The 115,343-nt window shown below is 43.8% G+C and carries 120 protein-coding genes (2 of these 120 only partly in view); 68 read left to right on the forward strand and 52 right to left on the reverse strand.

Going from position 1 to position 115,343, the window contains the following annotated elements; all coding sequences use genetic code 11:
- The 3 genes from AC4JOV_RS07345 to AC4JOV_RS07355 form a co-directional block, all read right to left on the reverse strand.
- On the reverse strand, positions 1-101 hold the 5' end (the start) of the coding sequence (locus tag AC4JOV_RS07345) for a Wadjet anti-phage system protein JetA family protein (protein ID WP_229938233.1). The gene continues 1,288 nt to the left of window position 1, outside the view; only the first 101 of its 1,389 coding nucleotides appear in the window; it begins with the start codon at positions 99-101; the stop codon falls past the left edge of the window.
- Positions 102-351: 250 nt separating this feature from the next.
- The gene (locus AC4JOV_RS07350; protein WP_229938232.1) at positions 352-1,050 is read right to left on the reverse strand and encodes a uracil-DNA glycosylase family protein; all 699 of its coding nucleotides are present in this window, start codon (positions 1,048-1,050) and stop codon (positions 352-354) included.
- Between the two features lie 55 nt (positions 1,051-1,105).
- A complete protein-coding gene (locus AC4JOV_RS07355) occupies positions 1,106-3,547 on the reverse strand; it encodes an EAL domain-containing protein (RefSeq protein WP_229938231.1) in 2,442 nt (813 codons plus the stop codon).
- 300 nt (positions 3,548-3,847) lie between these two features.
- Here AC4JOV_RS07355 and AC4JOV_RS07360 point away from each other — a divergent pair, with 300 nt between their 5' ends.
- From AC4JOV_RS07360 to AC4JOV_RS07415, 12 genes are all read left to right on the forward strand, one after another.
- The gene (locus AC4JOV_RS07360; protein WP_229938230.1) at positions 3,848-5,335 is read left to right on the forward strand and encodes a DEAD/DEAH box helicase; all 1,488 of its coding nucleotides are present in this window, start codon (positions 3,848-3,850) and stop codon (positions 5,333-5,335) included.
- A 368-nt stretch (positions 5,336-5,703) separates the two neighbouring features.
- On the forward strand, positions 5,704-6,501 hold the full coding sequence (locus AC4JOV_RS07365) for a DUF4393 domain-containing protein (protein WP_229938229.1): 798 nt from the start codon (positions 5,704-5,706) through the stop codon (positions 6,499-6,501).
- A 745-nt stretch (positions 6,502-7,246) separates the two neighbouring features.
- Positions 7,247-7,678 carry a hypothetical protein gene (locus tag AC4JOV_RS07370; RefSeq protein WP_229938228.1) on the forward strand — a complete coding sequence of 144 codons (432 nt, stop codon included), beginning with the start codon at positions 7,247-7,249 and terminating at the stop codon, positions 7,676-7,678.
- A 79-nt stretch (positions 7,679-7,757) separates the two neighbouring features.
- The gene (locus tag AC4JOV_RS07375; protein WP_229938227.1) at positions 7,758-8,105 is read left to right on the forward strand and encodes a hypothetical protein; all 348 of its coding nucleotides are present in this window, start codon (positions 7,758-7,760) and stop codon (positions 8,103-8,105) included.
- 269 nt (positions 8,106-8,374) lie between these two features.
- Positions 8,375-9,601, forward strand: coding sequence for a multidrug effflux MFS transporter (locus AC4JOV_RS07380; protein ID WP_229938226.1), 1,227 nt, complete (start codon positions 8,375-8,377; stop codon positions 9,599-9,601).
- A gap of 195 nt (positions 9,602-9,796) precedes the next feature.
- A complete protein-coding gene (locus AC4JOV_RS07385) occupies positions 9,797-10,093 on the forward strand; it encodes a hypothetical protein (RefSeq protein WP_229938225.1) in 297 nt (98 codons plus the stop codon).
- 88 nt (positions 10,094-10,181) lie between these two features.
- Positions 10,182-10,547, forward strand: coding sequence for a rhodanese-like domain-containing protein (locus tag AC4JOV_RS07390; RefSeq protein WP_229938224.1), 366 nt, complete (start codon positions 10,182-10,184; stop codon positions 10,545-10,547).
- A 63-nt stretch (positions 10,548-10,610) separates the two neighbouring features.
- Positions 10,611-11,069 (forward strand): nucleoside deaminase, encoded by a 459-nt coding sequence (locus AC4JOV_RS07395; RefSeq protein WP_491522126.1) that lies wholly within the window; start codon positions 10,611-10,613, stop codon positions 11,067-11,069.
- 229 nt (positions 11,070-11,298) lie between these two features.
- Entirely contained in the window at positions 11,299-11,643 is a 345-nt protein-coding gene (locus AC4JOV_RS07400; protein WP_229938222.1) for a hypothetical protein, read from the forward strand.
- A gap of 110 nt (positions 11,644-11,753) precedes the next feature.
- Positions 11,754-12,200 (forward strand): hypothetical protein, encoded by a 447-nt coding sequence (locus AC4JOV_RS07405; RefSeq protein ID WP_229938221.1) that lies wholly within the window; start codon positions 11,754-11,756, stop codon positions 12,198-12,200.
- A gap of 11 nt (positions 12,201-12,211) precedes the next feature.
- On the forward strand, positions 12,212-12,538 hold the full coding sequence (locus AC4JOV_RS07410; protein WP_229938220.1) for a hypothetical protein: 327 nt from the start codon (positions 12,212-12,214) through the stop codon (positions 12,536-12,538).
- 120 nt (positions 12,539-12,658) lie between these two features.
- The gene (locus tag AC4JOV_RS07415; protein ID WP_229938219.1) at positions 12,659-13,570 is read left to right on the forward strand and encodes a hypothetical protein; all 912 of its coding nucleotides are present in this window, start codon (positions 12,659-12,661) and stop codon (positions 13,568-13,570) included.
- 94 nt (positions 13,571-13,664) lie between these two features.
- Here the strand turns inward: AC4JOV_RS07415 and AC4JOV_RS07420 are convergent, their stop codons facing one another.
- From AC4JOV_RS07420 to AC4JOV_RS07430, 3 genes are all read right to left on the reverse strand, one after another.
- The gene (locus AC4JOV_RS07420) at positions 13,665-14,060 is read right to left on the reverse strand and encodes a hypothetical protein (RefSeq protein WP_229938218.1); all 396 of its coding nucleotides are present in this window, start codon (positions 14,058-14,060) and stop codon (positions 13,665-13,667) included.
- Positions 14,061-14,300: 240 nt separating this feature from the next.
- Positions 14,301-14,753, reverse strand: a complete 453-nt coding sequence (locus AC4JOV_RS07425; RefSeq protein ID WP_229938217.1) for a threonine/serine exporter family protein — start codon at positions 14,751-14,753, stop codon at positions 14,301-14,303.
- Positions 14,750-15,511: a threonine/serine exporter family protein gene (locus AC4JOV_RS07430; protein WP_229938216.1), complete on the reverse strand. Its 762-nt coding sequence runs from the start codon at positions 15,509-15,511 to the stop codon at positions 14,750-14,752. Before AC4JOV_RS07430 ends, AC4JOV_RS07425 begins: the two co-directional genes overlap by 4 nt.
- Positions 15,512-15,900: 389 nt before the next feature.
- Here AC4JOV_RS07430 and AC4JOV_RS07435 point away from each other — a divergent pair, with 389 nt between their 5' ends.
- Entirely contained in the window at positions 15,901-16,413 is a 513-nt protein-coding gene (locus AC4JOV_RS07435; protein ID WP_229938215.1) for a GlcG/HbpS family heme-binding protein, read from the forward strand.
- A gap of 116 nt (positions 16,414-16,529) precedes the next feature.
- On the opposite strand, the gene AC4JOV_RS07440 is transcribed toward AC4JOV_RS07435, so the two are convergent.
- A complete protein-coding gene (locus tag AC4JOV_RS07440; protein ID WP_229938214.1) occupies positions 16,530-17,486 on the reverse strand; it encodes a hypothetical protein in 957 nt (318 codons plus the stop codon).
- A 167-nt stretch (positions 17,487-17,653) separates the two neighbouring features.
- Between AC4JOV_RS07440 and AC4JOV_RS07445 the strand changes: the two genes are divergently transcribed.
- The 8 genes from AC4JOV_RS07445 to AC4JOV_RS07480 all read left to right on the forward strand — a co-directional run bounded on the left by AC4JOV_RS07445 (position 17,654) and on the right by AC4JOV_RS07480 (position 27,069).
- Positions 17,654-17,980 (forward strand): hypothetical protein, encoded by a 327-nt coding sequence (locus tag AC4JOV_RS07445; RefSeq protein WP_229938213.1) that lies wholly within the window; start codon positions 17,654-17,656, stop codon positions 17,978-17,980.
- A gap of 62 nt (positions 17,981-18,042) precedes the next feature.
- Complete coding sequence (locus AC4JOV_RS07450; RefSeq protein WP_229938212.1) at positions 18,043-18,543, forward strand: hypothetical protein; 501 nt, start codon at positions 18,043-18,045, stop codon at positions 18,541-18,543.
- Positions 18,544-18,741, forward strand: a complete 198-nt coding sequence (locus AC4JOV_RS07455) for a YwbE family protein (protein ID WP_229938211.1) — start codon at positions 18,544-18,546, stop codon at positions 18,739-18,741.
- Complete coding sequence (locus tag AC4JOV_RS07460) at positions 18,738-19,187, forward strand: YaiI/YqxD family protein (RefSeq protein WP_229938210.1); 450 nt, start codon at positions 18,738-18,740, stop codon at positions 19,185-19,187. The genes AC4JOV_RS07455 and AC4JOV_RS07460 overlap by 4 nt, the downstream gene beginning before the upstream one ends.
- Positions 19,188-19,545: 358 nt before the next feature.
- Entirely contained in the window at positions 19,546-23,247 is a 3,702-nt protein-coding gene (locus AC4JOV_RS07465; protein ID WP_229938209.1) for a DUF7379 domain-containing protein, read from the forward strand.
- Positions 23,248-23,670: 423 nt separating this feature from the next.
- Positions 23,671-24,906, forward strand: coding sequence for an HD-GYP domain-containing protein (locus AC4JOV_RS07470; RefSeq protein WP_491522127.1), 1,236 nt, complete (start codon positions 23,671-23,673; stop codon positions 24,904-24,906).
- Positions 24,907-25,118: 212 nt separating this feature from the next.
- Positions 25,119-26,138 carry a cytochrome-c peroxidase gene (locus AC4JOV_RS07475; protein ID WP_229938207.1) on the forward strand — a complete coding sequence of 340 codons (1,020 nt, stop codon included), beginning with the start codon at positions 25,119-25,121 and terminating at the stop codon, positions 26,136-26,138.
- Between the two features lie 79 nt (positions 26,139-26,217).
- Positions 26,218-27,069 (forward strand): M90 family metallopeptidase, encoded by an 852-nt coding sequence (locus tag AC4JOV_RS07480; protein ID WP_229938206.1) that lies wholly within the window; start codon positions 26,218-26,220, stop codon positions 27,067-27,069.
- Here the strand turns inward: AC4JOV_RS07480 and ftsH are convergent.
- Entirely contained in the window at positions 27,047-28,888 is a 1,842-nt protein-coding gene (gene ftsH, locus AC4JOV_RS07485) for an ATP-dependent zinc metalloprotease FtsH (RefSeq protein WP_229938205.1), read from the reverse strand. The genes AC4JOV_RS07480 and ftsH overlap by 23 nt on opposite strands.
- Before the next feature lie 206 nt (positions 28,889-29,094).
- Between ftsH and AC4JOV_RS07490 the strand changes: the two genes are divergently transcribed.
- The 4 genes from AC4JOV_RS07490 (at position 29,095) to katG (ending at position 35,665) form a co-directional block, all read left to right on the forward strand.
- Positions 29,095-30,825, forward strand: coding sequence for a YgiQ family radical SAM protein (locus AC4JOV_RS07490; RefSeq protein WP_229938204.1), 1,731 nt, complete (start codon positions 29,095-29,097; stop codon positions 30,823-30,825).
- Positions 30,826-31,077: 252 nt separating this feature from the next.
- Entirely contained in the window at positions 31,078-31,902 is an 825-nt protein-coding gene (locus AC4JOV_RS07495; protein ID WP_491522128.1) for an HAD-IIB family hydrolase, read from the forward strand.
- A 115-nt stretch (positions 31,903-32,017) separates the two neighbouring features.
- Entirely contained in the window at positions 32,018-33,049 is a 1,032-nt protein-coding gene (gene gshB / locus AC4JOV_RS07500) for a glutathione synthase (protein WP_229938202.1), read from the forward strand.
- A gap of 435 nt (positions 33,050-33,484) precedes the next feature.
- Entirely contained in the window at positions 33,485-35,665 is a 2,181-nt protein-coding gene (katG, locus tag AC4JOV_RS07505) for a catalase/peroxidase HPI (RefSeq protein WP_229938201.1), read from the forward strand.
- 157 nt (positions 35,666-35,822) lie between these two features.
- Here the strand turns inward: katG and AC4JOV_RS07510 are convergent, their stop codons facing one another.
- The 8 genes from AC4JOV_RS07510 to AC4JOV_RS07545 form a co-directional block, all read right to left on the reverse strand.
- Complete coding sequence (locus AC4JOV_RS07510) at positions 35,823-36,164, reverse strand: hypothetical protein (RefSeq protein ID WP_229938200.1); 342 nt, start codon at positions 36,162-36,164, stop codon at positions 35,823-35,825.
- 20 nt (positions 36,165-36,184) lie between these two features.
- Entirely contained in the window at positions 36,185-36,832 is a 648-nt protein-coding gene (locus tag AC4JOV_RS07515; protein WP_229938199.1) for an adenylate kinase, read from the reverse strand.
- A gap of 152 nt (positions 36,833-36,984) precedes the next feature.
- A complete protein-coding gene (locus tag AC4JOV_RS07520; RefSeq protein WP_229938198.1) occupies positions 36,985-37,791 on the reverse strand; it encodes a CorA family divalent cation transporter in 807 nt (268 codons plus the stop codon).
- Positions 37,792-37,805: 14 nt separating this feature from the next.
- Positions 37,806-39,626: a mechanosensitive ion channel family protein gene (locus tag AC4JOV_RS07525; RefSeq protein WP_229938197.1), complete on the reverse strand. Its 1,821-nt coding sequence runs from the start codon at positions 39,624-39,626 to the stop codon at positions 37,806-37,808.
- Positions 39,627-39,635: 9 nt separating this feature from the next.
- Positions 39,636-40,583: an alpha-L-glutamate ligase-like protein gene (locus tag AC4JOV_RS07530; protein WP_229938196.1), complete on the reverse strand. Its 948-nt coding sequence runs from the start codon at positions 40,581-40,583 to the stop codon at positions 39,636-39,638.
- Positions 40,580-42,136 (reverse strand): UUP1 family membrane protein, encoded by a 1,557-nt coding sequence (locus tag AC4JOV_RS07535; protein WP_229938195.1) that lies wholly within the window; start codon positions 42,134-42,136, stop codon positions 40,580-40,582. Before AC4JOV_RS07535 ends, AC4JOV_RS07530 begins: the two co-directional genes overlap by 4 nt.
- Positions 42,136-42,696, reverse strand: a complete 561-nt coding sequence (locus tag AC4JOV_RS07540) for an ATP-dependent zinc protease family protein (RefSeq protein ID WP_229938194.1) — start codon at positions 42,694-42,696, stop codon at positions 42,136-42,138. The genes AC4JOV_RS07535 and AC4JOV_RS07540 overlap by 1 nt, the downstream gene beginning before the upstream one ends.
- Before the next feature lie 114 nt (positions 42,697-42,810).
- Positions 42,811-43,020, reverse strand: coding sequence for a hypothetical protein (locus AC4JOV_RS07545; protein ID WP_229938193.1), 210 nt, complete (start codon positions 43,018-43,020; stop codon positions 42,811-42,813).
- A 128-nt stretch (positions 43,021-43,148) separates the two neighbouring features.
- On the opposite strand from AC4JOV_RS07545, the gene AC4JOV_RS07550 reads away from it, so the two are divergent.
- Both AC4JOV_RS07550 and AC4JOV_RS07555 read left to right on the forward strand, forming a co-directional pair.
- Positions 43,149-44,165 carry an SO_0444 family Cu/Zn efflux transporter gene (locus AC4JOV_RS07550; RefSeq protein WP_229938192.1) on the forward strand — a complete coding sequence of 339 codons (1,017 nt, stop codon included), beginning with the start codon at positions 43,149-43,151 and terminating at the stop codon, positions 44,163-44,165.
- The gene (locus tag AC4JOV_RS07555) at positions 44,162-44,581 is read left to right on the forward strand and encodes an acyl-CoA thioesterase (protein ID WP_229938191.1); all 420 of its coding nucleotides are present in this window, start codon (positions 44,162-44,164) and stop codon (positions 44,579-44,581) included. Before AC4JOV_RS07550 ends, AC4JOV_RS07555 begins: the two co-directional genes overlap by 4 nt.
- 14 nt (positions 44,582-44,595) lie before the next feature.
- On the opposite strand, the gene AC4JOV_RS07560 is transcribed toward AC4JOV_RS07555, so the two are convergent.
- From AC4JOV_RS07560 to AC4JOV_RS07570, 3 genes are all read right to left on the reverse strand, one after another.
- Positions 44,596-45,462, reverse strand: coding sequence for a hypothetical protein (locus tag AC4JOV_RS07560; RefSeq protein ID WP_229938190.1), 867 nt, complete (start codon positions 45,460-45,462; stop codon positions 44,596-44,598).
- A gap of 85 nt (positions 45,463-45,547) precedes the next feature.
- Positions 45,548-46,963: a DUF4139 domain-containing protein gene (locus tag AC4JOV_RS07565; protein ID WP_229938189.1), complete on the reverse strand. Its 1,416-nt coding sequence runs from the start codon at positions 46,961-46,963 to the stop codon at positions 45,548-45,550.
- A 44-nt stretch (positions 46,964-47,007) separates the two neighbouring features.
- Positions 47,008-47,379 carry a c-type cytochrome gene (locus AC4JOV_RS07570; protein ID WP_229938188.1) on the reverse strand — a complete coding sequence of 124 codons (372 nt, stop codon included), beginning with the start codon at positions 47,377-47,379 and terminating at the stop codon, positions 47,008-47,010.
- A 64-nt stretch (positions 47,380-47,443) separates the two neighbouring features.
- Between AC4JOV_RS07570 and folD the strand changes: the two genes are divergently transcribed.
- The 19 genes from folD (at position 47,444) to AC4JOV_RS07665 (ending at position 65,349) form a co-directional block, all read left to right on the forward strand.
- The gene (gene folD, locus AC4JOV_RS07575) at positions 47,444-48,289 is read left to right on the forward strand and encodes a bifunctional methylenetetrahydrofolate dehydrogenase/methenyltetrahydrofolate cyclohydrolase FolD (RefSeq protein ID WP_229938187.1); all 846 of its coding nucleotides are present in this window, start codon (positions 47,444-47,446) and stop codon (positions 48,287-48,289) included.
- Complete coding sequence (gene lepB, locus AC4JOV_RS07580; protein ID WP_229938186.1) at positions 48,290-49,237, forward strand: signal peptidase I; 948 nt, start codon at positions 48,290-48,292, stop codon at positions 49,235-49,237.
- 136 nt (positions 49,238-49,373) lie between these two features.
- Positions 49,374-49,832, forward strand: coding sequence for a ribose 5-phosphate isomerase B (gene rpiB / locus AC4JOV_RS07585; protein ID WP_229938185.1), 459 nt, complete (start codon positions 49,374-49,376; stop codon positions 49,830-49,832).
- A 382-nt stretch (positions 49,833-50,214) separates the two neighbouring features.
- Entirely contained in the window at positions 50,215-51,471 is a 1,257-nt protein-coding gene (locus AC4JOV_RS07590; RefSeq protein ID WP_229938184.1) for a site-specific DNA-methyltransferase, read from the forward strand.
- Between the two features lies 1 nt (position 51,472).
- Positions 51,473-52,348, forward strand: coding sequence for a hypothetical protein (locus AC4JOV_RS07595; RefSeq protein WP_229938183.1), 876 nt, complete (start codon positions 51,473-51,475; stop codon positions 52,346-52,348).
- Between the two features lie 336 nt (positions 52,349-52,684).
- Complete coding sequence (locus AC4JOV_RS07600) at positions 52,685-53,476, forward strand: transposase (protein WP_229938182.1); 792 nt, start codon at positions 52,685-52,687, stop codon at positions 53,474-53,476.
- A 129-nt stretch (positions 53,477-53,605) separates the two neighbouring features.
- On the forward strand, positions 53,606-54,568 hold the full coding sequence (locus AC4JOV_RS07605; protein ID WP_229935945.1) for an IS30 family transposase: 963 nt from the start codon (positions 53,606-53,608) through the stop codon (positions 54,566-54,568).
- Positions 54,569-55,026: 458 nt separating this feature from the next.
- Positions 55,027-55,488, forward strand: coding sequence for an SMI1/KNR4 family protein (locus AC4JOV_RS07610; protein ID WP_229938181.1), 462 nt, complete (start codon positions 55,027-55,029; stop codon positions 55,486-55,488).
- Between the two features lie 91 nt (positions 55,489-55,579).
- Positions 55,580-56,371, forward strand: coding sequence for a hypothetical protein (locus AC4JOV_RS07615; protein ID WP_229938180.1), 792 nt, complete (start codon positions 55,580-55,582; stop codon positions 56,369-56,371).
- Between the two features lie 152 nt (positions 56,372-56,523).
- Complete coding sequence (locus AC4JOV_RS07620; protein ID WP_318532955.1) at positions 56,524-57,057, forward strand: REP-associated tyrosine transposase; 534 nt, start codon at positions 56,524-56,526, stop codon at positions 57,055-57,057.
- A gap of 165 nt (positions 57,058-57,222) precedes the next feature.
- Positions 57,223-57,765, forward strand: a complete 543-nt coding sequence (locus tag AC4JOV_RS07625) for an adenine phosphoribosyltransferase (RefSeq protein WP_229938178.1) — start codon at positions 57,223-57,225, stop codon at positions 57,763-57,765.
- 114 nt (positions 57,766-57,879) lie between these two features.
- A complete protein-coding gene (gene trpB, locus AC4JOV_RS07630; RefSeq protein WP_404820165.1) occupies positions 57,880-59,085 on the forward strand; it encodes a tryptophan synthase subunit beta in 1,206 nt (401 codons plus the stop codon).
- A gap of 8 nt (positions 59,086-59,093) precedes the next feature.
- The gene (locus tag AC4JOV_RS07635) at positions 59,094-60,551 is read left to right on the forward strand and encodes a leucyl aminopeptidase (RefSeq protein WP_229938176.1); all 1,458 of its coding nucleotides are present in this window, start codon (positions 59,094-59,096) and stop codon (positions 60,549-60,551) included.
- 3 nt (positions 60,552-60,554) lie between these two features.
- Entirely contained in the window at positions 60,555-60,992 is a 438-nt protein-coding gene (locus tag AC4JOV_RS07640; protein WP_229938175.1) for a bacteriohemerythrin, read from the forward strand.
- 62 nt (positions 60,993-61,054) lie between these two features.
- On the forward strand, positions 61,055-62,125 hold the full coding sequence (locus AC4JOV_RS07645; RefSeq protein ID WP_229938174.1) for a response regulator: 1,071 nt from the start codon (positions 61,055-61,057) through the stop codon (positions 62,123-62,125).
- Positions 62,126-62,246: 121 nt separating this feature from the next.
- Entirely contained in the window at positions 62,247-63,350 is a 1,104-nt protein-coding gene (ychF, locus tag AC4JOV_RS07650; protein WP_229938173.1) for a redox-regulated ATPase YchF, read from the forward strand.
- Positions 63,351-63,445: 95 nt separating this feature from the next.
- Positions 63,446-63,907, forward strand: a complete 462-nt coding sequence (locus AC4JOV_RS07655) for a DUF302 domain-containing protein (RefSeq protein ID WP_229938172.1) — start codon at positions 63,446-63,448, stop codon at positions 63,905-63,907.
- A 4-nt stretch (positions 63,908-63,911) separates the two neighbouring features.
- Complete coding sequence (locus AC4JOV_RS07660; RefSeq protein WP_229938171.1) at positions 63,912-64,394, forward strand: YehS family protein; 483 nt, start codon at positions 63,912-63,914, stop codon at positions 64,392-64,394.
- A gap of 202 nt (positions 64,395-64,596) precedes the next feature.
- Entirely contained in the window at positions 64,597-65,349 is a 753-nt protein-coding gene (locus AC4JOV_RS07665) for a sulfite exporter TauE/SafE family protein (protein WP_491522129.1), read from the forward strand.
- 184 nt (positions 65,350-65,533) lie between these two features.
- On the opposite strand, the gene budA is transcribed toward AC4JOV_RS07665, so the two are convergent.
- A complete protein-coding gene (gene budA / locus AC4JOV_RS07670) occupies positions 65,534-66,256 on the reverse strand; it encodes an acetolactate decarboxylase (protein WP_229938169.1) in 723 nt (240 codons plus the stop codon).
- 526 nt (positions 66,257-66,782) lie between these two features.
- Between budA and AC4JOV_RS07675 the strand changes: the two genes are divergently transcribed.
- From AC4JOV_RS07675 to AC4JOV_RS07705, 7 genes are all read left to right on the forward strand, one after another.
- Positions 66,783-67,121 carry a tRNA-binding protein gene (locus AC4JOV_RS07675; RefSeq protein ID WP_229938168.1) on the forward strand — a complete coding sequence of 113 codons (339 nt, stop codon included), beginning with the start codon at positions 66,783-66,785 and terminating at the stop codon, positions 67,119-67,121.
- Positions 67,122-67,177: 56 nt separating this feature from the next.
- Positions 67,178-67,444: a DUF1330 domain-containing protein gene (locus AC4JOV_RS07680; RefSeq protein WP_491522206.1), complete on the forward strand. Its 267-nt coding sequence runs from the start codon at positions 67,178-67,180 to the stop codon at positions 67,442-67,444.
- Positions 67,445-67,572: 128 nt separating this feature from the next.
- Complete coding sequence (locus tag AC4JOV_RS07685; protein ID WP_229938166.1) at positions 67,573-67,761, forward strand: hypothetical protein; 189 nt, start codon at positions 67,573-67,575, stop codon at positions 67,759-67,761.
- Positions 67,762-67,884: 123 nt separating this feature from the next.
- A complete protein-coding gene (locus tag AC4JOV_RS07690; RefSeq protein WP_229938165.1) occupies positions 67,885-68,817 on the forward strand; it encodes a metal ABC transporter solute-binding protein, Zn/Mn family in 933 nt (310 codons plus the stop codon).
- A gap of 3 nt (positions 68,818-68,820) precedes the next feature.
- A complete protein-coding gene (locus tag AC4JOV_RS07695) occupies positions 68,821-69,606 on the forward strand; it encodes a metal ABC transporter ATP-binding protein (protein ID WP_229938164.1) in 786 nt (261 codons plus the stop codon).
- Positions 69,603-70,412, forward strand: a complete 810-nt coding sequence (locus tag AC4JOV_RS07700) for a metal ABC transporter permease (RefSeq protein WP_229938163.1) — start codon at positions 69,603-69,605, stop codon at positions 70,410-70,412. Before AC4JOV_RS07695 ends, AC4JOV_RS07700 begins: the two co-directional genes overlap by 4 nt.
- Positions 70,409-71,803 carry a HoxN/HupN/NixA family nickel/cobalt transporter gene (locus AC4JOV_RS07705; RefSeq protein ID WP_229938162.1) on the forward strand — a complete coding sequence of 465 codons (1,395 nt, stop codon included), beginning with the start codon at positions 70,409-70,411 and terminating at the stop codon, positions 71,801-71,803. Before AC4JOV_RS07700 ends, AC4JOV_RS07705 begins: the two co-directional genes overlap by 4 nt.
- A gap of 130 nt (positions 71,804-71,933) precedes the next feature.
- Here the strand turns inward: AC4JOV_RS07705 and AC4JOV_RS07710 are convergent, their stop codons facing one another.
- Positions 71,934-73,199 (reverse strand): DNA polymerase Y family protein, encoded by a 1,266-nt coding sequence (locus tag AC4JOV_RS07710; protein WP_229938161.1) that lies wholly within the window; start codon positions 73,197-73,199, stop codon positions 71,934-71,936.
- Between the two features lie 74 nt (positions 73,200-73,273).
- On the opposite strand from AC4JOV_RS07710, the gene AC4JOV_RS07715 reads away from it, so the two are divergent.
- The 4 genes from AC4JOV_RS07715 to AC4JOV_RS07730 are packed head-to-tail and all read left to right on the forward strand — an operon-like array spanning position 73,274 to position 75,065.
- Positions 73,274-73,585: an ArsR/SmtB family transcription factor gene (locus tag AC4JOV_RS07715; RefSeq protein WP_229938160.1), complete on the forward strand. Its 312-nt coding sequence runs from the start codon at positions 73,274-73,276 to the stop codon at positions 73,583-73,585.
- Positions 73,578-73,976: a hypothetical protein gene (locus AC4JOV_RS07720; RefSeq protein WP_229938159.1), complete on the forward strand. Its 399-nt coding sequence runs from the start codon at positions 73,578-73,580 to the stop codon at positions 73,974-73,976. Before AC4JOV_RS07715 ends, AC4JOV_RS07720 begins: the two co-directional genes overlap by 8 nt.
- A gap of 8 nt (positions 73,977-73,984) precedes the next feature.
- A complete protein-coding gene (locus tag AC4JOV_RS07725) occupies positions 73,985-74,605 on the forward strand; it encodes an ACP phosphodiesterase (RefSeq protein WP_229938158.1) in 621 nt (206 codons plus the stop codon).
- Positions 74,598-75,065, forward strand: coding sequence for a Mut7-C RNAse domain-containing protein (locus tag AC4JOV_RS07730; protein WP_229938157.1), 468 nt, complete (start codon positions 74,598-74,600; stop codon positions 75,063-75,065). Before AC4JOV_RS07725 ends, AC4JOV_RS07730 begins: the two co-directional genes overlap by 8 nt.
- A 1-nt stretch (position 75,066) precedes the next feature.
- On the opposite strand, the gene AC4JOV_RS07735 is transcribed toward AC4JOV_RS07730, so the two are convergent.
- From AC4JOV_RS07735 to AC4JOV_RS07770, 8 genes are all read right to left on the reverse strand, one after another.
- On the reverse strand, positions 75,067-75,306 hold the full coding sequence (locus AC4JOV_RS07735) for a (2Fe-2S)-binding protein (protein WP_229938156.1): 240 nt from the start codon (positions 75,304-75,306) through the stop codon (positions 75,067-75,069).
- Positions 75,307-75,425: 119 nt separating this feature from the next.
- Complete coding sequence (locus tag AC4JOV_RS07740; RefSeq protein ID WP_229938155.1) at positions 75,426-75,806, reverse strand: thioredoxin family protein; 381 nt, start codon at positions 75,804-75,806, stop codon at positions 75,426-75,428.
- Positions 75,807-75,814: 8 nt separating this feature from the next.
- A complete protein-coding gene (locus AC4JOV_RS07745) occupies positions 75,815-76,516 on the reverse strand; it encodes a cytochrome c biogenesis CcdA family protein (RefSeq protein ID WP_229938154.1) in 702 nt (233 codons plus the stop codon).
- A 2-nt stretch (positions 76,517-76,518) separates the two neighbouring features.
- On the reverse strand, positions 76,519-76,752 hold the full coding sequence (locus AC4JOV_RS07750) for a thioredoxin family protein (RefSeq protein WP_229938153.1): 234 nt from the start codon (positions 76,750-76,752) through the stop codon (positions 76,519-76,521).
- A complete protein-coding gene (locus tag AC4JOV_RS07755) occupies positions 76,749-76,994 on the reverse strand; it encodes a hypothetical protein (RefSeq protein ID WP_229938152.1) in 246 nt (81 codons plus the stop codon). Before AC4JOV_RS07755 ends, AC4JOV_RS07750 begins: the two co-directional genes overlap by 4 nt.
- 10 nt (positions 76,995-77,004) lie before the next feature.
- Positions 77,005-77,949: a permease gene (locus AC4JOV_RS07760; protein ID WP_229938151.1), complete on the reverse strand. Its 945-nt coding sequence runs from the start codon at positions 77,947-77,949 to the stop codon at positions 77,005-77,007.
- Positions 77,950-78,354 carry an arsenate reductase ArsC gene (locus AC4JOV_RS07765; protein WP_229938150.1) on the reverse strand — a complete coding sequence of 135 codons (405 nt, stop codon included), beginning with the start codon at positions 78,352-78,354 and terminating at the stop codon, positions 77,950-77,952.
- Between the two features lie 101 nt (positions 78,355-78,455).
- Positions 78,456-78,911 (reverse strand): ArsI/CadI family heavy metal resistance metalloenzyme, encoded by a 456-nt coding sequence (locus tag AC4JOV_RS07770; RefSeq protein WP_229938149.1) that lies wholly within the window; start codon positions 78,909-78,911, stop codon positions 78,456-78,458.
- 119 nt (positions 78,912-79,030) lie between these two features.
- Here AC4JOV_RS07770 and AC4JOV_RS07775 point away from each other — a divergent pair, with 119 nt between their 5' ends.
- The 3 genes from AC4JOV_RS07775 to AC4JOV_RS07785 all read left to right on the forward strand — a co-directional run bounded on the left by AC4JOV_RS07775 (position 79,031) and on the right by AC4JOV_RS07785 (position 81,789).
- The gene (locus tag AC4JOV_RS07775; RefSeq protein WP_229938148.1) at positions 79,031-80,284 is read left to right on the forward strand and encodes an arsenic transporter; all 1,254 of its coding nucleotides are present in this window, start codon (positions 79,031-79,033) and stop codon (positions 80,282-80,284) included.
- A gap of 64 nt (positions 80,285-80,348) precedes the next feature.
- On the forward strand, positions 80,349-81,089 hold the full coding sequence (locus AC4JOV_RS07780; RefSeq protein ID WP_229938147.1) for a DUF4395 domain-containing protein: 741 nt from the start codon (positions 80,349-80,351) through the stop codon (positions 81,087-81,089).
- A gap of 298 nt (positions 81,090-81,387) precedes the next feature.
- Positions 81,388-81,789 carry a zinc ribbon domain-containing protein gene (locus AC4JOV_RS07785; protein WP_229938146.1) on the forward strand — a complete coding sequence of 134 codons (402 nt, stop codon included), beginning with the start codon at positions 81,388-81,390 and terminating at the stop codon, positions 81,787-81,789.
- A 307-nt stretch (positions 81,790-82,096) separates the two neighbouring features.
- On the opposite strand, the gene AC4JOV_RS07790 is transcribed toward AC4JOV_RS07785, so the two are convergent.
- The 10 genes from AC4JOV_RS07790 to AC4JOV_RS07835 all read right to left on the reverse strand — a co-directional run bounded on the left by AC4JOV_RS07790 (position 82,097) and on the right by AC4JOV_RS07835 (position 91,331).
- Positions 82,097-83,185 (reverse strand): tetratricopeptide repeat protein, encoded by a 1,089-nt coding sequence (locus AC4JOV_RS07790; RefSeq protein ID WP_229938145.1) that lies wholly within the window; start codon positions 83,183-83,185, stop codon positions 82,097-82,099.
- A 287-nt stretch (positions 83,186-83,472) separates the two neighbouring features.
- Positions 83,473-83,841: a hypothetical protein gene (locus AC4JOV_RS07795; protein WP_229938144.1), complete on the reverse strand. Its 369-nt coding sequence runs from the start codon at positions 83,839-83,841 to the stop codon at positions 83,473-83,475.
- Entirely contained in the window at positions 83,841-86,297 is a 2,457-nt protein-coding gene (locus AC4JOV_RS07800; protein ID WP_491522130.1) for a DUF4132 domain-containing protein, read from the reverse strand. Before AC4JOV_RS07800 ends, AC4JOV_RS07795 begins: the two co-directional genes overlap by 1 nt.
- A gap of 81 nt (positions 86,298-86,378) precedes the next feature.
- Complete coding sequence (locus tag AC4JOV_RS07805; protein ID WP_229938142.1) at positions 86,379-87,485, reverse strand: hypothetical protein; 1,107 nt, start codon at positions 87,483-87,485, stop codon at positions 86,379-86,381.
- Positions 87,486-87,505: 20 nt separating this feature from the next.
- Positions 87,506-87,841 (reverse strand): DUF2185 domain-containing protein, encoded by a 336-nt coding sequence (locus AC4JOV_RS07810; RefSeq protein WP_229938141.1) that lies wholly within the window; start codon positions 87,839-87,841, stop codon positions 87,506-87,508.
- A 70-nt stretch (positions 87,842-87,911) separates the two neighbouring features.
- Positions 87,912-89,012 carry a tetratricopeptide repeat protein gene (locus tag AC4JOV_RS07815; RefSeq protein ID WP_491522131.1) on the reverse strand — a complete coding sequence of 367 codons (1,101 nt, stop codon included), beginning with the start codon at positions 89,010-89,012 and terminating at the stop codon, positions 87,912-87,914.
- A 73-nt stretch (positions 89,013-89,085) separates the two neighbouring features.
- Positions 89,086-89,715 (reverse strand): hypothetical protein, encoded by a 630-nt coding sequence (locus AC4JOV_RS07820; RefSeq protein ID WP_229938139.1) that lies wholly within the window; start codon positions 89,713-89,715, stop codon positions 89,086-89,088.
- 38 nt (positions 89,716-89,753) lie between these two features.
- Positions 89,754-90,056: a hypothetical protein gene (locus AC4JOV_RS07825; protein WP_229938138.1), complete on the reverse strand. Its 303-nt coding sequence runs from the start codon at positions 90,054-90,056 to the stop codon at positions 89,754-89,756.
- A gap of 30 nt (positions 90,057-90,086) precedes the next feature.
- Positions 90,087-90,515, reverse strand: a complete 429-nt coding sequence (locus tag AC4JOV_RS07830; protein WP_229938137.1) for a hypothetical protein — start codon at positions 90,513-90,515, stop codon at positions 90,087-90,089.
- 66 nt (positions 90,516-90,581) lie between these two features.
- On the reverse strand, positions 90,582-91,331 hold the full coding sequence (locus tag AC4JOV_RS07835; RefSeq protein WP_229938136.1) for a DUF4241 domain-containing protein: 750 nt from the start codon (positions 91,329-91,331) through the stop codon (positions 90,582-90,584).
- Positions 91,332-91,760: 429 nt separating this feature from the next.
- On the opposite strand from AC4JOV_RS07835, the gene AC4JOV_RS07840 reads away from it, so the two are divergent.
- On the forward strand, positions 91,761-92,429 hold the full coding sequence (locus AC4JOV_RS07840; RefSeq protein WP_229938135.1) for an Hpt domain-containing protein: 669 nt from the start codon (positions 91,761-91,763) through the stop codon (positions 92,427-92,429).
- A 53-nt stretch (positions 92,430-92,482) separates the two neighbouring features.
- Here AC4JOV_RS07840 and AC4JOV_RS07845 read toward each other — a convergent pair whose 3' ends face one another.
- The 3 genes from AC4JOV_RS07845 to AC4JOV_RS07855 all read right to left on the reverse strand — a co-directional run bounded on the left by AC4JOV_RS07845 (position 92,483) and on the right by AC4JOV_RS07855 (position 97,307).
- Positions 92,483-94,816, reverse strand: a complete 2,334-nt coding sequence (locus AC4JOV_RS07845) for a putative bifunctional diguanylate cyclase/phosphodiesterase (RefSeq protein WP_229938134.1) — start codon at positions 94,814-94,816, stop codon at positions 92,483-92,485.
- An 86-nt stretch (positions 94,817-94,902) separates the two neighbouring features.
- Positions 94,903-96,429 (reverse strand): AAA family ATPase, encoded by a 1,527-nt coding sequence (locus tag AC4JOV_RS07850; protein ID WP_229938133.1) that lies wholly within the window; start codon positions 96,427-96,429, stop codon positions 94,903-94,905.
- On the reverse strand, positions 96,426-97,307 hold the full coding sequence (locus tag AC4JOV_RS07855) for an NAD(+)/NADH kinase (protein WP_229938132.1): 882 nt from the start codon (positions 97,305-97,307) through the stop codon (positions 96,426-96,428). Before AC4JOV_RS07855 ends, AC4JOV_RS07850 begins: the two co-directional genes overlap by 4 nt.
- A gap of 227 nt (positions 97,308-97,534) precedes the next feature.
- On the opposite strand from AC4JOV_RS07855, the gene AC4JOV_RS07860 reads away from it, so the two are divergent.
- On the forward strand, positions 97,535-97,876 hold the full coding sequence (locus AC4JOV_RS07860) for a hypothetical protein (RefSeq protein WP_229938131.1): 342 nt from the start codon (positions 97,535-97,537) through the stop codon (positions 97,874-97,876).
- Between the two features lie 225 nt (positions 97,877-98,101).
- Positions 98,102-100,384 carry a 5-methyltetrahydropteroyltriglutamate--homocysteine S-methyltransferase gene (metE, locus tag AC4JOV_RS07865; RefSeq protein ID WP_229938130.1) on the forward strand — a complete coding sequence of 761 codons (2,283 nt, stop codon included), beginning with the start codon at positions 98,102-98,104 and terminating at the stop codon, positions 100,382-100,384.
- A 72-nt stretch (positions 100,385-100,456) separates the two neighbouring features.
- Here metE and AC4JOV_RS07870 read toward each other — a convergent pair whose 3' ends face one another.
- The 3 genes from AC4JOV_RS07870 to AC4JOV_RS07880 all read right to left on the reverse strand — a co-directional run bounded on the left by AC4JOV_RS07870 (position 100,457) and on the right by AC4JOV_RS07880 (position 105,767).
- On the reverse strand, positions 100,457-101,278 hold the full coding sequence (locus AC4JOV_RS07870; protein WP_229938129.1) for a hypothetical protein: 822 nt from the start codon (positions 101,276-101,278) through the stop codon (positions 100,457-100,459).
- Positions 101,279-101,611: 333 nt separating this feature from the next.
- Positions 101,612-105,073, reverse strand: coding sequence for an acyl-[ACP]--phospholipid O-acyltransferase (locus AC4JOV_RS07875; protein ID WP_229938128.1), 3,462 nt, complete (start codon positions 105,071-105,073; stop codon positions 101,612-101,614).
- Positions 105,074-105,113: 40 nt separating this feature from the next.
- Positions 105,114-105,767, reverse strand: a complete 654-nt coding sequence (locus tag AC4JOV_RS07880) for a MerR family transcriptional regulator (RefSeq protein ID WP_229938127.1) — start codon at positions 105,765-105,767, stop codon at positions 105,114-105,116.
- 198 nt (positions 105,768-105,965) lie between these two features.
- Between AC4JOV_RS07880 and AC4JOV_RS07885 the strand changes: the two genes are divergently transcribed.
- Entirely contained in the window at positions 105,966-106,529 is a 564-nt protein-coding gene (locus tag AC4JOV_RS07885; protein ID WP_229938126.1) for a GNAT family N-acetyltransferase, read from the forward strand.
- Between the two features lie 39 nt (positions 106,530-106,568).
- On the opposite strand, the gene AC4JOV_RS07890 is transcribed toward AC4JOV_RS07885, so the two are convergent.
- Entirely contained in the window at positions 106,569-107,423 is an 855-nt protein-coding gene (locus AC4JOV_RS07890; RefSeq protein WP_229938125.1) for a DUF808 domain-containing protein, read from the reverse strand.
- A gap of 106 nt (positions 107,424-107,529) precedes the next feature.
- Here AC4JOV_RS07890 and aspS point away from each other — a divergent pair, with 106 nt between their 5' ends.
- The 3 genes from aspS to AC4JOV_RS07905 all read left to right on the forward strand — a co-directional run bounded on the left by aspS (position 107,530) and on the right by AC4JOV_RS07905 (position 111,172).
- Positions 107,530-109,281, forward strand: a complete 1,752-nt coding sequence (gene aspS / locus AC4JOV_RS07895) for an aspartate--tRNA ligase (RefSeq protein WP_229938124.1) — start codon at positions 107,530-107,532, stop codon at positions 109,279-109,281.
- Positions 109,282-109,439: 158 nt separating this feature from the next.
- On the forward strand, positions 109,440-110,030 hold the full coding sequence (locus AC4JOV_RS07900; protein ID WP_229938123.1) for an adenylate kinase: 591 nt from the start codon (positions 109,440-109,442) through the stop codon (positions 110,028-110,030).
- Positions 110,031-110,140: 110 nt separating this feature from the next.
- Entirely contained in the window at positions 110,141-111,172 is a 1,032-nt protein-coding gene (locus AC4JOV_RS07905; RefSeq protein ID WP_229938122.1) for an AI-2E family transporter, read from the forward strand.
- 197 nt (positions 111,173-111,369) lie between these two features.
- On the opposite strand, the gene AC4JOV_RS07910 is transcribed toward AC4JOV_RS07905, so the two are convergent.
- From AC4JOV_RS07910 to AC4JOV_RS07935, 6 genes are all read right to left on the reverse strand, one after another.
- Entirely contained in the window at positions 111,370-112,077 is a 708-nt protein-coding gene (locus AC4JOV_RS07910) for a pirin family protein (protein ID WP_229938121.1), read from the reverse strand.
- A gap of 14 nt (positions 112,078-112,091) precedes the next feature.
- Positions 112,092-112,592, reverse strand: a complete 501-nt coding sequence (locus tag AC4JOV_RS07915; RefSeq protein ID WP_229938120.1) for an NADPH-dependent FMN reductase — start codon at positions 112,590-112,592, stop codon at positions 112,092-112,094.
- 26 nt (positions 112,593-112,618) lie between these two features.
- Positions 112,619-112,831 carry a CDGSH iron-sulfur domain-containing protein gene (locus AC4JOV_RS07920; protein ID WP_229938119.1) on the reverse strand — a complete coding sequence of 71 codons (213 nt, stop codon included), beginning with the start codon at positions 112,829-112,831 and terminating at the stop codon, positions 112,619-112,621.
- 27 nt (positions 112,832-112,858) lie between these two features.
- Positions 112,859-113,425 carry a YceI family protein gene (locus AC4JOV_RS07925; RefSeq protein ID WP_229938118.1) on the reverse strand — a complete coding sequence of 189 codons (567 nt, stop codon included), beginning with the start codon at positions 113,423-113,425 and terminating at the stop codon, positions 112,859-112,861.
- Positions 113,426-113,469: 44 nt separating this feature from the next.
- Positions 113,470-113,922, reverse strand: coding sequence for a MarR family winged helix-turn-helix transcriptional regulator (locus AC4JOV_RS07930; protein WP_229938117.1), 453 nt, complete (start codon positions 113,920-113,922; stop codon positions 113,470-113,472).
- A gap of 517 nt (positions 113,923-114,439) precedes the next feature.
- Entirely contained in the window at positions 114,440-114,766 is a 327-nt protein-coding gene (locus AC4JOV_RS07935; RefSeq protein ID WP_229938116.1) for a putative quinol monooxygenase, read from the reverse strand.
- Between the two features lie 193 nt (positions 114,767-114,959).
- Between AC4JOV_RS07935 and AC4JOV_RS07940 the strand changes: the two genes are divergently transcribed.
- A protein-coding gene (locus AC4JOV_RS07940; RefSeq protein WP_229938115.1) for an OmpP1/FadL family transporter crosses the window boundary here: on the forward strand, positions 114,960-115,343 show its 5' end (the start). Its footprint extends 912 nt past the window's final position; 384 of the gene's 1,296 nt are visible here — the first part of the coding sequence; it begins with the start codon at positions 114,960-114,962; its stop codon lies off the right edge, out of view.

Here is a 115,343-nt window from a genome sequence, read left to right on the forward strand (position 1 = left end):
TCATAGAAAGAAGCATTTTTCCCGGTCAGGATATTAAAGAAATCACTATTCTGCTCTGTGATCATAGAGGATGTTTTTGTCGTCGTTTTAACTTTAGCCATTGAAGTAACGGAACCTTTTTATGTAAAAAACTTCTTTTACCAACGTCTCGAAATTGAAATCCATTCGGGGAAAGGGTCAACTCAAAACTGACCAAGCGGTAAAATACCGAATTATAGCGATATAGATTTTGAAACATATTATTGAAGCATGCGGTTTTGGTAAAGAATCGATGTATTTTTATTCATTTTGAACAGAAACACCCTTTTGGAAGGTTACGGAGTATAAAATGTTGGATTGCCCAAACTGACCTTATGACGCTTTCTCTCTCCCCAGTATCCTCTCAAAGACCTCCAGATAGCGGGCGATATGCTTCTCTTTCTCCTTTCGCCGATACTGCATCACCCAGCGCGGATGCGGTACCGTATGGATCTTTCCGAACAATCCGTGCGTTTTATTGAGTGCCTCCAGGTACTTCAGATTCTTCCCCTGCCCTACACAGATGATATCCCGGCTTCGTACGCCAAACTCCAGCTGTTTTTTGATACTCTCCAGGATAAAATCATTCAATGATCTCTCCAGTACCTTGTCATCATAATAGTTATAGTTCTTTCCCTCTTTGATAAATCCTACCGGGGAAGTGGAGGTGATGTAAAAATCCCCGTAAAATTTCTCCACACCGCCATACGCTTCGATCACTTCAAAGATAAACTCCGCACTCAACTCTGATCGCTTCTCAAAGCTGTTGGAGATACCGCAATACTCCTCAAGCTTTTTGCCGTCACTGAACCCTATCCCGGTGACCCCTGCACCCAGCCTTCCCTGGTTGATCCCGAAGAGAAATACCCTGCCCGCATTGTCGGCATAGTATTTTTCAAAAAAGCGCTTCATCACCCTTTGCGTCTCTGCTCCTCCGAACGGAAAGATTGTTTCCACATGCGCGGGCAGCTTCAGATCATCCTCCATACCGAAATAAAATTCCAGGACCTTTTCACCAAAGTGCTTTTTCATCATCTCCTCCTCTCATACCATCTTATCGGGAGTTCGGGTTTTTGACTTCAGGAATTTATCCTTCCCCTGAAAGCTTCCCTTCTATCTCTCCAGCGGACATCGGCTTGCCTATGTAGTACCCCTGAACATAGGTACAGTGGTGTTCTCTCAGAAATGCCAGCTCTTCTTCGGTCTCCACACCTTCGGCAATCGTATCTATATTCAGCGTTTTCGCAAGGGCCAGCATCGCCTCGACAATAGCCATACCTTCCTTATCTTCCGGAATATTTTTGATAAAGGAGTTGTCGATCTTTATCTTATTGACCGGAAGCCTTTTCAGGTAGGCCAGAGAGGAGTAACCGGTACCGAAGTCATCCATTGCGATCTCTATCCCCATTTCACTGAGTTCATGAAGTCTGGAGATGAACTCTTCAGGTTTCCGCATCAACTGTGATTCAGTCACCTCAAGCTCCAGCCATTCAGGCCTGAAACCGCTCTCTTTCATACATTTTTTGAGTATCTCCATAAAGTGCTCACTTCTCAATAGTCTCAACGAGAGATTCAGCGATAAAATACCCGGATTGAGCCCTTCCCGGTACCATCTGGCTGTCTGCTCCATGGCCGTTTTCATCACCCATTGATCGATCTCGATGATCAACCCCGACTCTTCAGCGATCGGAATGAACCTGTCAGCCGATACGACACCTATCTCTCTATGGTTCCATCGTATCAGGGCTTCTATGCCTACATACTCCATCGTAGCTGCATTGACCTGCGGCAGATAAAGCAGGGAGAACTCATGATGTTTGAGTGCTTCACGCAGATTGCTCTGCAACACCACACGTTCCATCGCAAGTTCTGTCAGTTCATAAGAGTAGAACTGGTAGTTGCTCCGGCCCTCTTCTTTTGCTTTATACATCGCTGCATCCGCATAGCTAATCAGGTCATTGGCTCTATCACTGTCCTGGGGATAAAAGCTGATACCGATACTGCAGGAGATATAGAGCGAGTGATCCTCTATCTGTAGAGGCTGAGTCAATGTCTCCTGTATATGTTTTGCCAGCACGGCAGCATCACCCATCTTTGTGATATCCTTCATAATGATCGTAAATTCATCGCCTCCCAGCCGTGCAAGGGTATCTCTCTTCCGGATCGTTGCTTTGAGACGTTCAGAGACGACCACCAGTACCCTGTCACCGACATGGTGCCCCAGCGAGTCATTGATCTGCTTGAAGTTATCCAGGTCGATAAAGAAAAGCGCCAACTGCTTATCAGATTTTCTCGTATCATCGATCTCCTGCTGCAGTCTATGATTGAAATATTGCCGGTTGGGCAGGTCAGTCAAAGGATCATGGTTGGCTTGATACTCCAACACATCTTTTTGTTCAAGCAGTTTCTCCTGCGTCTTTTTCTTCTCTGTGATATCTTTCCAAATGACATAGATCACCTTTCGATCATCGAGCTCCATCGGTGTCATGGTCACTTCCGCAAAAAAATCCTCTCCTGTGGATTTTCTAAACACCCACTCAAACTGATACATCTTACTGTGACGTGCGATCTCTACCATCTCTTCAGCTTTTTTATAGGAGTCGCGTCCATCAGGTTGACACGGAGGAGAGAGCTTTGAGGGGTGCAGGTTCAAGACCTCCTCTTTGGAATCGTACGCAAGCATATCCACGATCTTCTGATTGCACCGTACCAGCTTTCCTTTCTCCAGGATCACAATACCGTCCGAAGATTTCTCATAAAGTGTCTCAAAGATATCTTTCTGTTTTGCAAGCTTCCTTGTCTTGGATTGGATCTCTTCTCTCAAACGGTCCGCATACGCTTCATTGTCATCACGCATTCTGGCGACCAGGATACCGATGATCAGCAAAAAGATCAGATAGACAACGATCGATCCCGCAAGCATATCCTGGAAATCTTCATACATCAAGATAAAATACCCGCGGTCTTTGATCTGGATATTCAGTACCCCTCTGACATCACCGACCTTATACCCGAATCCGGTCTGGTAGTGTTCTCTGATGACAGGGAGTACCTCCTCCTTTTCTCCATGACATTTGATACAGGATTGACGTATCTTTAAGGGTTTTACATAGTGATAGGCATCTTCCCGTTTGACAAAGATCTCATTCTTCTCAGGATGTTCTCTGAAGTAGCGGATCATCTCCAGTTCAAACGGATTTGCCATCCCCTGAGGATTGCGGGGTTGATCGGAAACACTTCTTATGGAGATCTCTTCCTTCACCTTTTCGGAGAAACTGCGGCTGATCGAAGAAAGGCTTTTTACGGGCAAGAGTTCAAGTGTCGTTTCATTGATATCGATATGCCCCTGCTCCAGGATATCCTGATAGGTGATACGAAAGGCATCGATAAATTCCGCAAGCGTACGTATCTCAGTCTGGAGAATCGTTTTTTGCGTAAGTTTCATCTGGCGATCATACTCATAGACCTTATAGCCCAGCATACCCAACACCAATAATGATAAAACGATAAACAAATTAATATTTTTCATGCATGATACCTGTGTGATCTATTGTATCATATTTTAATAACTTATAATGATTTATCTATTGTAGAGATTTTATACACCCCCTATCTTTATTGCAAAAAACCTGCTATAATGCCGAACTTTTATGCAAGAGTGTACTGAACTCTATTTTGAGATAACGATGATTTATCTCCTCTCATTCCTCGCTGACAGACGCGACACAGTTTGGTATCAACTGCAGAAAACAGGTTATATACCTCTTGATACTATTTTATATGATTCCAAGAAGCCCTTATTACCGACAATTTAACATAAAGAAGAATAATGACATTTACAGATTTCAACCTCAAAGAGAGTATCCAGTCTGCTATCGCAGAAGCAGGATTCAAAGAGCCAAGCCCCGTACAGAAAGAGGCCATCCCTCTCGTCCTTGAAGGACACGACATGATCGCACAGGCACAGACGGGTACAGGTAAAACCGCTGCCTTCGGTCTGCCGACCATGAGTATGATGCAGGCGGACGGGAGTGTTGAAGGGTTGGTTATCGTCCCTACCCGTGAACTTGCGATGCAGGTCAGTGATGAGCTCTATAGATTCGGTAAAAATGCCGGACTTAAAACAGCGACCGTCTACGGCGGTACTGCGTACGGCAAACAGATAGAGCGTATCAGACAAGCCTCTATCGTTGTAGCGACTCCGGGACGTCTTCAGGACCTCCTGGAGAGCGGAAAGATCAAGATCAGTCCAAAGTTTGTCGTACTTGATGAAGCCGATGAGATGCTTGATATGGGATTCCTCGATGAGATCAAGAACATTTTCAAGTTCATGCCGAAAGAGCGCCAGACACTGATGTTCTCAGCTACGATGCCAAAGGCGATCCGTAAACTGGCTGAAGAGATTCTTGAAAACCCGAAAACTGTCTCTATCACAAAATCAGAGACGACCAACACGAAGATCACACAGCAGTACTACGTGGTAAAAGAGAGTGAAAGAGATGATGCGCTTGTAAGACTTATTGACTATAAAAACCCGACGAAGTGTATCATCTTCTGCCGTATGAAAAAAGAGGTAGACAGACTTGTAGCACACTTGACAGCGCAGGGCTTCAAGGTAAGCGGTCTGCACGGTGATATGGAGCAGAAGCAGAGAGAGGTAACGATCCGTGCCTTCAAACAGGGCGGGATCGATATCTTTGTGGCAACGGATGTCGCAGCGCGTGGTCTGGATGTCAACGATGTAACCCATGTCTTCAACTACCATATCCCGTTTGACTCCGAGTCTTACGTACACCGTATCGGACGTACAGGTCGTGGTGGGAAATCAGGTGAGGCGATCACTCTGGTAAGCCCGAACGAACTCCGTACGATCAAACGTATCGAAAAAGATGTCGGTACACAGATGAGCACAGAGATCATCCCTACCCGTATGGAAGTACAAAATGCCAAAGCCAATGAGCTTATCACAAAAATCGCTGAGACCAGAGTGACAGAGAGTGCCATCAACCTGGTTAAGACTCTGCAGCACGACCTTGATATCGTGACGATCGCTCACCTCCTTGCATCAATGATCCAAGAGGAGAATGAAGTCAAAGGTAAAGACAAGATCGGTCTAAGCCATGAAGAGATCGCACAAGCCTTCGAGAGATCAAAAGACGAGAGAAACAAGAAGAACAGAGGCAGAGGGGGCCAAAGAAGAAGACGTGATGACCGCAACCGCAATGAAAGCGGCGGAAACAGACGCCCTAGAAGCCGTAAGAGCAGCGGAAGCGGACGTGACAGCCGCAACGGCGGACGCGGAAGCAACAGAGGGTAAACTCCTCTCCCTCTTCAACCCCTTTTTCGTCATCCTCGAGCTACGCCCCGGGGATGAGAATCGTTAAGCAAACAACAATAGTTTGTTGTTTGTAGCTTCGGAACCGGAAGTGTTGTGCAGAATGCACCACTGAAGGCAAAGATGTGAAACAAAACCCTGCAATGTATCACTCCATCCACATTTTTTAATCACCTTTTACTCCCAAACCCATATTTTAACAATAAGACATTCTTTGATATACTACCTACACTTCAAACAAGGGGAAAGAGGACATTGTCTCACAGAGAGTGCAAGCACAAGGTTCCTCTAATAAATAGATGCACGCACCCCACGGAGCGCGACCGTTAGGTTAATAAAAGGATAAATATTTGAGTAAATCAGAAAATACAGAATCTAAAAATTCAAATACTGAAGATATAATTAATGCAACAACAGAATTAGTAAAAGCAATTCCAATTTATGAAGATGGACTACAACCAGTTACTAAACAACTTGGTAAATCACTAGAAACTGTAGGAAAAGCAATTAATGTAGCGTTGTTACCAATTAGTTGTGTTGTGTGGGGAGCAGACAAGTTAAAAAGTTTTATTGAAAATGATGTTGCTGAAAAACTTAAAGATACTCCTGAAGAAAAAATATGTACTCCTGATCCAATAGTAGCTGGGCCAGTATTAGAGGCGTTAAAATTTGCAGGACATAAAGAAAGTTTAAAAGAAATGTATGCAAATCTTCTCGCAAAATCATTAAATCAAGACACTACAGATAAAACTCACCCTTCATATGTTGAAGTAATTAAACAATTAACAGTCGAGGAAGCAAAGCTTCTTCACCTGCTATCGAATAAAGAAAAATATCCTATTGTATGTAACTTTGTGAATACATCAAAAAATTCAAATTTATCAATAATGTTAAGAAATAGTTTTAATAAAATTTGTAATGAAATCAATATTGATAAAGAAAATTCCAATACTTATTATGATAATTTACAAAGATTAAAACTTATAGAAGTAGTTGAAACAAGAACTCAAAAAATTGAAGAAGACTTTATGCATCAAATGGGTTTTTCAATTCCAGGGGCAGACAAATTTGAATTTAAAACAACAACTAGTTACATATTAAAATTTACAAATTATGGGAGAAGATTTGTAGACGTATGCATAGAATAAAACCTAACAAATCATTGGAGAGAAATATTTGACCCTGCGGCTCAAATATTTTTCAACTTAAACATTAGCTATCAGGAGTAAGTATGCGATGTAAACCTTCAAAAGTCAGTTGCACTGCTGCAGAGACTCCAATCAACTCATCTCTTCATACTCTAGTACGTTTATACCAGATTCATAACCGACCTGACTCACAGGGCGAACTATCGTTTTTTCAGACTATGCCCTCATTAGAGTCAGCTATACATCATGCTGCCTTTTCTATGAATCAATATGACAAACGTTTTGATCACCAGCGTAGACTGAAACGCACATCCCTTAACCAGGCAAAGATAATTCTCCTGAATGCAATAGAACAGTTAAAAGTAGTTTGCTCGTTTCATGAACTCCATGAGTTACTCCTAGAGCTGCTTTTGCCTGTATATGGGTTAGGGGAATTATATGTGTATGACACGGCTCTCCGACTTGGCTCGTTTCTTGGGCTAATGCCAGAGCATGTTTATCTACACGCAGGTACTCGCACCGGTGCACAAGCATTGGGTTTAGACTCATCTGCTCAGTTCATTCAAATAGACGCACTACCTAAGCCAATACGGGTACTCGCTCCCCACGAAATTGAGGATTTTCTATGTATATACAAGAAACACTTGAGGAACTGATATCTAACAAACCAAAGGAGACCAATCAAAAACCCGCGGGTGGCTTTTTGATTGCTCATTTTAAACGTTAGTCTACAAAAGGAGCGAAAGTGAAAAAAGAAAAATCGGCTACAAGTGTTGTCATACATCACATATTACACACAACTATTCTATTTCCATTCTTTGGATTGCTGACAGGGTATTTTCTACTCAAGTTTTTAGGCGATTCTCTTGATACTACAACACTGAGGATTCTAAAAGATTTGGTAAATATCGGTTTTGTCTTTCTTGGTGTGAAGTATTCTCTTTCGTACATTGACAAAAAATACTCCGTTACAGATCCAGAAAAAAGCTCAAAAATCTCGATTATTGTTTTTGCTGTATTAGCTGCATGTATGTGGGTCCTTAGTATTCTCAATGGTTTCAATATCATCGGTATTGTTTACAACACCGTATTTTTCGGAATTGTCTTTGCAATTTTCTTTGTGATGACAAAAAAATACTTTTCGAGCTTGCAAGCTCAACAGACAGCAGAAGCCTAACAAGGCTCTGTACACCAATATGAACCCCGCTTGCTGGTTTCATATTGGTGAGTTTAAACATTAGTGAAAGAGGAAAATAATGAATGGAATTGGTATCGTAATTGGAATAATTTTCGTAGTTTCTTGTATTATTGTTCCAATCGTGTTTATTCTACGAGCACCTTATATTAATCTAATTGAAAAAATAGTTTGGTTTTTACTATCAATATTGGGTCTTCCTATAGCATTTATAATGGACTATCCGTATCATCAGGCAATTAAAAATGCCACCAGTCAAGAAGAAATCAACCAATTAATTGCAACTCACCATGCAACGTCTTTTCCACAAGTTACTTTTGTATTTTGGGCTTTGGCAATTTTTTTGATATTTAAAATTTCTTATGCAAGAAAACAAGGGATTTGGGAAAAGGAAAATAAACGTCACTAACAAACCAAAGGAGACCAATCATAACCCCAGGGGCGGCTTTTTGATTGCTTGACGGGTTCCACCTCTCCGCAGATGAAACCGGAGAAACACAGCTGAAAGTCCAATATAGTTTCCCCTCTTCCCTAATGAGGCGAAAATATAGCCCAAACCCTAGGCAGAGGCATGATGCTTTATATGCTATAATCACAACAATAAGACCAGTGCCACTCTTTAGTATAGAGAGATTGACGCCCCTTTTTCATCTACCCCATCACACAAAGGTTTTGATCATGTCGCAGCCATCCAAAGTATCTTTTCTCGAATTTGTCTCACTGATGGCTCTTCTGACTGCCATGACAGCCCTCTCAACCGATGCCGTCCTTCCTGCACTGGGTGAGATCGGTCATGACCTCCATATCACCGGGAGCAACAACAACCAGCTTATCATCTCCCTCCTCTTTGCCGGTATGGCGCTTGGCCAGATCATCTACGGTCCGCTCTCAGATACTATCGGACGAAAACGCAGTATCTATATCGGCATCACGATCTTCATCCTTGGCTGCATCCTCTCCATCTTCAGCAGTGATCTTACTACCATGCTGATCGGGCGATTTCTTCAGGGGCTCGGTGCCGCTAGTACACGTATCGTTACCATGGCACTTATCAGGGACCGTTATGAGGGTCGGGAGATGGCCAGGGTCATGTCCTTTATCATGACCGTCTTTATCTTTGTACCGGCCGTGGCCCCTGCTTTTGGAGAAGGAGTGCTTTTGGTGTGGGAGTGGAAAGCGATCTTTGTCAGCTTTCTGCTCATCGCTACCCTCACCTTCATCTGGTTCGCCCTGCGCCAGGAAGAGACACTTCCTCCCAGTGCGCGTGTCCCCTTCTCCCTGCACCATATCTACAAAGGTATCAAAGAGACCTGCCTCAATCGTACCGCCTTCAGCTACACCATCATCGCGGGGATCATCTTCGGTGCTTTCCTAGGCTACCTGAGTTCGGCACAGCAGATCTTCCAGGACGCCTACAAGACCGGAGAAGCTTTTGTACTCTACTTCGGCCTGCTCTCCATTGGTATCGGGTTCGCCTCCCTTCTCAATGCACGGCTGGTGATGCGTCACGGTATGCGAAAGATCAGCGGCTATGCCCTTACCGCCATCACACTTGTCTCGACACTCTTTTTTCTCTTTGCCTGGATACATGACGGACTGCCGCCCTTCTACAGTTTTATGCTCTACGGCTTCACAACCTTCTTCTGCATGGGGCTGCTCTTCGGTAATCTCAATGCCATGGCGATGGAACCTCTCGGCCATATCGCCGGTATCGGTGCGGCCGTGGTAGGTTCACTCTCGACCTTTATCTCAATTCCGCTCGGGATTCTTATCGGCCGCTTTTACGAAGGCACCATCCTTCCCCTTGTCGCAGGATTCACGCTACTGGGGTTCTTTGCACTCCTTCTCTTCCGCTATGCCAGTCTCTCGGAGATGAGATCGGTCCATCTTGAAGAGAGTAGCTGAGAAGCAGGCGATTTCTTCTGACGGGTTCTCTCTGACCAGTTCCACCTCTCCTCAGGTGTAACCTCATACTTCAACGCTAATTCCCCATTCATCGATGATATTGTATTCCATCTCGGGAGAGCTGGAACAAGAGAAAAGAAGGTCAGGTATGATTTTTGTATATTCCTTAAATAGTCTGTAGGTAAGGAGTATATTTTGAATGCGTGTTTGGTAAATATATGTGAGGCTTTTGAGGAGACAACCGATTTTTTCTCAGACAGATCTCAGGAAAAAGAGGAGATCGTGACAAAGCTTTTTTTTGATTTTCTGGAGTGTTTTTCATCTTTACAAGCAGAAAAACTCGAGTATCCAAAAGAGTTTCAAAACGATGTAAAACTCTATTTGCAGGGACATCCGATCTTAAAGAAAAAATTTGAAGATGTAGAGATCCGCTATTTGATGCTGAGCGATTTTTACGATTTTTGCAGATTGACAAAAAGGTATACAAAATAGCAAATACCTTAGGTGTTTTTGATAGACAACTGAAATTGAGGGGTCACGATGTGGCAGGAAGTATCTAGGCAAATAAGAAAGGAAACAGATGTTAAATTTTGGGCCGTTCAAGTCTCTTTCGACGAAAGAGTTTCAAGAAAAAAGAGAGGAAGGCTTTGCAGTCATCGATATAAGAAGAGCCGACGAGTGGGAGGAGTACGGTACTATAGAGGGCAGCCATAAGATCACATTTTTTGATGAGGCAGGAGGCTATGATCTTGATACGTTCCTGGAAATATTTACGGAGGTGGTCACAGATAAGGAACAGCCTTTTATCCTAGTATGCGCCCATGCAAATAGAACAAAAACCGTTGCTGAGATAATGGGCCTAAAACTTAAATATAAAAATGTCTATGAGTTAGACGGCGGTATCAATTGGGGTTGGATCGATAAAGGTTTGGTCACGGTAAAATAAAGAGCGTTTTTCTCGTCCCAAGCTCCAGCTTGCGGAACGAGGGAAACATGCTATAATCTAACCATGAACAGATGGATGCAGATAGCCTATGACGAAGCGATAAAAGGGATGAATGCCAACGAAGGTGGGCCGTTTGGGGCCGTTATTGTCAAAGACGGCGAGATCCTTGCCAAAGCCCACAACCGTGTACTGGCGACAAACGACCCGACAGCCCATGCCGAAGTGATCGCCATCAAAAAAGCCTCGCAGCTGCTCGGTACCCACGACCTCTCCGGATGTACCCTCTACGCCACCACGCAACCCTGCCCGATGTGCCTCGGGGCTATCTTCTGGGCACGCATAAAGACGGTCTATTACGGTACTACCACACTGGATGCGGCCAAAGGCGGTTTCGACGATGCGCGTTTTTACGAGATGATAGAGGGACGAAACAGTGATATAGCGTTCAAGCAGATCGATCACGAAGCGTGCGCGGAGATTTTTGAACAATGGGATGAGAAAGAGGACAAACAACTCTACTGAAGCCCACTCGTTTCATCTCTTCTATAATCAAGAGAGATAGTTTGCTCCCTCAATCCCACTTCTTGCTATAGCCGGACATTTTTTTGTATACTAATAATGACTTCAATAAAGGGGATGAGGAGATTGTCGCACAGATCGTGCAAACACAAGGTTCCTCTAATAAATAGTTATCTCGGCTGCCCGCTTACCCGCGGCACCGTTAAACAATCATACAAAAAGGAGCGTTAAAATGGCAACACAAAATCCGTTTAGTCCTGCAAGGGAAGTAGCAAAAGTCTTTGAAAAAGACTCTGGACTTCGTAATAGGTTAAAGAATGATCCCAATCCAATGGATGTAATTTATGAAGTCGCGGACAAAGTAGAGAAAGAGTACGAAAAGACGAACGACCCTATATTGTACAGAGTTGCAATCAGTGTTCTGGGAATCTTAGCAATCGTAACTGCAGTCGGAGCTCTAGCATTAACAATTGTCGATAAAGAAACACCCGAAGTACTTGTCTCATTGGGATCAGCCGCAGTCGGAGCACTTGTCGGACTATTTGCTCCTACACCTACTAATTCAAGATCTGCTTAACAGATCAAGGGAGACCAATCAAAAACCCGAGGGTGGCTTTTTGATTGCTCATTTAGACGTTAGGTTGCAAGAGATTATAATGGATAGTGATTTCAAAAAAAGGGGGAAAAATGAAATATATGATCAACAAAAGCGTCTCAATTCTATCGATTTTTTTGTTTTTTGTCACACTCAGCGGCTGCTCATTGCTCATCGACAGATATGACAAAATCGCCTATCAGAACGCTACTTCCATCAAAGTGGATTCTTTGGCATTAATGGGTAAAGCAACGACGCCTTATACCAAGAATGAAAGTGCTGTAGATACACTTCAAATAAAACTTGAAAAAGCGTATGAGTATGCCAAAGGACGGCCCAAAAATGATATTGTGACAAAGCAGTGGGAGATCATGAAAAACCCCAACCGTAACCTATTGGGTGGTTTCCTGGTCCGCTGGAAAAAGAAAGGGGTTCTTTCAGAGACCTTTATAACAGAAGCAAAGAGAAATACTGCACTCGGATTTGATCAGATCATCGGTCTGGAGAGTGGCAAAATTAAACCAAAAGAGAGTAAATAGGAGGAACCCATATGTCGCATTTTGATGATTTTGTACATACCGTGCAAGAAGGTGTAGAGGGGCTTGCGAAGACAATGCTGAAAGGATTCAAAGACGAGGCGCTCACGGATACAAAGACGTTTATGGAGTCATCGAAGGAGGAGCTCCAAAGATGGACAAAACTCCTTGCCCAAGGTGAATTGACACAAGATGATTTTGAATGGCTCGTGATGGGAAGAAGAGATGTCCTGGAATTACACCTTTTAAAACAATCAGGGCTTGCTTTGGTGAGACTGGACAGATTTAAAAATGCTTTGATCGATCTGATCATAGACACCGCATTTGACATCTTCCTGTAAAGTTCGACTTACACGCTTATCTCCGGGATGCCCAGTCCTACAGAGATAACACAGTGTTTCAGATGTTTCTCGTCCCCAGGCTCCGGGTTGCGGGACGAAGTAAATTGTTGAAGGAAAAGAATGAAAGATCTAAACCACTTTGAATATACTGCACTGGCAGTCAACGTATACCATACCTATACCCAAAAAGAGGAAGACAGCACCTTCAAACAAAGCCTTTCTCAAAGTTCACAGGATGAGGACAAGTTTAATCCGCTTGGACTTGACTTCCAGAGAATCTACAACTGGCATTTTTATAATAATCACGGCAGTATCGACGACACTCCGCTTGTTCCTGGGAGCAGAACTTCTGAAAACCGAGTCATATCCCTGATCAAGAAGATCAAAAAACAACAAGAGAAATACCGTAATGCTACCGCAGAGGAGAAAGAAGATGCATGGGAATATCTGATTGATGCCTCAGGGAGATTGATACATCATATCCAGGATATGAGTACATTCAGTCATGTGGTCCCTGTTTATCACGGACCGGGGTTAAAGGACAGCTACGAAGTCTTCGGTGCAAAACTTGTCAACAAGATCACCGTTGTACCTCAACGTGAAAGCGTTGCAAATAGTCTGCATATCCCCATCACTTCCGAAGAGATCAAAACAGTGATTGAAAGATATGAAGGAAAATCATTATTTGATATCTATGATATCTCTGCAAAAGAAACCCTTAACATCCTGAATAGTGACAACGATCATTTTGAGCTCACACTCAACGGGGAAACAACACAGAGAAGATGGAACAGTTTCTGGAGAGAACACAGCAACTCCGATGTGGATCCATGCAGCTGCATGGAAAACAAGTTTAAAGATTTCGGCAGCTTCGGAGAACTCTGCAATCATTTCGGAGAACCGTTCTTCACTGTCGGCGATAACTTCTACGAAGTGAACCATACCGAATATATGAAGATATACAAAAAGATGATGAAAAAATCCATTCTGGATACTGTGGCGGTCATAGACAAACTCTTTTCTGAGCTATAAATAGATCAAACCATTTGTGAGTGCGCATTTTGAACGTTATCTATACACCCTTATCGGGGCGATGAGAGGAAGAAAGAGTGAAAAGCAAAAAACCTTATAACTCAAAAGAGAGGTTTGCAAATACCCCTTCAACACTTTGTGCGCTTTTATAGCGGGTACGGAGGACTCTTACCTTTTTGGTCTTCATATCGCATACGGCTATACGGAAGCTCATACCCATTTGCGGTTCGACGATGCAGATAATTTTTCCCTCATACTCCCGTGTAGCGTGGATGATCCCCTGCAGGTCGGGGAAAAAGTATTTTGGATAGCTTAGCGGTGTGATCTCCACGATCTTGATCGTATCGCGCTCTTCAAGGGTATCCAGTATCAGCTGTGCATCTTCAAAGCTCTCAAACTGTACACACCAATCATCAAACACCTTATTGAAATGGTTTAGATCTTCATCCAAAAAACCTCCGGCAAGTGATTGTAAAGCAAAAATTTCCATCTATTTCATCCTATTTTATCAAGGCGGAATTCTAGCATAATTCGCTCGTGAAGAGCAATAGATCCAAGGATTGGATGCGTGCTTTTTTGACTGAGAGATAAGATAGGAGTTGGATTCTGTTTTTCCCTTCCTAAATTTCACGATAGGCATACACCCTCTACTTTCCCTCTTCTCCAAGCTCCAGCTTGCGGAGAGTGAGGGAAAACGAACTCGGCAGCATTATAGTGACAGTACGGCTGCCTAAAGTATTTTAAACCTGTATTTTTTGAGAAACTGTGTAGGCAATACAATCCCGATAGCAATAGCGCCAAATACAAACCATGTTTTTAACCCGTAATGCAGGGACTGGATAATAATCTCTTGATTGTTGATCTGGTGTGTTGAGATCTGAATGAAACCTATCATCGCTTTATAGGCATTGACCGTAGGGACTAAAACGATCGAACTGCTGATCGCATAAACCAGAATAGGTATATTTTGCTTATGAGAGAAATAGAGACTGATACACCCTATAAAAAACGCTGCAATAAATGTTGAAAACTCCAAACTGAAGTCGTAATGCAACATATACTTTTTAATCAATACAGCCCCGGTCCCAAGGATAATAATGGGGATCAAAGAGCGTTTTGGAGCATTGAAAAGGATTGCAAAAGATAATGAAACAAACAAACCGATGCTGATGTCAAGGATCATACAAACTTCTCCACACCCAAAATATGCAATGCCAAAGATATCCCGATAGCAATAGCAAAAGAGATTATCACTCCCCTCACTCCTCGAACAAGACCCGTGGTGTAGTGCCGCTTGGTAAGATCGTTGACGGAGTTAATAAACGCAACACTCGGAACCAAAAAAAGGATGGATGAAGCGATCGCTATATGTGCCATCTCATTGTGAAGCGTTAAAAGACCGGAACTTATGGTTGTGACAAAAGAGACGAGAATGATGGCGATGAAAGGGTTCAAATACTGCTTTAATAAAAAGCCGTTAAGATAAAACCCTATAGAAGCAGCGATAAACGTTGCTACGCACATGTAAAGATCCCCGCCAAAAAGCAAGCTAAACGCGCCACATCCGATACCCGCCATTATATTACGCAGATAATACGGGTACATAGGACTGAAACTCTCTTCATCTTTGAGCGCCTCAAGAAGCTTTGTGCTATCTGCTGTAGTATCCATTTGATCAATGATCCCCGTCATTTTATCAAGTGCGGTAAAATTGACATCCTGCCTCTCTGCTCTATAGAGTTTCGTATTATAGATCTTTCCATTTGAAGACAAACTCAGCAAAATTGCATTCGGAAAGATCAAAACGGTAAGATCCCGGCAACCCAGTTTCATTGCAGCTTTGTTGATACTTGTCTCCACAAGCTCTGTTTCTGCCCCGTGTTGTAAAAGCAGTTTGCCAATTTGTGAAAGTAGATCTATGGTTTGTTTTTCTTTGTTCACGTACTTTTTCACCTTCTCTTGAAGATGGAATTATACTTAAAGTTTTCTCTTTTGCATCGCTAAAATACAGCTATTTTTTTCTTGCTTTTCACGTTGTATAGGTTCATGAAGAAACCCGTTATCAGAACATATGACCAGAGACTTTTGCAAAACCTCAAGCCCGAAAAAAGGATGGATTAAAAAGTGAGAGGTGATGGTCCGTCAAGAGGAGTTGAACCTAACGGCATTACTGCCGCTAAAACCTGAATCCAGGCTACTGCCAGCAGCGTATCCATGCAGGCATTTGGTCTAATTGAAGTCAAAAAAATCTATAATAGAACATAAGTAAATCTAAAAGAGTGTCTACCTTTCAGGGTACACCGTTATATCACTTCACATAGGAAAGAACAATGAAAACACTATCTAAAAAACTCACTGCACTGCTGGCCGGTACACTGCTGGGCACACACCTCTATGGTGCTGATGTCTTCACACAGAAAAACATTGGACTTGAAGCTGCCAGTGATATCGCCAGGATGAGCATCGAGTCATGTCGTAAGGCAGGCTATAACGTTTCCGCAGTCGTTGTTGACAAACACGGTATCCTCAGAAGTGCGATGCGTGATGACCACGCTGTGAAACAGACACTTGAGATCGCACAGCGTAAAGCAAATATGGTTGTGATGGCAGGTACTGCTTCCGGTGACTTTAAAAAAGCGAGAAGCGACATCCGGCAGGAGCTCAACCACATCGAGGGACTTATTGTGATGCAGGGTGGACTGCCGATCACTGCAGGCGGTATACTCATCGGGGCAGTCGGGGTAAGCGGTGCACCTGGCGGTGACAAAGACGAAGCGTGTGCTGCAGCAGCCATCAAAAAGATCACAGAGAGACTTGAGTTCGCTTCTATGGGAGAGGATTAGGCTCAGAATATCTTCACTCGTACACACAGCTCAGAGAGTGTGAGAGAAAAAAACAGGGTGCATATTCACCCATAGGTTAGACTGGTTCCACCTCAGGGGAGCTAGATAGAGAGACATTACTTCTCCTTCGTCATACCCTTGATCCCCTCAACATCGATCGGCGTGGACCACTCTGCATCAAATACCGTCTCCATCTCCTCCACTTCCTCTCTGATCTCGGCTACCCGCTCTTTCATCTGCTCATGCAGCTCCAGGTAGCGCTTGTCGCTGGCCAGCATGACTTCCTCTTTGCCTTGTTTCCATCGGTGTCGGCTCAACGCTTCGACGACTTCGGGAGCGACGGATTTGAGGATAGCTGCTTCCAGGAGTTCGGCTTTGTTCTCCACAACGTTGAGCTCGACGCCGAGGGTCTGTCCTTGGTCGATCCATGCCTGATTTAGCTTATTTTTCTTATTTGTGCTGAGCGTATAGGTGGGATAACGGGAGACGATCTCTTCGTAACTCTCTCCGAAAACGATAGGAATAGCAGTAAACTCGATATCCGGGTTGATGAGTTCCAGGTCAGTTTTGACCTTTTCGGCAAGGGAGTGGAAGATAGACTCTCCGGAGGGATCGTAATCCGTAATGGCGATCAGATAGGACTTGTTGTGCTCGGCGGTACGGTTGAGATACTGTGCCACATTGACTGACTCGAAGGAAGGGATCTGTCCGGTACTGCTGTAGATACCGCACAACAGAGCCTCGGACAACAGATCTGTGCTTCGGGTCGGTTTTTCGCTAAAGAGCACGATGGGGGTATTGTAGGTGTGGGTGTCGTTGCTGAGTCCCTTGGTAATGAGATTGAGTCGGCTGTAGATCGTCACGTCACCATCCAAAAAGAGCTCATAGAGGTACTCACCGATCAGGCGGTTGACATAGATATCCCACTGATCATCAGGCATATTTTTGAGATCTTCGATCTCCCCTTTGAACTTATACCAGATATCTCTGATATTTTCTACGCTCTCACCCGTGCCAAGAAACCGGTCGATATATCCGGTGAGTTTTTTGCGGATGCCTCTGTAGTGTTTCATAACGTACACCTTTATCCATACAAAGTTAGAAATATTATAACAGTTTTTCTCTCATCTGCAGGCCGGGGTCCGGGAGAAAAATCCGGGTATCCTCCACCCTGCCTTTTTTCTTGCAATCACCACTCCTTTTTTGTATACTAATACTACTTCAATAAAGGGGATGGATAATGCTGGTAACAACAACGGAAACACTGCCGGAAAACTTGAAGATCACCACGATGTTTTCCATGATTGAGATTACACATAAGATCCAGATATCCCAAAAAGGATTGATCAAAGGTTTTCTGGAGAGAAAACGCGATGAACACCAGGAGGCATATGAGAGATTGATCGAGAGTGCTCCCAGTGAAGCCAATGCCATCATCGGTGTGACACAGAGTACTGCAACCCATACCTTTCCGGAAGGAACTTTTCTTTTTATTACCTATATAGGTACACCCGTGGTTCTTGAAGAGAAAAAAGAACGCAGTGAAGACTCAAACCTATTTGATTGAGGAGAGGGTTTTCAACACATATTTAGCTATAATTCCAAAATTCAATACAAAGAGCCTATCCCATGTGCGACTTCAACAACCTCACCGACGAACAAAAACTACACTACCACAAGATCCTTCTGGATGCCGCTGATAACTTCGGTGGTAAAAACTTCTTCCTTCAACTGCTTGAAGCAGTACGCGAGAGTTCTACACACCCCCTGATCTCAGCCAACAGAGAGTTCAATATCGGTCTGGGTACGGTAAAGTGGAATAAGGTGATCTTCAGAGACAAGCTTCAGCTTCTTCAGAAAGCGAGAGCGCAGGAGAGCAAACAAAACAACCTTCTGCCAAGCAAAGAGGATAAAAGCTATAAAAAAGTTCTCAACCTCGTACGGACACTCAAACCGATCGTCTTTACCGTAAGACCGGAGCGCAAAGAGGACGGAGCGGGATTTATGTTCCAGCCTTTTGATATCATCGATGAGGAGACCACCAGGCTCAACCCTCTCTTTGATGCGATCTTCTTCTGTTCGGTCGGAACTATCAAGAAACTACTGAACTACGAACCAAAGGCTCTGTAAATGTCACAGGGACAAAAAAGAGCAGAGATCAAGTACGGTATGAACGTCGGTATCGTACTCAAGGAGGACCAAAGTACAGGCTACATCACCTACGGGGTGGTGCAGAAGATACTGACCAACTCCCCTACCCATCCCCACGGTATCAAGGTACGCCTGATGAGCGGTGAGGTAGGCAGGGTCAAAGAGATCGTAAGATGACACTCTATATCGACGGTGACGCTTTTCCCAACCTTCTCAAGCCTATCGTACTGCGGAGTATCGAACGCCTGAACCTGCCGACCAAGGTGGTCGCAAACAAAAAGATCCATATCGGTGCATCCAGACATATCGAGTATATCATCGTAGAACAGGGGGCCGATGAGGCGGACCATCGTATCGTCGAGCTGTGCGAAGCGGGAGACCTTGTCATCACGGCAGATATCCCGCTGGCTGACCGTATCATCTCCAAAAAGGCACACGCTATCGACCACAGAGGAGAACTCTACACGGTAGAGAATATCAAACAGTACCTGGCGATGAGAAACCTGATGGAGAGCATCAGAGAAAGCGGGGAGATCACCGGCGGACCCAAGCCATTTTCACAGAAAGATGCCCATAACTTTGCCAACCAGCTTCACAGCTTTCTCACCAAGCATATCAGATAACGCTGCATCGGGCAAAGAGGTCTAACCTTTTACGCTCAGTCACACACTCCCTATACAAACTGCACCCTAAGCAAAAACAGCCTCCTTTATGTCATAATATAGTGTTACGGCATACGTTTCTATAGGGGAAGATAGAGACACTGGACTTTAACCTACTCTTCTCATCCTCCCTTGAAATAAAGTACAGATAGCTATGAGGAAAAAATGAAAAAGTTTATATCAACAGCATTCATTCACTCTTCTATTTTTTCTACTCAAACAATGGCATCAGAGGAAAATGAGCCACATCAGATACTCTGAAAAAGCCATTGAAAAATTGGGGAGATAACGCATCACCAGGGATAAAGGAGAATAACAGATGAAACAGTCCACTACTACCGACGGTAGCATTACGTTTACACTGCCCGACTCAGCATCGGATATCGAAAAAATTGAGATTCTTCCGGAGAAAGTACGTCGGCGCGGAGAGGCGATATCTCCTGATGCCTCTTCCGAACTTGCACAGATCCTTAAGGCACTGACCGAAGAGGAGTCTGAGAAGCCTGAAAACCTGGTTCACGGTTTCAGTGTCGATGTCGGGGAAGGCAGGCCGGTCCGTACGCGTCGGGGTGAAAAAACCGAAAAGCCCGAGAGTCTATCCATCGACGTTACCCTGAACCCAGAGGAGGATGCAGTGATCCTCATCGAACAGGACGGCGCTTACGAGTGGCACTTTCCCGAAAAAGTCGCCGAGAAAAAACGTCGCCTTCGAAGAGGCGGTCCGTCTGTCGTTGCATCAAAAAGCGCACACTTCAATATCCCTATCGGTGAAGGCAGAGCACCAAGAAAACGCCGGGGAGATACGCGTGTATTCGGTGGGGCGGTTACAAACTATATCAAGGGAAAAGTCATTGGATTTGTCCTGAAATTCGTCGTGCGAAAGGCAGTCGGTGCACTCTCCCGGCGACTGGAAAAAGGTGTCAAACCCGGTCCTGTCATCATCACCTCGGCAACAGATACCCAAAGCTGGAAGCACGAACAGGACTACAGCAATGTAAAACTGCCTAAGGAGCGTCCGGCGAGAATCCTTCTGCTGATCCACGGTACTTTCAGCAGCACCGAGGGTAGCTTCGGTGCCCTAACCGAGTATGAAGAGGGCCAGAATTTTCTCGACCGGGCACTGCAGTACTACGATGCCGTCCTGGCATACGACCACCATACACTGGCCGATACACCCGAACAGAATGCAGAGGAGATTTTCAAGCAACTGAACGACCTGCAGAAGTGCTCGAATGGCGGCATCGTGATTGATGCCATCTCGTTCAGCCGCGGAGGACTTGTCTACCGCTATCTGACCGAGCAGATCGTACCGAAAGAGCACGCTCTGCTCTCCTTTGACAAGGCTATTTTCGTAGGCTGTACCAATGCCGGTACCGAATTGGCAAATGACGAAAACTGGAAAACCCTGGTCGACTTCTATACTACGATGGTCGCCGGTGCAAGCCGTCTGCTGGCATTGCATCCCGGCAGCCGTGTCGCCGGCGAGATCATGAACCAGGGGATCAAGATCATCGGGAGCCTCGTCAAATATATGGCACAAGGTGCCGTGGCCGACAATGGGGTACCCGGCCTTGCCGCCATGCGTCCGGAGGGTAGCTTCGTCAAGGCTATCAACGCAATACCTTCGAGCCGTACACGCTCCGGTGCACGACGCTACTATGCCATCGGTTCGGACTTCGAACCCGGCCCCGACACCTCCGCAGGTAAGCTTGGCAGACGCATGGCACTGAAAGTTGCTGACGGTGTCGTCGATCGCCTGATGGGTAAAAAGAACGACCTTGTCGTCCACAGGTCTTCCATGTTTGTCATCGATCCGATATCAACAGCAGGGCTTTCAGATAAAATGGCGTTCGACCGGAACGGTGAAATCTATCATACTGTTTATTTCCATCAACCGCAGGTCGCACGGCAATGTGCCGAATGGCTCGGATTGCAGCCCTCAGGGAGTGCCCGTATCGGCGATACACCAAGGGAGTGGTGGGCCTCCGAAGTCTCACGCGACTTTACGACCCTGCCGTCAAGCATGAACGTCGACGTCGTAGCACGGACGCTGGAGGACGATAACTCCCGCTTTGTTGTCCTGGAACGTGAGCATAATGGAGAGAGACTGCACTACGGAATCTCGCGCAGCGAACTTGAAACTTCTCTTGATACTATCTCAAACCGCAATATCCCGCTTGATGATGCACTGGGCATGCACGAAAGTGATGCACGAAGCATCACCCTGGATGAGGCACTCGACTCAAGCGATATCGACGGTTTCCGCAGCAAAACGGCAAGCATCTCTTCACCCCTTCCCGGCGGGGAGACGCATGCCGTGATCCTTGATGAGACCGGACCGGTCGGTGTAGCTGCTTCTCCCGAGATCATCACCATAGAAAAGATGGAAGAGGAGACACTGCCAAAAAGACGCAGAAGCGCAAAGCGATCATCCTTAAGATCGCCAAAAAAAGAGGCTGAACCGCTTGCACCCGGAGAGGTATGGTGCTATGCCCATGCCGCGATGCAGGAGGAGGCGCTCCTCAACAAGAAATCGACGGTAGAGGTAACGCTCAGCCGGGATGAGATCATGTTGGCAGCCGGTGCCACAAGCAGAGGCAGTCGAGGCAAGGTACAGAGTGACAAGGACCTTATCATTCAGGTGCAGGCGCGCAAGCATTGTATCCTCAGCGGTGAGTCGCGTATAGAGGTACCTGTACCTGCGCCCAACGACGATACATTGCTCTATTTTGACATCATCCCGAAATATGAAGGTGTCGGGGAGGTACGGATCATCGTACGACAGGGCAATCGTCCCATCGCTAACCTCAAACTTTTTCCACGGTTTGTTACGACCGCCACTACCGATGTAATCGGTATGGCCAGCGCCGAAGCAGACCTTATCCCCGCAGACAACCGTACTGAGATCAAAAACGTCCTCTTCATCAGGGAAGCACAGATGGGTGATAAACGCGTGCTGGATTTCGATTTCGATTTCGAGGTGGATGGCAAAAAATATGGCGCAAGGGGTCGATCCGAACCTTTTGAAAACGGAAATGTACGGATCGATTACATCACAAACCTTTATAAGGAGATCGAAGATTTTTGGGCAGAGAGTGCATCCGACTACGAAGCTTTTATGTTTCAGCTGCGTGCCCGTGGTGCGGAAATCTTCAAAAAACTGATCCCCAAAAAGCTTCAAAGCGTATTATGGGAGCAGCGGGATAAGATCAAAGCGATCCAGGTCTTTTCGGACGAACCCTTCATTCCCTGGGAGTTGGCTTATCTGGTCGAACCGGGCAACCCCATCTCACCCGACAGTCATTTTCTCGCAGAAAAAGGCATGGTACGCGGCTACTCCAATCCTGATGGCATTACGCAGATGGCTCCCACCAAGCTGAGATGCAGAAAAAATATGGCGCGATATGTCATACCCGACTACCCTGCTGCATCGGGCCTGCAACTGCCCGCAGCAAAGGAGGAGCAGGCACTACTGGAGGAGCTCTGCAAGGCTCAACCGATCAAACCCGACAAGAGAGATGTCGTTACTGCGATGATGCAACCGGACAATTTCGATATCCTCCATTTCGCTTGCCACGGCACGGCCAATCCAAACTCTATCTGGGATGCCGGCCTCTTGATGCAGGGGAAAATGCAGGGAAACACCTATAAAGAGGAGAAACTTCTCTCAAGTGAGGTTGAGGGGTATGCCAAACTTCAGCATGATGGTTCACCGGGGCCACTGGTCTTTCTCAATGCCTGTCAGATAGGCAGAACCGGCTACAGTCTGACCGGCACCGGGGGATTTGCCCGTGCATTCATGAAACAAGGTGCCGGAGCCTTCATTGGAACCCACTGGAGCATCGGCGACAATTCAGCTCTGGAGTTTACGAAAACATTTTACACGCAGTTGAAAGAGGGAAAGAATATGATGAGTGCGGTCACCGCTGCACGCAAGGCGGCCAAGAACAACCAGGAGGTCACCTGGCTCTCCTACGTCATCTATGCAGACCCCTACGCCAAAGTAGAGATAGAGGAGTAGATCACAAGTGGTCAGCCAGTCGTTGTCATAGTGCAAAGAGCTAAAACGCTATCTCTTTGCCAACGATTTTCACACTTTTCTGACAAAACATTTCAGAGAACGCTGCATTGGACAAAGAGGTTTTCCCCTCCTGCCCTCTCCCCTCAGTCCCTTGCCCTTGTATTCATCGGATATTTGTTATATACTATAAACAAAATGACAGTGAAGAGGGGCAGACACTCCTCTTTGAAATATAGTATATATAAATCTGCCGCTCTTAAAGATGGAGGGTGATATGAAAGAGTATTCAAAAATTCAGACTGAATTTGATCTGATGATTTTAGCGGGTGGAACACTGCTTGCCCGCTTCTTATCCCGGAGCATCGGATCAAAAAAGAGAGGTCTCAGTCATTTGAATTTACCGATTCATATCATAATGAGAAGATGACTATCCGGCATTTTATTGACTATTTATACACTCAGCATATCAAAAGTACTGCTTTGAGCCTTGAACATACAAAAGAGAGTCTCCTCTTTGGTATCATAGTGACGATCGCCGTGGTTGGCCTGATCACCTATATTCAAGACTTTATCGTTTCTCTCAACGGCAGTGATATCAAGGGTGCCGTGATCGACACACTCCTCTACCTCTGGGTTATTTTTCTGCTCTTCTGTAAAGATATTACCTTCACCCAAAGATCCCTGGGGCTGATCATCCCTATCTGGATACTCTCGATCTCTCTTGCCCTGGACTCGGGCATCAGGGGTATGGATTTATTATGGCTCTTTGCCGCTCCTACGCTTGCAGGTATCCTTTTGGGATTTAAAGAGGGGGTCATCACCCTGCTTCTGACAGTAGCAGCCCTACTTCTCACAGCCCTTCTTATCCACCATACCGATCTCTGGGAAACTCTGCCCTTTCTTCCCTGGTCGGCCACCTCGGGCAACTCCATTGCCCTGGGTACACTGATCATGCTCACAGCTTCTGTCATGCCTATGGGACTTAACAGAGTATTTAAGCGCATTGACAAGAAGCTCAAAGCCATTGCCCTTACCGAGGATGCGACGATAGAGACCATAGCCATACTGGCAGAGTACCGCGATAAGGATATAGGAGAGCATCATGAACGGACCAAGCAGTATGTCCGTATCATTGCAGAAGAGTTAAGTCAACTGACCGAGTACCGGGATATTCTCACCCCTGAGTATATCGCACTTCTCTACAAATCAGCACAATTGCACGATATAGGAAAGATCGGTGTACCGGACAGTATCCTCCTGAAATCCGGGGAACTTACCCCTGAAGAGCGGGAGATCATGGAGGCTCACACTATCTATGGAAGAGATGCGCTTCTACGGTCCAAAAAAATACTGGGGCAGAACAACTTCCTGGACTTGGCCGCCCAGATCGCTTATACGCATCAGGAGCGGTGGGACGGTTCCGGGTATCCGCAGGGACTGAGAGGAGAAGAGATCCCCCTTTCAGGCCGTATCATGGCTGTAGCAGATGTCTATGATGCACTGAGAAGCAGAAGAGTCTATAAGGCACCCGTGACACACGAAGAGGCCATAAGCTACCTACAGGAGAAGAGCGGGGTTTTTTTTGATCCCCGGATTATAGCGCTCCTTCCGGAGCTTGAGTCAAAGTTTTTGGAAACAGCCACTGCGCCTAAAGGTTGATATTGATCATAAGTTATGTTAGAATAGTAAATGTATGGGGAGTAACGATGTGGCAATGCCTCATAGCGTGTAAGAGGAAACAGGGGTAATTGAAGAATCATTTCGAATAAATATCTTTCAAAGATGAAAATATTTATTAAATGATAATTTTTATTACTAATCTATAAGTATCGTCGTTGTATAATTACTTATCCAATTTATAAGGAGAACATATGAAAATGTCTAAAATCATCGCTGCATCACTTGTAGCATCATCCGTACTTTTTGCCGGTCCATTGGCGGATAAAGCGAAGTCTATGGGGCTTCAGGCAATCCCTACAGATAAAGCTGAACTTTTAAAAATGACTGACCCGAACGGTACGATCACACCGGAGAGAGTAGAGCTTGGGAAAAGACTTTACTTCGAGCCAAGACTTTCAAAAAGTGGGATCATCTCCTGTAATACCTGTCACAACCTTGGACTTGGGGGAACTGACGGTGCACCGGCAGCAGTAGGTCACATGTGGGTAGCCAATCCACACCACCTGAACTCGCCGACTGTATACAATGCGGTATTCTTTAAATCTCAATTCTGGGACGGTAGAAGTCCGCACCTGGAAGATCAGGCACAGGGACCTATGCAGGCAGCACCTGAGATGGCTTCACCTGCATCATTGGTTGTAGATAGAATCAACTCTATCCCTGCATATGTAGAAGAGTTTAAAAAAGCATACGGTGACGATGTAAAAGTAGACTTTGAAACGATCACATCAACGATCGGTATCTTTGAAAGAACACTTGTCACACCATCTAGATATGATGAGTTCCTCAACGGTAAAGATGATGCACTTACCAAAGAAGAGCAAGAGGGTCTGAAAGTATTTATGGATCAAGGGTGTGCTTCATGCCACAGCGGTGTAGCACTGGGTGGAACAATGATGCCTTTCCCAATGGTAAAACCTTATAAATTTGCAAATGTAGGCGACTTCAAAGGTGACAAGAACGGTATGGTAAAAGTACCGACACTGAGAAACGTTACAGAGACTGCACCATACTTCCACAATGGACAGATCTGGAGCCTTGCTGAAGCAGTTCAAGAGATGGGACGTACACAGCTTGGTAAAGATATCTCCGATGCAGATGCAGAGAAGATCGTGACATTCATGAAAGCGCTTAAAGGTACAAAACCTGAGATCACTTATCCGCAATTCCCGGAAAGTACAGCTACTACTCCAAAGCCTGATTTCAAATAATCTATAGAAGAGTCCCTCCGGGCTCTTCTTTCCCTCACTTATTTCTCAATCTTTAACTCCTTTCAGCTATGATAACCCTATGGCTTATTATCTGATATTGATCCAATTCTTTTTTGCCCTGATCGCACTGTTCCTTTTCTGGAAGAGCATAGCATACTTTATCGGTATCTGGAGATACAAAAAGTTCAAAAACATGCCTCTCCCTCCGGCCTATAAAGCGCTACTCCTCTCCCTGCCACACTACCTGCATCTACCGGGTGATCTCAGGAGAAAGATAGATACACGTATCCTTCTCTTTCTCGATCAAAAGGAGTTTATCGGTGCAGGGATGGAGATCACAGAAGAGATCAAGGTGACCATCGCCTTTTATGCCTCACTGGTACGGCTGGGGTTTGGGCTGGATGCACATGACCGGGTGGCTACGATCATTGTCTACCCCGAACACTTCATTGTAGACCGCTCCCGTAACGAAGACGGTATCCATCATCAACACCGCGCTATACTGGAAGGGCAGTCAGCAAACGGTACGGTGGTACTCTCCTGGCAGGATATCCAACATGACATCTCCAAAGAGAGCAGAGAGAATGTCATTATCCACGAGTTTGCCCATGAGCTGGATTTTGAGGATGGGATGCCTGACGGTACGCCCGAACTTGATAGTTCATCAGACTATCCGCGCTATGCGGCAGCCTTTTCCAATGCGTTTATCATCCTGACCAAACAGGTCAAACGCAATCTTATCACGCAACAGGCTGGTTTTCTTGGCACCTATGCGCTGGAGAATGAGGCAGAGTTCTTCGCAGTCTGTTCCGAGCGTTTCTTTATGGCCCCGCAGAGACTCCAAGCGCTCTTTCCGGCGATCTATGCAGAACTTGAACATTTTTATAAGCTGGATACGCTGGCGCTCTTCAACACTCTAGAAGCGCCCTGATCTCATCGGCATAGATCACCTCTTTTTCGATAAGTTTCTCGGAAATAGCCACGATATCCTTTGTATGTGCGTTAAAGAGCTCGAGCATCTTTTTCTCTTTCTCTGAGATGATCTTGCGCACCTCTTCATCTATCAATTTTGCCGTCTCTTCGCTGAAATCCTTCGGCAGTGCCATCTCACGCCCCAAAAAGACATGTTCTTCCCCTTTTTGGTAGTAGACTGCCCCAAGCTTCTCACTCATACCCCACTGACTGACCATATGCGTCGCCAGGGAAGTAGCCTCTTTGAGATCATTGGCTGCGCCTGAGGAGAGATCACCGAGCAGCGTCAGCTCAGCCACCCTTCCTCCAAGCATCACACCGATCTTATCCAGAAGATAGGCTTGAGGAAAATTCCTGATATCTTTGAGCGGTAACTGCTCTGTCATCCCCAGTGCCTGTCCCCGGGGTACAATACTGACCTTCTCTATAGGGTCGGCATGTTCAAGCAGCAGTGCCGCCAACGCATGTCCGCTTTCATGGATAGCCACACGCTTTTTCTCTTTCTCATCCAGGACAAACTCCTGTTCAACCCCCATGATGATACGGTCACGCGCATAGAGCAGGTCATTTTGCGATACAGACGCTTTATCCTCTCTGGCGGCATGCATCGCGGCCTCATTGACAAGGTTTGCCAGGTCCGCACCGCTGAACCCTATGCTCATTTTGGCTATCTTTTCAAGGTCTATCGTTTCATCCTGACGGACTTTCGCCATATGGATATCCAGGATCTTTTTACGTGCATCGATATCGGGAAGTACCAGGGTGATCTTGCGGTCAAACCTTCCCGGTCTCAGCAGCGCATAATCCAGTATATCAGGACGGTTGGTCGCTGCGATGACCACCACCTTCTCATCCGTCTCAAACCCGTCCATCTCGGCCAGTATCTGGTTGAGCGTCTGCTCCTTCTCGTCATGGCCCCCGCCGATACCGGCACCTCTAGCCCTCCCCACTGAGTCGAGCTCATCGATGAAGATAATGGCAGGGGCTTCGCTTTTCGCTTTTTTGAACAGATCACGTACCCTTGCAGCCCCTACGCCGACGAACATTTCGACAAACTCGGAGCCGCTGATGGAAAAGAACGGTACTCCCGCCTCACCGGCTACCGCCTTGGCCAATAAAGTCTTCCCTGTACCCGGTGCTCCGGTCAAAAGAATCCCCCGGGGGATCTTTGCACCTATCGTTTCATACTTTTGCGGATTTTTTAGAAAATCAACCACTTCATAGAGCTCGATCTTGGCACTCTCAGCGCCTGCAACATCATCAAATGTCACCGCAACCTTCTCTTTGTCATACTGTTTGGCAGTGCTACGCATAAAATCAAACACGTTCCCCTCACCGCCCATCCCACCTAGCTGTTTTCTGAAATTATAGATACTGTAGAGAATAAAGCCCACAATGAGCATGAACGGCAACATCATCAGCAGGGAACCCCAGAACTTTGACTCCTTCTGCGACTTCACATGGATATCGACCCCATTTTTCTCCAACAGTTCCAGGAACCTGTCGTCCGCAAACGGGGGAAGTGTCGTTTTGATATACTCTGCTTTTTGTCCAACTTCCACTTTGAGAGAAGCACGCGCCAGGTCTTCATCGATCCATATCTCTTTGACCATATTCTGCGCGACCCTGCTTTTGAACTGGTTATAAGAGAGTGTCTCACTTTGGCTTTGTGAACCGATGTAGTAAAAGAGCTGCAGTGTCAGTATCAAAAAGAACAGCATGATCCATAGATTGGAAAAAGGCTTGCTCGGTCTGTTGGGTGTCGGCTGATCGTTCATGGTCTCTTCCTTCTGACTTCTTATCATTGTACCAAAATATTAAACATTTTATAACAGCAGTACCTCTCCTTGAATGTGTGATCAGAGCAATGACAGCTGTAACTTCTTCTTCGGAATGCTCTCTCTTTTAGATAGGATAAAAAGTATGATCTGTTTCTCAAACTCTTCAAGTAGCCACGGTCATAAAATTACGCTACAATGCGATTATGAAAAAAGAAAAAAGATTTTTACCTACTACCAGAGCCGAAATGGATGCACTAGGATGGGATCAGTGCGATGTGATCCTTGTCAGCGGTGATGCCTATATCGACTCACCGTTCATCGGTGTCGCGGTGGTAGGCCGTATGCTTGAAAAACTCGGCTACAAGGTCGGTATCATCGGACAGCCCGATATCAAAAGCGACAAAGATATCAAACGTCTGGGTGAACCGCGTCTCTACTGGGGTGTAAGCGGTGGAAGTATCGACTCGATGGTTGCCAACTACACTGCCACGAAAAAGTTCCGTAACAGCGATGACTATACCCCGGGCGGGAAGAACAACAAACGCCCTGACCGTGCCGTACTCGCCTACACCAACCTTATCCGCCAGAACTTCAAAAACACCGTGCCTGTCGTACTGGGCGGTATCGAAGCAAGTCTGCGCCGTGTGACGCACTATGACTACTGGAGCAATAAACTCAGAAAGCCTATCCTGTTTGATGCCAAGGCGGATATCATCGTTTACGGAATGGGGGAAGAGGCTGTCCGTGAACTGACTCAGGCACTGGACAGAGGTAAGGAGTGGAGAGATATCCGCGGACTCTGCTACATCAGCAAGGAGCCCGTAGAGGAGTTCATCCAGCTCCCTTCACACAAAGCATGTTTGGAGGAGAAAGAGAAGTATATCGATCTCTTTGACCACTTCTATGACAATAACGATCCGATCTCAGCCAAAGGGCTTTGCCAGGAAGTAGACGGGCGCTACTCTATCCAAACCCCGCCGTGTGACTATCTCAATGAAAAAGAGATGGACGAAGTAGCCAGCCTGCCCTACACCAGGGAACTCCACCCTTACCATAGACCGGAAGGGAAGGTGAAGTGTCTGGAGACCATCAAGTTCTCCATCATGACCCATCACGGCTGCTGGGGTGAGTGTAACTTCTGTGCGATCGGTGTACACCAGGGACGGACCATTCGTACCAGAAGCGAAGGAAATATCGTCAAGGAAGCCAACCAGTTCAAAGAGTATAAGGACTTCAAAGGGATCATCTCGGACCTTGGAGGGCCTACGGCCAATATGTACGGCTATGAGTGTGACAAGAAACTCAAACACGGAACCTGTGCACACCAGCGCTGTGTCGACTCCAAGCGGCTGTGCGGTTCCATGAAACCTGACCATACCAGAGTAATCGGCTTGATGAAACAGGTGAGAAACATCCCGGGTATCCGTAAGGCCTTTGTCGCTTCGGGTATACGCTATGACCTGATCAATGAAGACAAACGCAAGGGCTACAGCTACCTGCGTGAACTGGTCAAGCATCATATCTCGGGACAGATGAAAGTAGCACCGGAACATACGCAGCAGCATGTGCTTGACCTGATGGGAAAACCGGGAAAACAGACCCTTGTTGACTTCAAACGTCTCTATGACAAGCTCAACCGTGATATGGGAAAAAAGCAGTTCCTCACCTACTACCTGATCGCTGCACACCCGGGCTGTACAGAGAAAGATATGCATGAGCTCAAACACTTTACTACCAAAGAGCTGAAGATGAACCCCGAACAGGCGCAGGTCTTCACCCCTACTCCCGGTACCTACTCGGCCGTCATGTACTATACGGAGATGGACCCAGCCACACGTAAAAAGATCTTTGTCGAAAAAGACCCTATGCGTAAAGAGAAACAAAAAGCGATCGTGCAGGCAAAGGATAACTTTAAAAGCGGTTTTGCCAGTTAAGATAGTAAAAGAGCAACAAGTTGCGAGGGCGCTCTGCCGAAGAGTCTTTTTCGGACTTGTTCGAAAAGGAATAGTTCAAATGAAACAAAAAGCGATCGTTCAGGCCAAGGACAACTTTAAAAGCGGTTTTGCCAGTTAGGACCGTAGGTCGGGGTGCCCTCACCCCGACGTTTGCATGCAAGTTACATATGAGGTTCTATCACGAAAAGTGAGGGGTATCCCCACTCCAAGCTGCAAAAAGGAATGAATACATTGAAAAACAGCCCAATCTATATCACAGACCTGGACCATACCTTCCTACGTACGGATCAAAGCATCAGCGACTTCAGCGCAAAGGTATGGAATGAATTGAGCAGAGACTCCATCCTCTCTGTTGCTACAGCAAGAAGTTTTCAAAAGACCCATGATTTCCTCGGAAAACTTCACCTCCATGCACCGATGATCCTCCTGGACGGAACCATGGTCGTCACCCCAGAGAAAAAGCTGATCGATATAAAGCTGATCAACAAAGAACTTGGCGATGCGATCATCAACGAGGGAAAAAAATATGATATCTTCCCTTTTATCATCGCACTGAAGGATATGGAGCTCAACGAGTCTTTCAATGTACCCACAACGCTCAACCTATATCAAAAAGGGGTACTCAACAACTACGCGAATGATCCCCGCCTGAGAGTTCACAAAGAGATCCATGCAGAAGAGATGAACCTCAAGATCGTCTACTTTGGATCTTATGAGACACTCAAGCCTCTCACGGATCACCTGCAGAAGACCTTTGGAAAAGAGCTGGAGTACAAACTCTCTCCTGAAAAGTATAGCGACGGCTGGTTCCTGACTATTCTTCATCCCGAGGGAGACAAATCCCATGCGCTGGCAACGGTAGCGGAATACCTTGGCCGTGATACCCATGAGATGACCGTCTTTGGCGACAGTATCAACGATATCGGGATGTTCAAGCTGGCAGGTACTTCGGTAGCAGTCTCCAATGCGCTTGATGAAGTCAAAGAGGTCGCAGATATCATCCTGCCTCACTCCAATGATGAAGATGCCGTAGCAAAATATCTTTCTGAAAGATAACGCTTTCGGTGTAGTGATATGCACCGCTGTTTTTCAAAAAAATCCAAAAAAATAGCACTCATTTTCCTTCAAATATAGAGTATAATATGACATTATATTTTTAGTAAGGACAATGATGCATATTGGTTTTATTATTGCAAGTTGGGAGGGCATGGAGCCTCAAAAGAGTTCGACATTGGCGATCATCAAAGAGTGTATCAAACGCGGCCATAAGGTCTCTATACTCTATACCACTGATCTTACCGTAAGGAACAATGTTGTACATGGTTTGATCAAGACCATAGAAAAAATGGATAAAATCCCGGAGAGTATCGTAAGTTTTCATAAAAAGGTCACTTTCCAGAAACGTATGACTGCATTGCATGCCTTTGACTGTCTTATGATCCGAAAAGACCCTCCTATCAATCCGCTGGTTCTCAATTTCCTTGATGCGATCAAAGATGAAGTGGTTATCATGAATGATGTGGATGGTATACGCAAGGCCAACAACAAACTCTATACCACGACATTCCATGATCCAAATAATACCTTCCTGCCCGTCACCCATGTTTCAGGGAGTAAAAAATTCATCAACAAAACCATCGATGAATCCGAAGCGGAAAAAATGATACTCAAACCGCTAGATGCCTCAGGCGGAAAAGGGGTGATCGTTCTGGAAAAAAATGCGAAAGAGAATATCAACTCTCTGCTTGATTTTTATATCGATGAGGATGGAGACAAATATGTGATTCTTCAAGAGTTTATCGAGGGTGCAGACCAGGGTGATGTCAGGGTATTGATGCTCAACGGTAAATTTATCGGTGCCTATAACAGAAAGCCTGCTGCAGGAGAGATCCGTGCCAATATCCAACAGGGCGGTACCGCACACAAATATACGCTTACAGAGAGTCAACAACGTATCTGTAAAAAGATCGGCAGTAAACTGGTTGCAGACGGTCTCTACTTTGTCGGGGTAGATATGATCGGAGATAAAATCCTGGAGGTGAATGTACTCAACCCGGGTGGTATTACAAACATCAACAGACTCAACAAACTCAAACTTCAAAGAGAGGTGGTTGACTTCATTGAAGACAAAGTCAATGAAAAAGTAGAGAAGAGAATCGAACTGGAGTACCTGCTCAAACGTCTGAATGAACTGAGAGAGTAGGAATGAAGTGACAACTTTTAGTCACTTCACTCCTCATATCTCAGGGAAAGAAGATAACGCTAAACCAAACTGCAACAATAGATCATCCACTGCATATCACCTCTAAAGTTCAATCAATAAAAATGAATCTCCTTCGCTTTTACAGTTAGCAGAAGAGAGTTGTATCAGATACTAATGAGACAATACATTGACTCAATCTACACTTTCAATATTATATTTATCTATTTTTAATTTTTAAAAAAAATTATTTTCTACTTAAGTTTTTTTACATTACAATAGGAACAGTTTAACTATAAAACATGTGGGAAAAAACAAACGTTTCGCATAAAGTACTACAGGAGAATATGAAGGGTGAAGATCTTTAGTAATATAAAAGTGGTTTAGACGCCTTCCATGGCATCTTTCAATCAGACTTAACCTTCTTAGGAGGATGTGATGTTTGACACTAAACAATTTTTGAAACATACTTCAGGTGGCGGTACCTCAAATCAGGAGTGGTGGCCCAACCAGTTAAATCTCGATATCTTACACCAGCACTCTTCTCTATCCAACCCTATGGATAGGGATTTTAACTACGCTGAAGCATTCAATAGATTAGATTTAGATGCCGTAAAAAGAGATCTTCTAGCCGTTATGACAGACTCTCAGGAGTGGTGGCCTGCAGATTTCGGCCATTATGGTCCACTCTTCATCCGTATGGCATGGCACAGTGCCGGTACCTACCGTACCGGTGACGGTCGAGGTGGAGGCGGCAGCGGGAATCAACGCTTCGCTCCTCTAAACAGCTGGCCTGACAACGTCAACCTGGATAAAGCACGCAGACTCATCTGGCCCGTCAAACAGAAGTATGGCCGGAAAATTTCATGGGCTGATCTTATGATACTGGCCGGTAATGTGGCACTGGAATCAATGGGCTTTAAAACCTTCGGATTTGCCGGTGGACGTGAAGATATATGGGAACCCGAAAAAGATATCTACTGGGGTGCAGAAAAAACGTGGCTGGATGATGAGCGGTATAAAGGAGCGCATGAGGAGTTGGAAAACCCTCTTGCAGCAGTCCAAATGGGGCTTATCTATGTCAATCCGGAAGGTCCCAATGGAAATCCCGATCCACTTGAAGCAGCTAAAGATATACGTGAGACCTTCGCCCGTATGGCGATGAATGATGAAGAGACAGTGGCATTGATCGCCGGTGGCCACTCCTTTGGTAAATGTCATGGTGCAGGTGATGCCTCCCATGTAGGTCCTGAACCCGAAGCAGCCGCTATTGAAGCACAGGGGTTTGGTTGGGGAAGCAGCTTTGGTACGGGGAAAGGGGCCGATACTATCTCCAGCGGGCTGGAAGTTACCTGGACCTCTACACCGACCAGATGGGGCCATAACTTCTTTGAGAATCTCTTCGGGTATGAGTGGGAACTGACAAAAAGCCCGGCAGGCGCCTACCAATGGAGAGCAAAAGAGAGTGAAAACAGCATACCTGATGCCCATGATCCATCAAAACGCCATGCACCGACGATGTTAACGACAGACCTCTCTTTGCGATTTGACCCTGCGTATGAAAAAATCTCAAGACATTTCTTTGAAAATCCCGATGCGTTTAGAGATGCTTTTGCCAGGGCCTGGTTCAAACTCACGCATCGTGACCTGGGTCCACGTGCACGTTACCTTGGTCCGGAAGTCCCTGATGAAGAGCTCATCTGGCAGGACCCTATCCCGGCCTGTGACCATAAACTGATCAATGAGAAAGATATAGCTAAGCTGAAAGCCAAACTCCTTGAGTCAGGACTCTCAGTCGGTGAACTGGTCTCTACTGCATGGGCTTCTGCCTCTACCTTCAGAGGTTCGGACAAGCGGGGCGGTGCAAACGGTGCACGTATCCGTATGGCACCGCAGAAGGATTGGGAAGTAAATCAGCCGGAACAACTGACGAAAGTGGTTGCAGCACTTAAAAGTATCCGGGATGAATTTAACGATACACAGAATGAGAATAAAAAGGTCTCGCTTGCTGACTTGATCGTACTTGCAGGATCTGCGGGTATTGAAAAAGCAGCAATGAATGCCGGATATGATATTACCGTACCGTTTATACCGGGAAGGATGGATGCATCTGAAGAACAAACCGATATCAACGCATTTTCCGTTTTGGAACCAATCGCCGACGGCTTCCGAAACTACGAAAAAGCCAAGTACGCAGTATCCGCTGAAGCGTTACTGATAGATAAGGCACAGCTGCTTACACTTACTGCCCCGGAAATGACGGTTCTTATAGGCGGTATGCGTGTTTTGAATACCAATGCCGGAGGAACCCGGCATGGTATCTTCACCGATCGGCCGGAATCACTGACAAACGATTTTTTCGTTAACCTGCTTGATATGAGTACCGTATGGAAACCTCTCTCGGAAGATAAAGATCTGTTCGAGGGATGCGATCGTAGAACAGATGAACAAAAATGGAGTGCTACCCGCATCGATCTGATCTTCGGTTCCAATGCCCAACTGAGAGCGCTGGCTGAAGTCTATGCCGGTTCTGATGCGCAGGAGAAATTTCTCCATGACTTTGTAGCGGCCTGGACCAAAGTGATGAATCTGGATCGATTTGATCTAGTCAGGTTATAACACCTACATCGTATACGGACTGCTGCTTTTGAAATTACTAGGTTAAGAAAGGAAGATAATGTGGGCTGAAAGATCCATGCAACCGGAATATGGCGATTAGCGGTTAATATTAAAGGGGAACAACAGCATGGATCTTACAGCCCACATGCGAGAAGATCTACGCATCACAATAGTGATGCTTTAAACCTTTTCTATAGACTTCATAGACTTTTTCTGCAGGAATATGGTTATCATATATCTGCAAGATCTGACGAATAAAATTGATCGGATACTCTACATAGTGACCGCAATCCTCTTCATAATACTGCTCCAATGTCTCATACATCAGATCATAGATCCCAGGATCTTCTTTTTTGAGTCTCTGAAGATACGATTGGGCCTTTATTAAGGTCTGATCGCTAAACTCACCCCGTGTAATGTAGTTTTTTCTCTCTTCTACATAAAGTTTCAAACTCTTTTTATTTCTCACATAATCGCTAAACAGTTCAATCAAGGTCATTCTTTCTCCTTTTAAACCTGTTATATCCTTACGGCACGATAGGTATCGTTTGAGACATGAATAGCAGGAACAGTGGTTCTGCTCAAGATAAACAGTTCCATCAAACTTACCACAATATCAAGGGGCTTTTCCCCGTCAATGACTTTGATAAGTTTTCTTTCTGCATAAAATGTTCGTATCTCTGCCAAAGGCTCTGTATAGATCTTCATACGTTCCGTAAAGACCTCTTCTTTGTCATCACTTCGTAACTGACCCGGTGCAGCTTCCGCCGCTCTACCCAGTATACGCTCTCTTGCAACCTCTTCACTGACTCTTACTTCAATGACAGAGACAAGATTGATCTCCTCTTCTCTGGACAAAAGTTCATCAAAGACTTTCATCTGCTCAACACTTCGAGGGAAACCATCGATGATCACTACCTCTGTAGGTGCATATTTAATCGCTGTGATCACCGTATTCATAATGATCTCGAGAGGAACCAGCTCACCTTTTTTAATATAGCTGCTGATCGTCTCTCCAAGTTCACTGCCGCTGGCTATCTCATCACGAAGCATATCGCCTGTTGAGTAGTGAACAATATTTTCCTTGTGCCTTGCGGCGATAAGACTTGCATCCGTTGTTTTACCGGAGCCCGGTGCCCCGATAACAAGAAATAATTTTTTTGCCATGAAATGCTCCTTTTGGAAGTCAACTGATATATTATTTCATGTCAAAATAGCATTAAGGTAGCATTGATGAAAATTTTTAAACTTTTTTCTAAAAAATTATCAAAGGTATTGCTTCTGCGAAATGTACACTATATACCTTCTATCCGGTACCATTATTTTTTAGTATAGTCTATTTTGTTTCTCCATATAATCATCCCCGATAAGATCACAAAAAGGATCAACAACATACCTGATACTACACTTGAGGTGCCATCGGGTCCTTCAGTGAGAGGAAGACCGCTGGTATTCATACCAAAAAAACCGACCACAAGATTAAGAGGCAGGAATACTGCAGAGATAATTGTCAGCAGGAAAATGAGCCGATTCATCTTCTCTGTGGTACGCGTAGTGTAAAAGTTGAACAGATAATCCAGTTTGGCAAGTTGAAGTGCTGCAGATCTGTGTAGACGTTCACAGTGTTCATGAAGATCCGCATAATGGTTCAGAGGGAAATTCTCACTACTCTCATAGTGTATGACCATATCATTGAGTACCGCCGTTGCCTTTAGCATAACACGTTCAATACGTACAATATCCCTTTTGAGTTTCAGCCACCCATCCATAAAATTTTGCTGTTTTTTATCACTATAGAGCGACTCTTCAAGTGTTGAAATCTCATCTTCATATGCCTGAAATGCCCTCAGTACATTGTCAAGCTTTTCATCGATAATCCTATAAGGACCATCAAAACGTTTTGAAAGAATCTCCAGTTTTTGCGTCAGCGCATTAAAAAAATAACTCGCTTCTTCGGTAATAATGAATCCGAATGAAGTGACATCAAGTTCATGGATATTCATCACTACGGGTAAACGTATGATCAGCATATCATACGTTTCATTTTCATCAAAGACAGAAGGGTGACGTCTGTTATGCAGGTCTTCATGGTGTAAAGTATCGATGAGTGATTCGATGGTGTTCATACCTTTACCTCTCTTCAAATATCCACTCTGGTTTGATTGATATTTTTAACATGTAGATCCATCTGAGGGAATGGAATCTCTATACTATGCTTGTAGAGTGCTTTATATACGAGTATCAGGAAGTCTGACATGGTGGCATTTTTTCTCTGAGTATCCCAATCTATCCATACCAGCAGTTCATAATCCACACTGCTGGCACCCATCCCCGTCATACGAATCATCGGTTGCCTCTCTTCATTCTCTCCTCTATAATACGTTAATCCGCTTTGTGCAAGTTCGCTGAGTACCGCTTCCTTTACCCTTTCAACTTCCGTACCGTATGCCACACCAAAAGGGATATGAAGTCTTCGCATCGTATCATCCAATGTCAGGTTGATCACATTGTTCTGTATAAAGGAAGAGTTTGGAACGACGATATCGATATTGTCCAGTGTCTTGATCACCGTTGATCTGATACGCATATCCGTTACCGTACCTCTGAGTGTATCGCTGAGTTCGATAAAGTCCCCTACCCTTACACTTCTTTCAAACATCATGATGATCCCTGAAACCATATTTGACACGACCGTTTGAAGCCCAAAACCGATACCGATAGCCAATGCACTGGCAAACATCGAAAAAGAGGTGAGATCGATCCCCACACTATTGATAGCCACGAAAAAGGTAACGACAATGATAAAGTAATAGCCGAAATTAGCTATCAGCTTGGTTGTCATAGGTGTGGCCTTGCCCCAGCCTGAAGACCATCTTACGACACGTCTCCTATAAAGCGCTGCGATGAAGGTACCTATCACAAATATCAACACCACCTTCAGGATATCAGCACTGTTCACTGCTTTTTCGTTAAAGACAAATAAGGGCTTATAGAGCAGTGAAATAAAATAGTTGAGTGTATCTATCAGACTCTCTTTGGAGGTAATTACAGCGACAGAAGTCACACCGAAGTATGTTTTCCCCAGTGACCGTAGCAGTTGCAGATGCCGTTGCAGCCCATCTTTCTCAGAGGATGTCACAGAGGCAATGACTTCAGCAGATCTTTTCAATGCATCATAAAAGGAGTTATCTTTTTTTAGCGCAAGTTCAAAGAGTGCACTATCGAGCATACTCTCTGCGGTGATGATCGATGCACTGTTTAATTTCTCTTCCAGGGCTTTGCGTTCAACCAAGAGCGTCTCTACTTCCTTAGACTCTAGCAGTCTTTCATGTTCTATCTTCACATCCAGTGCTGCGATTTTACTTTGCAGTTCATCAAGAGTCAAAAGATTTTTTTTGATCCTGCTCAGACCTGTTTCATAGCCGTCTGTACCGAGTACAGGAAGTATACTGGCAAAAAGGCTCTCATTAAATTTGATGACCTCATCCAGCATGGTTATTTTATTACTTTCATACTCAAGCAACTGTCTGTAAAGCGTGTACTGCAGCTGATAGGTTCTTAACTTATCCCTGTTCTCTTCGGTGATATCCTTGATATGCTTTTTGACATACTCGAGCTTACTGCGTAACTGTTCGACCTTCTTTCTACTTTGGTCTAACGTCTGTTTGGCTTCGATATACCGATCTATACTTTTTTCAAACGCTTTGGGATCAACCTGACGCTTGGGATCAAGGTTCTCTCTTTGATAGTCGATCTGAACCGTTTTTTGATCCTGGGATCTGATCTGTGTTAAAAGGGCGGATTCAAGCGTCGCAGATTCTCTGTCGGGATCAGCGGTGATATTTGCTTCCATCTGCGTCAGGTATCTCTCTTTGCTCTCAGGAACAAAAAAACGTTTATCCACGTCTGACGCGGATAAGAGTGAGAAAAGAATCAAAAACAGGGATAATACTGTTCTCATGTTACTTCCTTATACCTTGCTCAGTATATTCATGCTGAATGCCACTCTTTCATCGGCACTACGCTCTTGTCTCTCCTCATCTATACGCTTGACTCTATGGTACTCCCCCTTGCCGTTGGCGATCTGTATCGCCAAACCGGGACGTGCATTCAGCTCAAGAAGGAGCGGACCGACATTTTTGTCAAAAACGATATCAGCTCCCAGGTAACCAAGACCGGTCATCTCATAACACTTGGCACCGATCTTCAATAACTCTTCCCAATGCGGTATCTGCAGGTCAGAAAAGTCATGTTTCGTATTGGGGTGGATATACACCGGGTGGTTGTGCTGAACGGCATTGATCGCCTTACCTGTTGCGATATCGATCCCTACACCGATAGCCCCCTGATGCAGATTCGCTTTGCCGTTACTCTCATCTGTCGGACAGCGCATCATTGCCATCATAGGGTATCCTTTGTAGACGATCAAGCGCACATCCGGGACACCTTCATAGCTGTAGTTTTGAAACACGGGGTCAAACTCCACCATCTTCTCGATGATCGCTATATCATAACGCCCTCCCAGAGAGTAGAGTCCACTCAGGATATTGGTAATATGGGTATGCACATCGGTAAGTGTCATAGAGCTACCGTTTGCCCTGATAAAGAGGTCATCTTCCCTGTGTGTGATCACCACGATGCCTTTTCCGCCGCTTCCATGCACCGGCTTGATCACAAAGCTGTCATAAGGAGCCAGAATCTCATGAAGACGTGCCAACTGTGACTGCCATTCGATCTTTCCGTAAAGTTCCGTTACGGCGATCCCCGCCTCTTTGGCGATCTTCTTGGTGATCAGTTTATTATCTACCAGGGGGTATTTACTTCGCTCATTATAGCGACCGATCAACTCGATATTTCTATAGTTCATACCGATCACTCCTCTCTCCCGAAGCTTTTTAATCTGATCCAAAAAACTCATGAATGCCCCAGAGGTGCAAACCTGAAGAGTTCGCTTAGACGGTAACCGGTATAACGGCCGATCAAAATGATCACAGCTAAAACGACCATTAACAGTTCAGGGAAACTGAAAAAGAGATAAGCCGCATACTCATTCATCATCGCAAAATATGCCAGTACGGCAACAAGCAGTGAGCCGCTCCCCTGGATCAATACCTCTCTTCCTCCCTCTTCTTCCCAAAGGATAGACATACGTTCAATCGTCCATGAAAGAATGATCATAGGGAAGAAGGTCACACTCAGCGCCTGTGTGAGCCCCAGCTTATAACTTACGATACTCATCAGCGACATGATCGCTATAACGACGATGATCACGGCTGAAATTCTGGCTACAAGCAATAACCTCAGCTTTGAAAGGTAAAACCGGATGAAGAGTCCTGAAAAAACGATCACAAAGAACATAATCAGTCCGTTGAGCAGAGAGGTTTGTATAAATGCCAGGGCAAACAGTACAGGCATAAAGGTTCCCATCGTTCGTATCCCTACAAGGATACGCAGGATCACTACGATCAATACTCCCATCGGTACCAGCAGGATCTGCTTAAATGCATTTTGCTGGGAACCCGGCAGGGTAAAGAGAGAAAAGTTCAGAAACTCACTATTACTTCCGTAGAGATTCTGCTGGATGGTGGAGACGACAGGTACCTGTGTCCGGATCACGGAGAAGCGTAACTTCGGTTTGCTTACCCCCTTGGTCTTGAAAAGCGCCTCATTGCCTCTTTGCCATATAAAAAAATTATTCGGTTTATAGACATGTCCTTTTTGATAGTCAAACAGTTTCCACCCCTCATCTGTCAACACTTCGAACATCTCGGTCAGCTTACGCCCTTTTTGTCGATCTTTGAGCGCAATACCCCGTACTTTCCGCACAGGTATATTTTCATGCATCAGGATCTTGACGATCTGTGATACGCTGTCCTCTCTTTTCATTTTCAACAGTATCTGCACGGAGTCACTTGGTGCTTCCCGATTAAACTGATCGATCAATTGCGCAGTAAAGGTAAGCGGGCCGGATGAGTGCTTGCGTACTGTCTCTATCAAGCTCAGAACTGCCGAGCGTTCTACATCATCCCATAAGGCAAACAAGGCCTCTCTGTCTACCTGAAGTTCGTTTTCAATAAACTCTGAAGCAGCCTCAGGCTCAACACCATAGGGATAGACAGGCTCGGGAGAGACCGTGATCTTATAAAAGATCTTCTGTTTTCCCTCTACTGTTCTCTTAGACCATACGCCACGTTCACCCTCTTTTGTTTCTGAAATCGTATACCCAAACTCTCCCGATTCACTCTCCTGAGAGATGATCTTCATATCTTCCTGTGGGGATGGCAAGGCCATCGAAATATCAGCAGGACCGTTTTCCCCGATAAAACTCGCTTCGGCACTGATCGTATAATAGTCTTTTTTTGCATGGGGCGTTAAAGGGATGTTTAAATAGACCGCTTTATACCATACGATAAAAAGGCCTACCGCCGCAAGCATAAATGCGATCACTACAACCTGAAACTTAGAAGACATTATTGCTCCTCATATAACTTAGGCATTTGGGTGTATTTCAGACTTACATCCACGACAAAACGTTCATATAAAAAATTCCGTCCGATCAACAACTTATATTTGAAGTTACTACGATCTGCCAACGTTACATCTACACTTTCGGAAACATCTCCCAATATCATCCTAAGACGTATCACAGGACGCGGTATAGACGCTTTACGATGCTGTTTGATCTTAATAAACTTCACAACCTTGTGTTTACTTGTATGACCGTTTATTGTGATCTGAACCCAGTCTTGCCCATCTTCATGCAGGACTTCCATCTCGTCTACACCCAAAGAACTTGTAGTCGCACCCGTATCAATACGTGCATCTAAAATAACATTCCCCGGGATGACCCTTACCTGCTCGACAGCACCGATAACCGGTTTTATCACCTCTTGATTAACCAACTCCTGTACCGTGATATTCTGTTCTTCGACAGTCTGATTCTCGTCTATACTCTCTTGTGCTACCGCCTGAGATACCAAGATCAATCCAACTACCAACGCTCTAACGATATAAACTAAACTGTTTTTCATCTTCCACCTTTAAACTAAATGAAGAGGTATAATTATACTTCATTATCATTATGTTTACAATAAGTAATTATTCATAGAGAGATTTCAAAGAAGATATACACCTTGTGCATCTCTTTATTCCTCATCACTCCATGCCTCTTCATCATAGGTATCAAGCGCATCATAATCAACAGTGAATATCTTGGCGTATCCTCTCTTTTGCAGCTCCTGATCCAGCTCGTCGGAACTGAAACCCGAATGTCTGCACTTCTCTATGATCTCTTCAATATCACTCGGCTTCACATCATTGATACTCATCTCAAATCTAATATCCTCAATTGTCATTCTGTCCTCCCATGAAGATAAAACCCCTTTTTGCCATTATACATCATTTTTTGACTCATGTTACACACTTTTTACATCAACAATGTGTTAAACTCACTCCACAAATAAAGAAAACCTGAGGAAAACTTATGGATACAGTGGTAAAAATCCTTGAAAATATAGTTGTTCTTGCCAACGCAATGAGTTTCTATATCCTGATTGGTCTGCTGATCGCCGGTATTCTGAAACAGCTTATCCCTGATGATTTTATCGCATCGCACTTGGGAGAGAGCAAAAGTGGCTCTGTGATAAAAGCGACACTGCTTGGTATCCCTATGCCGGTCTGTTCCTGTTCCGTCATTCCTTTGGCAAAATCACTGCAAAAAGAGGGAGCCAGCAAGGGTGCCGTGCAGAGTTTTCTGATCTCTACACCTATTACAGGCGTGGATTCTATCCTGGCCACCTACAGTTTCTTCGGATGGTTCTTTACGCTTTACCGGGTGGTTACCTCTGTATTCATTGCCATTATTACAGGTATACTGCAAAATCTTATCGAGAGTAAAGAGCGCGTAAAAGCGGAAGGATCAGGGTCCTGCTCCGGTTGCTGCTGTGAGAGTCATACAGCTGAAGAGAAAAAAGGGTTCAGCACTACAGAGGCTCTCAGGTATGCCTATGTTACCCTCTTTGGGGATATCTACAAAGCACTTTTTATCGGATTGCTCTTCGGTGGCCTCTTTACCACCCTGCTTCCCAAGGAGATACTGGAACCTCTCTTCGAGTATCCACTTCTTACCTATTTTGCCGTATTGCTTATCGCAATGCCTCTCTATGTCTGTGCGACAGCATCACTGCCTATCGCTGCGGCTTTGATGCTCAGCGGTATGAGCGGCGGTGCGGCGTTTGTCTTTCTCTCGGCAGGTCCCGCAACCAACACCGTCACGATGGGTGTCGTTGCCCAAATGTTCGGGAAAAAGGCACTGATGCTCTATCTCGGTACGATTGCCTCGTTCAGTATCCTCTTCGGGTATCTTTTCGATACTTTTTTTAGCACACTGGAGGTACTGACGATCACGACTGAAGTGGAAAACTTCGGTCTGCTTGATACCCTCTCTACACTGATCATGTTTGGACTTATCGGGTACTATTTCATAAAAGGCAGACGATGAGAAACCTGACACTGCGTATCCAGGCCTATCCCGGCGACCTGAACCCCATAGGCACGGTATTCGGCGGATGGATCATGTCTATGATGGACAAAGCTGCCTCCATTGCAGTAGATGATCTCATCGACTCTCCTGCTGTAACCGTAGGAGTAACAGACCTTCGTTTTATCAAACCTGTAAGAAGCGGTGATATCGTTACGATCTATACTACGATACAAAAGATCGGAAACACTTCCATCTCGGTCTATGTAGAGGTTGTGGTTGAGTGCCATAAGCTGCATTGTGATGCACGCTGCGAAATGTCGGTCACAGATGCCACGTTTACCTTCGTGGCTATCTCAAAAGAGGGGGAACCGCTCTCTGTACGTTCAGTCCTGCGCACCAACCTTGATCAGGATATTTTGGAACTACTCAAGTAAAAGAGAAGCCAAAGTTACTCCTCCTCTTTGACCTCGCATCTTCCGATAATCGTCTTGTAGAAGTATGCCAACCCCACGAACATTGCCGTCGTACCGATCAAGAGGAAAAATGCCGCCTGCATATCTTTATAATCTTCCAATGCAATTTTAAAGACCACCATCAACGTCTCGATCAGGAGTGCAATAATGATAGAGACCAAAAACTTACCCAGTACCTTGTACTCTCTTGCCTCATCGTGTGTAAAGCTGTGAAAGATCACTTCATGTTCGATGATCTGTTTTGCCAGATCAAAAATCGCTATCCCCAGGGTCGCTGCGATGATCGCTTTAAAAATATCATGGAAAAAGTCTATATTTTCCCCGAAAAAGATCATGACAAATTTGTATCCGCCATAAAAAAGGAGCGCAAGTGATATCGCGACCAAGAGCCCTGAGCCAAGCATATAGACTGCCTGCTTGAACTTGTGATGGGTGCTGTTGTACTCTATCAGATGAAGCTCCTCAAGTACCGTGATCAGGTTACAGTCAAAGATATAGTAGATCCCATTCAGTTTACGTACAACCGTGATACTCGCTTTTCCGGTACGGTAGTGGATATAGGGATTGGAGATATAAAAACCATCCTCATCAAGCTCAAGCTTGGTAAAGTAGTGGCGTTTATCACTGCCGATGTTGAACGTCTCTTTTCTTTGACGGCAGATCACCGGACTCACCTGGTGATACCCCTCATCGACACTATAGACCAGCTGCAAAAAAGTATACTTTTTCAGTATCTCATCGGCATGTTCGATATACTCCTGAGGTGCATTCTTTATCGCAGTAGTAATATAGTTGTCTACTGTCATCTGATGTTTCTTATAAAGGTTAATGACTACTTTCATTCTCTCACTCCCGATGGGTTATCATCATAAAATATCATAACAAAGAATAGATTATAAAGTAACGGTACCCGCTGTACGGAATACGTTAATACCTTACTTTCCTCTCCTTGTCATACGCAACTTCAAAAAGCACTTCAATCGTTTTCTCTTCACCCGGAGCCAAAACGACACGCATCTCTACTTTACCCTCTTTCAGCAGCCTGTAGTCCACTTTTTTATCGGAACTGATCTTTAAAAGTTTGACCTCTATCTCTTCAGTGGTGGATGTCGGGATACGCTCTGTAATGGTGAGAGATTTATCTTTATCGGATTTATTGGTCAGTGTTAGGATATATCCGTCTTTTTTACGCACAGTGTTCCCGAAAAAACCCGTATCTTTTTCTTTGCGGACAATGGCTCTGCGTGTCACCTTGATATCCTCATCGATCTTGGTATAGAGATGATAGCTTTTTTCCCGATACTCGCCAAAGGCACGGTCAGTGATCAGCGCTTCCCCCTCTTTGATCTTCCAGGTATGACTCTCTATCTGTGTTTTCGGGCTGAAACTGCACGCTTCATAGACGCTGAGATTGGCATAAGGAGAGAGGTGAAGGCCGCATTTCATCTCTGCACTCCAGCTCTGGACCTTCACATTGACCGCTTCTCCGGTAGAGGGAAGGTCAAGGTCACGTGCTTTATACTCCCTGGCATCTACATATTCGGCAATGGGTGCAGGAGATACTTCTGCCATCATCTCCATACCCGCTCCATCCATCATACGCACGCTCTTTTTCGAGAGACTTTGCGTGCGTGGCAACGGCGGCTGATATTCGCTGATGATCCAGGGATGAAAATGGACCGGACGTACGGTACGCTGTGCCCTGCGAGCGTAAAAGGTCGCCTCATCCGCTGAGATATCCACTCCGGATCGGTTTGTCACGGCCAGATACTGTGTCACGTTTACCCTCTCCCCGCCGGAGAGATCTGCTTCATAAAAAGTGTGGAAGGTGATCGACCCGTACGGGAACTTCAGTTCGGTCGGAACCTCACATCCTTGAGCGTAGTATAAAGGGAGTGTCGCCTTGGTCTGTTTAACAAAAGCTTCTTTTTGAAGCGCAAAGCGGATTTTCTCTCTTTCATGTTCGGCCACGAGTTTTGCACGCTCACTGCCGATCTCCCGTGCAGCATCGATCGTCACCCTGGCATCCAGTGTCGTCGGCCGGTAGAGTGAAATGATCTTATCAAGAAGCGAGATATTGTTTTTAATCCCGTCGAGTTTTTCCTGACCGCTTTGCAGGAGAGTAAACGCATGGCAGAGTCTTTCATCGCTTTCGCATGCAGCGTTTTGTTCCAAAGCCAAAGGCTGACCTTGACAGGTTGCCGATACCCCTTCTGCCATCCCCAGATAAGGACTCTTGGGGCTATAGGTATAGCGTGCCGTATCTTGATAGACCTGAAGTGAAGAAGCGTGTGAGAGTGTCGTTATAAGCAGTAAAGAGAGAGAAGGAAGTATCCGTTTCATCATAGCCTCCGATAGATATCATGAGACTATTATAACACAAGAGATCACTTTCTCCTGACGTTCATCCTTTTAGACTTCTCTTTGAGAAAATCATAGATCGCTTTGATCTCTTCATCCGTGAGGTAGTAACGCGGCATGATATCATGATAGCTGTTCATTGCCAGGATCATCTCATCAAGACGCTTCCCGCGTATATCAGGACCTATGATCTGCTCTTTGCCGTGGATATCCCGAAACTCGGCGATCACTTTTCCTTCGCCTGCTTCCCCGTGACACTCTACACAGCTCACTCCGCGCGGATAGGTATAGAGCATCTGCCCATACTCATAATGGGAGATGAAATCTTCATCGGCACTGAGCGGCGAAGCGATGAACGGTGACAGTATAAGCAGTAACAGAAGACGTTTTAAGATCATACCGGCATTCACTCCCCTAAACTATTTTTGATATAATACCCAAAAATCAATTAGGATAGTTTCAATGCAACTGATCGATGGTAAAGCCTTAGCCAATAAAGTACAAGCAACCGTTTCTGAAGAAGTGACTAAACTCAAACAGGAAAAGAATATTGTTCCCGGACTCGCAGTCGTAATCGTAGGTGATGACCCTGCAAGCCATGCTTATGTGAAGATGAAAGCAAAAGCGTGCGAAAAAGTAGGCTTCTACTCAATCGTTCATAAGATGCCTGAGACAATCTCACAGGATGAGATCATCGAGATCATCAATATGATGAATGACAATCCGCATATTCACGGTATCCTCGTACAGCTTCCGCTCCCTAAACATATCGATACTGACCGTATCCTCGAAGTGATCGACCCGAAAAAAGATGTCGATGGTTTCCATGCCTACAATGTAGGCCGTATGGTCACAGGACTGGACAGCTTCGTTGCCTGTACACCGCTTGGTGTGATGAAGATGTTCGAAGCCTATGATATCGACCTGCAGGGCAAAGATGTCTGTGTCGTAGGTGCAAGTAATATCGTAGGAAAGCCGATGGCTTCTCTCCTGCTCAATGCTGATGCTACGGTAACGATCACCCATATCTTTACCAAAGACCTTAAAGCCCATACCAGCAAAGCGGATATCGTGGTTGTCGGGGTCGGTGTACCTGGATTGATCAAAGAAGATATGATCAAAGAGGGAGCGATCGTCATCGATATCGGTATCAACCGTATCGCAGACGGCTCTCTTGTAGGTGACGTAGATTTTGAACCTGTGAGCAAGAAGTGTAGCTATATCACACCGGTACCGGGCGGCGTTGGTCCTATGACGATCGCGATGCTTCTGGATAATACACTCAAGTCTGCAAAACAAGGCCTCTAAGTGAAAAAAGTCCTCTCATCAGCATATAAGTTCTCCAGTTCATGGACCGGAACGATCATTATCGTGCTTTTCCTGATCTTCTTTGTCGCACAATCTTTTGTGATCCCGAGCGGTTCGATGAAACGTACGCAGCTTATCGGGGATTTCCTTTTTGCCAAAAAGTTCAGTTACGGTATCCCTACCCCTCACCTGCCTTGGCTTGAAGTACCCGTACTTCCGGACTTTAACAACAATGGGCACCTTATAGAGGGACCCCGCCCGCAAAGAGAGGATATCGTTATCTTCCGTAAGCCTCAGACCCCGAAAGTACACTTTGTAAAACGCTGTGTGGCTGTAGGTGGGGATGAACTGCTCTATATGGACAAGAGACTCCTTATCCATTTTCATGACCTCACGACTGAAGCACAGATCAAAGAGAAGTACCCTGAGGCTAAGATACTCAGCCTTCGAGGCAAACTGTGGGCAGAGAACCCTTATATGAGTAAATACCCGGGTATTCAGTATGCCCCTGAAAACTTTACGGCATTTGAATATCTTGCCATGCTTTACAACAACAACAAGCCTATGGATATGTACCCTGTATACCTTGACGAGCTGGGAGCAAATGCATTCTATAAAAAGGTCGAAGAGGATCACTACTACATGATCGGTGATAACCGGGACAACTCAAACGACAGCCGTATGTGGGGTTCCGTAGCCTACAAATATATCGTAGGTCAACCTTGGCTGATCTATATGAGTCTTGAGTTCAGATCGTATGATGAAGTCTTCAACGGGGACACGTACGGCAATGGGAAAGACAATGCCAGACTGAGCCGCGTCTGCGGAGACCACCCAATGGAGTCACCTGAGTGTGAAGCACTGTGGAACAATCAGCGCTATACGGTGAGATGGGGACGTATCGGAAGAAAGATCGATACGATCCAGCTTGAGGAACCGATAGAATAAAGAGCGTTATACAATCGTGGAACGCTTCGCGATTGTAGTAACGGAACCAGAGTGGTAGAAACGAAATAAAGCCACGAAGCAAACCTCTTACAAGCTTTCTTATCTAAAAAGCTTTTGAACTAAAAAAAGGAAAAACATGTCAAAAAAATTCTACATCGCTACCGATCACGCAGGATTCGCTATCAAAGATTTCGTCAAAGAGGTCGTCAGAAACCTGGGATGTGAGATCATCGATCTCGGTCCGGACTCTGATGATAGAGTAGACTATCCGGACTTTGCTAAAAAATGTGCAAATAAAGTGATCGAAGATGAGGGAAGCTTCGGTATCCTGATCTGCGGTACAGGTATCGGTATCTCTATCGCAGCGAACAAAGTACCGGGTGTACGTGCTGCGCTCTGTCATGATACCTATACGGCAAAACTGACACGTATGCACAACGATGCCAATATCCTCTGTTTTGGTGAGCGTGTCGTAGGTAAAGGGGTGATCGAAGATATGATCGAAGCTTTTATCAATACAGAATTCGAAGGCGGAAGACATGCCGGACGTGTCGGAAAGATCGAAAGCTGCCAGTTCGGTGCAAACCTCGGGTAATCAGGAATTGAACCCTCCGAACATATCGTCATTCCGGACTTGATCCGGAATCCATAAGCTTTAACTTGTTCCATATCGGGAGATATGAAACGAAAAAACTCAATTCATAAAAACATAGACCGTTCACCCTGAGCCTGTCGAAGGGTTTGACGGACCTTGACTGGTTACACCTGCAGAGAGGTGGAACAAGAGAAAATATGGCAAACTGTCATATTTCTTGAAATAGGCGGACATTTTTTGTATACTACTAATACTTCAATAAAGGGGATAGAGGACATTATGTTCCTCTAATAAATAGTTATGCCTCAATTCATTTACACCTTAATGCAATCAGATATAATTATGAAATTCTTAACTTGACAATAATTAACAAAGACAATAAATGAACAAAAAAATAGCAAGATCAGGCACATTTACAGACAATATGAAATTACCAATACATCGGTGGTTCCGTTATTCCGCAGGCTTTTCAGCCGAATGGGTTCAGTCAGAAATCCAAAAATATGAAGAAGCTACTGGATTAAAGGCCAGAATTCTTGACCCATTTGTGGGTTCAGGCACAACAGTACTTGCAGCTTGTGCTACCGGAAACGAGGCTTATGGGTTCGATGGCCACCCATTTGTGGCAAGAATTGCTAAGGCGAAAAATCTTTGGCATTTGGATGAATCTGAATTCAAAGAAGCGTGTCAAAAAGTATTTGAAAACGCTAAAAGCAATCAAGATATGACTCAGCGGCATGATGAAACAAATTTGCTTGGTAAATGCTATGACTTTGAAGCTCTGACGAAGTTAGATAGGTTACGTTTTTCGTATGAAAAACTTGCCGATGATAATCCTATCTGGGAATTAGTTCGTCTAAATATCACATCAATTTTGCGTGCTTGCAGTAATGTAGGAACAGCACAATGGCAGTATGTTTTGCCTAATAAAACAAAATCAAAAGTTCTTGATGCGTTTGAAGCCTTTTTAGGTAAAGCCGACTTGATGGCATCGGATATGGAGTATGCCAAAAGTGCGAATTGGAAAAATTTGGCGCACATTTACGAACAAGATGTTAGAGAAGCAATTGATGTACCAAAATGTAACTTATTGATCACTTCTCCACCATACCCAAATAACTATGATTATGCGGATGCTACTAGACTTGAGATGATGTTTTGGGGTGAAATTGACGGTTGGAGTGATTTGAAAACTGCTGTCAGACCTACAATTATGCGGTCTTGTTCACAGCATTCTGCAGCTGACAAAATTGTGCTTGACGAAATTCTCCAGGAGCCACTCTTGGCTCCCATTATAAATGAATTAACTGCAGCCACAAAAGAACTTGAAAAAGTTCGATTAACTAAAGGTGGGAAAAAAACATACCACACAATGATTGCTGCATATTTTTTTGATCTTGCAAAAATATGGAAAAATACAAGAAGTGTCATGGATGAAAACTCTAAAATTTGTTTTGTAATTGGAGATTCAGCACCATATGGAGTTCATATTCCTGCGGAGAAATGGCTAGGAGAATTAGCACTTGCTAGTGGGTATCAATCTTTTGAATTTGAAAAGTTAAGAGATAGAAACGTCAAATGGAAAAATAGAACGCATACAGTCCCTCTGCATGAGGGTAGATTATGGATAAAGGGATGAAATGGCAAGAGCACCGGTACACAAGTTAGGACAAATGATTGGTGATTTTATCGAGAAGTATTTTGAGCAAGAACTCTCTCAAATTTGTTTGGAAAGACAACTATATCTTGACGTAGTTGGGAAATACAGAACAGCTCGTAGAGGGAAAAAAGTATCTTGGAATGATATTTATGGAAGCAAGCATGATTTGGACTTTGTTATTGAAAGAGGTGGTACAGATCAACTACTAGGAACTCCAGCAGCACTGATTGAATGTGCATGGCGAAGGTATACGAAACATTCCAAGAATAAGGCTCAAGAGATTCAAGGAGCCGTTCTACCTATTGCAGAGAAATATAGATTTCACAAACCATTTTTGGGAGCGATTCTTGCCGGTTTCTACACAGAACCTTCAGTGCAACAACTCAACTCGTGTGGTTTTGAAACTGTATATTTTAAATATGCAGATATTGTAAATGGCTTTGACTCTGTAGGAGTAGATGTTCGATACGATGAACAAACATCAGATGAGGATGCAGAACAAAAAGTACTAGCACTACAAACACTTTCACCGCAACAATTTCAATATGTGTTTGATCGTATAGCCCAGTTGAGCCGTGCCGAAATAGAAACTTTTAAAAGAAACCTAATGCATGCACTAGATCGACAAATTACCCAGGTCATAGTAGCGCCACTATATGGTACAAATATCACTTTTTCCACTATTGATGAAGCAGTGGATTATTTAAATCACAATGATTTTGGGTATCTTCCTGAAAACATCGAGTTTGTTAAGATATTTATTCAGATAAGGTATTCGAATGGAGACCTAGTTTCTGGTGATTTTGCAGATCAAGTCAAAGCAACTCAATTTCTTGTGAACGTTGTTGGAGCATAACAAACCAAAGGAGACCAATCAAAAACCCGCGGGCGGCTTTTTGATTGCTCATTTTAAACGTTGGCTTACAAATAGAAAAATATAGGAGTACATAATTGGGACGAGAAATCTCACTTTTTTCTGACTATCACCAAAAAGAAAATTCATTAACTAACTACTGTGGACTCATACTGAAACTATTGTATTCGGAAAATCCAGCAAGCTTTGAAGAGGCCATTACTTCAATGGTTTCGGGAGATGTAGATTTGGAGTTTAGGGGTCAGGTGATAGTAATAGTATACTAAGCTACGAAGTGATAGACTTGTAAAATAAAATGAATTCGAAGGGGAAGAAGAGATGCCAAGAAAACCACGTATCGAGACACCTGGATACTATCATATTATCAACAGAGGAGTAGAACAAAGAGTAGTTTTCAAAGAACCGGAGGATTATGAATATTTCATAGAACTGATGTGTTTGAATGCAAAAAACTATAATGTCAACATACATAACTACTGCCTGATGAGTAACCACTATCATCTACTTATCGAAACAAGAAATGAAAACCTTTCAAAGTTTATGAGACAGCTAAATATGAACTATGCTATCTACTTTAACAAAAAATACCATAGATCAGGACACCTGTGGCAAGGAAGATTCAAATCATGGTATATTACAGATGAAGCGTATCTATATACACTGATACTCTATATAGAACAAAACCCACTAAAAGCAAAGATAATAAAAGGGGTAGAAGATTATCCCTACAGTTCAGCTCACTACTTTCTACTGCCACAACAATATAATGAATGCCTTAAAGAGAGTTGGACTACACTACAGTATCAAGGAGATACCGAAGCTATCAAAGCATTTTTGTATTCTACTGTAGATACGGAACAACTGCAGGAACTCAAAAAAGCATCCACACTGTTAGAAGCACCTCATATAGATAAAAAGCCGGATGCAGAAAAACTCAAAAAGATGTTATCAATAGCAAAAGATACGAAAGAGAGAAACAGACTCATACTCCAAGCATATCAGGAAGGCTATTCTCAGCATATGATTGCTAAAGTATTGGATCTGGCACAACCAACAGTCAATGGGATTATAAAAAGAGGGAAGAAAAATAGTACTATTACTATCACCTGACCCCTTTACCCCATACTCCAAGCATACCCGAATTTAAATCCAAAGTGCAATTTTTTGTAATTTTGAGATTTGAAGAGGTTAGATGCTAAAATCAAACTTCCAAATCCGACCAAAGATAAAGGAAGTAAAATGTCGTATAAACATCTAACCCTGAAGGAAAGATACCTGATTAATGCTTATAGAAATACAAAGACACAAAAAGAGATTGCTAAAATTGTTGGAGTACATCCCTCAACCATATCAAGAGAGTTAAAAAGAGGTAGAGGGAAAATAGGGAAAGAGTACTGGGTGATAGCTTCACATAACAGAGCAACAGAAGTACAGATAGAGAAGTCAAAAAAAGCGAATCTAAAGCTAACAAAAGAGACAAAAGAACTGATCAAAAAATACCTCAAAAAAGAGTTCTCCCCAGAGCAGATTGCAGCCACATTGGAGATGAAGCATAGTATCTCTGTCAGCTATGTAACTATCTACACATATATTCATGTAGATAAGCTAGGTAATGGTACACTGCATACCCACCTGAGACAACAAGGCAGAAGACGGAAGAAGTATGGACAATCACGGAAGAACCGTATCAAAGAGAGGGTTTCCATAGAAGAGAGACCCTCCCTTGTTGATGATAAAGTAAGGGTAGGAGACTTTGAAGCAGATACCATTATAGGTAAAGGAAGACAAGGAGCTATTGTCACTATTGTAGATAGAAAATCAATGTATCTAAAACTCTCTTTGCCCGTAAACAAAAGGTCACATGTTGTGGCTAATGAGATGGTTCGATTACTTGCTCCTTTCAAGAAAAAGGTGCATACGATCACTACGGATAATGGATTGGAGTTTGCCGGGCATAGAACCATCTCTAAAAAACTAAAGTGTGACTACTACTTCTGTCATCCTTACAGTTCTTGGGAGAGAGGATTGAATGAAAATATCAATGGATTGATCAGGCAATATATCCCTAAAGGTAGCAGCTTTGAACATCTGACCCAAAAAGAGATCAGAAGAATTGAAAATAGACTCAATCATAGACCTAGAAAATCTCTAGGTTGGAGAACTCCTTATGAGGTATTTCATGAAAATTTGAAAGTTTCATAGGAGGTTTTAGATAGAATTTTTAGAGGCGAAATTGCACTATGAATTTAAATGTGGGCATATCAGGAAGGCTATTCTCAGCATATGATTGCTAAAGTATTGGATCTGGCACAACCAACAGTCAATGGGATTATAAAAAGAGGGAAGAAAAATAGTACTATTACTATCACCTGACCCCTTTACCCCCATATAAGATGCTGGAACGTATTGCAGAAATAACTGCAGCTTTTTTTGCAGATACTAACTCGGTAAATAACAGGGGCGTTAAACCAGATCCAGTTCATTTTCAAAAATTCAAATTGCTGTATGGGTACATTTACCAAAACCTAAATGAACCTGCGAGAAGCATATTTGTCAACGCATTTGAGAGCCGACAAAAAAGTGGCTAACAAACCAAAGGAGACCAATCAAAAACCCGCGGGCGGCTTTTTGATTGGTCATTTTAAACGTTAGAGGAACATATGAATACAGTGTTTTCAAAAATTGATGAGTTTGTAAAAAAATGGAATCAAAATGAATCTTTACAACCTGCAACACTTGAAGAAATTGATAAAGTCGAAAGACATCTAAACATCAAGTTGCCAAAATCATACAAATACCTAATGACTCGTTATGGTAACTTATATACTCCAGATATTTTGGAAACTATTGTAGATAATAATCTTGAGATAAATGATCTACAAGACTTTGATCTACCAGCTCAAGCATTAGAGAGAACAGAATCATGGCAAAAAGCAGGACTACCTGTCGGCTATTACGCATTTGCATCAGATTCAATGGGCAATATGTTTTGCTATAAAAACAGTGACTGCAGCGACGAGAGCTTTGAACCCCATATTTGGTTTTTTGATCATGACTTTATAGAAATTGAACAAGAGTCAGAAAACCTACTATCTTGGATAAAGAAGTTCAATGAAATATAAAGCCTCTAACAAATCAGAGGAGACCAATCAAAAACCCGCGGGCGGCTTTTTGATTGCTCATTTTAAACGTTAGATGAAAAAGAGAAGATCAATGAAATCGAAAAAAAATATCAAAATTATTCTATCGCTATTGTTCTCTCTTCTAATGGTCCCAATTCTGTTTTATCTTGGAATGTTTATGACATGGGGCAGGATCTTATCCGTCGGAACCGTCTTGAATATTGCGATCATCGTCCCATTGTTACTGTTCACTTTCAACATCCGTAGTATTACTAAAACATCTGATGAAGAGAGTAAAGATGAAAAAGAAAGCACCCCGCTATTTATCGGTAAAAATCTGCTGATGATGGGTGGGATGATGATTCTTATGCCTGTCGCAATTTTTTTATGGTCAAGTGCTACTGATAAACCTGAACAATATTTAAAGCTGTACCGTTATTACGATTATCCATGTGAAAATACCGTTTTCGGAACGGTCAATAAAATGGCACTGGTAGCTCATGGCAGCAGTTTTATGCACGAAGGTGCGTATTTCATAACACGAAATACGCTTGAAGAGTATCATGACTACCTTGAGCATAGAGGCAACACTCCCTATATCGAAAAGAAGATATACCCGATAGGTAGCAAGTTCAAGGTCATCGGCTATTACATGGCGAGAGATTTTGCAGGTTACGACCAGAGCTATTTAGTGCAATCAGTCGAAGACAATAAAACTGTTGCGTGGATTTGGAACTTCAAATTCGACTCAAAAGAGTGCCATCCGCATTTCTATTCCGAACATACGTACCTTAGTGAAAATCCCACGTTCAGTTTGGAAAGAGGAAGTTATAACGAGCAAGAGGTTAATCTTACAAATATGACTATGAAACCTTTCAAATAGGGTTAAACCAATGTACGAAAATAAATCTAACAAACCAAAGGAGACCAATCAAAAACCCGCGGGCGGCTTTTTAACTCGTTCCATATCTCCCGATATGGAATGCCTATCAAACCCTCAATAAACCAGCAAGTATAAAACCGCTACAATAACTGATGGGAAGAAGTCGTTATAAAATCTATGAATCTACACATCCGTATTTTGTCACATGTACTATACTGCATTGGCTGCCACTCTTTACAAAAAAAGAGAGTGTACAAATAGTGATAGATTGTCTGAAATTCCTACAGGGGAAAGATAACCTGAAACTCTATGCCTATGTAATACTTGAAAATCATCTGCACTTGGTTGTACAAAGTGACGATATAGAAAAGAGTATGAAATCATTTAAACAATATACGGCAAAAGCATTATTGGATTTACTCAAAAAAGAGAATGTTAAAACCATACTCGATCAGCTTAGATTCTATAAAAAAGCTCACCATAAGACAACAGAGTATCAGGTTTGGGAAGAGGGATATCAGCCAAAGTTGATACAAACAGATGCGATGATGGTAAGTAAGATCAACTATATTCATCAAAACCCTGTAAAGAGAGGGTATGTGGATGAAGCCGTACACTGGAGGTATTCCAGTGCTAGAGATTATGAGAGAATGAAGGGATTGATTGAGATTGAAAAGTTCTGGTAGCCCTAATTTTCGTATGCATTCCATATCGGGAGATATGGAACGAGGAGAAGCCACAGTAACAGAATTGCAAAGAGATGCATTCAGACCTATCGTAAAGTGCTTCACTTCATAACATTTACATAACCTATGATAAAATACCCGCTACTATAATTCAGAGGAACTGCCATGTCACTATCAAGCGAAGAGAAAGAAATTATATTAAACAGTATCCGTGATATCCCCGATTTCCCGAAACCGGGGATCGTTTTTAAAGATATCACTACACTGCTTGGCAATGCTAACGCTTTCAATACGCTCATGGACCATCTTACCAACCGTTATCTCGGATATGACCTGGACTATATCGCGGGGATCGATGCGAGAGGGTTTATCTTCGGTTCGATACTGGCAGACAGATTGGGGATCGGTTTTGTTCCTGTGCGTAAACAGGGGAAACTCCCTTATACCACGGTAGCGGAGAAGTACTCTCTGGAGTACGGTTTTGATGAAGTGGAGATACATATCGATGCATTCGGTGAAGAGAAGGGAGCCAAAGTGCTCCTGATCGATGACCTGATAGCGACCGGCGGTACGGCAAAAGCTGCAGCCAACCTGATAGACAAAGTCGGTGCCCACTGTGTGGAAGCCTGCTTCATTATGGAGCTTGCATTCCTCAACGGACGTGAAGGATTCAACAGTGAGGTCTACTCCGTACTTCAAATAGACTGATTTTGTATTCTCTCCCGGGGTAAGCTAAAGATTGTTTACCCCTCCCTAAACTCTCATTCGATATAATCACCTAACTAAATCATAAGAGTAAAAAGAATGAAAAACTATTCAGATATCTATATTCCAAAACCAAGTCCTCATGATCCTGACGAACTTGGACACTTCGGTAAGTTTGGGGGAAGATATGTACCCGAAACACTCATGCCTGCACTTGAGCAGCTTAGACTCGACTATGAGGCCGTACGGTTTGACAAAGGATTCTGGGAAGAGGTGGATTACTACTACAAGAACTATGTAGGACGTCCCTCTTCACTCTACTTTGCCGCCAATATCTCTGAAGAGGTCGGTGCGAAGGTCTATCTCAAACGTGAAGATCTGAACCATACCGGTGCACATAAGATCAATCACTGTATCGCCCAGGCAGTCCTTGCCAAAAGACTCGGAAAGAACAAGATCATTGCCGAGACCGGTGCAGGTCAGCACGGTGTTGCCACAGCAACCGTAGCCGCGCTCTTTGGTATGGAGTGTGAAGTTTTCATGGGTGCCAAAGATGTGGCACGTCAAGAACTCAACGTCTTCAGAATGAAGCTCCTTGGTGCCAAGGTACATGCGGTAGAGTCAGGAAGCCGTACGCTCAAAGATGCGATGAATGATGCGATCCGCCACTGGGTGACCAATGCACGTGACACCTACTACCTGATAGGAACAGTTGCAGGACCGCACCCCTACCCTATGATGGTACGTGATATCCAGTCTGTGATCGGATGGGAAGCGAGATCCCAGATCCAGGCTGCGGAAGGTGTACTTCCGGATAAAGTGATCGCATGTATCGGCGGGGGTTCCAATGCCCTGGGTATCTTCAACCACTTCCTTGAGGATGAAAGTGTAGAGTGTATCGGTATCGAAGCGGGTGGTGAAGGACTGGAGTGCAAACACGGGTGTTCGCTTGAAAAAGGGTTTCCGGGGGTACTTCACGGACAACTCAGTTACCTCCTTCAGGATGAAGACGGGCAGATCCAGGAAGCCCACTCCATCTCGGCAGGACTGGACTATCCGGGTATTGGACCGGAACATGCATATCTCAAGGATACGGGTATCGTAAAGTATGACCACATCACCGATGATGAAGCAATGGATGCATTTGTATGGCTTTCACGTGCAGAGGGGATCATCCCTGCATTTGAGAGCTCCCATGCGGTCGCATACCTCAAAAAGCTTAACCCCGAAGAGATCAAAGGCAAAACGATCCTTGTCAACCTGTCAGGACGCGGGGATAAGGATATGATACAGGCACAAGAGATTTTAAAAGACAAAATATAGGATAGCACATGTACTTCAATATCACAACAGACAAAATCAAAGATATCAAAGCGGATTTAGAACTCATTATCGTCGCTGATAAAAATATGGAACACGACTTTGTAGCGGATGCCAAACTACTTGGTAAAGCAGGCTTTAAAGGCGGGCAGGATGAGCTGTGTTTTCTTGTAGAAAAAGACAGACTTTATGTAGGTGCCGATTCACTTGCATCTGAATCTATCAGACCGGCCGTTGCTACTGCACTGCGTTCGCTTATCGGAAACAAAAGCTATAAGTCTCTTAAAGTAGCTACCTACCTGGATGATGCTTCAACGGCATCACTTGAGGCGATGGTCGAGGGGATTGTTCTGGGAGGCTACACTTTCAACAGATACAAAAGTGACAAACAGAAATCTGCGATCAAAAATATAGAGATCTCATTGGAGAGCTATAATGCGTATCAGCTTGATGCCGAGAGTGCGATCAAAGCGGTACACCAGGCAGAGATCCTAGCGAATGCTACGAACTTCACCAGAGATATCGTCAACACCACGCCTGATGACTGTTATCCTGCGGTCATGGCTGATATCGCTATCGCTCTCTCCAAAGACAATGAGATGGATCTCACTATCCTCAAATCAAAAGAGATGAGAAAAGAGAAGATGGAGACACTCCTTGCCGTAGCAAGAGCAAGCCGTCACAGACCGCGTGTCATCCACCTCTCTCACAAACCTAAAAATCCTAAAGCGGTCATCACCCTTGTAGGAAAAGGTCTGACCTATGATTCAGGCGGACTCAGCCTCAAGCCTGCGGACTATATGGTGACGATGAAGTCAGACAAAAGCGGCGGATCAGCCGTGCTTGGTATCATGAAAGCCGTATCGGAACTCAACCTCGATGTTGAAGTACACGGCTTTGTCGGTGCAGTGGAAAATATGATCGGCGGAGATGCCTACAAGCCTGATGATGTACTCACTGCAAAGAACGGTAAGACGATCGAAGTACGTAACACGGATGCAGAGGGAAGACTGGTTCTGGCAGATACACTCTGCTATGCACAACAAGAGGTAAAAGCAGACTATATTTTTGACTTTGCTACACTTACCGGTGCTTGCGTAGTCGGTGTGGGGCACTATACTTCAGGGGTCATGGGAAATACAAACCAACCAAAAGAGATGGTCGTTGAGGCTGCGCAAAATGCGGGTGAACTGGCTACCAAGCTTGACTTCAACCGATACCTGAAAAAGACGCTCAAATCAGATATCGCCGATCTCTGCAACATCTCTAACACGAGATACGGTGGTGCCATCACCGCAGGTCAGTTCCTCTCGGAGTTCATCGATGAAAACCACAAAGAGAAGTGGGCGCATATCGATATCGCGGGTCCTGCCTTTGTAGAACACGTATGGGGAGAGAACCCTCACGGAGCAAGCGGTGCCGGTGTACGTATGATGGTAAAACTGCTTGAAAAGCTGGCGAAAGCGTAACCTATGCTTCTGGATATTGATACACTTCCCTTGGTAGATATGGCGTTTATGAACGAAGTACACCAAGAGGATGTGCATCTGATCAACCGTCTCTTTGAAACACTCTTAGCTTATGAGAGTGAGCCTACAGAAAAGAACGCTTTAGCGGTAGATAGCTCTTTAGAAAAGTGGTACACCCATACCGTCTCACACTTTGAGGGGGAAGAGGTGAAGATGAGAGAAAGCGGTTTTCCCCCTTATGCCATGCATAAAGGTGAACATGACAGGGTACTTGGAGAGATATCCAGCCTGATGGAACAATGGAAAGGGACCAGGGAACCGAAGCCTCTCAAGATCTACCTGATCGAAGTACTGCCTCACTGGCTTGTGACACATATAGAGACGATGGATACGGTGACAGCCAGATTTCTCAAGAGAAGCATAAGTCCGTCTAATATATAATAAAATGAAAGAAATATTTTTTAATATTTGTATCACTATCCAAATATGCAGAAGGGGATTCGATGCCTCCATCAAATACATCATCTTTGATTGACCTGTTTTTGATCGTTTCTCTTTTCATATCACTTCTTGCGGTCTCTCTCTATGCTTACACAAGAAACAAGAGCAAACAGAGACAAACAGACTCCCCGTTATCGACATCCAAACAGATAAAAAGTTATGCAGATAAAACCAATATCTCACCCTATACAGACAAAACGTATGAACATACATCTTCCCCTCAAACGCTACGTCAACGTCCAAGAAATCTCCCCTACACGACAAGGGAACCTTTTGAAGAGGCAGAAAATATCACAGTAGATGACTTCTATAACTTTAAAGGAGCAAGGGTCCTGCTTGTGGAGGATAACAAGATCAATCAAAAGATCCTCCAGGGGATATTGCAAAAATCAGGGATACTTATCACTATCGCCAACAACGGAAAAGAAGCACTGGAGCAGCTCCATCTTCCCGATAGGGAGTTTGACCTGGTATTGATGGATATCAGTATGCCTCTGATGGATGGATATACCTGTACAGAAAAGATCAGAAATAATCATCATTTTGATACGCTGCCTATCATCACCTTCACCGCATTTACCATGGGCAAAGAGCTAGAGCGTATGTATGCAGCCGGTGCGAATGGATATATGACAAAACCCCTGAATATCGGACGGCTTTATACGCTGTTTCAAACCTACCTGGGCCATATTCTAAGACCTGTCTCTACGCTTTCCGCACTTAAGATGAAAGGATTGGATGTGGAAGCAGGCATCGCTGCCTATGAAGGGGATGAACAGCTCTATAAACAGATGCTCAGAGAGTTTATCGCTTTAAACGGCAGCCTTGTCAAACAGATGCCAAAGTGGATCGAAGCGCAAGAGTATGAGAAGATCAAACTTGCATGTGTAAAGATCGGCCCCAAACTCCACTCACTGGGTGCTTATGAAATGGATGAAGCGGTAGCGAGAATGAAAAAGTTTTTTATCTACGGTACAGAACACCGTATCGAAGAGTTCAAAGAGGTTTTCCCCGAGAAACTGAACAGACTTATCATTGCGATGAGACTCTATCTTCAAGATGAGATCCTCTAAAACGCACAACATCATGCTGCATATAGACTCTTCTGATGCATACTTACGGGAAACTAACCCCCTCTTCACCAATTTTTAGCTAAAATCACAACCATTAAACTATAGTAACATAAGGAATGACATGGGACTAGGCATAGGACTTGTAGGATTACCGAATGTCGGTAAATCCACCACTTTTAACGCACTGACAAAAGCACAAAATGCTGAGAGTGCTAACTACCCTTTCTGTACGATCGAACCGAACAAGGCAGTCGTACCCGTACCGGACAAAAGACTTGACGAACTCGCAAAGATCGTCAACCCGGAACGTCTCCAGCACTCTACACTCGATTTCGTAGATATCGCAGGACTTGTAAAAGGTGCTAGCAAAGGTGAAGGGCTTGGGAACAAATTCCTTTCAAATATCCGTGAAACAGAAGTGATCCTTCAAATTGTTAGATGTTTTGAAGATGAGAACATCACCCACACTGAGGGGAGTATCGATCCGATCAGAGATATCGAGATCATTGAGCAGGAGCTTCTTTTGGCAGATATGGATTCACTGGAAAAGCGTATCGACAGCCTGAAGAAAAAAGCCAAAGGTAAAGATAGAGATGCCGTAGCACAACTGGCGATCGCTGAAGAGCTTATGGAGTTTATCGCAGAAGGAAACCCTGTATCAAGTTTTGAAAAAGTCGATGAAGATATCTTCAAACTCATGAACAGAGACCTCAGATTCCTTACAAGCAAAGAGATCATGTATGGTGCAAATGTCGATGAAGACGGACTCGCTGAAGACAACGAGTATGTCCAGGCGGTCAAAGCCTATGCTGCCGAGCGTAACAGAGAGGTGATCAAACTCTGTGCCAAAGTGGAAGAGGAGATGGTGGAGTTCGATGAAGAAGAGAAAGCCGAGATGCTCGAGTCACTCGGTGTAGAGGAGTCAGGACTTGACCAGATCATCCATAAAGGATTTGATAAACTGGGACTCATGAGCTACTTCACTGCAGGTGTCAAAGAGGTACGTGCATGGACGATCCGTAAAGGTACGACTGCTCCGAAAGCTGCAGCCGTGATCCACAATGACTTTGAAAAAGGCTTTATCCGTGCAGAAGTGATCAGCTATGAGGACTTTATCGCGTGCGGTGGGGAGCAAGGTGCCAAAGAGGCAGGGAAGAACAGACTTGAAGGTAAAGAGTACATCGTACAAGACGGCGATGTGATGCACTTCAGATTTAACGTATAAGTGTGGAAGTTGAGGCAAAACCTCTATAACAACGCCAGCGTTGTGAGCCCTCCGCTTAGAAGCTTGGCTTTTAAGCACATTAGCAAAGGAATGAGATGAGAAATTTAATAGTAGCTGCGTTGATACTGTTTGCTCTGGCAGGATGTGAGAACAAGAAGGGTGCATTTATCGAAGAGGTACCGAGCCAAAACAAAGCACCTGCTGCGATCGCCAAGCTGAAGAAGATCATCAAGGAGAGAGGACTCACCCACTTTGCCACGATCGATCACTCCGAAAATGCCAAGTCTCTCAATATGGCGCTCAAACAGAACACGGTAGTGGAGTTTGAGAATCCTCTCACCGCTACGGTACTGATGCAGTGCAACCCCTCGATGGGGATGGATCTTCCCCTGAAGATGCTCTTTACCACAACCTATGAGGGAGAGACGACCATCTCATACACCAACCCGGAGTACTGGTCTTTAAAACACAACATCAAAGACAAGAACTGCCTGAAGCTCATCAATGAACTGACCAAGGGCATGCGAGACCTCGCAGAAGAAGTAGCAAAGAAGTAGACACATGATCATCACAACCAACGATATCCTCTACAGGATCAAAAAAGCCCTGCACCTCACCAATGAAGAGATACTAAAAGCCTATGGTTTGGAGGAGTATGAAATGACTCCGGAGCATCTGGAGAGCCTGCTCAAACGCCGTCAGGATAAGGGCTTTGAACAATGCAGCTATGAAGAGCTGGGGGTCTTTCTGGATGGACTGGTCACACTCAAGCGCGGCCCTGCTCCGCAGAAGAAAAATGAAGAGGAAGCGGTAGAACTTACCAACAATCTCATCCTCAAAAAGCTCCGTATCGCACTCAACCTCAAAGAGCACGAACTTCAGATGCTCTTTGCCCTGGTAGATGTAGAGCTGAGCAAACAACAGCTCTCTTCCCTCTTCCGCAAAGAGAGCCACAAAAACTTCAAACCCTGCTCGGATGAACTCCTGGATGCCTTCTTGGAAGGATTGGACGAGTTTTACTATGAAGGGGGAGAAGAGTACTAAGACTCTACTCTTCTCTTCTAAATCTGTTCCATCCGAGATCTTTCGCGTAGGGTGCGTAGCCACGCACCAAAACAGTAGTAGGTTTGGCACTGCCAAACGTCTCTTGAGAAGATAATGCTGATACAAAGCGATGCGATGATGATAAATAAGATACAAGATATTCATGCCGACCCGCTGAAACGCGGATATGGTAATGGTACCGGTGACTGGAGATAAATTGGAATATCTTTTTTATTTTTTCTTAACTTTTATCATCTCTACCATTTTTTCTATTGGAGGGGTTGGTTCATCGGTGGCGCTTATCCCATTTTTAAATTTATTTGGAGTGGGATTTGATATGGCCAAAGCCTCTGGACTTTTTTCCAATACCCTTTCAACCATCAGCGCTTCCATTCTTAATTTTAAAAAAGGGTTAGTGGGTATCAAAGAGGTACTCCCCTTCGCACTGGCTACTACAATCTTCGCACCGCTTGGAGCTTATAGTTCTACATTTTTGGATACGGAGTATGTGAAGTTTGGATTTGGGATATTTTTATTCATAAGTGCTACTTTGATGCTTAAAGGGAAACCATCAAGTCATGTGCATACACAAATCAAATGGCTTATGATTTTTGGTGGAATACTCGTTGGATATATAAGTGGAATTTTAGGAATTGGCGGTGGTGCAATCATCGTGCCACTTTTAATATATCTTGGATATGAAGCAAAAAAAGTAGCGATTTTGGTAAGTTTTATAATCCCTTTTTCAACACTTTTTGCATTTAGCACTTACCTCTTTTTGATAGAGATTGATTGGTTGCTTTTAGGTGCTGTTGCGATTGGATCAATTCTAGGCGGGATTGTAGGAAATCATTTGATGATCTATAAACTTTCACAAACTCAAATAAAGAGATTTTTAGCGATTATCCTTTATCTTTTGGGCATAAAAATTATATGGGCGTTTATCTGTGGATAAAAAACAGACTTTTCAATAAGCGATATTTTTCTCCTACGCCCCAAGCTACAGCTTGGGATGCAAACTTTTCCTCGTCTCACCTCTCCGTAGGTGAGATGCAGACACTACGACTTTGTTTCTTGGGTATTGCTTCCACCTATCGGTGGTATTGATTGTTTTAACTGAGATATGCCCTGCACTAGGCTTATTTTTCCACTTTTTCCAGTGCGGCCGTTGTGTCGTGGGAAAAGTCCCGGGTCAGGTAGTCTCGGGTCATCGGCAGGGAGAGTTCGAGGGCATGGATGACCTGGACCTCTACGGTGACCGTTTCGGGGCGGCATGAGAGCAGGTGGCCGCCGCGGCGGCGGTCGTTTGTGAGAAAGTGCAGATGCAGGCCCGGCACGTTGAGCGAGGCCATGAACGCCGGGGTAAAAAATCCGACGAGGCACCCCTCTGTATCCTTAAAGTCGAAGGTATGCTGTTCGTGCGCCGCTTCATCAAGCGGGCGGTAGTTGTGCTGTTTGGGGACGGAGCGTGCCCGGATGTGGCTGAAGCTTCCCGTAACGCGGATGGCGTAGAAGAGGTTCGGCGAAGGGAAGAGGCTTTCGAGACGTTCCTGGAAAGTCTCGTAATCCATCCCTTCGTCGAAGGTCGTCGAAAAGGTCGGTTCGAAAAAGGTAACAACCGCAAAAGGAGTGTGAAGCTCCTCACTCACCTCATGCGCCTCACCGTCAGCGGTGATCTGGTAGATCTTGCCACCGAGCATCACCATCTCACCATCGAGGTCGTCAAAGGTTCCCAGCCCAAAGTCTCCGTGGCGTTTGACCTCGGCAAAAGGGATGTTCTCTTCATACAGCCCCTCAACCAAGGCATTAACCGGTGCGCAGAGATAAAGCGGGCGAGCAGAGGCGGTTCGCTTGGCAGGCATCGTAACTCCTTTTTCAAATGCTGTTGTTATCTCCTCATTATAGCACAGCGGTGTTATCCCGACACCATGTTCAACTATCGGCTATTCCCTCGTCACCAAACTCCAGCAGATGTGAAAGAACTCCCGACAAGCGTGCATGTGCGCTCATGGGTGTAGCGTATCAAGGTGTAGCTAAGGAGAGTGCTCACTGGAGGGTGGATAAAATCCACCATCATGGTGGGATGTTCCCACCCTACGAAAAATCCGTTCGTACTGCATTGCGTAGGTTTGGCACTGCCAAACATCTCTTGCGAAGATCATACTGCTACAAAATAGATTTATACCAATCCTGAGAAGCGTAGATATATAGACGGTACCACTGATTGAAGATATAGTCCGGCAAGGAATTATGTGTATATGGATGGTTTACTGGGAATTAAGAGGTTTTGGTGATACAATAATAGGTATGGCACTCCCCAAGCTCCAGTTTGCGGGACGAGGAAGAAGAAAGAACTGGAAATAAACATTATACCGACCAGGAGAATAAATGAAAACTATAGAGTGGAATGACTTTCAAAAAGTCGATATTAGAGTCGGAACCATCATCGAAGTAGAAGATTTTCCGGAAGCAAAGAAACCTGCCTTTAAATTGAAAGTAGACTTTGGAGAGGAGATCGGTGTGAAAAAATCCAGTGCACAAATAACAGAGTTATATACAAAAGATATGTTATTAAATAAGCAGGTGTTAGCTGTCGTTAATTTCCCACCAAAACAAATTGGCCCTATGATATCCGAATGTTTGGTTACAGGGCTGCATAGACCTGATGGTTCAGTCGTACTTTCGACTGTTGATATGGAGTTACCAAACGGTGCCAGGTTGGCATAATCAAAACTTAGAGAGCATTAAAAGATATAAATTTGAAAAAAATAATTTTTGTAGTGATGATTGAAGAAATATTTGATGAGAACATGTATGCAGAGTATATCGATCAAGTTGTAAAAATTATTCAGGCACATCAGGGTGAATATATTGCCAGAAGCAATAAGATAATACCTTTGAGTGGGGAAAAGCCTGAAAGATCTATCATTATAGCCTTCAACTCAATGAAAGAAGCAAAAGAGTGCTTTTTTTCAGTAGAATATTCCAAAATAAAACATCTAAGAGAAAACAGTACAAAATCAAGAGCTTTCCTTATTGAAAACGATTGAGATGTAACAATATGAGAACCTACAACTCTTTACTGGTTTCCAAATTTTTTGTGGAAATCCATACAGATATATAGGATAGAATAATAATGTATACACTTGTATAATCAAACCCAAAGAAAGGAAATAAAATGGAAAATGAAAAAAACTTACAGGAAGATACGGTAAATGAAGATTTTGAAATGCATCTAGACTCTCTCAAAGAGAGATACAGTCAAAGTACATTGAAAGAGAAACATAAACTCAATGAACATATCAAGCATATTTTGGAAATACACGGCAACCTGGACACAGAAACCATAGAAAAAGAGTTAAAATAATATAGATGAAACAAGCTGGAATTTTATCTCCCAAAGCTCCGGCTTGCACTTAAGGAAAAAATTTATCAAAAATCATTATCACTATTATCTACCACTGCGGGACAATTCGCTATAATGCCGATTATGAAAAAATTACTACTTATTATCACACTATTAACGTCATATCTCTCTGCAAATATCAAAACCGTTGTCAGTATCTTACCCCAAAAAACTTTCGTTGAAGCGATCGGTGGGGAGAAGGTGGAGATAGCCCTTATGGTCAAACCGGGGAACTCGCCACACACCTATGAGCCTAAACCTTCACAGATGAAAGAGATCACCAAAGCGGAACTCTACTTTAAAATCGGTGTAGAGTTTGAACAGGTATGGATGGAGAAGTTCAGCAGTCTCAATGCGAATATGAAGATCATAGACCTCTCACAGGGGATAGAGAAACTGCCGATGGTATCCCATGAACACCATGATGAAGATAAAGCAGAGGATCATGATAAAGAGCATGACGTGCATCAGCATCATGAAGAGGATGAGCACCACGATGATGCAGAGCACCATGAAGAGCATGACCATAAGGGTACCCTCGACCCGCATATCTGGACCGATCCGAAAAACGTGCTGACTATCGCAAAGAATATCTATGCAGCACTCAGCAAAGCAGATCCGGAAAATGCAGCCTACTATAAGAAAAACCTTGAAACCTTCACGGCACAGGTCAAAGAGACAGATGAGGCGGTCAAAAAGATATTGGCAAACACGCCTGAAGATGCAGCCTTTATGGTCTTCCACCCGGCATGGGGGTACTTCGCAAAAGCCTATGGGCTGGAACAACTTCCTGTAGAGGTCGAAGGTAAAGCACCAAAGCCTCAAGAGCTTATGCATTTGATCGAAGAGGCAAAGAAGAACAAGGTAAAAGCGATCTTTACGCAGCCCGAGTTCTCTGATGCGACAGCCAAGCTGATCTCAGAAGAGCTCGGTATCAAGGTGATCAAGGTTTCTCCGCTCGCACCCAACTGGTCACAGAACCTGATCAACTTAGCCAACGCTGTTGCAGGGAAGTAAGCTATGAGTGTGATCGACGTCACCAATGTGAGCTTTTCTTACGAGAAAGAGCTGATCCTTGAAGAGATCAATCTTAGTGTTCAAAAAGAGGACTTCCTGGCGATCATCGGCCCGAACGGCGGAGGTAAATCCACCCTCCTCAAGGTTATCCTTGGTATCCTCAATCCCAAAAAAGGGACGGTCAAAGTATTGGGGAAAGAACCGAGCAAAAACCTCTCTCATATAGGGTATGTACCGCAAAACACCAATGTCAATACTGATTTCCCTATCAAGGTGATCGAAGTGGTGATGATGGGGCATGTGGGCGGAAAGCGTCCGCTATTCGGTTATGGCAAAGAGGAGATCTCCTGTGCGATGGGAGCATTGGCACAGGTAGGCATGGAAGCCTATGCCGATCAGAAGATCGGCTCTCTCTCAGGAGGTCAGAGACAGCGTGTCATGATCGCCAGAGCGCTCTGTGCACACCCTTCCATCCTTATCCTTGATGAGCCCACTGCCAGCATCGATGTGGCAGGACAAAGAGATATCTACGAACTCCTTAAACTGCTTGCCAAGAGTGTAACGATCATCGTCGTCAGTCATGATATCTCAGTGATCCTGGAGTATGCCAACAAGGTAGCGCATATCAACAAAACACTCTCCTATCACGATATCTCCAACAAAGAGAAAACCTTCCATACCCACAGCAAAGGAGAGCACTTTTGTGAAGTGGAACTTCTGCAGATGCTGGGTTCCAAAAGCAGTTGTGAGGCGTGTGAACCTGTAGAAAAATGGAGGACAAAACCATGATAGAAGCACTCTCCTATGGATTTATCCAACATGCACTGATCGCCGGACTGCTGGTCAGTCTGACTTCCGGTATCATCGGGTCACTCATCGTGGTGAACCGTATGGTATTCCTGGCAGGAGGGATCGCTCATGCCTCCTACGGTGGGATCGGGCTTGCAGTCTTTTTGGGACTGCCGATCTTTTTGGGCGCATCCCTTTTCGCTGTAGGTGCGGCGCTTCTTGTCTCCGCGCTGACGCTCAGAAAACGTGAACGCATCGATACCTTTATCGGGCTGATCTGGGCGGTCGGAATGGCCATTGGTGTCATCCTTATCGATATCACTCCGGGATACAATGTGGATATGATGAGCTATCTCTTTGGCTCTATCCTGGCTGTAAGCAGTGAGGATCTCTACTTTATGGGGGCACTGCTCGGGGTGATCGTTGCAGTGATGGGCCTGAGATACCGTGATATCCTTGCTGTCTCTTATGACAGCGAATATGCGGCCCTTCGCGGTGTCAATGTACGCCTTTTCTATACACTGATCCTGATCCTCTCCGCACTGACAGTAGTGATCGCTATCAAAGTGGTGGGACTTATCCTGGTGATCGCCATGCTGACGATCCCGGTCTATATCGCAGAAAAACTCTCAAATTCCCTGGCGAAAATGATGCTCTACTCCGGACTTATCGCCACCCTCTTCACGTTGATAGGATTGGCAGTCTCTTATACCTATAACCTCACCTCGGGCGCTTCGATCATCATCATCTCGGCAGTAGGGCTTGGTATGTTTCTGCTTCTCAATAAGTTTAAGAGTGCTTCATGATCCTTTTTAGGACGCTGCTCTTTTTCCTACTCTTCAGCAGCTTTACCTTCGCGTGTGCGTTATGTAGGGCGCAGGTACCTCATGTCACCGTCTCTATCGAGGAGCATCATACAGCAGACCGCATAGAGCTGGACTTTACCTGGCGTTTCAAACAATACTTCTCTGCAGAAACCCTACTCAACCATGACAAAGACAGAGACGGTAAACTGAGTGCCGCAGAGCTTGATCAGATCACCACGACGTTTGCAGACTACCTTTCTCAGGACCACTATCTCACCTATATCAAGTATGTTGAAAATGTCGATGCCTATGATGTGGCACACTATCTCGACTTCTCTATCAGCAGGGTAAAGACCTATTACAAGTCTGATCAAATGTATTTTCAGTACCACCTCTCCCTATCCCAGAGACCCAGGGTGGGAGATGCGATATACCTTAGCATGTTTGACAAGCAGGGGTTTTTCAGATTTGCGATAGAGAAGGTTTCGCTGCAGGAGTCTGACAACAACTCGACCTTTATCGATGCGGGAAGCACCTCGTTCATTCCGTTAAATGATATGAAACTTGGCAGTTCAATAGAAAACATTCAAAACACACTAACGGATAGAGAAAACAACGCTACAGGTATGTTAGGCTTCCTGGGGGAGAAACTGCAACAGACAAAAGCGCATATTTTCGGACTGGTGAAACAGATCGAGCGTGAAGGGTCTATCCTTGCATACTTTTGGCTCCTTGCATTTTCTCTTATCTACGGGGTGATCCATGCCCTGGGTCCGGGACATGGCAAAAGTCTGGTCGCAGCCTATTTCCTGGGTAATAACCGCTCTGTTTTTAAAGCTTTCAGTGTCGCATCGCTGATCGGTGTGGTACATACCTTCTCTGCCTTTTTGCTGACCTTTGTGATCTATTTTGTCCTCAATACCTATCTCAGTACCTATTTTGCGGACCTGGAGTCAGTCACGATCAGGATCAGTGCCGTGATCATTATCGTCATTGCACTCTATCTGCTCTACAAAAGACTGCCGAAAAAAGAGAAGAAACAGCCTCTATGGTCTGCGACCCAGCCGCACCAGCATGCGAGCAGTTGCGGCTGTGGTGCCTGTCAGAGTACCTCTACCGATCTCGGCATTATCCTCTCGGCAGGTATCGTCCCCTGTCCGGGGACGATTACGATCTTTGTATTTTCGCTGAGCCTGGGTGCCTACTTTGTCGGTTTCCTCTCCGCTGTGTTCATGAGTATCGGAATGAGTATCGTGATATTTGCAGCTGCCCTGCTCTCTATCAAAGTACGTCAGAAGAGTACCTCCAACCATACACTGAGAAAAATACTCGATTACGGAAGCCTGCTCTTTATCTTTATACTGGGTGTCGTTCTCTTCTTTCTGGCATAGCGTGACAGTCTGGGTCACAGCGTGGGCTGGCAAGCTCACCGGAACCCTGCTTCGACAGGCTCAGCATGAACGGTACCAACATACCATCCAATCGTTCGTCCTGAGCCGGTCGAAGGACTTCCATGGATGCTTACAGCTCTCCCCCGCTTTTGATAATATCTATACCGAACTTCTCACGCAGTTTCTGCATCGACTCAGTAAGGCTGGAAGCCTTCTGATCCTCACCATAATGAAAGAGATCCATCGTGACCCCCTTCTCTTCTGCAAAGTTGGAGAGTGTAAGATTCAACTGTATGAGCGCATGGTTGGTATGGGTATCGATCTTGTTAAAGAGCTCCAACATCACCTCCTTGCAGTACTGTTCGCTAAAAAGCCTGTTAGCGTTGATAAACCCCTTTGATTTGCTGCGGTATTCATACCTGATCTTCAGTGCATAAGTGGTAGGCACGTGACCACCCTTATGGACAAGAAAGGCAAGGTGCCTGCAGAGGATCGTGATACGCCTGCGTATCTCATCACGGTTGGATTCCGGGTCAAATGTTCTGCCTATACCGATAGATTTTTTGGCATGGGCTACGGAGATCCCCTCTTCGTCGATGCCGCAGACACGGTCATAAAGCTGTTTTCCCGGTTTACCCCAGGAGTAAAAAAGCGCCTCTCTCCCTTTGATATCTCCAAGTGTACGAATCCCCCGTCCCGCTAAACGCTCCTGATATCCCCTGCCGATACCCGGAAACTTCTCTATGGGGATATCTTTGATAAAGTGGTCTACTTCACCCGGATAGACTACCTTGATACCGTCCGGTTTGGCAAATCCTGTGGCCAGCTTTGCGATCCACTTGCTTCCGGATACACCGATAGAGATCGGCAGTTTCATCTCCTTATACACCTTGTTTTTAAGCGCGAGTGCAAATGCTTCTATCTCGTGATCTGCTATCCACCCGCTTACATCACCGAAAAACTCATCGATACTGAACTGTTCTATGGAAGGGATCTCTCGCTCCAGCATCACTCTTAGCTGGTGTGAAAGTTTATGGTAGAGCGGATAGTCCGGCGGGATGACTGTAAGGTGCGGACAGTGCCTGAGTGCCTCGGCGACGCTCATCGCTGTTTTGACCCCGTATGCACGTGCTTCATAGGAAGCTGTCGTGATGATCCCCCGTACTCTTCCGTCAGGATCTACAAAGTACTCCTCAAAGCTTTTCCCCTCATTGCTGCTCAGAATGGAGCTGGTAAATGCACCATTGACGGCACTGAGGTATCTGCGCTCTTTTTTACGATCAAAGATACTCAGGTTGCTTCTTCCTCCCACTGCAATAGGGATACCATGCAACTCAGGCGCATCGATACGGTGTGCGGCTGCGAAAAAGCAGTCCAGATCAAGGTGCAACATCATAGTGTAACTCTATCCAATTTTTCAAAACAAGCCTCAAAATCTTTCAAAATGCGATATTTTGCTATACTTCTTTTATGGAAATCTTTTTACAAACAATCGGTGCAGTGAATGATGAGACAAGGATCAAACTCTTACGCTTTATAGATGAACACGGGCCTCTCTGTGTCTGTGAACTGGAAGAGTCCTTTGAGATGATCCAGTCTCGCATCTCACGCCACCTCAAGATACTCAAAGATGCCGGTTTCTTACGGGTGGAACGCCAGGGACGCTGGGCATACTACTCTATCCGTTCTCCTCTGGACAGCTTTCGACAGAATGTACTCAAGGAGATCAGTTATCTGGAGATAGAGCTTCCAAAATTGACTAAGGCATGTACCAATGATTAAAACCTCTATCTCTGTCATTATCCTCTTTTCTATCGTGACTGCGCTGGTATTTCTCTATTTTGCCGAGGATTTGGCAGAAGGGCTGTGTGAGAATAAGATATATGAAACATATCTCTCACCCGATCAATCGCTCAAAGCGGTTACTTTTCAAAGGGACTGCGGCGGGACAGACGGCGCTACAACGCAAATCTCTATCCTTGATGCAAGCCAAAGCCTGGAGAACAGGGCCGGTAATGTGTTTGTGGTAGCAGGAGCACCAAAGCATCAGGCACCCGATATCACATGGAACAGCGATCAGGAAGTCACCGTCCATTATCAGACCGATGGGAGTGAGATAAAGGCTGAAACCCATTGGGGAGCGAAGATCCCGCTCAAAATCAACTATCAGTAAACGATACAATGAACTGGCTCGCACACGTACTGCTCTCAGAAGCGAAAGTGGACTTCCAACTGGGTAACTACCTGGCAGACCCCATCAAAGGTAGAGCCTGGGAGAGTGCCAGTAGCGACCTGAAAAAGGGGCTAGCCGTTCACAAACTGATCGACAGCTATACCGACAGCCATGAGATCTTCTCTCTCAGTAAATCCAGACTGAGAGCGCACGGTCTGCTCAGGGGTGTGGTCATCGACCTGACCTATGACTATCTTCTCTCTAAGCACTGGGAGAAGTTCTCCAGGGTTCCCAGAAGGAGATTTATCACGGACTTTTATACCAATGCTATCAAACGCGCTCCTGCGCTCCCCCTGCAACACCAATCTCATATCCATAATCTTGTGAAGCAGGACAGGCTCAATAAGTACAACTCCCTTGAAGAGCTGCACAGGGTATTGATCAGTGTCGACAAGAGGTTATCTCCGAGACTTTTAGCCAGAGAGCGTGCAAGCGGCTACATTAATGAAGTGGCAGATGCAGAAGAAGCATTGGAAAAAGACTTTCTGGACTTTTTCCCTGACCTGTGCGACTATCTTAAACCCCATCTGGACCATCGCCATATCGGGCACTGGAGACTCTATGAGTAAGCTGCCTCGTGCGCCGAAATTTATCGCTGACTGTCATCTAGGAAGAGTGGCAAAATACCTGCGTATACTGGGGTATGATACCCTCTACTTCACCCATATCGAGGACAGTGACCTGATCAAAATGGCAAACGAAGAGGGGCGTATCATTCTGACAAGAGACCGTGAGCTTTCAGAGCGCAAGAGTGCCAACGCCTTTCTGCTGAGAGAGACAGATACCCAGGCACAGCTCAAAACGATACTCGAACACTTTGGACTCTCAAAGGAGATCAAGGAAAATTCACGCTGTACCGTCTGCAACACACCATTGGAGAGCGTCGATAAGGAGGAGCTCATCGACCGGCTGCCTGAAGGGGTCAAAAAACATTTTGAGTTTTTTGAGCGCTGCCCTACCTGCAACCGTATCTACTGGCATGGTGACCACTACCGCAATATGGTCGCTCTCCTCAAAGAGATCTCATAGGTTAATCCCCCGGCGTATAGGCAGCAATGATCTCGTCCAGGTGCAGCTCTCTGTCTTCATCCTCATCCATCTCGCGGGACTGACACAGCTCACATACCGTCCCTGCTTCGGTACTCTCCATCAGCGCCTCTACTGTTGTCGCACCACCCTTGATCGCTTCTATGATCTCTCCAAGTGTGATCGCCATACACTGACATACCTCATAGTCATCACCCAGTTTTGCTATCTCTTCTCTTGTCATGATATATACCTTTCTTATAATGATATATTTAAAATGTAACTAAAAGTATCAGAATAGTCAAGTAATTTGTATGATTTCATCTGTCAATCCGCACGTTAGATCATGAACAGACCTTTTCTTTAAAACATATAAGTGGTAAAGAGTGCGGCAAGTTCATCCTCGCTCAACACTCCGATATGCCGATAGACTTCTTTGCCGTTCCCATCATAAATAATTTGGGTCGGTATCATCATCACATGAAGTTCGGATGCAGCATCACGCTCTTTTTTGACATTGATAAAAGAGATGTTGTACCCGGGGTGTTTTTGTCTAGCTTCATAGAGCATCTGACTCATCACCTTACAGCTATGACAGCTGTCTGAACCTACTTCCAAAAAATAGGGTTTACCTTTGCCGATACTCTGTTTCACCTGCGCGTATGCACTCTCTTTGAGCATATGGTCATCACCAGAGGCAACCGAAGCGAACAACATCAAAAAAACTGTAATAAAAAATCTCATTTTCTCTCCTAAATCTGTAAATATACCTGCCATGCAAAATAGAAACCTATACCTATCAACATCAGTGCAAAACCTTTATTGATAGCGTTTGATACTTTTGCAACGGCTTTATTTGAAGCGATACCCTGTGCAAAGCCGACCGAAATACCCGCCATCATCAGAAGCAATGAATGCCCCAATGCAAATGTCAAAATAAGTCCATAGGCATATACATACCCGCTGTTGGCAGCAACGGTAATCATCGCAACAAGCGGTGCCGAAGCACAAGGCGTACTGACCAAACCAAATATGATCCCTATCAAAAATCCGCCAAAGAGGCGGTATCTGATCAGATGCAGCATAATAGCTGACTTATTTATCTCACCCAGAAGACCCCAGGCATACACACCGATGAGTAGACTCAAAACCGAAGCAAGAAGGTATGCCCAGATCGGAGCCACGGAAAAAAATCCCCCGAACTTTGCCACAATGAGACCCAAAATAGAAAAACTTATCATCACACCAAGCGCAAACAAAAATGCAAATGCATAGGTATAAAATACTTTTTTTCTCCCCTCCAGATCCTTGTTCAATGCTACTGCACTTCCTACCAACAGAGGTACAGAGACGAGTGAACAGGGAGCAACTGCCGTGATGCTGCCTGCCCCAAATGCACCTGCAAAGGCCAAAAGCGAATTTGATTCAAGTAATGCCAGGATACTCTCTTGCATTTTTACCCGTTAATGAGTGCCAAAACTTCATCTACACTCAGCAGTTTCCCGGTACTTACCACTTTGCCGTCAATCACAAGTCCGGGTGTACTTACTACCTGGTACTCCATGATCTTCATAATGTCATCCACTTTTTCTATCTGGGCGAATTTACCGCTTTTAGCAACCGCTTCTTTTACAACTTTTTCCAACGCAACACACTTGGCACACCCTGTACCCAATACTTCTATCTTCATAGCAGACACTCCTTCATCATTGGTTCTAACTCTTCTGCATGCACATCACCCGTAATCGTGACAGTTGCACCGTTCTCTTCAGCCGTTACTTCTATTTTCTCGATTTTCTGCATCATTTCAGGATCACAGGCACAGCTGCACTGCCCTTCTTGACACGCTTGTACTTTTGCATGAATCTCTTCAGCCTTGAAGCCGCCTAAAAACGCTTCTATACCATGATCGGTATTCTTGACTTTAAACACTCTTTCTCCTTTATAATATAAGATTAAATAGATACCCGATTGCGATAATCCCACTTCCTACGATGGCAAAAAATATACCGATGAGTTTGAGGGAAATGATCTTTTTGAGTATCAGTGCTTCGGGTAGGCTTAGTGCCGTTACCGCCATCATAAAACTCAGTGCCGTACCTAAAAGCATCCCTTTGTCTGTCAGAACCTCTACCAGAGGCATGACACCTGCAGCATTGGAGTACATAGGGATTCCCATCATCACGGCGATAATCACAGCGAACGGATTGCCCTCACCCGTATAGCGTGCGATAAAGTCAGTGGGGATATAGCCATGTATCCACGCCCCTACCCCTACACCGAGCAGGACATAGAGGTAAATCTTTCTGAAGATATCCAGGGTATAGTTCCATGCCTCTTTCGCTCTATCTTTAAATGTCAGTTTTACAAGCTCGGCTTCCAGTGCTGCATCCGTTGGCTTCACCTCCAACAGTATCTCTTTTTCTGCCCCCATTCGTCCGATAAAATAACCGCCGAGGATGGCAACCATCAGTCCGAAACCGATATAGATAGCTGTAACCTTCCAGCCAAAAAGTCCAAAAAGCATCGCGATGGCAATCTCATTATTCATCGGGGCAGAGATAAGATAACTAAACGTTACCCCTACAGGGATCCTTGCCTGGATAAACCCCAGAAAAAGCGGGATCGCAGAACAGGAGCAAAACGGAGTGATGATCCCGAACAGTGAAGCTCCCACATGTCCGTAGAGTGCCGATTTCCCTTGAAGATGTGCACGGACATACTCTGTATTGACCCACGTTCTCAAAAAAGAGACGGCAAAGATGATCGTGAGGAGCAAAAACCATATCTTTATCGTGTCATAGAGAAAAAAGTGTGCAGCATCAGCCAACTTCCCCTCTAAACCTGCAAAGTTATAGATAAACGCTTTGGAGAGCTCGTTCCACATTTAACAAAGCTCCTCTTTGATGATCGGAAGGAGCTCTTTTTCAATGAGATTCAATGTTTTTTCATACTCCTCCACCGCTTTGCCGCTTGGATCTTCAAAACCTACATGTATCGTCTTGACTGCTTTGGGAAACATAGGACAGGTTTCATGGGCATGGTCACATACCGTTACGACCAGATCAAATGGCGTATCGAGTACCGTCTCAATGACTTTGGAGTGGTATGCATCCCTCCAGTACCCTTTTGACGCTAAGAGTGCCTGGGCATTCGGGTTTACTTTACCGCTTGCTTTGACGCCTGAACTCTGTGCTTCCACACACTCACCAAGCTTGGCATTGATAAGCGCTTCGGCCATAATTGAACGGCAACTGTTCCCCGTACATAGAACCAATACATTTTTTTTCATATTTTGCATTCTCCTGATTGTAATATTCTGTCTTAAGCAGGAAGTACGATACCCCAACAAAGGATCACTACTCTCTATTTGTCATTGAGTGCGTCAACACTTTAACAGCATCTCTCTGTTGACCACTGACCATTCGTGCTGAAAGTCGGTTCACAGCATCCGATCCCTCCGGTAAAACTGTCGCCTCCAAATGTCTCTGCCTGCTCCATCGTATGGTAGTTTTCCCAGATCACAGCCTGAGGGTCCTGGACCCAGTACTTGTTGGATTTTGCATAACAGCATACTGCCTCTTGTTGCTTTTCTCCCAAAACACCGGCAGCCTGAAGTCTCGCCTCAATCTCCTGCACCGCTTCGTCACTGTCAACCTGCAGGCCCAAATGGTTCAGCCCTTTTTTTGCTCTGCCCGAAGAGATCGCCATATTGACAGCAGGGTCGTCCACCAGCCATTGGGCATAATCCTCTTTACGTTTTGTGGGTTCCTTCCCGAAAAGCGCCGTATAGAACTGTATGCTTTTTCCCAGATCCTCTACCGATATATGTATATGTAACCTTTTCATCATGCTCTCCTCGTTTAGAATTAGGAAGATTGTAGCAGAATCAGATCATTAAATCAAGATATCTTGATATGATTATTTATTTCTGCTATAGTTACTTCATTATTTCATTGGAGTAAACGATGTTTTTAGCGGTATCAATTTTTTTAATTACCTTGGTATTTGTGATATGGCAGCCAAAAGGGCTTCAAATCGGTACGACTGCGATCATCGGTGCCATAGCGGCACTGTTTTTAGGCGTAGTCAGCCTGGATGATGTATGGATCGTCACAGATATCGTATGGGATGCGACACTCGCATTTATCGGGATCATCCTGCTATCGATGGTACTTGATGAGATAGGATTCTTTGAGTGGGCAGCGCTTAAGATGGTGAGACTGAGCCGGGGGAACGGCCATCTGATGTTTGTCTATGTATTGGTGCTTGGTGCAGTGGTCGCAGCCCTCTTTGCCAATGACGGGGCAGCACTGATCCTGACCCCTATCCTGCTGGCCAAGATGAAACATCTGGAGATGAAGCCTCTGGCGGTCTTTGCCTTTTTGATGGCTGGCGGATTTATCGGTGACAGCGCCTCCAGTCCGCTGGTCATATCCAACCTGACCAACATTGTGACAGCAGGCTATTTTGATATAGGGTTCTGGGAGTATGCCAAAAATATGTTCCTCCCTAACCTTTTAGCCATCATCGCTTCTTTGGTAGTATTATGGCTCTACTTTAGAAAAGATATCCCTACCCATATCAATGTTAAACATCTTGCAACACCTGAATCTGTGATCAAAAACAGTACGATGTTCAGGCTCAGCTGGTGGTTTCTGGGGCTATTGATGATAGGCTACTTTATCGGTGACTATTTCAACCTCCCTGTATCACTCTTTGCACTGGGCGGTGCACTGCTCTTCTTAGCAATAGCCAACCACTATAAAGCAACCAAACCCATCATGACGATCAAAGCTGCACCCTGGCAGGTGGTCTGGTTCTCAATAGGACTCTATGTCGTGGTCTACGGGCTCAAAAATGCAGGACTTACCTCTTATCTGGCAGAACTTATCATACACCTGCAACAGAGGGGAGAGACCGCCGCAGTGATCGGTACAGGATTCCTCTCTGCAGGGCTGAGTGCAGTGATGAACAATATGCCGACGATCATGATCATGGATATCGCCATCGACGAAGCGGGCCAGGAGGCCCTTGCCTATGCCAATATCCTCGGAAGCAATCTGGGACCGAAGATGACACCTATAGGATCACTCGCCACCCTGCTCTGGCTGCATGTACTTGCACAAAAAGGAGTCAAGATAGGGTGGGGAGAGTATATGAAAGTCGGGCTTGTCATCACTCCGCCTGTATTATTGACAGCATTACTGGGGTTACTATAAATTTGTTTATTCATGCTGATGTGAAGCATATACAGCTAAGTCATACGATGAAAGGAAAAATAAGATGAATATAAAAGAGTTTTTCGCATATGGTGAAAAAGTAGCAGGATATGAGGTGGGGATGCTCAACGAAAGAGAGGCACGTGCGGCAGCAGCTATACTGTTTGTCGGCGCATTTCTCGGACTGATAAATGGGATCATACTGCATACGGCAGTCTTTTCTAAATATTTTATAACATTTTTTGCGATCGACTTTACAATGCGTATCATCCAGCCACGGTATGCACCCAGTTTGATGCTGGGGCGTTTTTTTGTACAAAACCAGAAGCCTGAGTATGTTGGGGCTGCACAGAAGCGTTTTGCATGGATGCTGGGATTTATACTGGCATGGCCGATGTTCTACTATCTGGTCATTGATTTCCAACCCAACCCGCTAAAAGTTATGGTATGTATGGTCTGTATGGCCCTGCTCTTCTTCGAGGCGGCATTCTCTATCTGCCTGGGATGCAAGATCTTCGAATGGGTCAAGAGAAAAGATCCGAAGTACTGTCCGGGCGGTATATGCGAAATGAACATTAAAGAGCCCATCCAGACCTTTTCCGTGGCTCAGAAGGTTATCCTTGTCTCCACATTCCTGATCATGGGTTACGGTATTTATGCCTATTTTACGAAACTGCCCGACAAAACTATTTTTGTCCAAAAGATGAAAACCATGATGATGAGCCAGGCGGAACTTGATGCGATACAAGAAGCAAAAGAGCAAGCTGAAGTGGATGCATTCTTCAATGACGATGATGATTTCTAATGAAACCGATATAATCTTCAACGCAAATCAGGATGAATGGCCTATGCAAATATCCTCGAAAGCAATCTCTCTCACTCCCAAACCGAGTTTAGGTGTGTATAGTGAACTGATCTGCCACATGCTCCGTATGGATTCCCAAATACAATTTGGGAACCAGTGATAAATTGAAACCTTATAAAGTTATATATTTTATAAGGTTTTAAAACAAGACGTTTTTGGTATACTCTTATCATTAACAAATATCATAATAGAAGGATTCTATATTCCTTTAATAAAATAGTTAGGCAGGGGATAGTAAATGCAAAATTTTGAGAGTAAACAGACAAAAACGGCTGACGAGAAGTATTGTAGTGAATGTGGTCAAATAATTAATATTAAAGCAGAAATTTGTCCTAAGTGTGGTGTGAGACAAGTGCCAATTTCAGAAGTCATCAAAAACTCTACTAATGAAAACAAAAAGTTTGGTGAAAAGTTTTTGTTCTCAGGGGGAATTTTATTGATAATCTTTTTACTACTCATTTTTGCTACTCAACCTCGGAGCGAATGGATGAATGGAGTCATTGGATCATTTGCGTTTGCGTTATTTGGTGGCGTTATAGCAATGGCTATCCCAACCACAAGAAAAATAATCTATATACCAGTTATTACTTCACTAATGATTTTTATCGCTTTTTTAATTGGGATATCAACATCCAACTAACTAAAGAAATCAATTTTTAAAGGCAAATGCTACTGAATTAGTAACAATTATAACATTTGCGGTCAATATATTTGTGCTTAAATTCATTCTATATTTTTAAAATATGAAAACCTTATAATCTAACATATTTTATAAGGTTATCCGCTATAGCGACGTTTGCAGGCCATAAATCCATACCCTTCAATTGAAAACCTTATAAAATGTTCTCTATTGGGATGTTTTATAAGGAAACGACACAATAAAAATGATTTGAATCATTTATCGAAGTATTGGTTGCCACGTACAACGTGAGAACCAAAAAGCATGGTTATCTAACTTTTTTCAAAAAAGCTTCCACTTTGGAAAGTTCCTTTTTTGCTTTTTTATCTCCAGGGCGAATACGAAGACATTCCACATACTCTTTTTTAGCTTTTTCAATCATCTTTACATTCCGATTTTTCCATCCGGTATAAAAATAAGATGCTCCGAGTCCGTAGTGGTTTCCATAGTGTTCAGGATAGGCATCTACACCCAGTTTAAACCATCTCTTAGAATTGACACGGTCACGCTTCTTCCCACCTCCCCAGTGCATTTCATGGCCTTTTTTATAATAGGCTTCAGCAAGCACCCATCTTCCCATACCATAATTGGCTAACGAAAGACTTTTCTTAGCATAATGAATAGCACCATCATAATCTTTTCGTTTTCTAAGAAACGAGGAGTAGTTGATCAAAGCCCAAGGTGAACTAGGTTGTAGCCTGATAATCTCAAGATATGACTGTTGTGCTTTCTTGTAATCTTTAAGTCTCCAGTATGCTTTGGTGAGCTCCTGATGAGCATGACTCTTTTGCCAGTTTTCAGTAGAGAAAGATAGTGCTTTTTTAGCATATGATATTGCCTTTCTGCTCTCTTTTTTCTTGTTGGCAATTGTTGCATTCAAGAGAAGCACACGAACATTGTTTTTATTGATTGCTTCTGCCTTCCGAAGCAACTCTAATGCTTTTTGTGTACCATAATTTGTATGGTCGTTCATATAACATGCGGTTGCGAAGATATATCCATCTATCATCTGAGGGAAGTTATCCATCACCTTTTGTGAGATTCTCTTAGCCTTGTCCAGATTCTCTTTATTATAATTATCTCTTTGCAAGTAAGCTGATTGAAAAACAAGCCTTCCCCTCACCAGTAACGCCTCAGCACTATTTGGATCTATCTGTGTAAGTTTAGTAGCTATCCGTTGTACTTCTTGAAGTCTATTGGGTTCACCATTATAGGTATTCAACAGCCTGCTTGCTTCTTTGTATAGTTCATGAGATAATTGCGTATTGGCTCCGAAAAGCAATGTTGCAAAAATAAAAGGCAAAATGATTGTAAGCCGTTTGATAGTTTGACCTTTAAAATGAATGGTGAATAGCATCAGATTCCCCCCCCTTCCTGAGTTTATGGTAAATTATATCTTATTGATGGTTTGAGAACAAGACATCACCCTCTTCACCACCGATGAAATCATCTACCTTATCAATATTAAAACCACTCTTTCCAAAAAAACACCAAAAAGCTTCTTGAGGTAATTTCGTTTTTAGTCTATTAACATCTATTCAATATCCTTTGTTGTATTGGTCTAAACTTTTGTGCATTTTTATTTTGAGGGTCTCTATAAATGGTAACCGCTGCCAATAGTACCTAACTATTATAGTCTATGACTCATCCCCCTATCAGAGGCACTAGTTTTATAAATGAAACCCGTGTCTTATTGTCAATGCTCAGCATCTCATCAAGGCTGGATATCTGTCTATCGTTGACCAATACAAAAAACCTGTTCTCCTGAAACCCTTTAAGCGCTATAGATATTTGCTTTTCCGCATCAACCATACCGGCACTTTCATCTGCAGGATTCACAAGGCCGGTAAAGACCTTCTCCAGTGAATGCGTATTATGGTTAGTGGTCTCTTGCAAAACACGCTCTATGATCAAATCCTTCAGTGTAATTTGACTCTCATCTATGACTAGTTTGATTTGCCTATATACCTTTCCGGTAAGTTGTTTATCATTTACTACGACTGTGTTACTCATCAACGGCTCCTTATCTGAGAGAGTATGGTTTTATCTTTTATCTTGTCATCATTTGCGAGTAAAAATGCTTTACTCAGTATGAGGCTCAACATATTGTCATCTTCAAACGGCAGCATCACTTTATCTCCCTTGAGCCCCATCGAACGGTCTTGAACGATACAGAGATATTGGTTATCAGGTTCCATCTGGATGTTGCTTGATCCAATATGGATTTTATAGGTTCTCAGTTTCCCTTTCACCACCAAAAATCTATCACTCAAAGAGCATTGATCGGCGATCGCAAGCATAGGTATCAAATCCTCCAAAAGCTCTCTCCTTGTTTTGGCACTTTCACTCAACTCACCAAAAGAAAAACTGCTCCAATAATCATTCATCATACCATGCGCCTCAGGTCCTGAGTCTACCCAGTTTGGATCACTCCCGATGCTGCAGATACTTACAAACAGATCTATATCTCTTAATACTTCAGAAAAGACCTTTTTGGGCACCTCGCTTAAATTGACATATTCGCCCTCTTCATTTGAGTAAAACTTCACCTGGTCTGTCGTCAGATAGAGATAGATACCCATCTCATTGACATACGCTTTGTCGATGATCGGTTCCACCCAAAACTCCACACGATACCCAACGGTAGTCTCCAAGTAAGGCGTATTATAACTATCCCATTCACCTTGCAGTGTATAATGCCATCCTCTTTGAGAGAGCAATGCATTAAACTGGTGTTGCTTTAAGATATGGGATGCAAATCTATTGGAGTATGTCTCCGTCGCGATCTCTGCATCTGTGAGTACATAGACCTCCCGGTGCGCCTGCTTGAAGGGTTGCCGGATGGCGTTTTGCAGGATAAACTGTCGCCACTCTCTAACCGTTTCGGTACTACTCTCTATAGGATGCCACAAACTTACATGGGTCACCTCTTTTAAGGCTATGGGTTTTCCATCTACGTCTACAAATCCTTCATCCCTCTCGATACCCTCTACCCTACTGCCGTCTTTTTTTTCAAAACACCATATCAGCGGTTTTGCCACAGACCATACAAGAGGATGCTGATAGTAGTACTGCTTCCATATATCAAGCTCAAGCCTTCGTGGCTTGGCATAGTGTCTCTCCAGCAGACTTTTCACAGACTTGGTTGTCTCTTTGATGGACTTTATCAGTGTACGCAGCGCTTTGAGCTCATCAGGGTATTGCTCTTTGATCTCTTTTGGTGTAGTTTTTTGTGATTTATTATTTTCTTTTAACCATGTTTGCGTCACTTTTTCTACACCCGAGAGTGTTAGGATGGTTGTTCTCTCTCCGATTTGTTTTGTTAAAGTCCTATCAGGACTGAAGCCATAGTCCGGGATAGAGCGTTCGTTAAGTTCATCTTGACTAAGTCCCGTCTTTTCAGAGAGGTGTTCAAGTGTTTTTTCGATCTGTTTTTTAGTACTTGGATGCTTTACGAGTGTGGAGAGTCTGGTGATCTCATAGATCGCATCCTCCGTAGCAATTGATGAGAGGGAAAAAAGAGAGGCATTTCCTATTTTTGGAGAGAGAGGTCCATGCCCTGGGATCTTTTTGAAGCACATTTGCGCAGCTTCTCCCAGTGCAGCGGTCAACGCTTTATCATCGATACTACCGCATGCCCAGATAAGACTGCGAAGATAGTGGTTGTATTCAGTCACTATAGTTCTGGGATCCAGAGTATAAACTTGACCATAATAGCTGGTATCCCTGATCTCAAAATCGGCTTTCCCCCCGATGCTGCCGAGTATCTTTAACATGAAATCAACGTATCTTGCCTGGCCGATCTTCTCTAAAATTACGCTGGAATCTTTCATCCACTTTTTACTGGGTTTTGCACTACTCGCATTTGACATATCCAAAAGTGCATTGAAATGGTTCTGTATTTCGGGTTTCTGTGCTTCGATATTCTCCAAATAGGTAGCAGTCCAGAGATCAACTTTTTTGATCTTTCTCTCTTGAGGCTGATGCCCATGAAGCAGGAGCTCAATCCTTGCGATAACATCCTTCTCATCCGTATAAAAGTTTTGATGAAGTTTTTTAAAAGATTTCAATGCAGACGTTATCTTCTTTGGTAATACTTTGTCTTGATATTTTCGCTCTACCAGACGTAAAATAGACTTCGAAGGGATAAAGTGGTGTTTTGCTTTTTTCTCCAAGAGCACAACCAGATAGTCATCATCCAAGATGACCTTTTTTCCTGCATATCGTTTGATCAGATAGTTGCATGCTTCCAGTGTGTAACTTACGTAACTCTCATTTTGAGAAATTTTTGCTGCTAGATTGTAAGTATATACAATGATCTGCCCTACTTTTTCATCAGGTAATGCCAAGACCTTATCCAGGCTCTCAATCTCATTATACTTTACGTTATACGCGTAAGGTATGGCATCCTTGATAAAAGTATCTATGGCTTTTTGCACATCATGATCGATGGAGATACTATGACCCAAATTAAAGATTGTTGATAGCATATAAACCCCCGGTACTTTCATACTCATTGTCAAGATTGGTTATAAGACAAACACTCATATCTACTCTTCCCCCTTATTTGATCTAAATTTATCAAAATCTATCACCATAATTTCATCAAACCCCGTAAATGCCATAAACCTTTTATCTTTATAAAAATCATATGCTCCTAGATAAAAACCTACAGGTTCATAATCCTGCCACTGTTTACCATTATCATAAGAGATAAACATTTTAGCTCGCGTACCGCCGAAACCTCCTAACATACCTTGATCAATTTCTGAAGTGATCACAACAATAAGGTCTTTGTATTTGTACAATCTTCTAGGAAAGACTTTTTTGTTGCCAAATTGTTGAACTACACTCCATTTTCCATTTTTATAGTTTTTTAAGATGGTCTTTTCATTTTCTTTACCTAAAAACCAATAGGTATCTGTTTCAATCACTACGGTTTGCGCACTTATAGATGTCATTTTTATGCTGATTACATCATTAGATGAATTCTTACGAAGTTCAGTTTTTTGAGCATATGGCCCTATTCTTTTCAAAAAATATTTATTGTTGTTTTGGTCAAAAGTAAACCAACTATGTCTATTGATTTTACCCTTATATTTCCAATTATTCTCACCAATAACATTCTCATAAATACTATTCGTTGCATTTTGATCAAATACAGATCTGCCGTATTTGTCTCTTTTGGCAGTTTCTTCATTCCAATTATCTACGATAATATAATTGCTTGCATTATCTGAACTAAAATACTCGATCTTCTTTTTAAAACTAACTAGTTTTTCTATATCTTCAGACTCTTTAGAGACCTTATATACACCATAGGTATCATTAAAATCTACTGCCATATAAAAACACTCGTTATTGTCAAATACCCTAGGAGAATATATAGTGCTTTTTAGATCAATGTCAGCCTCTTTCCAATGTTGATATCCGCTCATAACAGAGCTTTTAGCTATTTTTAATGAACACTCTATTTCTTTCACTTTCCCGGTACAATGATTTCTTATAAGATATGCCTCTTTTTCATCGAGTATCATATGATCAAATGTTCCATATGCTAAATCTGTTTTGATACTCTCACCAATCTGTTCCGTGCTATTTAAAAAGAAGAACGCTAAAACTATTGAGAGAAAGGCTAACGTTATATATTTGATCATTGGTCTCCTCCTTATCAACACTAAAAGTCCTCCACCAGTTCAAACTCTTCTGCACCGGGAACCTTCTCAAACGCAAGCCCAACTTGTGCATTCAAAAACGGGATAATACTGAGATCAAAGTTTGCGATCGTATTGACATCATAGATGGCATGGTTGTCAGGGTTGTCCATATACGCATCATCTTCATATCCACTCATAAAGCGCCAGCCGCTGTCATATTCATTATCCGGATACTCTCGGTACATGAACCTTACAGGATACCCCTCTTCAACGATCATATGTGTAGCAATACAAGCACCCAAGCCTACAACTAACGGCTTAATATCTTTGGGATCGGGTTTATTATTTTGATGCATTTTTCTTCCCCTTTTTCATCTTTAATTTACTAGCCAGCTTCTCGGAAATGATAAAATAATCATGAACGTACTAAGAGTAGCTTTCCCCACCGATTATCGTTTGAATGATACCTTGTTTGTTTTCTGCTGCTTCCTTAATGACTCTACTGTACTTTCCAACCATCAATTCATCATCATTTTTTTTGGCTAGAAGTAACCCCTTGCTAAATATCGATTTTGCAACAGTTTCCTGTATCTCCTGATTGTCATCATTATGAAACCTATCATATAATTTTGTATAAATTTCAACTGCTTTATTGTCTTGATCCAGATGAGATAAAGCTGCTGCCTGGTTTAACATAAAGTTTGCAAGCAGCATTCTTATTTTTTGATCTTCAAGATTATGTTTTTTCTCTATCATATCGATACTTTCCGAGCATAATTTGAGTGCCTGGTTATATCTGCCAAGAGTAATTAGGCTTGAGGCTTTCCCACCTAATGCATACACCACTTGTACTTCCATATCATTATCTTGCGTATCTTTATAGTGATCGATCATATAGTTAAAGAGCTCAATCGCTTTTTCATCTTGTTGTAAATGTATACTTAAGATAAACCCTTTTGAATAGATCGCTTCCAAAACTTTTAGTTCGATTTGTTCATTTGGAAAGTCGTTAAATCTTTTGATAAGTTTTGTATAGGTTTCCATCGACAGCAGATACTCTTTGCGCATCAACAAGGTATATGCCTTACTATAGAGTGCTCTTGCAACACGGTACAGTAATTCATTACGTTTTGAGCTTTCAAACGTATTGATCAGTAGATCACAGTAAAACAACTCTTTATCATACTTTTTAAGACGATGCAGACTTCTGGACTTATTATAGAGTGCAATCGCATAGTAAAGATCCAGCTTCTCATTTGAACGCTCATAACATCTCTCAATCATCTCATTATATGTGTCTATCGCACTTTGATGTTTTTTTAGATCGCTGTAAATCAGTCCTTTTTGCAAATAAGATCGAATCACATAGAGCTCGATGCTTTCATAGGTACAACTTTGATAACGCGTTATAACGATCTCATAATTTTCAAGTGCTTTCTCATATGATTTTTTATCCTTGTACTCACTTGCTTTATCAAAAAATATCGAAGCGACCTTTTCAAGGATATGCTGATGTCTATTTTCCAAAATTGTCATTCTATTTTGATTCATCATCTTCATTTCGTCAATAGTATCATAGTAAAGAGTTTGAACATCTTTCTCATCTTGAATGCACCTTGTCAGGATAGTTCATTTTATACGTATCGAAAACTTCTCTCAACTCAGAAAAAGGTGTCAGTCCGGCTTCTTTAGGCTCATCAGGGAGTTTGGCATGATCTATGTACCTGAGGTTCATCGTTACATCATACTCACCAAGTGCACTGTCTAGTAAAATATAAAATGCCCCGATATATAGATTTCTCTTCTCTTCCGTATAGGTCGGATGGTACAGCAACAGGTCAAAATAACCATCCTCTATACGGTAGTAGAACCACAGTTTCTTCGGATCGAAATCTTCACCACTATAGTTTAATATGAACCCCATATAATCCGCCTGTCTAGGTCGAAATGCGATCACTTTCCATCGATCCAGCTTAGGGGCAGAAGAGACAAGCTGTTCCACTACAGGAAAAATCTCCTTCAGTCCGTCCGCACTGATAATGAGCTCTCTTATGCCTTTATCTTTTGTAGATATCTCGTAAGTCGCACCATCTTGATACTTCGTGAGTTTTGAAGAGAGTTGGGAGAGTAGATTTTCTTGATCTTTTTCAAGTTCAAAATACTTTGATTCATTTTCTGAAAACCACTTCCAAAATATATCTTCAGGACTCTTTTTGGCAAATAAACTCATAGGCAGTACTCCTAACAATATAACAACTAAAAATTTTTTCATTTTTTATATGCGTTCTGTGTATTTTCATAGGCATATTCATGAAGAAAACTATCATCTTCACTGATCAAGATATTGCCATCAAAATCATCAAATCCTATCCTTGGATTAAAGTCTTGTCCATCAACGTGAATCTCATATTGATCGTGCAGCATCGCAAAATCAAAAGTAAAGTCACCAACGATCTCTTTGGCTAATGCATCATCAACTTTATACTTTTTCAGCGTATTCTGCAATATAGATATCATCTCTTTTTGCCATTGGTTTGTCAATGCTTCATACAGTTCTATCTCATCCATCATATCCCTCCTTCTTTAAATAACACTTCCGCTTCACTCTTCCTCATAATATCCCTTCTCAAAAGCGATGATACTCTCAGCCGGCAGCGTGCTATCCTCCTCTGCGTTAGGGGTATAGGCCCCTATCCCCAATCGATAGGATGTCAAGGAGTCAACCTCTACTTCAAGATCCGGATCCAGCTTTAAAAGCAATCTTCTCAGTTCCTCACAGGAGAGTGAAAACAGCTCTCTGCTTTCTAAAAAGACCTTTGCCGGTGGGTAAAACTCTATCGCTTCGACATTGCCCGGTTCTTTGTAGTAGATAAACAGATTTTCTGTTTCATACTGCTCGCTGGCCAGGATATCCGAGGGAATTTTGAAAAAGCTATCCGATGCCTCTCCCAAGAGTGCCTTGACCTCCAATGCTCTCATCCCGAAATGCAGCTTCCCTGCACCTTCATACGGTCTAATCTCAAATCTCATGCTTTTTCCACCTTTTTAAACATCTTTTGAATCTCTTCATCTTCTTTGATCATTTTGAGACACCCTCTACCAAAACTTCCACCAAAGCTTATCATCGCCTTTCTTATCAACCGATTCCTCTTCTTGCAGATTTGGATCAGGAATCACAAAAAAGTCTATATGTACAGCGATCAACTCTCCTGAAGCATCATATCCGCCTATCACAGGGTATATACCATCGCCCCATCCCGAATGAAATAGTATAAGATTGTTCTTCTGACTACTCAACGGTAGTTCGATATTGGCTATCCCCTCACGTATATGATCAGGGTTGTCCATCAGCTCAAACCAACACTTCTCTTCAGCACAATCGAACAGCTCATCAAACCACTTCTCTTCCTCCGGCATCCCTTCCAGAAGTGACTCTGCGTCAACAAAACATGCCGTTCCGGCATCCACGGGAAAACCGATGAACTCACCCTCTTTTAAGACTTCGCTGCTTGCCTGCCCATCTATCGTAGGTGAAAGAAGTTTTCGACGTACCTCCTGGGCATTTTCATCGAAGATGATAGAGGCATAGGCTTCACGGTAGTGACTGCCGTCCAGTTTTGAACTCACGTCCGCCACGGTCACAACCACTCTGAACTCTCCTATGGGAACCGGAACATAGGGATTCTCTTTTTTTTGCATGTCGCTAAAAGGATCACAACAGACAAGCTTGCCTGATGGGACTTTGAGTATTCCGCACGGTATCTGACTCAATAGATACCTCTCACCCTCTACCTCTATGACCCTCTCTGTCATAGCACTCCATTCGACATTATTTGGCCACAACATACCTTCCCCTTTCAACCCTCTCAACGAATGGTTTGGTATCTTTTGCTTCCGCTCTAGAGTTTTGTTTCATTTTTCTTCCCCCTCTCATATTCAATCAGACAACCCTATCTCATATCACTGCAGTTCAATCTTCACTCCCGTAATCTTTTTTTTCTTTAGAGTCTCTGCCAACTTTCTGATATCACTTTATTCTCCCCCAATTGATCTTTATTATACATATTGGTTACTTAGCACCCATTTCCATTGATGGTAGATTTACACGATTTCTCTGCAACTGCCACGCCTGATCTACAAGCCCTTGCCTATGAATCCCCCTAATCGTTACAGAGTGAGCAGAGGTTCTCTGCTTCATATGCCTTAGCTCACTATTTAACCTTAAGTTAATATTAAAAAGTATAGTATAAGAATATACAATAAATGGAGTTAACAATGTTTGGAACTGTTTTATTGATTATAATCGTATTAGGGATTGGAGGGGTAATCTATTTCGAATATAAGAGTGCACAGAAGTATAAAAAAGAGAGAGAAGAAAAACGCAAACAGAGAAAAGAGTCAGCCCCTTCAAGGGTTGGCCCGGTTAAAACAGTAAAAAAAGAAGAAGAACCTAAACCGAAAGCGGAATCCAAATCCAAATCTGAACCCAAACCTAAACCTGAGCCGGTAGAGGAGAAAGCCGTTGTCACAGAAGAAGTGACTGCCAAGCCCGAACCGGTCATTGTGAAAGAGGAAGCAGAAGAAGAGGTACCGGAAAAAGAGTTACCTGCATGTAACTATCCTCCGTTTGACCACTCTCGTACGGTTGAAAGCCTGGGGCTCTCTGATGAAGATGCCAAGGAGTTTGTCGGTGAACTGATCTCTCAACTCGATAGCCATCTTCCTCTAATAGCAAAAGAGGTAGAGGCAGGTAACTTTCATGCACTTGAACAGCTTACCCACTCTGTCAAAGGTTCAGCAACGAATCTTGGGATCGGTGGGGTGGCAGATCTCTTGACTGATTTCAATACCTACCTAAAAGAGGGTAAAGATGTAGACGTTGTCAAAAGCTACTATGCGTGTCTTGAAACCTATACCCAAAAACTAAAAGAGCAGTATGCATAATGCATAGCTGCCGTTAAACCCCTGCTTTACCTGTCACATATAAAACCAACATCTCATTTTTCTTTGATAAGATTCAAAAAATTTTCTTCCAATGTCTCAGCAGAAAGCGGCGGAGAGAAAAGGTAGCCCTGATAGCTTATTGTCGGATCCATCTTTTGAATAAGCTCTTTTTGCTCTTCCGTCTCTATCCCCTCTACCACAATGTGATAACCAAATCTTTTGGCAATCATGATAATACTCTCTACCAAAAACCTATCCTCCCGGTTGATCAGAATATCCTGGATAAACTCCCTGTCTATCTTGAGTACAGAAAATGAAAGTCGCTGGAGATAAGAGAGAGAGGAGTAGCCGGTACCAAAATCGTCGATTGCACACTTGACACCTTGATCCTGCAGTTCTCTGATCACGTCATTTGTCTGTTGAAAGTTATCGATCAAAGACCTCTCAGTGATCTCCAGTTTGATCTCGTTCGGTTTGATACGGTATTGATCGAGCACTTCAAAGAACCTTTCAATAAACCCGTATCGTTGAAGCTGTTTCGCATTGACGTTGATCGATACATATTTCAGGTGATATTTACCCTGCTGTTTCCACTCTGAAATCTGCTGACAGACATGTTCTATCACCCACCATCCGATATCGTCGATCAGTCCGGACTCTATAGCCAGGTCAATGAAGGTAGAAGGTGCCATCTGTACATTGCTCGGATGATTCCATCTGAGCAGTGCTTCCGTTGCCCTGAGTGTATTATCTCTGATATTGACGATAGGCTGATAGTAGAGCTGAAACTCCCCATTGGCTATCGCCTGGTTAAGCTCATGCTGTAACTGAAAAAGTGCTTTTCTCTGATCATCCAGTTCAGAGTTGTAGTAGGAGAAGCCTTTGCTTCCTTCCCGTTTTGCCTGGTACATCGAGATGTCCGCATAACGTATCAACTCCTCGATATTGGTTGTCCCGGGTTCGATGATCACAATGCCTATACTGCTTTTTATAGAGAGGTGCAGCTCATTGATCATAAATGCATCGGTAAAAAGCTTTTGTATCTTCTCGGCAAAGCGCTCTGAAACCTGATGTGCTTCTTCATCGGTGGTAGCACAAAACGGGATAATCATCGTAAACTCATCTCCCCCCAGTCTGCTGAGAAAGTTCTCTGCCCCGGCAAGCGCTTTCAAGCGGTGAGAGACCAATATAAGCAACTGATCACCTACCCCATGTCCCAAAGAGTCATTGATCTGTTTGAACTGGTTGAGATCAAGATAGAAAAGTATCGAGTAGTGCGTCTTGTGCAGCGTTTCATTGGCCAGAGAGAACATATACTCTTTAAAACTCCTTCTGTTATGAAGTGAGGTAAGCTCATCATGCCTGGCCATATACTGGAGCTCATCATTGGCTGCTTTCTCTTTGGTTTTATTTTCAAGCAGTACGATCCCTCCTATCAGTTCTCCCTCATTGTTCATCAAAGGAGAGCACTTGGCTTCAATCCATAACTCAATCCCCTTTAAAGAGATATAGGGACCGTGATATACCTGTACACCGTCTATTAAAGACTTTTTTATCACTTCTAGCGGCCGTTTATCTTTCATGCTATTGAGATCAAAACCGATTAACTCCTCCGAAGTAGAGTTTAACATCTTCAAGAGTGCGGCATTGCAGTCTACAATACGCAGATCAAGATCAAAATAAAATCCACCGATCGGCGTCTGCTGAAAAAGACTGTTGAGTTCATCCTGTTTGCTAAAAAGGGCTTTTTTTGCCTGGGTAAGATCTTCTTCTTTCTGATAGGTCTCTATCAGACTGATACTGGCATTTTGATTGACGCTGAAAAGTATCACCAGGTACAATACAATAAGAAAGAAACTGACTGTACCGATCCCCGTACCCTGAAAAAGGAAATAAAAACCTAACGGCAGCAGTAAAATCATCAGATAGATCGTCGCGATACGCCGATCCGGCGAAAGTGAATTCATCGCCCCGCCACTCAAACCGAGTATCAGCATAGAGGTAAAGAGATAGAGAGATGGACTCTCCGTATAGGGTAAAAAAATCAGAGGTGCACTTCCCCATAAGAAGGCGGTAAAAAATGCTTTATAGGCGAACCTGTTATACCATTTTGTGTACTGTTTGCTGCTACAGTCATGTTTCAGATAATAGTAGGTGTCATAGATCCTGTTCGAGATGATGCCCAGAGAGGCGAAAAACCAGGGATAGAGGAGATACCCAGGTACACAATCCGACATAAAAAACGTCACTATACCCGTCAGTACCAAAAGTGCCGGCATACTTTTTTTTGCGTAGAGATAAAGCTGATCAAGCAGTTTTTTATTGATCTCTTCAGATAAATGGGTCTGTAAAAAGCTCCAGAGCTTTAATTGATTTAATCTCAGCATAATTACTATTATATACCAACTCTGGGATTTTATGCTGTATTACTGAGACTTCATGCTATTCTGCGCTATAAATGAAATCTATCCATTCAGTTTCTAAGTTTTTTTGCAAACTCCAGGGCCTGGGACGTAGGGTTTTCGCCGGCTATGATCCGGGCGATCTCATCTATCCTCTCTTTGTCATCAAGAGATCTTACTTCACTCTTTTGTGCCGCTTTATTGACCACCAAATGTTGATCCGCCTTGGCAGAGAGATGCGGTTGGTGGGAGATCGCAAAGATCTGATACACTTTGGAGAGCTGAGCGATCATCTCTGCAATCGCGATAGACTCATCACCGCTCACATTCGCATCGATCTCATCGAGTATCAGTACACCTCCCCTGTTCTCCTTGCCGATCGTGGAGGCCATCAATGCCAAACGCACACGGTTAAACTCACCACCGCTCAGCGTATCCGCACGGGAACCGCCAAGCAGAACATCACAGATATCACTTCCGGACTCATCAAAAGGTTTGGCTGTAAAAGTAAAAGCGAGCGCAGGCAGTTTAAGTGCGGCAAGATAGTCCGATAACTTTCGCTCGATCTCTACGGCCTCTTTTTGACGATAGCGGGAAAGCTGTTGTGCCAGGATATTTAACTCGCCTGCCTCCATCCGGATAAAGTTCTCCAGCATACTCTTATCCTGTTCGATGTTCTCATAGCCGGTAAGTTCTTTTTTCTTCTCCTCTTTATAGCGCAGTGCCTCTTCAACCGAACCATAACGGTTTTTGAGTGCCGTCAGGTCTGAAAGCCTGTCAAGTATCTGCTCCACATCCATCTCTTCAAGTTCTTCAGCCAGAGACTCGGTCTCTTCAAAATCCGCACGTACCTGGTTCAGTGCATCGGTGAAAACCGAGGCATCCTTATCCAAAAGCCTGTAGACCTCCTGCACGCTTGATTCGGCATCAAAGATCGCCGTGGCATGCTGCATCACCTCTTTGATCTTGTCTATACGGGAAAGCTGATGCTTTACCTGCATCAGCTCCTCATCCTCTCGCACTTTCGGATCGATCTTCTCAATCTTTTCAACTTCATACCGGGCAAACTCTATCAGTTCGGTAAGCTTGGCTTCATCTTCTCTAATCTTATTGAGTTTAAGGAGCTGATTTTTATAGGTTGCGTAGCGTTTCTTATACTCTTTTGAAAGCTTTTTATAGCGTTTGTCTTGAGCAAGCAGTGAACTCTCGATCATTGCCAAAAGCTTCTCGGACTCAAATCCCCCTTTGTCCCTTACACTCAGATACTGTACATAAGGAGCGAAGAGCTCTCCCAACGCTTTTTTGGAAATATTCTGCCCGTCGATATAGTGACGTACCTTCTCTTTTTTCACTGTCTTGATCGTCACCTCTTCCTCAAGGCTGTAGGCTTCGGACTCCAGTTTCAGCGGTTTTGCAAGATTGACTTCACACAAAGCTGCTGCACCGGGTGTGCTGTGTCCGAAACTTGCGAGTATAGCTGACATCAGTACAGACTTCCCGGCACCGCTGGGCCCGGTAAAGACGACCAGTCCCTTTTCAAACTCCACTTCAGCTTCGGAAAATGTGACAAGTTCACGAAGATACAGACGTTCGATCAATGTTTATCTCCCCACGAAAGTTTTTCACGCAGTACAGAGAAGTAGTTTCTCTCTTTTCTATGAAGCAGTCTTGCACCTCTCTTGGCTCCTTTGATGACAAGTACATCACCCTCAAATATCTCATAGGCATCCTGCCCGTCGATCATAGCGATCACCTTTTCATCCGGGGAGCTGAGCTCCAGTGTAAAATCGGCCGGTACCACAAGCGGACGCTGCGTCAGGGAGTGTGCCATGATCGGTGTCAGGATAAACGCCTCAGTCAGAGGGTACATCACCGGACCGCCCGAAGCCAGGTTATAAGCGGTTGATCCCGTAGGTGTTGCAACGATCAACCCATCCCCTTTATAGCTGTTGAACATCTCTCCGTCGATCGCCGCATTGATCTGTGCCATTTTCGAGATCACAGGACGGCTGATGACCACATCATTGAAGGCAAAAAACTTCTTCTGTTCTCCGGAAGATTTACGGATATACCCCTCGATCATCATACGCTCATCAACACGGTACTCCCCTGCAAGCAACTGTTCAAGGAACTCCTCTACCTCTTCGATCGTAATATCCGCCAAAAAACCGAGATTGCCGGCATTGATCCCCAACACCGGTTTACGGTACTCATAGCTTCTTCTTACCAGGGACAACAGCGTACCGTCACCCCCCAGGGAAACCAAAAAATCCGAAGTCTTGCACATCTCATCAAAGGTTATTCCCTTGCAACCGATCATCTCTGCGGAGTGTTGTGACAAAAGCACACGGATCCCCTTATCCTCGAACTCTCTTTTGATCTCTTCATACAACGGTTTGATCTCAGGGGAGTCAGGTTTAAGTATAAAGCCTGCGGTTTTTATCTGTGCCAATCTTTCCAAGGTATGACGCTCCATCGTTTTAATATCTATTAGAGTAGCATAGTTTTGCTTTGTCGGTTTTAGTAGATACTCTGCTGATTTTGTATTTTATATGCTTTTCAAATATGCGGGTAAAAATGTGTCAAATTGTCATATTCATACCTGATGATCAAAATGATCATCAAAATAATACTTTCCATTCTAAACTATTTTTATAGTAAATTTTTGCTATAATTTCGAAAATAAATCTAGAAAGGGAAAATGTGCAACCGCCTAAAGGTTTTGGAAAAAGATATTTTACACTGGCTTCCATTTTGGCTTACAGTGTTCAAAAAGAGCTGCAAAACCAAACCGTTCAGGCTGTTTCCCTCTTTGGCAAAAGAGTCTCAAAAGAAGAGGAAGAGATCGATGAGAACGATCCTCCTTCAGATCTTTTGGCATGCTTGCGCACCTTAAATGCCAAGCCTTGCCACTGCAACTGTTATTACAGACTAAGAACCAGAATCATTTTAAAAATCAACCATTTCATTCCCAGATGCCCCTACTATACTACATGGTTTGCATTTAGAAGAACCGGTGTACACCCTCCTCACATTACACTTTAACCCAAATCTGGAAATAGAAAATCTGCAGTAGCTGCAGTGCTTGTAATTAAGAGGTTTAAGCAAAATATGAGTTGCACCCGTAGGTTCAACGATGATTTTACTTGAAGCCCATGAGTGCAATGATTGTGGCTAATGCTTTTTTCTATTTACGGATTTGGGTCCAATCCATAACAAACACACAAATCAAGATCAACACACTATATACAAATATCAAAGGATAAAGTAATGTCTACAAAAAGCTATATTGTAGGATTTCCAAGAATTGGAGAACAGAGAGAGTTAAAAAAATCGTTGGAGAGTTTCTGGGCAGGTAATTGCTCATTTGATACGGTAGAAGAAGTAGCTAGTGAGCTGAAAAGCAGACACTGGAACTACCAGAAAGAGGCGGGGATAAACTTTATCAGTTCGAATGACTTCAGCCTCTATGATACGATGCTGGATACGGCGGTGATGCTGAATGCCATCCCGAAAAGATTCCAGGCATTAAAAGATGAAACACTTTACTTTGCTATGGCGCGAGGGAACAAAGAGAGTGTCGCGATGGAGATGACCAAGTGGTTCAACACCAACTACCACTATATCGTTCCTGAACTCAGCCTGGAAGACGAATACCGCTTGAACGCTGCAAAAATCATCAATGAGTATAATGAGGCAAAGGCCCAGGGGATTAAAACAAAGATCAACCTTATCGGACCTCTCACATTTTTAGGTCTCTCAAAGCGAGTGGACAGAGGTGATACCTATGAGCTTCACGCCAAGATCTTGCCGATCTATGAGGCACTTTTACAAGAGATTGCAACACTGGATGACAGGGTCACCCTGCAGATCGATGAGCCTATTTTTGTCAAAGACAATGAACCTAAAGTCCTTAGTCTCATCAAACCTACCTATGACCGTTTGGCAGCAGTATCGGAGAATATCGATATTATCGTGACCACCTACTTTGAGCACTCCAATGAAGCGACAAAAGTATTGGTCAATACACCGGTTTGGGGAATCGGGCTTGATTTCCTCCATGGAGCGAAAAACAGCGAATCGCTGGAGCTTATCGCCAACAGCGGTAAACAACTGATCGCCGGAGTCGTAGATGGTAGAAATATCTGGAAAAACGATATCCAGACAACTTTAGGACTGTTGGAAAATATTGCCAAGGTGGTCTCCAAAGAGAATATTATCATCTCATCATCATGTTCTCTTCTGCATACGCCTTTTACACTGAAGTATGAAGAGAAGATGGATGCAGAGATCAAGAACTGGTTGAGCTATGCCGTAGAGAAGCTGGATGAAGTATCACTCATCTCAAAACTCTTCTTCAAGGGTGAAGAGAGCCTGGATGAGAGTGAGAAGAGCGCATTGGAAGAAAATAAAAAAGCCAATGAGAGCAGAAGGACATCCACACGCATTCACGATCAAAGCGTACAGAAGAGAGTGGATGACTTTAAGAGACTCAGCAGAGAGGGAGCCTATGAAGAGAGAATCAAACTCCAAAAAGAGATTTTGGGCTACAAGGAACTGGCGACAACAACTATCGGATCATTCCCTCAGACACCCGAACTGAGAAAAGCCAGAAGAGAGTTTAAAAACGGGCTCATCTCCAAAGAGGAGTATGAGGCACAGATGAAAGCCTATATCGATGAGTGTGTAGCCTTCCAGGAGGAGTGCGACCTTGAGATCCTGGTACACGGTGAACCGGAGAGAAACGATATGGTTGAGTACTTCGGTGAGCAGCTCAAAGGGTACGGCTTCAGTCAGAACGGCTGGGTACAGAGCTATGGAAGCAGATGTGTCAAACCGCCGTTTATCTATGGGGATATCAGCAGACCGGAAGCGATGACCGTAGGCTGGACCACCTATGCACAGAGCAAAACAGAGAAACCGATGAAAGGGATGCTGACAGGCCCGGTAACGATACTCAACTGGTCATTTGTAAGGGATGACAAGCCGAGAGACGAAGTCTCCAAACAGATCGCTGTTGCGTTGAGTGATGAGATAGATGACCTGCAAAATGCAGGGATCCGGATCATCCAGGTGGATGAAGCGGCGTTCAAAGAGGGATACCCGCTCAGAGAAGAGAATATCAAGAGCTATGAGGAGTGGGCAGTCAGAGACTTCAAGATCTGCGTAAGCTCTGCCAGAAAAGAGACACAGATCCATACCCATATGTGTTACAGTGAGTTCAATGATATCATCAAAACCATTGAAGCGATGGATGCGGATGTCATCTCGATAGAGACGGCAAGAAGCGGGAATGAGCTGCTGAAGATCTTCAAAGAGGTCGGCTACAAACAAGAGGTCGGACCGGGAGTCTACGATATCCACTCACCGAGAGTACCGAGCGTCGAAGAGATCGTCACACAGATCAAACTACTGCTTGAAGTACTCCCGAAAGAGCAGCTATGGATCAACCCTGACTGCGGTCTGAAAACAAGAAAATGGGAAGAGGTAAAACCAAGCCTTAAAAATATGGTGGAAGCGGTCAAAATCGTTCGAAACGAACTAGCTGACTAATACACTCCCTTTGCCCTTTCAGATTCCTGTATAAACATGCAGGAATCTTTTTGAGTCATAAGGGTATCTACTTTACTTTTTCCTCTTAGTAAGATATAAATATTTATTTAAATAAATTTCATGTTTTTTGCCATAATTAATTGGTCCACTTGCTTGTAAAACGCTATCTTCAAAGCTATTAGACCGTTGTCCACACATTACCGAACTGTAATAATGATATAAATCACCTCCTAAAAAATTTGGCTCAATATTAAAGAATAACCTCATATATCTTCGACTATGAGCTATGACTTGATCAGTATTATTCTCTATCACTTTTGTCTCATCTGAATAAAGAAATTTTCTTGTGAACGTATTAAGCCTTACTTCATCAAATTTAACGGTATAGTTCATTATTGGCATACTTTCTTTGGTATAAACCTTTTCATTCTTCATCACTTCATACGCATAAGATTCATAGAGTTTTAAACCTTTAAGTTCTTTATGTTCCTCTTGATAACTACTCCATAGAGGCTCTTTAAGATGATATACGTATATCTTTCCATCATTACCATTTAACGCCATACTCTTTAAGTGCTTACCATCAAGATAGTTGAGAATCATTAATACTCTATCCCCTTTACTAAATCCCGGATAAACATTATCTTCCCAATAGATACCTTCAGGATATTCAACTTTTTTAACGACTTCTGTTTTTGGATGAGGAGAGGCGATATAACAGTGATAGAAAGCGAGTATATAAGTGATAACTATATCATATGTGAAAGGTAGTGTTGCGATAAAAGTAACAAACAGACTTGAAAATACATTCATTCCTCTTGTTCTCATAGTTTGATAAAAAAGAACGTAGAACCAAATACCTAAAAGATAGATTGGTCCCAGTATCATCCCCATAACATTTTCCTTTCCTTAAAACAATTTCTACGCTAAAAACCCAATACAAAATATTGAACACTAAAAATAGAACATAATTATTCTTCCCCAAATAATTCAATTGAATTCAAGTCTAACTATTGTGACCTTAATAATTTTTATATTATCGATTTTTTATACAAAAGCTAAACTATTTACTGATTTAAACAAAGAAGTTTCAGTTCACTTCTTTCAAGGGTTGTAACTAAGCATCATATGTGCAGCGATCACATTGACCTCTACTTGTCCACTTGTTTACAAGCAGGCGCAGTAGATTTTGAAATGCCGGTTTAAGATCGTAAATAGTCATGATTGTTATTCCCCTTTTTGACCCATTAGTTCTGTCACGCGTCTCTTTGCACCTTTGAAGTCCGCCTTTCCCGTACCGAGTTTCGGCAACTCCTCTACTTTGAAATACGCACTCGGTACAAACAGCGGGTTCATCTCAAGCCCTTTGATCTGCGCTTTCAGCTCCTCCAGTTCCATCTCTCCTTCAAGCAGAAGCACCAGTTTCTCACCCTTCTTTTCATCCGGGACTGCTGCGATAGCGATCTGGTCGTTCTCTCCCAGTAAACCGTTTATCTCTCTTTCAACGAGTCCAAGGCTCACCATCTCACCACCGATCTTGGCAAAACGGCTGTATCTGTCTACGATAGTGAGGAAGCCATCTCCATCCAGGCGTCCCTTGTCCCCCGTGACATACCATCTGATACCGTCAATCTCTTTGATGACCGATGCACTCTTCTCAGGCTGACCGATATACCCTTTCATGATCTGCGTACCGCCGATCAGTATCATCCCCTCTTCTCCTGTAGGAAGTGCTTCAAAACTCTCAGGGTCTACGATCTTGAAGCTGCTTCCCGGAAGCGGCAGACCTACGGTACCAGCCTTGTTGCCCGTCTGTACCTTCCAACTGTCCTGCATCAGGACATCAGGGATATTGACCGATGCGACCGGTGTGGTCTCTGTCGCGCCGTACCCCTCGTAGATATCGTGACCGAACTTCTGTTTGAAAGCATCGCGTATCTCATTGGGCAGCTTTTCAGCCCCTGCTACTGCCATACGAAGATGGGAGAACATCAGCGGACTGAGCTTCTTGTTGCGGGTGTAAAGTCTAAAGAAGGTTGCCGTAGCAAAGAGCATCGTCGCTTCATACTTGGCAGCCATCTTACCGATACCGAACCCATCCGTCGGATCAGGATGTGCTGCGACAGGGATACCTTCGATCAGCGGCAGCAGTGTCGTTACCGTCAGCCCGAACGAGTGGAAGATAGGCAGGGTACCCAGCATCACATCATCATCATTCGGGTTAAGTAGTGTGGTGATCTGTTTGATGTTACCCATCATATTTTTATGCGTAAGCTCGATCCCTTTCGGTGTGCCTTCACTACCGCTGGAGAAAAGGATCGCAGCGGTATCCTCTGCTTTTGCCTTTTTGATAAAGAGGAGACGAAGCAAACTTGCCGGAAGGAATTTTGCTGTAAGCAGGGTCAAAAGCCCTCTTGCTTTGCTCATCTGCCCTTTGATATCTTCCAGATAGATCACCTCAACGCTTGAAAGCAGCTCTGTCAGATCAAACCCTTTGGCTTTGAGTTTGGCCACAAACTGTCTGGATGCCACAACATGGGTGATATCGGCGATCATCAGTGCATGTTTGAGGCTCTCTTCTCCGCTTGAGTAGTTGAGATTGACTACCGTTTTTCCAAGGCTTAGCAGCGCCATATTGCCCATAGAACCACCCACTGCAGTAGGGAGAAGCAGACCGACATTTTGCGTATCTCTCAGCATCGGTTTGAGTGCACCTGCGATCATCAATGTACCTGTGATGAATTTGTGCCCGCTTACCTCAATACCTGTCGAGTCGGCCATAGAGAGCCTGTTTCCCACCTCTTTTGCAGAGTTGATCCACGCCTCCTGCAGTGACGGTAGACTCTGTGCATAGCGCTTCCAGCTCACTACAGAGAGATCAAAAACCGATTTTTTCACCTCTCCGGCACTACTGTGTATATCCATCATCCCACCGAAGGTCACGGAGATATCTTTGCATCTCTTACGCTTCATCTTTTTTGAGGCATACGAGAAGTTATCTTCCCACAATCCCCTGAGGTAGAACGGTACGATCACCGCATCGCTCACCTCTCTGGCTGCGACCTCAAATCCCCGCTGAAACGTACTGATATGTCCATTGCGGGAGAGATGCCCTTCGGGGAAAAGCGCTACGGTATCACCCTTATTCAATGCTTCGGTGACGGAGGCAAGCGCACTTTTACTCCCTCTGCTCGAGATAGGGATCACCTCAAAAAAGTCTAAGAACGGCTTAAAATACCACTTCTCATAATAACTTCTCTCCATGACAAATCGAATCTGCTTCGGGTAGGCGATCTGTAAAACGGCCCAGTCAAGAAAAGAGATATGATTCCCTAAAAGCAGTACCCCTTTGTCATGCTTGATATTCTCAAGTCCCTCTACATCGATATCATACTTGAAACTTACAATGAAACGGACGATGTAACGCACCAGTGACTGGGGAAGCTTAAGAAACGTATACCCCATCCCCAGAAGTGCGACTGCGGCGATGAGATAAAACAGTACTTTGCTTGAAAGTTCCAAGTACCCAAAGAGTGCCGTAAGCACCAAAAAAGTGAACATAAAGATATTTTGAACAAAGTTGTTCCCCGCAAGCACTTTTCCAAGCTTTTCATCCGGCGCGGCAAACTGTATCAGGGCATTGAGCGGTACGATAAAAAGTCCTGCAAAAAAACCGAAACCGAAAAGCAGCAGTGCAAGTCCCTCTACGGTATGCATGGTGGGTATCATATAGAGTACAGCTGTCATCCCCAGCGCACCGACCGGGATGATACCTGTCTCGATATAGTGTTTACTGACACGCGCTGCAAAAAGGGAACCGGCAATGATCCCGAAACCGGAAAGGGAGAGCAGCCCCTGGGCCACCACTGTATTGGTCACTCCGATGTCACTCTTGAGATACTCTCCAAAGATCGCCACCACCACCTGGGAGATACCCCAGAAGATACCCAGCCCCAAAATACTGAGCCAGATCGCTTCTGAAGATTTGAGGGTATGGATATTCTCTCTGAGATAATGAAGATTTGTATATTTTTTGGGTTCAAAATGTGCCGCTTCATCGACAGAGACTGCAGGAAATGTTTTGAGAAGTCTACGGGCAAACAGATACTCTATCATACTTGCAGCGATCAACAGGTAACCGACAGGAGCGATGTAGGTCAATATCTCTGAAGCATCCATAGAACGATCCTGCAGCAATGACTCAAAAAAGAGTGAGTAGATTACCGCTCCCAGCAGTATAGAGATGATCGTAACGGTTTGTACCAAGGCATTGGCACTTGCCAGGTTACTGTTACCCACCATCTCTTTGATCAATCCGTATTTTGCAGGAGAGTAGATCGCACTCTGTGCCGCAAGCACAAAAGTCAATAGAAACGATAACCAGAATGCACCACTGTAATAGGAGATCAAAATCAGTGATGTGATCGCCACAGCTGCCAATGAAGCATACTCGACCACTTTTGTCTTGGGGTATTTGTCGCTGATAAATCCCGCCGGCGAAAAAAGAAAAATAAACGGCAAGAGTATCAACGCATTGACAATCGCCGTCAATATAATCAGCTCAGGCCCCTCATAAGATTTGAAGATCGTATTTTGTAGAATGATTTTATGTCCAAGGTCAGTCATCGCATTAAGAAATACGATCAAGATATACGAACTGAACCCTGTGATTTTGAATAGTGTTTTCATTTGATTTTCCCCTTTTTATAACGTAATTACCGACATCAGGTTAATGAAGCCCTTCTTGATGTGCTTTGATCGTATGTGTGTTAAAAATATACGGTTTAAGTGTAAGCACCAGATCAAACAGAAGTTCATAGCGTGCATTGTGAGACTCGGTCTCACTCGAAAGCAGCTTTTTGCCTATCTCATTTTCCTGCTTTGCAAGATACCTGGCATTTTCTACGTACCTGTTGAGCAGAGTGAAGTCCAGCCCCAACTTCTCTGCCCGCTTCAGTATCCCGACGATCTCAACCTCTTTGTTCCCATAGCCGGATTCGCTCTCGAAAAGATACCCTTTCTGCAAATATGCGTGAAGTGTTTTTTTATCAATACCTGTACGTTCCAAGAAGACCTCTTCAGTATATACCTCTTCCGATTTTCCTCCGGATATCAAAGAGAGAGAATCGATGATCATCTCAAAACTTCCGTCAAAATCAAAACGGTTATTCTCTAAAACCGTCTTAATCTCTGCAATCGAGTAAGAGAAGTTATGCTGCAGATACTTGATAAACTTTATGATCTGTACACAACTTTTATCGTAAAGATGTACATTGGGTTTGGGTTTGGAAGGCTCAGGAAGCAACCCCTCTTTAATATAATAGAGTATGGTTGATTTGCTCTCACCGGTCTGTGACATCAACTCTTTCATCTTGAGTGCCATAAGAACTCCTTTTCTGTAGAACTTGTGACAGTATAGAGTAATATTACTTAAAGTGTAAAGTGTCACTCTACACTTTAATAAAAAAGTGAACCCGTTCTTATTTGATGCATAGGATAAACTATCGCATCAACTTACAAGTACGGGTCCCACTATACGCTATAATCATAGTAACGAAGCATGATAGATAAAGAGAGATAGATGCAAAATATCAAAGCGTTTTCACAGGACATAGTGCTTAGAAATGGTGAGGATGTAGTGATACGTGCGATCAGACCCGATGACAAACGACGTCTTCTTGATGGATTTCACCGTTTAACGGGCAAATCCATCTATTTTCGTTTTTTATGCGGTAAACGCAACCTCACAAAAGATGAACTGAAATATTTTACAGAAGTGGACTTTGAGCATCATGTAGCTCTGGTCGTGACCAAAGAGGAGAAGCGTCAGGAAGAGATCATCGGGGTCGGCAGGTATGTTCAAGATGAAGAGGAGCGCCCGGAGCGGGTTGCGGAGATAGCCTTTGCGGTAGATGATGCCTATCATGACGTAGGGATAGGCACCCTGCTCTTTGAATACCTTGTGACCATTGCCCGGGATAAAGGAATTTCAAGATTGACTGCGGATGTATTGTTGGAAAATAAACATATGATGAAGCTCTTCAACCACAGCGGCTTCAAACTCAATTCATCCATAGAAGAAGGGGTGGTACACATCGAATTTGATATCAAAGATCACCCATTTAACAGATACTATATAAAGTAATTTCACCTACGATCTGGCAAGTCAGACCGATAGAGTACGCTAACTACCTTTAAGTATATGTACTACTTTCATGACCGCCAAAGCCACGGCACCCACGATCAACCCAACCAGCAATTCACCAAAAATAAAAGGTATGAAATGAACCATCTCATGGATGCTATGAGCGTTGTGTACAAAGATACCTCCGGCTACAAGCAACATCGCCAGTGTACCGATAACGGTAAGCGCTTTGATCACCTTCGGCAGAGCAAGGACGAAAAACTCCCCTACTTTACTCTCTCCCCCGCCTAATGCGATAAGTTTGTACCCGAAATCATCCATACGTACCAATAACGCAACCAGACCATAGACTCCCACAGTAGCCACGAAAGCGACAAATGTCACGGCAGCTATCTGGACAGTGAGCGGTTCAGTCGCTACAGCACTGAGTGCAATGATCACGATCTCGATCGAGAGGATAAAGTCGGTCATAATGGCAGACTTTATCTTCTTTTTCTCCTGGGCCAATATCTCTTCATTGGTAAGCTTCTCAAGGCTCTCCAGTTTTTCGTGTTCCCCATGCGGGACAAAGTACTCATAGATCTTCTCTGCTCCCTCATACGCCAGATAGACCCCTCCTACCATCAAGATCGGGATGATGAGCCAAGGAGCAAAAGCACTGAGCAAAAAGGCAAAAGGCAAAATGATCGCTTTATTGATCAAAGAGCCCTTGGTGATCGCCCAGAGTACGGGAAGTTCGCGTGAAGAGGCAAAACCCGAAGCCTTCTCCGCATTGACTGCCAGGTCATCCCCGAGTATCCCTGCCGTTTTTTTCGTGGCTACCTGTGTCATCGTTGAGACATCATCCATCAGTGTAGCGATATCATCCAAAAGTGCAAAAATTCCTGCTGCCATATCTATCATCCTTAAATATTATGGCCGATATTCTACCATTTTCAAACTCTTAAACAACAATTGGATATAATCGCGTCACTATTCAACATACAGGACAGGAAGCGACGTGAGAACACATTATTGTGCCCAAGTAAATGAAACAAACATTGGTGAAGAGGTTACTGTAGCTGGTTGGGTTTCCAGCCGCAGAGACCATGGTGGATTGATCTTTATCGACCTAAGAGACAAGGATGAAGTAGTACAGTTGGTATGTGACCCTGCAGACAATGCAGATGCACATAAACTGGCTGAAGAGGTAAGAGATCAGTTCGTACTGATCGCTACAGGTAAGGTAAGAGCCAGAGGTGAAGGTCTTGAGAACCCGAAGCTCAAAACAGGTAAAGTAGAGATCGTAGTTGACAAGCTCGTGATCGAGAACCGTTCCAAGCCTATGCCGTTTGATCTTGGCGACGAAAAAGTAAACGAAGAGATCAAACTCAAGCACAGATACCTTGAACTCCGTACGCAAAAGTCTTACGATATCTTCAAACTGAGATCAAAAGCGACGATCGCTGCGCGTAACGCGCTTGATGAACTTGGGTTCCTAGAAGTTGAAACACCAATTATCACAAAATCTACACCGGAAGGTGCGAGAGACTACCTTGTACCAAGCCGTGTACACCATGGTGAGTTCTATGCACTACCGCAGTCTCCGCAGCTTTTCAAACAGCTGTTGATGGTCGGTGGATTTGACAGATACTTCCAGATCGCTAAATGTTTCAGAGATGAAGACCTTAGAGCAGACAGACAGCCGGAGTTTACTCAGATAGACGTCGAGATGAGCTTCTGTGACCAGGAAGAGGTGATTGCAACCGCTGAGAAACTTCTACATGATGTATTTACCGCATGCGGATTTGATATCCCTGCTACATTCAAACGTATGCCGCACTTTGAAGCGATGGAAAAATACGGTTCAGACAAACCGGATATGCGTTATGATCTTGCAATGGTAGACGTGATCGATATCTTTGAAAGATGTGACAACGAGATCTTCTCTAAAATCGCAAGTTCACCGAAAAAGAACCGTATCAAGGCACTACGTGTTCCAAAAGGTGATGAGATCTTCTCTAAGCGTCAGATGAAAGGATTTGAGGACTACGTACGTAAATTCGGTGCGCAGGGTCTCGGATACTTCCAGATGAAAGAGGATGGGCTTAAAGGACCGCTTACGAAGTTCTTCACAGATGAAGATATCCAGTTGATCATCGACAGATGCGAACTTGAAGTGGGTGACGCGGTATTCTTCGGTGCAGGTGAGAAGAAACTTGTATGGGACTATATGGGTAGATTCCGTATCTTCCTTGCTGAGACAATGGATATCATCCCTAAAGACAAGTTCGAGTTCCTATGGGTTGTAGACTTCCCTATGTTCGAAGTGGAAGATGGTCAGGTGAAAGCACTTCACCACCCGTTCACACAGCCAAAATCACTTGACTATGATGATATCGAAGAGATCGAATCTATCGCATATGACATCGTACTTAACGGTACGGAGCTTGGTGGTGGTTCTATCCGTATCCACAAAGAAGATATCCAATCAGAGATCTTCAAACTTCTTGGTATCTCAGAAGAAGAAGCACAAGACAAGTTCGGATTCCTGCTTGATGCACTTAAATTCGGTGCGCCGCCGCACGGTGGATTTGCGATCGGTCTTGACAGATTGATCATGTTGATGACAGGGGCCAGCTCTATCCGTGATGTTATCGCATTCCCGAAAACACAAAAGGCGCAGTGTCTTCTAACACAAGCACCAAGTGTAGTAGACCAGGAGCAGCTTAAAGAGCTCAACCTTAGAATCAGACAGCTGCCTACTGCTTAACACATTGCTTTGTCACTGGGACTGCTTTAGCGGCAGGCTCCCTGAAAGAAGTGCCCTTGGGGTGCTCAAGTGACCCGTCACTTCAATCGCATATATGCGATAACGTAGCTGTTTGAACTTTGCGCAAATGGCATACTACATTAAAGAAAGGAACTATAATGAAAAAACTATTTTTGATCATCGGAGCACCGGGTTCAGGTAAGACTACAGATGCGAGTATCATCGCAGGAAAACATGAAGATATCGTACACTACTCTACAGGTGATATGCTTCGTGAAGAGGTAGCAAGCGGTTCTGAGCTTGGACAGACGATTGAGAGCTACATCTCAAAAGGTGCACTCGTACCACTTGATATCATCGTAAACACCATCGTATCAGCGATCAACAATGCTCCGGTTGACACGATCCTTATCGACGGTTACCCAAGAAGTACTGAGCAAATGACTGCATTTGACGAGATCGTCTCAAAAGAAGAGAACATCGAGCTTACTTCAGTGATCGAAGTAAGAGTAAGCGAAGCGTGTGCAAGAGGTCGTATCCTTGGACGTGCAGCTGAAGCAGCACCTGGTGAGCAAAGAAGCGATGACAGTGAAGAGGTATTTAACGATCGTATGAAGATCTATACTGATCCATTGGCAGAGATCCAGGCATTCTACACTGAGAAAAATCTTCTTAAAGTGATCGATGGAGAGAGAACACTTGATCCTATCGTTGCTGATATGGAAGCTTTCATTTTGGAAAATAAATAATTTTCTTCAAAAGGGTCGATTTCCGACCCTTTCTTTTCCTCTCCCCCTCAACCTCACTTTTAACTACTAACAAGCTATAATCTATCAATAGTGTCTATAAGGAATACCCTATGAAAGAGAACTCATTCAAGGTCGGATATACTGTACTTGTGATGGCAGCCGTAGTGATTATCCTGGCAGGTATCAAGATGGCAGCCGTGATCGTCGTACCTTTTTTGCTGGCATTCTTTCTTGCAGTGATCCTCTCCCCTTTCTATCTCTGGCTGAAGTCCAAAAGAGTCAATGAAGTCTTTGCTCTGGTGATGATAGTTTCACTGCTGATAGCGATCATTACGATACTCTTCCTGCTGGTAGGGAATTCCGTAGAGGACTTTACCAACAATGTCCCTGCCTATGAAGCAAAACTGCGTGCGGACCTGATAGCCCTCCTTGAAAAACTTCAGAGCTGGGGCGTAGGAATCCCCAAAGAGGATATCCTCAACCTTGTTAATATGCAGAGTGTCATGCAGTATATCGCTACGACCCTGAAAAGCCTTGGTTCACTGGTTACCCAGTCATTTATGATCATACTTACCGTAGTCTTCATGCTGATGGAGATCTCTCAGTTTAGCCGTAAACTGACACAGACCAACTCCAATTCGCTTGAAAAGTTTATCGATATCAGTGACAGTATCAAACACTATCTGCTGCTCAAGTTCTTTACCTCAGCTGCCACAGGTATGGTGATCACGATAGGACTCAAGATCTTTGATGTCCACTATGCCGTACTCTGGGGACTTGTCGCCTTTATGCTCAACTTCATACCAACGATCGGTTCCATCATCGCTGCGGTACCGGCGGTACTGATGGCCATCGTCCAGTATGACATCTCTACCTCTCTGGGGGTTGCCCTGCTCTACATCATCGTCAATGTATCGATCGGTTCTATCCTTGAGCCGCGTATCATGGGAAAAGGCTTGGGGCTCTCCACCCTGATCGTCTTTCTCTCACTCATCTTCTGGGGCTGGCTGCTGGGTCCGATCGGAATGCTGCTCTCCGTACCGCTTACGATCATGATCAAGATCGCACTCGATACCCAGGAAAATACCAGATGGATCGCCATTATGCTTGGCTCCGGAGAGGGACAAGCCAAGCGAGCGTAGAATGCTTCACAATTGTTTAACGGTTTGCCTACCTACCGACAAACCAGTGTATAAAAGCCTGCTTCTACTCTCTCTGATAAAGCAGTCTGTCATTCCGGACTTGATCCGGCATCCATAAGCATTTGGCTGTGCGGCTTTATTTTCGAATACTCCGCTTGTCATTGTCTAAAAATACGTACCTATATCGCTATACGACTTTACTCTTCTTTAGGCATTTCGATAAATAGGAAATGGCTATTAGTGATAGCTTCTATTTGCAATGTACTTTCATCTACGATCTCCATTGCATCACCATCATCCAACACTCTTCCGTTTACTCTTGAAACTCCTTCAATCTGTACAAAATAGATTTGTCGATCTTTGTCTATGGTAAAGTCTATACCTTTCGCAGCATCAAGCTCAGATACATAAAAGTTGACATCCTGATAAATTTTGATTTTAGCATCACCCTCTTGTGATGATACAATATTTAAAAGCGTATTCTTACGCTCCTCTGCCTGAAACCTATAAGACCCATAAAGTCTATCCAGACCTTCTCCGGGAGGCAGGATCCATATCTGTAAAAGTCTGAGATCTTGACTCTTGTGCCAATTATGTTCACTATGAAAGATGCCATCCCCTGCACTGAGGTATTGGACTTCTCCTCTTTTCAGCGTTTCAATGTTCCCCATTGAATCCTTATGGCTTATCTCGCCGGCTACCACATACGAAATGATCTCCATATCTCTATGTCGATGCATCTCAAAGCCGCTCATTGGATGGATAATATCATCATTCACAACTCTCAACACGCCAAAATTCATATGGTTTGGGTTGTAATACTCTGCGAAACTAAAGTGGAATCGACTCTCAAGCCATCCCAAGTGGGAACGTCCCATATTCTCTTTAGGCAATTTTTTTACCATCTTGTATCCTTTGATTACTCTGCCTGGAGAATAAATTGTTTCAATATTTTTTGACTGCTTTCTAGCTGTAGTGGCTTTTGAAAATTCGTAATGATCTCTCTTGGCATAACAATAGCCCCCAGTCTGGTAAACTGTGTTCTCATCGCATTCATTAGATCATGGCCACCACTACCGGAATGTGTGGCAAGCTGTATTTTTTTCATCTGAAACACTTCTCTGAAATCTTCACCACACCTGGAGACCCAGGCAACGAAGTTTGATAAAACCGGTGGTAAAGAGTAATTATACTCAGGAGCGACAAAAATATATCCGTCAGCCTTTTTCATACGTTCAACCAGTTCACCTATCTTCACAGGGATACCGTCACGGTCTTCTTTTCTACTGTCATACATCGGTAGTTCAAGATCAACCAGATTAATGATTGCACTCTCTGTATTGTTCTCTTTCATTTGGTTTTTAATACTGGTGGCTAATTTCATGTTTGCATTTAAACTTGATACAAATATCAGATACATTCCGTACTCCTTGGATTTACCGGTAATCATTTTGTGTGTGAACCATCACAAAACGGAGCATTATCGGTTTTCTTGCATCGACATAGATGATACTCTTTTTCTTCATCAACAGTAAACTTTAAAGGCGTAAAGTCTGTTGTTTTGTGACTTCCGTCACAAAATATCTTATCTTTGCTTCTGGCACACGTACAGTAGTAATAATCTCTATTGGGTTGTAATTGTATTGTTGCCGGTTTCATTATCTATCTCCCTGATGATATAACTCGTTATTTAGCCAAAATTCCTTCTAGTTCAATAGTGATCTTCACAGTCTCACCTACTGCAACACCGCCTGCTTCAAGTATCTCATTGTATTTTATACCATAGTCGATTCTGTTGATTTTTCCGCTAAGTGCTACTCCAACCCTTGTATTGCCCCAGGGGTCTTTCACCATACCGTTATTTTCAAACTCGAGTGCCACATCTTTGGATACACCTCTCATGGTGAGTTTACCGTAAGCCGTATCCCCTTCAACTTTTTCCAGTACAAATGTCATTTTGGGATATTCTGCTGCCGCAAAAAAGTCTGATGTTCTCAAATGTTCATCTCTTTTCGCATTCTCTGTATTGATAGACTTCACCTCCACCGTTCCATTCAAACTCTTGAATGTTTTTGTTTTTTCATCATATTCAAATGTTCCGCTAAATGTATCAAATTTTCCATTTACATTTGAGATCATCATATGTTTGACTTTAAATCCGATATGGGAGTGGTCCGGATCAACATTATAGGTTCCTGCAAACAGTGTCCCTCCTGCCAAAATCGATATAAGTCCCAGTTTGATCAATTTCATCTTGTTTCCTTTTAATACTAATTAGTAATATTTACACAGAAAAACTACAACGACTTGTGTAATTTTCTCAGAAGTGTAAATAGTGTGTCGGTCTCCTCTTCGCTTAGAACTTCAAAGTAGCTTTCGAAGTTTTTTGCATGTGTTGGAAACAACCTGGCTATCACTTCTTTACCCTTATCCGTTATAGATAAAATAGAGGCCCTTTTATCTTTTGGATCCGGGAAAGAACTTATATAGCCGTCTCTCTTTAAGTTTCTGACAACAACCGTTACGTTTCCGGGTGTACTCATAATGAGTTTTGTAATCATCCCAATATTCATATCACCTCTATGGTAAAGCACCTCCAATACTTCAAATTGGTTCATCGTAATACCAAATGAAGTGATAAAAGCAGTTTCATTTGCCCTTATTTTATTATAGGCTCTCAATAGCTGTATCCATGTTTTCATAGACTTATCAGCACTTTTCCCATAGGTTGTTGTATTTTTTATCTTCATCGTAAATACCTCTTCGAAAATTATAGTACTAATTAGTAATAATGTCAAGTATTTATATTTCTACATAGGACCAAATACGATTGTAATCATTTTCGGCTCTCCAAATCTTATGGTTTCGAACCTACAAACTGCCTACGCGGGTCGCTTTGCGCCACTTTGCCTTCAGCGGTGCAGAAGTGCACATCGCTTTCGGTTCCGAAGTGAGAAACAACAAGCAGCTCTCACAGAGAGTGCAAGCACAAGGTTGTTTCCTTAACACTTCTCATGGTTCCGAGCTTACAAACAAGAAACTCTTCTTGTTTGATTAACAGCTCTCACAGTTTCGAACCTATAAACTGCCTACGTGGCTTCACTTCGCTCCGACCACTCTGGTTCCGAGTCTAAAAATGACAAACTCTTGTCATTTTTTTAACGACTCTCACTATTCACGATTTCTTAACGGTTTTGCCTACGCGGCTCACTTCGTTCGACACGCTTCGGTTCCGAACCTATAAACGTGAGGTTCACTCACGTTTATTTAACGGTTCTCATCACTATACGCTGTGACGTTGTAGGTGGCTACCAGGCCGTCTTCGGAGAGGCACTCTTTTTCAAAGAACGCTACGATCTCTTCTCTTTGGCAATGTTTTTCAAAAGCCTCTACACTGGCCCAGCTCTCATTAAATACAATCGGCATACTCTCACCCGGTGCATAGGGGTTGTCGATCTTTTTGGTCACACGGTAGGAGAGGCAACCCTCTTCTCTGAGTGTATCAGGCTCCAGAGCTTTCAGTGTTTCAAAAAGTTCATCAAATTTTCCCTCTTTGGGAGTAAACTGAGCGATGCAGTAGAGTGTTTTTGACATAGTGTTCCTTTTTGGAGGGATTATACATTTTAGACACTAAGAGCTCTGTTTGAGTATATAAAAGCCACAAAAAATTTTTTATACACATAGATATACCTATCATGATCAGAATAACATTACTTTGTCTATAGAATTAATACATATTAAAAGTTTATTTTTGTATATTTTTAAATCTTATATAAAAAGGACAAGAATGATAATAAGAGGGAAAAAATTGCGACATACCGGAATAGCACTATCATTGATCGCTGTGACTTCACTGCATGCGACCAACGGGGATACGATGATTTCTGTAGGAACAAAAGCAAGGGGTATGGGAGGGGCAGGTATCGCTGTCAGCCATTGCGCCGAATCAACACTGCATAATCCGGCACTCATTACTTGTACACAGGGAACTTCCATTTCATTTGGAGGAATTGTCTTTATGCCAGATATCAATGCCCAAATGGGTACAGCTTCAGAACACGAAAGTGATGCGGATATGAATGTCATTCCCTCCGTTTCCATCTCCCATAAACTCAATGATCACTGGTATCTCGGTATCGGTATGTGGGGCACTGCCGGCATGGGTGTTGAC

This window comes from Sulfurovum sp. MH2-6 (assembly GCF_058374785.1).

Coding starts and splice junctions, on each gene's coding strand:
- AC4JOV_RS07635 (WP_229938176.1), top strand. CDS start 59,094: ATGTACTTCAATATCACAACAGACAAAATCAAAGATATCAAAGCGGAT.
- AC4JOV_RS07920 (WP_229938119.1), bottom strand. CDS start 112,831: ATGAAACCGGCAACAATACAATTACAACCCAATAGAGATTATTACTAC.
- AC4JOV_RS07555 (WP_229938191.1), top strand. CDS start 44,162: ATGAGAAACCTGACACTGCGTATCCAGGCCTATCCCGGCGACCTGAAC.
- budA (WP_229938169.1), bottom strand. CDS start 66,256: ATGCCTGCCAAGCGAACCGCCTCTGCTCGCCCGCTTTATCTCTGCGCA.
- AC4JOV_RS07435 (WP_229938215.1), top strand. CDS start 15,901: ATGAAAACACTATCTAAAAAACTCACTGCACTGCTGGCCGGTACACTG.
- AC4JOV_RS07690 (WP_229938165.1), top strand. CDS start 67,885: ATGAAAAAATTACTACTTATTATCACACTATTAACGTCATATCTCTCT.
- AC4JOV_RS07885 (WP_229938126.1), top strand. CDS start 105,966: ATGCAAAATATCAAAGCGTTTTCACAGGACATAGTGCTTAGAAATGGT.
- AC4JOV_RS07770 (WP_229938149.1), bottom strand. CDS start 78,911: ATGAAAAGGTTACATATACATATATCGGTAGAGGATCTGGGAAAAAGC.
- AC4JOV_RS07410 (WP_229938220.1), top strand. CDS start 12,212: ATGTCGCATTTTGATGATTTTGTACATACCGTGCAAGAAGGTGTAGAG.
- AC4JOV_RS07845 (WP_229938134.1), bottom strand. CDS start 94,816: ATGCTGAGATTAAATCAATTAAAGCTCTGGAGCTTTTTACAGACCCAT.
- folD (WP_229938187.1), top strand. CDS start 47,444: ATGCAACTGATCGATGGTAAAGCCTTAGCCAATAAAGTACAAGCAACC.
- AC4JOV_RS07460 (WP_229938210.1), top strand. CDS start 18,738: ATGACACTCTATATCGACGGTGACGCTTTTCCCAACCTTCTCAAGCCT.
- AC4JOV_RS07730 (WP_229938157.1), top strand. CDS start 74,598: ATGAGTAAGCTGCCTCGTGCGCCGAAATTTATCGCTGACTGTCATCTA.
- AC4JOV_RS07760 (WP_229938151.1), bottom strand. CDS start 77,949: ATGTGGAACGAGCTCTCCAAAGCGTTTATCTATAACTTTGCAGGTTTA.
- AC4JOV_RS07350 (WP_229938232.1), bottom strand. CDS start 1,050: ATGAAAAAGCACTTTGGTGAAAAGGTCCTGGAATTTTATTTCGGTATG.
- AC4JOV_RS07790 (WP_229938145.1), bottom strand. CDS start 83,185: ATGCTATTCACCATTCATTTTAAAGGTCAAACTATCAAACGGCTTACA.
- metE (WP_229938130.1), top strand. CDS start 98,102: ATGTCTACAAAAAGCTATATTGTAGGATTTCCAAGAATTGGAGAACAG.
- AC4JOV_RS07540 (WP_229938194.1), bottom strand. CDS start 42,696: ATGAAAAACAGTTTAGTTTATATCGTTAGAGCGTTGGTAGTTGGATTG.
- AC4JOV_RS07390 (WP_229938224.1), top strand. CDS start 10,182: ATGTTAAATTTTGGGCCGTTCAAGTCTCTTTCGACGAAAGAGTTTCAA.
- AC4JOV_RS07375 (WP_229938227.1), top strand. CDS start 7,758: ATGAATGGAATTGGTATCGTAATTGGAATAATTTTCGTAGTTTCTTGT.
- AC4JOV_RS07515 (WP_229938199.1), bottom strand. CDS start 36,832: ATGGCAAAAAAATTATTTCTTGTTATCGGGGCACCGGGCTCCGGTAAA.
- AC4JOV_RS07705 (WP_229938162.1), top strand. CDS start 70,409: ATGATCCTTTTTAGGACGCTGCTCTTTTTCCTACTCTTCAGCAGCTTT.
- AC4JOV_RS07820 (WP_229938139.1), bottom strand. CDS start 89,715: ATGAGTTTATTTGCCAAAAAGAGTCCTGAAGATATATTTTGGAAGTGG.
- AC4JOV_RS07805 (WP_229938142.1), bottom strand. CDS start 87,485: ATGATCAAATATATAACGTTAGCCTTTCTCTCAATAGTTTTAGCGTTC.
- AC4JOV_RS07930 (WP_229938117.1), bottom strand. CDS start 113,922: ATGAAGATAAAAAATACAACAACCTATGGGAAAAGTGCTGATAAGTCT.
- AC4JOV_RS07565 (WP_229938189.1), bottom strand. CDS start 46,963: ATGAAACGGATACTTCCTTCTCTCTCTTTACTGCTTATAACGACACTC.
- AC4JOV_RS07550 (WP_229938192.1), top strand. CDS start 43,149: ATGGATACAGTGGTAAAAATCCTTGAAAATATAGTTGTTCTTGCCAAC.
- AC4JOV_RS07745 (WP_229938154.1), bottom strand. CDS start 76,516: ATGCAAGAGAGTATCCTGGCATTACTTGAATCAAATTCGCTTTTGGCC.
- rpiB (WP_229938185.1), top strand. CDS start 49,374: ATGTCAAAAAAATTCTACATCGCTACCGATCACGCAGGATTCGCTATC.
- AC4JOV_RS07600 (WP_229938182.1), top strand. CDS start 52,685: ATGCCAAGAAAACCACGTATCGAGACACCTGGATACTATCATATTATC.
- AC4JOV_RS07405 (WP_229938221.1), top strand. CDS start 11,754: ATGAAATATATGATCAACAAAAGCGTCTCAATTCTATCGATTTTTTTG.
- AC4JOV_RS07700 (WP_229938163.1), top strand. CDS start 69,603: ATGATAGAAGCACTCTCCTATGGATTTATCCAACATGCACTGATCGCC.
- AC4JOV_RS07715 (WP_229938160.1), top strand. CDS start 73,274: ATGGAAATCTTTTTACAAACAATCGGTGCAGTGAATGATGAGACAAGG.
- AC4JOV_RS07915 (WP_229938120.1), bottom strand. CDS start 112,592: ATGTATCTGATATTTGTATCAAGTTTAAATGCAAACATGAAATTAGCC.
- AC4JOV_RS07710 (WP_229938161.1), bottom strand. CDS start 73,199: ATGATGTTGCACCTTGATCTGGACTGCTTTTTCGCAGCCGCACACCGT.
- AC4JOV_RS07775 (WP_229938148.1), top strand. CDS start 79,031: ATGTTTTTAGCGGTATCAATTTTTTTAATTACCTTGGTATTTGTGATA.
- katG (WP_229938201.1), top strand. CDS start 33,485: ATGTTTGACACTAAACAATTTTTGAAACATACTTCAGGTGGCGGTACC.
- AC4JOV_RS07780 (WP_229938147.1), top strand. CDS start 80,349: ATGAATATAAAAGAGTTTTTCGCATATGGTGAAAAAGTAGCAGGATAT.
- AC4JOV_RS07740 (WP_229938155.1), bottom strand. CDS start 75,806: ATGAGATTTTTTATTACAGTTTTTTTGATGTTGTTCGCTTCGGTTGCC.
- AC4JOV_RS07870 (WP_229938129.1), bottom strand. CDS start 101,278: ATGGGGATGATACTGGGACCAATCTATCTTTTAGGTATTTGGTTCTAC.
- AC4JOV_RS07475 (WP_229938207.1), top strand. CDS start 25,119: ATGAAAATGTCTAAAATCATCGCTGCATCACTTGTAGCATCATCCGTA.
- AC4JOV_RS07590 (WP_229938184.1), top strand. CDS start 50,215: ATGAACAAAAAAATAGCAAGATCAGGCACATTTACAGACAATATGAAA.
- AC4JOV_RS07640 (WP_229938175.1), top strand. CDS start 60,555: ATGCTTCTGGATATTGATACACTTCCCTTGGTAGATATGGCGTTTATG.
- AC4JOV_RS07425 (WP_229938217.1), bottom strand. CDS start 14,753: ATGATCCTTGACATCAGCATCGGTTTGTTTGTTTCATTATCTTTTGCA.
- AC4JOV_RS07605 (WP_229935945.1), top strand. CDS start 53,606: ATGTCGTATAAACATCTAACCCTGAAGGAAAGATACCTGATTAATGCT.
- AC4JOV_RS07785 (WP_229938146.1), top strand. CDS start 81,388: ATGCAAAATTTTGAGAGTAAACAGACAAAAACGGCTGACGAGAAGTAT.
- AC4JOV_RS07655 (WP_229938172.1), top strand. CDS start 63,446: ATGAGAAATTTAATAGTAGCTGCGTTGATACTGTTTGCTCTGGCAGGA.
- AC4JOV_RS07620 (WP_318532955.1), top strand. CDS start 56,524: ATGGGAAGAAGTCGTTATAAAATCTATGAATCTACACATCCGTATTTT.
- AC4JOV_RS07900 (WP_229938123.1), top strand. CDS start 109,440: ATGAAAAAACTATTTTTGATCATCGGAGCACCGGGTTCAGGTAAGACT.
- AC4JOV_RS07465 (WP_229938209.1), top strand. CDS start 19,546: ATGAAACAGTCCACTACTACCGACGGTAGCATTACGTTTACACTGCCC.
- AC4JOV_RS07610 (WP_229938181.1), top strand. CDS start 55,027: ATGAATACAGTGTTTTCAAAAATTGATGAGTTTGTAAAAAAATGGAAT.
- AC4JOV_RS07935 (WP_229938116.1), bottom strand. CDS start 114,766: ATGTCAAAAACACTCTACTGCATCGCTCAGTTTACTCCCAAAGAGGGA.
- AC4JOV_RS07395 (WP_491522126.1), top strand. CDS start 10,611: ATGAACAGATGGATGCAGATAGCCTATGACGAAGCGATAAAAGGGATG.
- AC4JOV_RS07480 (WP_229938206.1), top strand. CDS start 26,218: ATGGCTTATTATCTGATATTGATCCAATTCTTTTTTGCCCTGATCGCA.
- AC4JOV_RS07625 (WP_229938178.1), top strand. CDS start 57,223: ATGTCACTATCAAGCGAAGAGAAAGAAATTATATTAAACAGTATCCGT.
- AC4JOV_RS07680 (WP_491522206.1), top strand. CDS start 67,178: ATGATTGAAGAAATATTTGATGAGAACATGTATGCAGAGTATATCGAT.
- ftsH (WP_229938205.1), bottom strand. CDS start 28,888: ATGAACGATCAGCCGACACCCAACAGACCGAGCAAGCCTTTTTCCAAT.
- AC4JOV_RS07880 (WP_229938127.1), bottom strand. CDS start 105,767: ATGGCACTCAAGATGAAAGAGTTGATGTCACAGACCGGTGAGAGCAAA.
- AC4JOV_RS07455 (WP_229938211.1), top strand. CDS start 18,544: ATGTCACAGGGACAAAAAAGAGCAGAGATCAAGTACGGTATGAACGTC.
- AC4JOV_RS07695 (WP_229938164.1), top strand. CDS start 68,821: ATGAGTGTGATCGACGTCACCAATGTGAGCTTTTCTTACGAGAAAGAG.
- AC4JOV_RS07355 (WP_229938231.1), bottom strand. CDS start 3,547: ATGAAAAATATTAATTTGTTTATCGTTTTATCATTATTGGTGTTGGGT.
- AC4JOV_RS07510 (WP_229938200.1), bottom strand. CDS start 36,164: ATGACCTTGATTGAACTGTTTAGCGATTATGTGAGAAATAAAAAGAGT.
- AC4JOV_RS07660 (WP_229938171.1), top strand. CDS start 63,912: ATGATCATCACAACCAACGATATCCTCTACAGGATCAAAAAAGCCCTG.
- AC4JOV_RS07735 (WP_229938156.1), bottom strand. CDS start 75,306: ATGACAAGAGAAGAGATAGCAAAACTGGGTGATGACTATGAGGTATGT.
- AC4JOV_RS07810 (WP_229938141.1), bottom strand. CDS start 87,841: ATGCATCAAAATAATAAACCCGATCCCAAAGATATTAAGCCGTTAGTT.
- AC4JOV_RS07360 (WP_229938230.1), top strand. CDS start 3,848: ATGACATTTACAGATTTCAACCTCAAAGAGAGTATCCAGTCTGCTATC.
- AC4JOV_RS07890 (WP_229938125.1), bottom strand. CDS start 107,423: ATGGCAGCAGGAATTTTTGCACTTTTGGATGATATCGCTACACTGATG.
- AC4JOV_RS07440 (WP_229938214.1), bottom strand. CDS start 17,486: ATGAAACACTACAGAGGCATCCGCAAAAAACTCACCGGATATATCGAC.
- AC4JOV_RS07685 (WP_229938166.1), top strand. CDS start 67,573: ATGGAAAATGAAAAAAACTTACAGGAAGATACGGTAAATGAAGATTTT.
- AC4JOV_RS07750 (WP_229938153.1), bottom strand. CDS start 76,752: ATGAAGATAGAAGTATTGGGTACAGGGTGTGCCAAGTGTGTTGCGTTG.
- AC4JOV_RS07835 (WP_229938136.1), bottom strand. CDS start 91,331: ATGTTGTGGCCAAATAATGTCGAATGGAGTGCTATGACAGAGAGGGTC.
- AC4JOV_RS07795 (WP_229938144.1), bottom strand. CDS start 83,841: ATGAGTAACACAGTCGTAGTAAATGATAAACAACTTACCGGAAAGGTA.
- AC4JOV_RS07535 (WP_229938195.1), bottom strand. CDS start 42,136: ATGTCTTCTAAGTTTCAGGTTGTAGTGATCGCATTTATGCTTGCGGCG.
- AC4JOV_RS07825 (WP_229938138.1), bottom strand. CDS start 90,056: ATGATGGATGAGATAGAACTGTATGAAGCATTGACAAACCAATGGCAA.
- AC4JOV_RS07840 (WP_229938135.1), top strand. CDS start 91,761: ATGTTTGGAACTGTTTTATTGATTATAATCGTATTAGGGATTGGAGGG.
- AC4JOV_RS07415 (WP_229938219.1), top strand. CDS start 12,659: ATGAAAGATCTAAACCACTTTGAATATACTGCACTGGCAGTCAACGTA.
- ychF (WP_229938173.1), top strand. CDS start 62,247: ATGGGACTAGGCATAGGACTTGTAGGATTACCGAATGTCGGTAAATCC.
- AC4JOV_RS07645 (WP_229938174.1), top strand. CDS start 61,055: ATGCCTCCATCAAATACATCATCTTTGATTGACCTGTTTTTGATCGTT.
- AC4JOV_RS07420 (WP_229938218.1), bottom strand. CDS start 14,060: ATGGAAATTTTTGCTTTACAATCACTTGCCGGAGGTTTTTTGGATGAA.
- AC4JOV_RS07595 (WP_229938183.1), top strand. CDS start 51,473: ATGGCAAGAGCACCGGTACACAAGTTAGGACAAATGATTGGTGATTTT.
- AC4JOV_RS07545 (WP_229938193.1), bottom strand. CDS start 43,020: ATGACAATTGAGGATATTAGATTTGAGATGAGTATCAATGATGTGAAG.
- AC4JOV_RS07765 (WP_229938150.1), bottom strand. CDS start 78,354: ATGAAAAAAAATGTATTGGTTCTATGTACGGGGAACAGTTGCCGTTCA.
- AC4JOV_RS07725 (WP_229938158.1), top strand. CDS start 73,985: ATGAACTGGCTCGCACACGTACTGCTCTCAGAAGCGAAAGTGGACTTC.
- AC4JOV_RS07490 (WP_229938204.1), top strand. CDS start 29,095: ATGAAAAAAGAAAAAAGATTTTTACCTACTACCAGAGCCGAAATGGAT.
- AC4JOV_RS07570 (WP_229938188.1), bottom strand. CDS start 47,379: ATGATCTTAAAACGTCTTCTGTTACTGCTTATACTGTCACCGTTCATC.
- AC4JOV_RS07530 (WP_229938196.1), bottom strand. CDS start 40,583: ATGAGTTTTTTGGATCAGATTAAAAAGCTTCGGGAGAGAGGAGTGATC.
- AC4JOV_RS07445 (WP_229938213.1), top strand. CDS start 17,654: ATGCTGGTAACAACAACGGAAACACTGCCGGAAAACTTGAAGATCACC.
- AC4JOV_RS07830 (WP_229938137.1), bottom strand. CDS start 90,515: ATGAGATTTGAGATTAGACCGTATGAAGGTGCAGGGAAGCTGCATTTC.
- AC4JOV_RS07615 (WP_229938180.1), top strand. CDS start 55,580: ATGAAATCGAAAAAAAATATCAAAATTATTCTATCGCTATTGTTCTCT.
- AC4JOV_RS07925 (WP_229938118.1), bottom strand. CDS start 113,425: ATGAAATTGATCAAACTGGGACTTATATCGATTTTGGCAGGAGGGACA.
- AC4JOV_RS07875 (WP_229938128.1), bottom strand. CDS start 105,073: ATGAAAACACTATTCAAAATCACAGGGTTCAGTTCGTATATCTTGATC.
- gshB (WP_229938202.1), top strand. CDS start 32,018: ATGCATATTGGTTTTATTATTGCAAGTTGGGAGGGCATGGAGCCTCAA.
- AC4JOV_RS07720 (WP_229938159.1), top strand. CDS start 73,578: ATGATTAAAACCTCTATCTCTGTCATTATCCTCTTTTCTATCGTGACT.
- AC4JOV_RS07450 (WP_229938212.1), top strand. CDS start 18,043: ATGTGCGACTTCAACAACCTCACCGACGAACAAAAACTACACTACCAC.
- AC4JOV_RS07525 (WP_229938197.1), bottom strand. CDS start 39,626: ATGAGAACAGTATTATCCCTGTTTTTGATTCTTTTCTCACTCTTATCC.
- AC4JOV_RS07400 (WP_229938222.1), top strand. CDS start 11,299: ATGGCAACACAAAATCCGTTTAGTCCTGCAAGGGAAGTAGCAAAAGTC.
- AC4JOV_RS07520 (WP_229938198.1), bottom strand. CDS start 37,791: ATGAACACCATCGAATCACTCATCGATACTTTACACCATGAAGACCTG.
- AC4JOV_RS07380 (WP_229938226.1), top strand. CDS start 8,375: ATGTCGCAGCCATCCAAAGTATCTTTTCTCGAATTTGTCTCACTGATG.
- AC4JOV_RS07855 (WP_229938132.1), bottom strand. CDS start 97,307: ATGGAGCGTCATACCTTGGAAAGATTGGCACAGATAAAAACCGCAGGC.
- AC4JOV_RS07470 (WP_491522127.1), top strand. CDS start 23,671: ATGACTATCCGGCATTTTATTGACTATTTATACACTCAGCATATCAAA.
- AC4JOV_RS07905 (WP_229938122.1), top strand. CDS start 110,141: ATGAAAGAGAACTCATTCAAGGTCGGATATACTGTACTTGTGATGGCA.
- AC4JOV_RS07910 (WP_229938121.1), bottom strand. CDS start 112,077: ATGGTAAAAAAATTGCCTAAAGAGAATATGGGACGTTCCCACTTGGGA.
- AC4JOV_RS07675 (WP_229938168.1), top strand. CDS start 66,783: ATGAAAACTATAGAGTGGAATGACTTTCAAAAAGTCGATATTAGAGTC.
- AC4JOV_RS07560 (WP_229938190.1), bottom strand. CDS start 45,462: ATGAAAGTAGTCATTAACCTTTATAAGAAACATCAGATGACAGTAGAC.